Here is a 114,454-nt window from a genome sequence, read left to right as displayed (position 1 = left end):
TGGGTATTGGCCGTGGGTAACCCTTTTAAACTGAACTCTACTGTTACGGCGGGCATTGTGAGCGCAAAAGGTCGCAGCATTGGTATCATCGGTCGTGAGGATGATGAGGATAGCCCTTACCCTGTACGCCAGCAAGAGACGCCTACTTTGAAAAAAGGTATCGAGTCGTTCATTCAAACTGATGCAGCTATTAACCCTGGTAACAGTGGTGGCGCATTAGTGAATACTGCGGGAGAATTGATCGGTATCAACGCTGCTATCGCATCGCACACCGGTTCTTATGAGGGCTATGGTTTTGCCATCCCTATTAACCTGGCTAAAAAGGTATTGAATGATATTAAGAAATATGGTTCGGTTAAACGTGGTTATGTAGGTATCGGTTTTGCCGACCTGAGCGACCCGGATGCTGCTAAACAAGTTAACAGCGACAAAACCAATGGCCTGTACGTAAACAGCCTGGTTGCAGGTGGTGGTGCCGAGCAAGCCGGTATTAAACAAGGTGATATTATCACTAAAGTTGAAGGCAATACCGTTTACGAATCATCAGACCTGCAAGAGCGTGTTGCACGTTTACAGCCTGGTGATAAAATTAACCTGACCGTTTTGCGTAACGGTGCTGAGAAAAACTTCTCGGTAACGCTTAAGGCTGATGCTCCGGCTAACAAAACTGCTGCTAACTCAAAATCAGCTTCGGAACTGTTCAACAAACTGGGTGCAAGTTTCCAACCGTTAAATGCACAGCAAAAATCTAAATACCGCGTTAACGGTGGTGTTGTGGTTACACAAGTGCGTCGTGGTGGTTTGTTTGATGATACCGAGATCCCAACAGGCTCTATCATCACCTCAATCAACAGGCAGCCTGTAAACAGCGTTGAAGATATTGATAAAGCTATAACGAACCTTAAGAATGGCCGACTGGTGATCAGTGGTTACTATCCTGATGGTGGCAGTTTCAACAATATGTTTGAAGTGCAGTAACATAATCCAAAATAATCAACAAAAAAGCCCCCGACATGTCGGGGGCTTTTTTGTTTTGATAATACCCCCACGCGTCATTGCGAGCGAGCAGAAGGGTGGGCTTTGCGTGTGGGCGACGAGAAATCCTGTTAGACAAAACAAGCGCCGAACTTAGCATCAATAACAGGATTTCTCACTATCGTTCGAAATGACATTATAATTATTCTTATACCCATAGAAAAAATCAATCACAATTTTATATTTGTATAGAACCTGTTGATATGACCATTACCCAACTCGAATACATTGTAGCCGTTGATACTTACCGCAGTTTTGTTGCTGCTGCCAATAAATGTTTTGTTACGCAGCCAACTTTGAGCATGCAGATACAAAAGCTGGAAGACACGCTGGGTGTAAAGATATTTGACCGCAGCAAGCAGCCTGTTGTGCCTACCGAGATAGGCGAAGAAATCATAGCGCAGGCCCGTGTGCTGATAGCAGAAAGTGAAAAGATAAAAGAAATAGTCACAGACAGGCAGAAAGAATTATCAGGAGAATTGAGGGTAGGTATCATCCCAACTATATCGCCATACATCCTGCCCAAAATACTCAATAGTTTTATTGAGAAATATCCCCAGGTAAAACTCATTGTTTGGGAACAAACTACCGAGCAGATCATCCAGCAACTAAAGCTGGGCACTATTGATTGCGGCTTATTATCAACGCCTTTAAACGAAAGCAGCCTCACCGAGATACCCGTATTTTACGAGAACTTTGTGGCTTACGCTGCAAAAAGCAGCAAGTTATCTAAAAAGAAAGTCATCACCCCTGATGACATAGATATGGAAGAGATTTGGGTGCTGAACGAGGGCCATTGCATGCGCGAGCAGGTATTGAACATTTGCCAGCGGCGCAAAGCCACCAAAGGCTTCCAGCATTTTGAGTACAATACCGGCAGTGTGGAAACTTTGAAACGCATGGTAGACATGAACAACGGCGCCACCATCCTGCCCGAGCTTGCCCTTGCCGAAATGACCGACAAACAGCGCGACCGTGTACGTTACTTTAAAAGCCCCGAGCCTGCGCGTGAGGTTAGCATAGTAATGCACCGCAACTATTTAAAGCGCCGCATGATAGAAGCTTTAAAGAATGAAATACTGGAGTTTGTGCCGAAAAGACTTCGCACAAAGAAAAAGAAAGAGATTGTGGAGATATAATCACTATGGCCATATCTCCTTACGTCATCCTGAATTTATTTCAGGTTCTCATCACGCAGATCTTACCCGTGGGATGCCGAAATAAATTCGGCATGACGTTGCTGTGATTGGGCTTGTTTTGTTAATCCCTTTGCGTCACCTCTTTCAAAGCCTCAGAAATTTTCTTAGCCGTGGCTTCTAATTCCTCTTGCGTTGGTGAAAGCTTAGGGCGGGCAAAATTCATATCGTCTACACGATTCATCGGGATGAGGTGGATATGCGCGTGCGGCACCTCGAGGCCGATGACTGCTACACCTACTTTTTTGCAAGGGATAGCATTCTTGATACCCTTAGCTACAATTTTGGCGAACATCTGCAGGCCAAGAAAGGTCTCGTCATCAATATCAAAAATATAATCCACTTCCTTTTTTGGGATCACCAAAACGTGACCTTCAGCCAGCGGACTGATATCTAAAAACGCCAGAAATTCGGTGGTCTCTGCAACCTTATGGGCGGGGATTTCGCCTGCAACTATTTTTGAAAAGATGGTAGACATGGGTAGGGATGTTTAATGTTTGAAGGATGGAATGAGTGATTGAGCGAATAAGAAAAAAACATTCGCTCCTTCTATCCTTCGCTCAATCACTCATTAAATACTAACGGCTAATTTCCAGTATCTCAAATTCCATTTTACCGGCAGGCACCTGTATCTCGGTTTTATCACCAACAGATTTACCTAACAAACCTTTTGCAATAGGAGATGCTACCGATATTTTACCGGCTTTAAGGTCGGCCTCGCTTTCTGATACCAGTTGGTAGCTCATAGTAGCGCCGTTCTTAACGTTTTTGATCTTTACAATAGATAGTGCCAAAACCTTTGACATATCCAGTTTAGATTCATCTAACAAACGTGCGTTTGATAGCGTTTCTTCCAGCTTGGCAATCTTGGTTTCGTGCAAGCCTTGCGCTTCTTTTGCAGCATCGTACTCGGCGTTCTCAGATAAGTCGCCTTTATCGCGGGCCTCGGCTATAGCGTTTGCTATTTTAGCACGGCCTGTAGTTTTTAGTTGCTGTAATTCTTCTTTTAAGTTCTCTAAACCTTCTTTGGTATAGTATGATACGTCTGCCATAATACACTTATAATTAGTTCTATAATTCGTTCGCGTTGGGCCAAAAAAAACCGCCCCTCTACTTTCTTGATAGAAGAGCGTTCGGCCATAAAAACAAACAAGACCACGGGACATCAGTCTCCATGATCTTGTTTGGTATTAAAACGAAGATAACGTTTTTAAATTTTAATCTCCAAATATTTTAAGCTGATTTTTTACTCCGCCAGCTATTAAGCCAGGCCAATTTCGCCAAGCTTTTGCGCCATTACTTCGCTTATTTTGCGATAGCTTTCAAATGTCCAGCCGCCTACGTGCGGGCTTAGCAGCACCTTGCCGCTGGCACGCAATTCATCAAACCATTGCTGCTCTCCTAACGCCGGGAATTTCTCTACCTCAAGCACATCCAGTCCGGCACCTAATATCTTACCTTGCTTTATGGCATTAAGTACCGCCTGCGTTTTAACCACCTTGCCACGGGCAAGGTTCAGGAAAAATATCGGCTTCCTGAAGTGGAACAGGTACTCATCATCCACCATCCCGTTGGTTTCGCGTGTAAGCGGGATATGCAGGCTCAGCACATCGGCATGCTTAACAATTTGCTCCATGCTTACCTCGCGGGCATACCTGTCGCTAAAACCGGTTTTATATTTATCAAAGGCGATCACCTCAACTCCAAAGCCTGATAGGCGTTGTGCAAAGGCCTGGCCCATATTACCATATCCAATAATGCCTACAGTGCGGCCCTTTAGTTCGTAACCACGGTTTTCCTCGCGCAGCCATTTGCCATCGCGCACCTCAGCGTCGCTACGGTTAAGGTTGTTCATCAGCGATAGCAGCATACCTACGCCATGTTCGCCAACAGCATCACGGTTACCCTCGGGCGCATTGATGAGGATGACACCTTTGGCTACGGCATAATCCTCGTCGATATTATCCATCCCCGCCCCTGCCCTGCAAATAAAACGCAGGTTGGTGGCCAGGTCTAAAAATTCCTTATCTACCTGAAACTTGGAACGGATAACCAAACCGTCGTAATCATTAATGATGGCTTTGGCCGCATCCAGTTTCATGTCGGGTTGGTAATTTATAGTGTAGCCAAACGCCTGTGCCTGCTCCATAAAAGCGGGGTGCAGATCGTCAACTATAAGGATGTTATTTTTCATTGCTGTAAGTTGTGCGGTAAAAGTACAAAAGTTGATCATCCCTTACTATATCGCTTGCATATTAACTCACCCGGTCTCCGCTACGCTGGACCACCCTCTATGCTGCAAGCAGCAAAGAGGGTTGAAAAGAAATAGATTTTCCCTAACCCTCTTTTCGCACAGCGAAGACAGGGTCGACGATCCGCCGAATGGCGGAGATGTCGGGGTGAGTCAATTTGTGCGAGCGACCAAACCCGGCCACAAAAAACTGGCACGTAAATGGCATTACCAAAAGCCTATGAACATCATCCCATTTAAAAACGCGCGCAAGAATATCAAACAGTTTACCATGAAATTATCAGAAGGTGGTTTCAGAAGTATTTTTGACCGGATAGACCAGTTGAGTGTTAAACGCGGTGTTGATACCATGGGGCTTGATAAATTTATTAACCAATGCGCGTTGATGGCCGCGGGTACAGGTGCGGTTGCCGGCACAGGCGGCTTGTTCACCATGTTAATAGGCATGCCTGTTGATTTTGTGAATTTGATAACCCAGCAATTCCGCGTTACCATGGCCGTGATGTATTATAATCGTGGTAGCTACCGGGTAGGTTTTGATGAGTTTATGCAGTTGGTGGCAACCTCTTTTAAAATTGAAGCGGGTATAGCAGTTAGCAAAACTATGATGGAAGGTGTTGCAGAAAGGCTATTCTTAACCTTTGGTGTTCGCACTGCCGAACGGTTGGTTCCGGTTATCGGCGCAGCCATTGGCGGCACGGCAAATTACCTTTTTGTAAAACGTATGGCCGATAAGGTAAAAGAACAATATCCCAACCCCAAAATGGTGATCAAAATAGACTGACATCCACTATTTTAAAACTTAACATTGGCGTAACAACCTAAGCCATAATGTTTCCGTAAGATGCGATGTGCGCATTTTTCAAATTCCCCTTCTAAAGTTATTTAAGGCGAGGCTCCTTCTAAGCTTTTCTTCCTTTATATTTATCATCGCCGTATGGCTGATGGCTTACCTGCTTATTGATCATAAACAGAGCCAGTTAACTGCCATATCTGACGACCTTTCGCATATACAGATCAGCTATCTCGAAAGTACAGATAACCTGCAGCGTTTTATGCTGTCAGGTTTCCATGAAGAACACTTTTATGATAACGGCCGCCAGAAAAACGCCGATATGTTCCTATTGCTGCAGCGCGATATTGTAAAACGCCTGGCAAATTTGAAGATAAAAGCAGAAGAAAATAACCTGGATACGCATAGCGAAATAGACAGCCTCATTGCGCTGAATAACCAAACCATCGGTTTAGGCTTTTCATTAAAATCGCTCTATTTTAAAAAAGGCTTTATGGATTACGGCCTTGAGGGCAGGATGCGTAAATATGCCCATTGGCTGGAGAACTACGGCAATATATCTAAACCAAACATCCTGCAACTGCGGCGCCACGAGAAGGATTACATGCTGCGCGGGCAGGGAACTTACTCGAGCCTTTTCGTTAAACAAGCCGACTCATTGATAGCCCTGATGCCGCGTGGCACTGCTACTTATGATGCACTCACCAATTACCGCAAGTACTTTGTACAATTGGTTGATTATACCGAGCAGCTTGGCTTATTAAAAACATCAGGCGTGGTTCCCGATATACAACAAGCCATTAAACGTTTTGAGAGCCGCTATGCCGTTACCGATAAAATGGTAGAGGGTACCATTGTTGCATTAAACAAAAAATTCAGCTGGTTGCTTATCGGGCTGTCGGCATTATCACTTATTGCGGTGGTGGTACTCACCATCATTTTCTCGCGCTACTTTACCCGAGACCTGAAGGAGTTAAACCAGCGCATGGCCGATTTTATCAATTCCGACTTTCAGAATATCCCCCAACCTTTGCAGCAAAGTGGTATAAAGCCAAACAGTATGGAAACTGAGCAACTTTATACCGACTTTGATCTGTTGAAGACCACGCTTCGCAGCCACATTAATAACCTGCACGAAAAAACCAGCGAGCTGCAGCAAATGAACGAAGACATGCAGGCACAGGCCGAGGAACTGAAGGCACAATCAGAAGAGTTATATTCACTTAATGAGGAATTGCGCCAGCAACAGGAGCAGGAACACCAGGCCCGCGAAGAGGCCGAGAAAGCCAACCTGGCCAAAAGCGTTTTCCTTGCTACCATGAGTCACGAGATCCGCACGCCTATGAATGGTGTTTTGGGCATGGCCTCGCTATTGCATGATACCCGGTTAGATGATGAGCAACTGGAGTATGTAGAAACCATCCAAACAAGTGGCTCGACGCTACTGAACGTTATTAATGATATCCTCGATTTTTCAAAGATAGAATCGGGCAAATTGGATCTTGATCCGCATCCGTTTAACCTTCGCCAGTGTGTAGAAGAGGTGATGGATATTTTTGCCGGCAAAGCGGCGGTAGCCAATATCGACCTCATTTATGAAATAGACGAGCAGATACCAGCCAACCTGGTAGCCGATAGCATGCGCCTGAAGCAGATCCTGATTAACCTGGTGAGCAACGCAGTTAAATTTACCCATGCCGGCGAAGTATTTATGAAGATCGTCCTTGCCGATACTTGTTCTGATGGCAGCCATGTATTAGGCTTCGAAATTCGCGATACGGGCATAGGTATCCCTGCGGATAAGGTGCAGCATTTGTTTGAGGCTTTCTCTCAGGTTGATTCATCAACTACGCGCAAATACGGTGGTACGGGTTTGGGCCTTGCCATTTGCGAGCGCTTGGTTACTTTATTAGGCGGCAGTATTGGCGTAAGCAGCGAACCCGGCGCAGGTACAACCTTTATGTTTACCATTAAAGTAGAGCCAAGTCGCGAGGCGGTGCGCACGCAGGTGCCATTGAGCATGGCCGGGCAAGAAGGCAAAACCGTTTTGGTGGTTGATGATAACCCAACCAACCGCAAAATATTGCAGGTACAGTTAGAGCAATGGCGACTCGCACCCGTGATGGCTTCATCTGCCGCCGAGGCTTTAATTTTTGTTGACCAACGGCCATTTGACCTTATCATTAGCGATATGCAAATGCCGGATATGGACGGTGTGCAGCTGGCTACTATTTTACATGCCAAACATCCGCAGATACCGGTAATACTGCTGAGCTCGATAGGCGACGAAACCAAGACCAAATACCCTGATCTGTTCTCGGCCATATTAACCAAGCCCGTAAAACAGCAGGTGCTGGGCAAAACCATTTTGGCGAGCCTGCAGCAAAACATAAAACAGGTGAGCGAGCCACAGGCCCGCGCCAGTTTGCTAACGCCCGATTTTGCAGCGCTGCACCCTATGGATATTTTGGTTGCTGAAGATAACCTCATCAACCAAAAGCTGATAGTAAGGATATTGAACAAACTGGGTTACGAACCACAGATAGCTGCAAACGGCATTGAGGTACTGGCCTTGATGGAACATAACTCTTTTGATGTGATACTGATGGATGTACAAATGCCCGAGATGGGCGGACTGGAAGCTACGCGCATTATCCGCGGCTTGCCAATTGAGCAGCCGGTGATCATTGCCGTTACAGCCAATGCCATGCAGGAAGATAAAGATGCCTGTTTACAAGCCGGCATGACGGGTTATTTATCTAAACCGATACAACTGGATGAGTTGCTATCAGCCTTGGCGAAAATAGATGTGGAAGTTAGTGGCTAAAATTATATTAAGCTTCAAAGGTTTCCCAAATAAATGTGGGCAGGTAAAGTTCATAGTGATCATAAACTACGGCAAAAATATCTTTGCCTGAAAGAGTCAACTTATAGATGAATATGCTATCAAGGGCATCTAAACCGATTTTATCCTTAGAGTCTCTTAATTTTTCGATTTTTTCTGCTGAGAGAAAAGCAGACATTTCATCAAATAATTCATCTGAGAAATAAAATGAACCTATTAATTGGATGTTTTGAAGGTCGCTCCTTTTGACTTTAAAATTATCGGCTATCAGTTGCTCTATCTGATCCATAAAGTTGGCTATCTCGCTGCCGCTATCTCATTAGTCAGTTTCACAAAGTCATCAACGGTTAAGCGCTCTGCGCGCAGGTCCAGGGTGGCGTTATCTGCCATTTTCTCTTTGTTGATAAGCGACGATACCGCATTGCGCAGCGTTTTGCGGCGCTGGTTGAAACCGGCTTTTACTACCTGCCAGAAAAGTTTTTCGTCGCAGTTTAATGCGGCTGTTTCGTTGCGGGTTAAGCGAATAACTGCTGATAGCACTTTGGGCGGTGGGTTGAACACGCCTGCTTTTACGGTGAACAAATATTCAACCTTGTAATAAGCCTGTAGGAAAACGCTCAGGATGCCGTACTCTTTGCTACCCGCCTTTGCATTACAGCGCTCGGCTACTTCTTTCTGGAACATACCTACCACTTCAACCACCTGATCGCGGTTATCCAGGATCTTAAAAAGTATTTGGGAAGATATGTTGTAAGGGAAGTTACCTATCACGGCCATTTTCTCATCAAAGTTGGCTTTAAAATCAAGCTCCAAAAAATCGGCATTGATGAGCCTGTTGCCTAATTGCGGGTATTTCTTTTGCAGAAAGTTGTATGATTCGGTATCGATATCGATCAGAAAAACCTCATAGTCGGGTTTCTGCAGCAAGAAATCGGATAGGATGCCCATGCCGGGGCCAACCTCAAGCACTTGCTTGTAGCCATTAGCAGGCCTTAAGCTCTCAACAATTTTTGAAGCGATGTTTTTATCAGTGAGGAAGTGCTGCCCGAGATGTTTTTTTGCCCGTACTAAGGTCATTTGCTAAAATTAATCACACAAATTACGGCATATTGTGCTTTTATCAGGAATAATAAGTTGAAAATCTTTTAATTTGCATTTTTGGTAAAAAGCTAAGCGCCTAAATACCAAAGCGAATTATACTGCCCACCAGCAGTAAAACCGGACAACGAACAATGAGCGACAAACCTAAAATAGGCATCAGCATAGGAGACATTAACGGCATCGGGCTTGAGATTATCATCAAAACCCTTTCCGACTCACGCATTTACGATTACTGTACACCCATAGTTTACGGGCATACCAAAGTGGCATCGTTCCACCGTAAAGCCACGCACTTAAACGAGTTTAACTTTACTGTGGTGGATAGCGCCCTTGATGCACAAAGCCGCAAACCCAACATGATCAATTGCTGGGAAGAGGATGTACGCATTGAGATGGGCCAGTCTACCAAAGATGGCGGTAAATATGCCTTCACCTCGCTGCAACGCGCTACGGATGACCTGCTGAGCGGCCATATTGATGGTTTGGTTACCGCGCCTATCAATAAAGACAATATCCAGAGTGAAGATTTCGCCTTCCCCGGCCATACCGAATATTTACAGCATCGCGATAGCAAAGACGAATCGTTGATGTTTTTGGTGAGCGACTCGCTGCGTGTAGGTGTAGTTACCGGCCATATCCCGGTTACTAAAATTGCACAGAGCATCACTACTGAAAAAATTGTTAAGAAATTACAAGTGATGAATGCGAGCCTGAAAGATGATTTCTGGATCCGCAAACCAAAAATTGCCGTATTGGGTCTTAATCCCCACGCCGGCGACAACGGCCTGATAGGTACCGAAGAGCAGGAAACTATTATCCCTGCCATTGAAGAAGCCCGCACGCATGATGTTTTGGCCTTTGGCCCTTACGCTGCTGACGGCTTTTTTGCAAACGGCACTTACCTGCAATTTGATGCCGTACTGGCCATGTACCATGACCAGGGCCTTATTCCGTTTAAACAGATAGCTTTTGAAACCGGTGTTAATTATACCGCAGGCTTAAGCTTTGTGCGCACCTCGCCAGATCATGGTACGGCTTATGATATTGCCGGCAAGAACATGGCATCAGAAGTATCGTTCCGCGAGGCGCTGTTTACGGCCATACACGTTATTAAGCACAGGCGCGAAACTGCCGAACTTAATGAAAACCCTTTGCTGTTTAGTAAACTAAGCCGCGACAGGGATTAATAGTACCTAAGCAGATACTGTTTTAAATTTGTTACCGTTTATTTAAAACAAATATCTCTGAAATACATTTGCCTGTTTAATGAGTAATTTAATAAACCGCATCAGGTCTATTGATGCGTTTCGTGCGGTTACCATGTTCCTGATGATCTTTGTGAATGATCTTGACGGCGTGCCCAATACCCCAGAATGGCTTAAACATGCTGCAATAAGCGACGACGCTTTAGGACTTGCCGACACCATCTTTCCTGCCTTCCTCTTTATTGTAGGGCTATCGATCCCGTATGCCTTCGCCAAACGGCTGCATAATTCAGAAGCGCATGTGCCTTCGCGGATCATTACCCGTTCGCTGGCGCTGATATTTATCGGCTTTTTTCATGCCAACAGCGAAACCTACAATGAAACTGCAACCCTTTTACCCAAGCCGGTTTGGGATAGTTTAGCCACGTTCAGTTTCTTTTTCATCTTTTTAGATTACCAAAAGAATACCTCAAAGTTGCGGCGCTACATTTTCCAGGGATTTGGCTGGGCGCTGTTAATTGCCATGTGTATCGTTTACCGCAGTACCGATCCCGCCCACCCATGGCTGCACCTTACGTGGTGGGGTATTCTGGGGCTCATAGGCTGGTCATACCTGGTATGCGGGCTTATTTACTATTATAGCAACGGCTACCTGTGGATACAGGCGGCAGCCTGGCTGTTCTTCATGTTCTTTAATATCGATTTCCACTTTGGGATGCTCGATTTTTTAAGCGGACTGCAAAAATATATGTGGATAGCCGGTAATGGCGCCATGCAAGCCTTTACTATGGCCGGGGTGTTTGTATCGGTGTTGTATATGCGCCTCAGCAAAAACAACGAGATAAAAATGCTTTGGGCCGCCATGATCATGATGGCTATCATCTTATTCAACCTCGGCTTTATTGTACGTTACTTTAGCGGCGGTATCTCCAAAGCCCGCGATACCCCTTCATGGGTTTTGATATGTACGGGGATAAGCTTGGTGGTGTATGCCATCTTTATCTACATTGTAGATTTTAGGCACAAGTACCATTGGTTTAAGATCATTGAACCGGCGGGTACCAGCACTTTTACGGCTTACCTGCTACCTTACCTCTTCTACCCTATCTATCAGATGACAGACCTCGGCTACCCGGAATACTTGGATCAGGGCACGGGTGGGCTGATACGTTGTTTAATATTCTCCTTCGTGATCGTATGGCTAACGGGATTGCTGCAGAAAATAAACGTGAGGCTGAAGATATAGCGCTTAAAGTCTTGCAGAATTTATTAACACAAAACGTTCCTACGGAACGAAATAAGCAACGGCTCTAACTCTACCGACAAAACATCCCTACGAGATGACGCTGCAGGGCTTGTTCAGGCGGAACAACTCGTGGGTAGCTCAATTTAGTGATGTCAATTACATTCCAGAGGAATGTTTCGTGAAATAACTGCAAGTGTTCACGTTCACGCGCATGAACATCGTGAACATTGGTGAACACCTGATTATCAACAACATCCGACTGACAATATTTAATCAGCAGTTTTCAAATAACTAATAATCAGACACATGAGACTGACGAGATTTTGTCAGTGATAAATAGCTGTCATTTTGAGCAACAGCGAAGAAGCCTCCTCTAAATTGCGGAGCATTCGTGAACACCCATAACAATAATATCGTGAATAATCTCCCCCGCCAGCTGGCGGGGAGACTTCAAAAAAGCAGCTTAAGTCCCTCTCCTTCGGAGTGGGGGTTTGGGGAGAGATTCTTACTTACCGCCGGTTTTCCAGTACATGTAAGCGATACAAACCACAACGGTAACTATCAGAACTACAAGGCCGGTTTTACCTCTGCGTTTATCCTGGCGCATTACCCATACCAAAAAAGCCACCAGCGGCACTACAAATATTATCCAGAAAATAAGAGAAGGAATGTTCATTACAATTAGTGAATGAGTGAGTTATTGAATTAGTGAATAGAGCAATTTATTGATGAGCGGTGTGTAAATTCATTCACTAAATCACTCATTCAATAATTCACTCATTAAAATGGCATCCTTGCCAGCGGGGCAACATCTTGCCCAATAAATTCGCCTTTTAAATATTTGTGGTAACCTGCAATGGCAATCATTGCCGCGTTATCTGTACAGTATTCAAACTTGGGGATAAAAACATTCCAGCCGTTCTTTTCGCCCGTTTCAGTAAGCAGGTTGCGCAGGCCGGTATTGGCAGATACCCCACCCGCCAAAGCTACGTCCTTTATCCCGTGTTCGTCGGCTGCTTTTTTCAGCTTGTTTATCAGGATGGTGGCAATACGTTTCTCTACCGAGGCACAGATATCATTCATGTTCTCCTGGATGAAGTTCGGGTTAGCGGCTACATTATCCCTTATGAAATACAGGATAGAAGTTTTCAATCCGCTAAAGCTGAAATCAAAGCCCGGTATCTGCGGCTCTGGAAATTTATACGCATCGGGGTTACCGTTGCGGGCGTTCTTGTCAATAAGCGGTCCGCCGGGATAAGGCAGGCCCAGTATCTTGCTGGTTTTATCCATCGCTTCGCCGGCCGCATCATCAAGCGTTTGGCCTATCACTTCCATATCAAAATAGTCCTTTACCAAAACTATCTGGGTATGGCCGCCCGATACGGTTAAGCAAATGAAAGGGAACGATGGTTTCTTCTCGGCAATAAAATGCGCCAGGATATGCGCCTGCATGTGGTTGACCTCAATAAGTGGTATCTGTTTAGCCAAAGCAAAAGCCTTTGCAAATGATACGCCTACCAATAATGAACCTAAAAGGCCGGGGCCGCGCGTAAAAGCTACCGCATCAATATCATTTTTGCTTACTTTTGCGTTTAATAATGCTTGCTGCACCGCAGGAACAATGTTTTGCTGATGCACCCTCGAGGCAAGCTCGGGGACAACACCACCGTAAGCTTCATGAATGGTCTGATTTGCAATAACATTACTTAGTATTGCACCGTCAACACAAACAGAAGCCGAGGTTTCATCGCACGAAGATTCTATAGCTAATATTGCAGGCACGTGTTATAAAGTTGAAAGTCAAAAGTTGAAAGTCAAAAGTATCGACGTTCAGTTTTCGACATAGATTATAAATTCTATTTATTGAATTACTGAATTTTGAATTATTGATTATTTAAAACTTTCAAACTTAAACTATGTATAGCGATATACGTTATTCAGTCAATCGATAATTCAATAATTCAGGATATTATTTAAACTGCAAAGTTATTAAAAAAGTACTCAAAATAGCGTTAGGCATCGTGCTGGTAATACTGCTGCTGGTAAGCATCGTGCTCATCTCGTTTCAGTATAAGCCTGTGCAAACCTGGGCGGCAAAAAAAGCTACCAAATACCTGTCTAAAGAGCTTAATACCAAGGTTGATATCAAGAGCCTGTACATAAAACCGTTCTCATCGGTAGTGTTAGAGGGCCTTTACATACTGGATAAGCAACAGGATACTTTGCTGAGCACGCCAAAGCTTTCTGTTGAGCTGAGCGGCTTCTCCATCTTCAACAGCATCAAGAAAAAGAAATTAGATTTTAAATCTATCCAGTTGGATAACGGCGCTTTTTATCTGAAGAAGTTAAAAGACAGCACCACCAACCTCAAATTCGTTATAGATTATTTCAGTTCCGGCGATACCACCAAAACCAAGAGCCAGCCCTGGACGCTCAACTTTGAGAAGATCAGCATCTACAACTTCCATTTCAGGTACAAAAACTACCTGCGTAACGATTTTGTAAAGGGTGTTAATTTCAATGATATTGATGTAAGCCATTTTACCACCACGGTGTACAATATGGACCTGGTGAACCACCTGTTTAAAGCACGTGTTGCCGGCATGACTTTGAAGGAAAAAAGCGGCTTTTATCTCAAAAATTTCAACTCTAATGCTACGATAGATACCAACCAGGTGTTGCTGCAAAACCTGCACATCCAAACGGCTAACTCAAACGTGAAGAACTACTTCCGCATGAGGTTTAAATCGTTTGATGACCTTGACGATTTTGAGAACAAGGTGAACATGGATGCAGAGTTCCATACCTCGCATCTGTCATCAAAAGATATCAGCTATTTTACGGATGCACTTACGCGTGTTAAAACCACATTTGAGTTGGGCCTGGATGGCCGCATCCGTGGGTTGGTGAATAACCTGCGGGCTACGGGTTTAACCATTACCGCCGCGCAGGCTACCTTCATCAAAGGCGATTTTCACCTTACGGGATTGCCGGATTGGGACAACACCTTCCTGCAACTACGTTTCGATCAGATAGCCACCAACAAAAAAGACCTCGATTACCTGTACAGCCATTTTACCGGCAAGCCAACGGCAAAGGTGCCGGATATTGTGGGCAAGTTTGGCAACGTGAACTTTACGGGCAGGTTTACCGGTTTGCAGAATGATTTTGTGGCCTTTGGCACGTTTAAAACCAAGCTTGGCCGCTTAGATCCTGACATTAACCTCAAGATAAACAAAGCCGGTATACCAAGCTACAGTGGTAAACTAACGGCCAGTAATTTTGATGCGGGTGCTTTAATAGATAATAATGACCTGGGCCGCACATCATTTACCGGCAACATAGCCGGTAGTGGCGACGAGATAAAAAATCTCAACATCCGCGGAGACGCCAAAGTGGCTTATGTACAGTTTAAAGGTTACAGCTATACCAACCTGGTAACCAGCGGCACTTTTATAAAAAAAGTGGCTAACGGCCGTGTAGCTATTAATGACCGTAACATTAAGTTTAACCTTACAGGCAACATCAACCTTAACCCTAAACTGCCGGTTTACAATATTGCAGGGAACATCACCAATGCGCGTCTGCACCAGCTAAAGCTGCTGAAAGATACCATCACATTCACTACGCAACTGAATACCGATTTCTCGGGCAATAACCTGGATAATCTGGATGGTAGCATCCTGCTTACCAAAATACGGGTGAATGATCCGCGAAACAGCTATGTGGTTGATACGCTAAACCTATCGGCAAAAGGCAAGGGTGATGAAAGGGTGATTTCGTTAAAATCTGACATTGCCGATGGCAGTATTAAAGGTAGCTATGACCTGGCCACGCTTCCGTCATATTATAAAACTATCGCCAAAAAATATATCCCATCATTAAAAACGGATATAGTGCCGCCCAAGCCGCAGAACTTTGATTTTAACCTCACACTTAAAAACATGGAACCGGTTACGGCCATGTTTATGCCTAACCTGCAGATACCGGACCAGGGCACGTTTGTAGGGAAGTTCAACTCTAACGATAAAACGGCAACGCTTAACGGGTACATCAAAACCATAAAACTGGGCAAAATAGTTTTCCATGATTTTATTATTGATGAGAGCACTACCGATGATTTCCTGGGCCTCAACCTTTCGTTGAACCGGGTGGATTTGACGGATAGCTTGTACATCAAAAACATTACGGTTACCAACTTCCTCAAAAAAGATAGCCTTAACTTCAACGTTAAGTTATCTGATAAAAACGCCATTAACCAGTTAGACCTTTACGGCTTGGTAGCCTTTGGGCGTGATACAACGGCCAAACTGAGCCTGCTGCCATCTGATGTTATACTGGAGCACCAGAACTGGAAAATTGAGGAACAGGTACGCATACGCTTGCTTGATGGCAAAACCAAGGTGGAGAACTTTGAGCTATCAAACGGGAACCAGAAGGTACTCATTAATGGCTTCATCTCTGATAACCCTGCTGACAAGCTGAAGGTGACCTTTGAACAGTTTAGCATGGCCACGCTTAACCAGCTCACCAAACCATCGGGCGTGATGCTGAAAGGGGCCTTAAACGGTGATGTAATGCTGAGCGGCCTTACCAAGCAACCGGGCGTGGATGCCAAACTGGGGATAGATTCGCTTACCATGAACAAAACTTTGGTGGGCGATGTAAAGATCAACTCTGATCTTGATAATGAGAACAGCCGCGCCAACGTGAAGGTGAACATTACCAATAATGGTAAAGAAACCATGAACGTGGATGGCGCTTACCTGATAGGCCAGAAAGGGGCAGAAGATGCGCTTGATTTTGATATTAAGATGGACCATACCGAGGCCATTATTTTTGAGCCGTTTATTAAGAACCTCGTATCAGACATCAAGGGTTCGCTCTCTGCCGATGTGAAGATGACCGGCCCGCCATCAAAGCCACAACTTAATGGTGATATAACACTTAACAACACCGGCCTTACGGTTAATTACCTTAAAACGCCATACACTATCAGCGATAAAGTATCGGTAACCAATAGTTTGATCACCATTGATAAAATGGTACTGAAGGATAGCCGCGGCGGCAAAGGCGAGGTAAATGGCAAGGTGGATTTGAATAACATATCAAACCCAACGCTTGATGTTACTTTAGAAGCAACCAATCTGCAGGCCCTTAACACCACCTTTAAGGATAATCACCTTTATTACGGAACCGCCTATGGTACCGGCACATTCAAATTTACGGGGCCGGTTGATAATATGCAGATAGATATCAAGGCCAGTACTGAGGCGGGCACAATATTCAACATCCCATTGAACACCTCGATGACGGCCAGCGAGTACGATTTTATCCGCTACGTAAACCATGCTGACACGCTGCAGAAGTCGGGACCAAAATCTAACCCTTTTAATGGCGTTACACTGAACTTTGACCTTACAGTAGATGAGAGTACCGTGGTGCGAATTTCAACGGATTACGGCGTATTAGAAGGCTCGGGGCAGGCACGTAACTTAAAGCTGAACATCAATAGCCTTGGCGACTTTGAGATGTTTGGCGATTTCCTTATCACAACGGGTAAGTTTGAGTTTACGGCTAAGGATTTCATCAGCAAAAACTTTACAGTTAACCAGGGCGGTACCATTCACTGGACCGGTAACCCATCAAATGCCGAGATAAACTTACGGGCCATATATGAGGTGCGTACGGCTATTGGGCCTTTGTACTCTGCAGCGGGCTTTCAGCCGCCATACGGTAACAAGCAGGTTTTAGTACAAGCCGAGCTGATATTGACCAAAACACTGTTGCAACCGAGCATTGATTTTGACTTTACCTTCCCGGTAGACCCATCTATAAAAGACGATTTAGCTACTTACCTGTCTGATAATGCTAACCGCAGCCAGCAGGCGCTTAGTGTTATTGTACGCCGCAGTTTTGCATCGGGCACGGGTAGTAACCTAAGCGACCAGGTGTTTGGTACAGCCCAACAGGCTGTAAGCGAGTTTGCCTTTAATAAACTTAACAGCTTTATATCACAGTCAAACATCAAAAACTTTGACTTGAACATACGCTCATTTACTGACGCGAGTGCCACCTTCAGGTTGTGGAATGACAGGTTATTGCTGAATGGTAACTTGTACTCTACATCGGGCTCAAACGACTTGTTTAACACCCGCCAAAGCTTCTTTAATACCGATTTCCGACAGTTGACCAAAGACTTTGAGATACAATACCTGATACGTAAGGATGGTAACCTACGTGGTAAATACTCGTACCGCGCGCTCAACAACACTACGCTGAATACCATCAACGATCAGTTGCTACCACAGTATGTAAACGGTGTTGGTTTAATTTACCAGAGGGATTTTGATACTTTCGGGGAGTTCTTCCGTAACATATTCAGGCAAAGCCGCCGCAACCAGCAACCGGTTAACCCGGCCCCGGTACCATCAACTACCACTACAAGCCCAACACCAAGCAAGCCATCAGACGATAACAACAATGATGATGGCGAGGATAGCGAAGATTAATTAGCAAGGTTTTTAAACAGAACCCGGCAAACACATAAATGGCTTTAGGAAAGTATTAAACTTTGCTAAAGCCATTCTTTTTATCATCCCGCTCTTAACTTAGCTAAGATGAACGGAAATCATATTTTATCCTGATAAGAACTTCTTCGACAGGTAATTAATGATCGCGCATTATAGCGTGATCCATCTTATCGCGCTTAGTACGCAGGTAAGCCTCGTTATGCGGGTTAGATGCTATTTCGATAGGGATGTTCTCGATCACTTCAAGTCCGTAACCAATAAGGCCTGCACGTTTTTTAGGGTTATTAGTAAGCAAACGCATTTTTGAAATACCCAGGCTGCGCAATATTTGTGCACCAATACCGTAATCGCGCTGATCCATTTTAAAACCAAGTTTAATGTTGGCTTCAACGGTGTCCAGGCCATTTTCCTGCAGGTGGTAGGCTTTAAGCTTATTTACAAGGCCAATGCCGCGGCCTTCCTGGTTCATGTAAACAATAACGCCTTTGCCCTCTTTACTTATCATCTCCATTGCTTTATGCAGTTGAGGGCCACAATCGCAACGGCACGAGCCAAAGATATCGCCGGTAACGCATGAGCTGTGTACGCGCACCATTATAGGCTCGCCAGGCTCCCATTCGCCTTTTATCAAAGCAAGGTGATTTTCGCCGGTATCAATTTGGGTATACGCCACCATATCAAAATCGCCCCACTCGGTAGGCATCTTTACAGATACCTCTTTGCGCACCATTGATTCGGTGTTTAAGCGGTAGGCTATCAAATCTTTTATTGATACTATTTTAAGGTCGTGTTCTTTGGCAAGTTCCAATAATTCAGGTAAACGTGCCATTTCGCCATCTTCGCGCATTATTTCGCAGATAACGCCGGCCGGCTCAAACCCGGCAAGAACAGAAAGGTCAATAGCAGCCTCGGTATGGCCCGAGCGGCGCAGTACACCACCATCCTTAGCAATCAGCGGGAAAATGTGCCCCGGGCGGCCAAGGTCTGATGGCTTTGTTGCCGGATCAATAAGGGCAATAGTAGTTTTTGAACGGTCTGATGCCGAGATACCGGTTGTGCAACCATGGCCAAGCAGGTCAACAGAAACAGTAAAGTTTGTTTCGTGTGATGTGGTATTGTTGCTCACCATCGGCTCCAGGTCAAGTTCGCGGGCGCGGTCTTTAGTGATCGGGGCGCAAACCAGCCCGCGGCCATATTTCACCATAAAATTAATGGTCTCGGGCGTTGCATTGCGTGCTGCGGTTAAAAAGTCACCTTCGTTCTCGCGATCCTCGTCATCAACAACAATTATAGTTTTGCCGGCTTTAATAGCCTCAATGGCTTCAGGTATAGTGTTAAGCATTGTATCAAAATTGAATGCAGCAATGCTGCATTTACTAAGCAAATGTAGTTTATATTTAAACTAATAGCGTCGGGATTGTGTAAAAGTATGGTTAGGCGCGGCTGCGTTTCCAAAACTTAATGCGGCCTACAAAACGCCTGTAAATTTCCACATCAAATAAACTGGAATCAGTAGCGGCTTTGTAAGTAAGGAAAACTCCTACAGGAAGCAGGATAACAATACCTATCCATGCCCCCGTAACCGGCGACCAATCGCCCTCTTTGGCTGATTTTTCGCCGATAGTTCCGATGATATAGTAAATGAGGAAGAAGATTACCGACACTACCACCGGCAAGCCCAAACCGCCTTTGCGGATGATGGCTCCCAGCGGTGCCCCTATCAGGAACAATACAACGCATGCTGCGCTGAGCGTAAATTTCTTTTGGTACTCCAGCACATATTTGCGCACCGTTTTGCTGGCATCGTTATGCTGATCTACGCGGTTACGTAGTGCATCCAATATCTGGTGTACTTCGCTCGAAGCATTATTGAGCGCATTAATTTTGGCTGTTTGCTCTTTAGGTCTGGTGCTATCTGCAGCCACGGTTTGCTTAACAGCTATTGAAGTTTTAGGCACCAGTGCATAGCGTATGTAAGATGTAAGCAATCTGTAATTCTGATACCGCGTGCTATCTATATTTTTGTTTGCCGAATCAACAAAATGGGTAAGCTGCCTAAGATTCATCATCTGCGAAGCACTCCTAAACTCATTCTCGTTTGTACGGGTCATTTTAAGGCCTGAGAGGTCGAATTTCTGTTCTGTTTCCTCAAACCTGAAACGGGTAAGGCGCTGCCTGGCTACACCGCTTTTCTCGCCGGGGTCTTCCTGGTAGCGTACACCATCCTTAAGCGTTAAAACCAGGTAAAGATCGTCCTTAGTACGGTACATCAGCCCGGTTTTGGCAAATGTTACCATTTGCGTACCCGATGAAGCACCCGTACCGGCCTCGTAAATAATAATGTCATGCAGGGTTTGCCCGTCGGGATCTTTGTGTTTAACCCTTATGGTATAACCGGGAAAACGATTACTGAAGATATTCTCAGGAAGCAAGTCGGCTGATTTTTGCTTACGCGCATCATATAGCAGCGAATAGTATTTAAGGTTAGCAACCGGGAGCATATAATCCGAAAACGCAAAAGCGGCAATACTTATCACAATGATGATCACCATCATGGGGTACATAGCGCGGCGCAATGAGATACCTGCAGATTTAATAGCAACAAGTTCATAGTTTTCGCCCAGGGCGCCATAGGTCATGATAGAGGAAAGCAAAACAGATAAGGGCAACGCCATCACCACATTTGTTGCAGAATTGTACATCATCAACTCAAGGATGATGTACCACGCAAAGCCCTTGCCTATCAGGTCATCGATGTACTTGAAGAGAAATAACATCAGCAACACAAACATCACTATAAGCAAGGTTACAATGAATGGCCTGATAAAAGACTTGAGCAGTAAAAGATGTATTTTCTTCATTCAGCAATTTCCGGGTAAGCATGAAACGACTGTACACGCAAATAATTGCATGACAGGTTCAACGCGGCAAAAATACAGAAATTAAAGAGTTTACGCGCCCAGTGTGCTAATGAGATAATCTATCTGGTTATCCCAAATCAGTTTGCGGTCGGCAATATTTTCATCCGTGGCAAAATCAGTAATAGCCAGGGCTACATCATTGGTGAGTTCGTCCTGCAGAATTTCCATTTCAAGATAGCATTGCGGTTCATCATCAAGCCACTTAAAACGTACCAGTTTATTCTCTTTTATGGTGATCAGTTTAGCGCGCTGGGTTTCATCATCCCAGGTAAAAGTATACACCTGATCGCGAACAGACACATCATCAGCAAACCATTGGGTAAGGCCGTTTGCTTCATTCAGGAAACTATATAGTATTCTTGGTGAGGATTTTATCTCATACTCAAGATTAAACTTCTTCTTCTCAGACATAGGGGTACAATCGTTACAAATCAATCAGGGGGCTAAAAGTTAACTTTTTTTCTAAAGAAAGCGAAAATCTGCTATATTTGCAAACCTTTTTTAGCCACCCTTACATGGGTTCGACTAAAAAAGTAAGCTAAAGTTAATTTAGCAATAATTTATTTATACGGCGGGGTAGCTCAGATGGTTAGAGCGTAGGATTCATATCCGCCAGCTGTCGGACGGCAGTTCGATCCATAGAACCACAATCAGGAGCAAGTCCTGAACATTTAAATACGGCGGGGTAGCTCAGATGGTTAGAGCGTAGGATTCATAACCCTAAGGTCGGCAGTTCGATCCTGCTCCCCGCTACTGATAACGAGGCAGTTACATGAAAATGTGACTGCCTTTGTTGTTTTTGGTCATACAATGTTAATACACATTGAGCCTGCATGAAGTTAATTAACGAATGCCATCATCCCTTTTGGCATTACATAAATATACAAAAATTGGTTCGTCGATTTTAAGGAAATTATGATTATTTAGGTCCCATCAGCCGATGGTCGTAGTAGAGTCCTGCTAATGAGATTAAAGAACCATGGATTATTTTAGATTACGGCTGGCGTTGATTTGTTATAATAATTTTGTACAAAACTGAGAATTATCTGTGTGGCCTGCCAGCCTGCCGCTGCGTTATGCAACTACTTCTATCTTGGAAATTGCAAAAATCGAAGCTACAACACAATTCAAATTCACAGGTAAACTGAAGTTCTCGTCATCACATCTGACAATTATAGATTCAAGCAATATCTCCAAGCCCTTAAATTCAAATTTAGGGTACCTTGTTTTAGCTCAAAACTCAATTATAATCTATAAAAATCGATTTATTTCAGCGTGAAAACAGTTTCAAAAAACGTTTACTTGAGTTTATTGATCAAAAATTCATAATACTTTTCACTTGCCATGTGCTTGAACATAAACTGAAGGGTTTCTCTGTTCTTTATCAAGAACTGTTTAAGTGTTTGCTGAAGTTTGTCCGGCAGAAAGGATATAACCTGCAGTCCGATCATGGCATGATTTACATTTGTAGCATCAAATGTAAAACAGAACAACTTGTGTTCGCCTATGTGACAGGTTGCTACCCAAATATATTTCGGCATGCTCTCTGCCAGTATTTCTACCTTTTCAGTGTCATCCAAAGAGGAATTTTTTAGGGTTGTTTTATACTTTTCGCTGAACTCGATCTTGATATCCCAAACCAGGTCTGCAAGGATGTGATTTTTAAAGAAAAGGGTAAGTATCAGATCCAGTCCCACTACGATCACTTCCAGGTCCTGATAAGAAATTCTGATTTTAGGATAGAGAGAAACGACGATGCTTGTAACTACAGTTGGGCGATGCTCTTTATCAAACTCTGTCCAGGGCGTTTCAAGGTCGTAATCATTTGACAGGTTGATCCGCGCGAACGGTCCCCATTGGTCGTCATGGGCATATATCCGATCAATGTTATCAGACATATAACTGATATTCTTTTGCGGCAAAATGGGGAGGGGCTGATTTACCTTAAAACCCGAGACAGTTATGGCATGCAGGCCGTGACTGCCGCCACTAGGCACCCTAACGACCAAGATGATGGGTATGCCAATGCCGGAATAAGCATTAATGATCTTTTTCAGATAACGTACCGTAATGACCTTGTACGGCCTATCGGGCGGCCTGAAATCGCCATCCTTTATTTCTGATACAAGACCTGATGCCAGTATCGCCTGAGAGATCTGCTGTATACTCAAGCCATTATTCGGGAATAACCGACTGCCGTCAGGAGAAACATTATCTGCGTCGTTAGTTATCTGGCTGGGGGATTTAAGGACGGTGTGAAAATCGACTGCGGCCTTGTTCAGCATCGACCACACTGCCATAGTTGCGCAAGCGGCAAGTACAGAATCCTGTTCCTGAAAAGCCAGAGATTCCAAGGTGATTTTATTCCCGTATAGGTTGATCGTGTACTGCCGCAAACCCCAAAAATTTCGGTCACTGTAGTTTTGGCTATTTGAATAGGTTTTTAGAACCGTATAGCCGATCATTTTGGAAGGCAACGGTTTGACTACGATGAAACCCATATAATGCTTCCAAAATTCGGCTTGATCCTCAACGGGCTGAATAATGATCTTTTTAAATTCATCTTCAGTGACCTCATTATCAAAAAAGTGCACCCTACGGCACACTTTTTCATATTGTTCATAACAGAGCGCGTAATATGAAGCATAGTCATGAAGGTAATCGCGACTGATATAACCTTCTTCAAGAAGAATCGTCTTTACGTTAAGCTCTGGGCTTTCCAAATACTTTTTGAAATAGCTAAAGTGCTTTTTCAGCTTAACTATTTCGGGGGTGGTCTTTTTGTTAGATAAGGCTACCGCGAGGTTAGCCTCAGAATAGGCGAGGATTTTCACTACTTAATTATAACTGTACAACCAACTTGAGGGTCTCCTGGTCAACGTTTTTTAATTTAAGTATCTCATCTTGTAAAAGCATGGTATCTTCAATCGCCTTTCTTACGGCAGCTGTTTGTTTCAGCTTAACCGCTTTGATCTCAGCGCCTGGCACCAAAATCTGTGATAGTTGAAGTTTTTCCATAATTGATAATAAATAACTTTTCAGCCATTTTTTGGACTGCAAAGGTACAAATAAGGTTTAAATTAAATCACAATCCTAAACTAATTATCTGTAACCATAAAAACAAACAATCTGAAAATTGTTTTTCAGATTGTTTGTAAGTAAGCTGATGTTAAAAAAATGAAAATGAGGTAATTTGAAAAACAGCTAACACCAAATAATCTTCCCATCCGTCAGGAAAAAGTGACTGCGGCAGCCAACCAGTCGATCAATGGACGGCCTTAAAGAAATCGTTTTACCGTTAAGCTTATATTTCCAAAAAGGATGATGATCTTCGATCAGGTTCGTGTAAAGTATTTGTTTACAACCGCAAGGGCAAAGCATTACACATTGCCAAATATACCCTTGGTTTCCGACCAGGTAAACAATACCCAGCCTGAGCCGGCCAGGTACATCGTCTACGAACTGGTAGCCATAAAGCTTTTCCTTCCTGAAAAGCCTTAAGAGCCAATTATAAAACAGCCTTAACATCACTTAGCTCAGGACTGTTCAACAATGGCTCAACATCTCCTTTGCCAACCCATTTTCTGAAAAATGGGCATACCTCGGTAAATGTTTCTGTATAAGAAAGACCATCCGCAAAATCGATCTTGATGGCATCAACGTCCGAATTAGATATATTCCTGTAAGGATGTATCCTTGCCAGGAAGTCGTTAACAGCAGTAGCAGCAACCTGCATGTTGATACTGATCACTGCCGGCTGAGATTCGTTAACGTTGGCTAAATACTGGTTACGCGCGTACTCTTCCTGATCCATGCGTTTAACTGATTCGGCGAGCAGGCTTTCTAAACTATATTGCTGCCGGCTTAACAAGCTTGAACCGCCGGGCTGGATGTAATGCACCGCACCAAAGATATTTTTGATTCCACCATTTCCGTCGGCATTTAATTTTACGCCCATATCCATTAACGGTAGAACATAAAAAGAGGAGATCAGGTTCAAATTATGCCTGCCTTCCGTTCCGTCAACACAACTGATCAGATAATCGCTGTCGGCTATCGCCTTGATGATATCGACCCGGGATATATGGGCGGCGAAGGTGGTGACCTTTGTTCCCATTCCTACCTCCTCAATGCCCCTGCGCATCACGTCAACCTTCATGGTCTTAGCAGCGGCATCGGCACTGGTGGTCCCAATGATCCTGTTCAAGTTTACCCCGTCGACAAAGTCAGGGTCAACAAGTATTAACTCTCCCACGCCGAGTCGCTTTAATTGCTCGATAACCGGGCTTCCTGTGCCTGAGCAGCCGACCACTGCAACTTTCATCTTGTTGAGCACATGAACCGTTCTTTGGCCGAAGGCCTGCAAGTTACGCAACTGATATTCGTCAACTATTCCCGGCCGGTCATCCTGGTAATGCCAGATCAACACATCGCTTCCTGCAACAGCGATCTTGTGAACGGTCTCCGTTCCCATCTGGCCGTTAAAAAAGCGGCCGAACAAACGTCCGTCAGGCAGCATGATGCAACTGGCGTGCGGCAGATTGTCGTCGAGCCAAGAATGTATACTTCGGAACAAAAGCCGGTCCGATTCATCATCCAGTTCTGAAAAATATTCGTGTATATCAGGGCCCGGATGGCAATGGATCTTCACAATCGCCAGTTGATGTTTGGCAGCACGTTCCAAGAAAGTATTGATTACCTCTGTCGGCCAGCGTATAAAGTCACTTTTGCGGTCGCAAACCCCGTAAGGTACCAATAACAGGTCCTGCACTAATAAAGTATGGTTTCCCTGATAATCGCTCCGGCCACAAAGTGCGATGGCAACCGCTTCCTTATTATCGCCGGGATAAAGGTGCTGTTGAAGTAAATTATAATGAAATCCCGAAATTCTTAACGCGTTCATATTACCTCCCTAAATCTGTAACTAACCAATTGTCAACTAAACATAAGTGCGTGGAGATGCTATCTACCCCAGGCCTCCATTCACCGGGTTGACGGTGCCTCGACCAGCGTTGGAAATTCCGACCGTCGACAATCTGTGAGCTTAACGCGTTGATCGGACGCCCGGATCTTTTAGAAAGGGCAGGATAAAAATAAGCCATGTCAATTTCTGTAGCAGGATAAGAGGGTGCGATCAGTAAAGCGACATCTACCTTCGCTACATTATAGCCATCCGGCAGCGGGTAATCATGAATAAGCAACCACATTGCGGACTGACGGCCTATGGCCTCCCAAAGGAGGCCAAGGCTGTCTAAAAAATCTGTATCATCCTCAGGCAGGTAAAATTCCCTGCGTGGCTGCACCTTGTGCGCCGCTTCCGCAGCAACTGTCTGTAAACCATCTTTCTGCTCCTTTGGCTGGATGGTAAATCTGACCAGGCATTTTTCTGTCAGGTCAACCTTTTCACTATGATGAAGCTTTACAGGTTTAGGACTTGTATTAAGGAACTTGTATACCTCAAAAGGTGCGGAACTGTGCGGGTACTCTAAATTGATCAGTTCACGTACGGAAATTAAGCGATCTGCCCAGTCATGATATTGTTTATCTACACGGATACGGTATTTGCGCGCCGGAGGGACCGGTTTACATTGTTTACCATACTCTTCGATATTCACCACATCGAGCCATTTAGCCGTAATGAACTTCATCCCGCGGCAATCCATAATAATCGGCTCATCCGGACAATAGGCGTAGCTAACTTGCTCACGGCCGTGCAATAATTGGATCAGGTAGTGATTAGCCGGATCCGCCCCCTTGAGCTCCATGATCCGAAGCGGGGTCAGGTCCTTGTGATCGGTCGTTTCGGGCTCGCCGTCAACCTCATAATTAAAAACATCAGGACCTTTAGTAACGAAATGTTCGATATCTTCCTTTGAAAGATCTATCACTTCGCCCATGGCCACTTTTTCGAAATCACAGCCTTTGAATTTTTGATAAAGCGTGTGACATTGAACGTGTTTGATACCGGCTTCTTTCAATAATTGTGCGCCGGTAATCTTTGGATCGTAAACAGCTATTTCTGTTGCGTTAACTGTTGCGATATATACTTTGGGCTTCTCATGCCCGTCTTTTTTTAATTCCATTTTTTTGGGATCTAATTTTAAAAAACAATGTTGAATACCATGCCTGTTGTGCAGGCGTTGTCCTTAACGGACGCTTTTCCGGAAATAATGAAATGGTATTTGCCTTTTAAAAAATTTTATTCCAAAAATGGCCTTGAGATGCTCCCAATAGATAAAATATACCTATCCGCTTGTTATTTTGAAGAATAATCCTTACTTTTGAGTTGACTAGAAACATTAGCAAGTTTTTAACGAGGGCGGCAACGCCTGTTGATTACGCTAAAAAATACGAAGCTGGGAGCCTTGCTCTCGGCTTTTTTTATGTCTTTTATTTTAAGATCATGCCGCTAAATTAATACAAATTTTGAAAACTGACAAATTTTATAAAACTTTTTTTCTGTGTAATTTTAAAAAACCATTTGGAATATTTCTAAATTATACCCACCTTTGTACATCGGTTTAAAAATCAACGGGTTATGATCGCACTTTCTGAAGAAGTATTTTACGAAAAAATTGGTGAACGGATTAGGAACTACCGCCTTACAGCAGGCATCAATCAGGAGGTATTTTCAGAATTGTTAAACATGACCCGCTCTTCTGTTGTTAATATCGAGAAAGGCCGGCAGCGACCTTCTTTATATTTATTGATCACTATCGCAAATATTTTAAAGGTTGATTATATTGATCTGGTTCCGGTTGAACTCAATATCGAGCGGGTGGAGCAGCATGAACAAACGCTGCGGGAGGTGGATTTCTCTTCGGTAATCGCCAGTTCTAATGTAGATCTAAATGAGAGAGTTAAAAATTCCATCAATCAATTCATGAATCAAATTACTAAATGAGTACCAGAACTCACGCCAGGTCGATCCATTTTATTAAAAAGCGCGCTGATGCCATTTTATCAGAATTAAACATCAGATCCTTACCGGTAAAGATCGAAGATGTCGCCAAAGCACTTGGATTAAGGGTAACGCCATTTGCTTTTGACGATGACATATCAGGTGTATTGGTAATTGAGAATGAACAGGGCTACATCGGCTACAATCAAAATGAATCGCGTGTGCGACGCCGATTCACGATCGCCCACGAATGCGGCCATTACGCACTCCATAGTACTGAATCAAAGATGTTCATGGATAAAGGCTTTAATGCCATTTTCAGAAGCAGACAGTCAGGTTTAACGGAGGAAACACAGGTTTTGGAGCGTGAAGCCAACACATTCGCTGCCTATATATTAATGCCCGATCATTTGTTAAAAAAAGAAATAGATCAGATCGATTTTGACCTGGGAAGTGAAGATGATATCAAAAATCTGGCGAAAGTTTTTGATGTATCTTCTCAGGCCATGTATTACAGAATTTTAAATTCCGGCCTTTTACGATTCTAATCTTACTATAAAGATTATCTTAAAAACCAGGAATTGTAAAATACAATCGGCTATCGCTTATTGACCTCGTTTTATCTTCAGTCGGCGGACCTTACATGCCGGATGCTGACTGACCTTATCTTTTAAGACTGCCAAAGCAGGTTTTTCCAGATCCCGGTACGTCCTGTCCTGATATTGATAAGTGCCTTCTTTTTGGTTGTAGCCGATCTTTTTATAATCATCGATGTCCAAGCGAACGTCAACAAAAGTGCCGTCCTTATACATGCCACGTCCGTAAAGAGACATCGCCGGATCCGAATATTCCACGATGAAACCGACCTTAAAGAGGTCTGCCACTGCGATCAGCGTGGTAAAATCCGGGACCCAGCGGGTTCCGAAATGAAATTTTCCGTTACAGAAATACAGGTCCTGAAAATATCCATCAGTGCCCTTGATCGCCGTACCGTCATATTCATCCAATTGGTGACCCGACAGAAAACGATTTGCTTGTTTGACCCGGTTCTGTTCACCAGTAAAATACACTTCATTATAACATTGATTCGCCATACTAATTCTTTCTAATGATCAGGTGCGCCAGTTCCGGGTCACTCAACAAACGTTCCATCTCGAGCTCAATAATGTCCCTGATATCCTGTTTGATCTGTAAATAATTCCGTTCTATAATAGCGCTGCTAATCTTCCGCACTTCCGGCAAAGCCACATAACCCTCGATTTCTTTTTTCAGCGCCGCATGGTCATTTACGATCTCGCCATGAAAAGTCTTCAACTCAATCTTGCAATCCGGGTTATCGGCCACCATCCCCACGAACTCGCCGGAACTTAAAGCCGAAATGCGGGAGACTGGCACAGCTGCCTCCAACTGCTTTGAACGACTGATCGAAGTATCACTGCGATTGATGGACAGACTTTCCCTATCCTGCATGATCCGCCCGATCTTTTCCGAAACATATTTCGCCGTATCTCCCGATACCTGCCCAACCGCCATGTTGCCCACGATATTCATGATCACATCCGCCTGTTCCCTTCCGTAATCTTTGCGCAGCTGGCTGGCATCCTGGATACCGAGCGTGGTGGCGATCAGGTTAGACCTGCCCGTCGCAATCGTCGGAATGATATCCGTGGTCAGTGTAGGGAACTCATCGAATACCAGGCTGCATTTCAGCTTGTTCTTTTGGTTAATGATCTTCAGCAGGCGGTTGGTAAATAAGGAAAGCACCGCCCCATAGATCTGTATCTTCTGCGGATTATTCCCCATGCAGACGATCTTCGGATTTTCAGGATTATTGATATCCAGCGTAAATTCGTTACCAGACAGCACATAATATAATTGCGGCGAAGCCACCCGCGCCATCGTAATCTTCGCCGAAGCGATCTGCCCCTCCAACTGCTCCACCGCATCCCGTTTATAAGCGCTGATAAAAGGATTGATCAGCACGTCAATTTCCTTTTGTGTACCCAACAGTGTAAATAAACTATCGTAATCCGCCTGCATCAACTCGATCACATGCGGCAGCGTGCAGAACTCCCCATTATTATACTTGCGCAAGTACCAGATGATCGCTGTCAGAAAGTTGATCGGCGATTCCACAAAAAAGTCACCCTGCTTTTTGATCCATTCCCGGTTCAAGCCCAGCAATATCGTTCTTGCCGATTCCACCGCATCCGTCAGGTCCAGCATGGCAGATGGATCCAGCGGATTGCAGCGATGACTGCGGGAGAGGTCATCGAAATTAATGGAATAGAATTGAGGTTCTATTTTATACCCGCCTTTGTTTTTCAGCCAAGTATTGTAAGCGATCACCGCCAGGTCCGGCATCTTAAAGTCATACACGAACATCGCAAACCCCTTACGGATATGCTGTGTGATCACATGCCGGATAATAAAGTAACTTTTACCCGATCCCGGTGAACCCAAGACCAACAAGGCGCGGAACAAATTGATCAAATTGATCCAGCCATCCCGCACCTTACCTTTCAGCACATATTTCATCGGCAGATTGACCGAAAACTCATTCTCCAGCAGGCGCTCCTCCTGCGGGAACGTTTCCTGGTCGCGATTAAAAATATCCCCCTGCAATTGATCCCGGATGATTCGCGACAGCATCGTACCGCCGCTCAGCATCAGCAAAAAGCCCAGGCCACAGCTACCCATATAAGCCGAGGCCACCAAAGTTATTTTTCCCCTCACCAGCAACACCAATTGACTGGCGAAGAAAAAAGAAAGGCCTACCGCCAAATAAAGCGCTGCCGTCTTCCAGGTCTGCTTCTCGTCCTTCTTTCCCTTAACCCCGATCAGGGCAATAGCCAGGAAGCCCAGCGAGATCAGTTTCGGCTTCAGGAAGCTACTGAACAAACCTGTTTTCACCACATTGCCCAGCAGACGGTCCGACAATTCCGACACCCAATGCCATTCCACAAAAGCACCGTAACATACCACATAAAAATGCAGCAATAAGACCCCTATACTGATCAGCCTGGTCATGTCCAGGATCTTGCGCATCGCCTGATCGCTTTCTCCAGTTTGCATATCTCACCCCTCCCAACCCTCCCTGCTTCGACCGTGCTCAGCACAAGCTCCAGCGGGGGGCTTTTCTTTATCCAACCACACTTTTATTTTATTTCACCGGCAAGCCAATGCTCACCGGCATCACATCGACATCCGCACTTTCTTTTTCTTTTTCTTCGTCCGCTTCAGATCCCAATCCATCACCTCTGCTGTACCACTGGTATCCAGCAGGGTTTCCACCAAACCCTGCCCCTGATACCCCCCAACAGCATCAAAAATTCCCGGTCGATCTTCACGCGTTTTACCCCGCGTTCCCTGCCCGTCCCGCGCCAGTTTTGCCATTCGCCCGTTTTGTTTTTTCCCCTCATCAGCCCCGGTTTTTAAACAGCGTTCCCTTATGGCGTTGGCACTATAGGCTTTCCCCAAAACACTTCCGTTAAAAACACATTTACTATAATGATCTACATAAGTCACCCCATATAAAATACCCTGCTCATTATACCGAAGAACCATATCTATACCCTTTGTTTTCAGGTGCGCCATCAAACCATCCAAAGTTTTAGGACCATTTAACAAATACAGATCGATCACATTTTTTAAACGCAGTTTCGCTTTCGGTTCATCCTTTGCCAACTTGTTCGCTTCAAACTTTTCCGTTAAAAATTTCAAGGTCGGTTTAGCAAAAAACAAACTCGCCTTGACAGGCACCCCAACCTTGTTACCCTGTTCATCCAGCACCCGGTAAACCAAACCGCTGTACTTAAAAATCCTTGATTTTTCATCTCCCCGGTCGGCAACAATATTATACTGCCGCAGCACCGCATTCAATTCCGCCAGCGAAGCATATTTGTATTGCGCCAATACTTTTACTAATACATTATTAATGGCTTGCTTCGTTTCCGTCTTACCATATAAAACCTTCGCTGCATTCACCGGCTGCACCTGAAACACCTGCCGCTTTTGCTGCTTGTCCGCAACCACTAAACCAAACAATTGCTCGATATCTTTTCGCGCCGGTTCGGATTGATCACGCCCTAAATAATTCATGCGGATGGCGCTGCCATCCGGCTTAATATTCGTCGTCACCAGATGCAGATGCGGGTGCCCTGCATCCTCATGTTTGTATAACAAATAAGGCTGCCCGGCAAAGCCGATCTTTTCCAGATACACTGCTGCGATCTCCCGCAAACGCTCATCCGAAAGGTTTTCAGAGGGATCAAAATTTAAAGACACGTGCAGGCAGTTATGCTTTGTCCGCTGGTTCAGTTCAGCCAGCAATTCCAGCCGTCTCAACTTCTGGTGAAAGCTCAAATGCTCCGGCCCGACGGGATAATAACCCGCTTCCAGACAAACCGCCTGGCCATTCTTTACTTTGTGCTCATTATAATTCAAGGCGATCCGCAAATGCTTCGATTGATGGATCACTGCAACCATATTTCATTCAGCGAAACCAGCTTCAATTCAATAGCTGCAACCGCAGTAAAATAGCGCTCCTTATCCTGCTCAAAACGCATGACCCAGGCCTGCATCTGCGGTGCATGATCCAGCATATTTAAACGATGCACCGCCTGGTTAAAATTCACCCCGATGGCATTTAATTCCCGACGTAAAAGCCCCAGTTCTTCCAGCAATTCATCCATTGATTTATTACGCGTGTAGACTGTAAACTTCCGGCCAAAGATCAGCCGCCGCACAAAATCTGAGAGCTTGCGCACCGTCGAATTTTTCCAGTTACCTTCTAATTCTGCAAATTCCTCTGCGGTCAAACGCAGCGTAATTCGTCGTTTACGGCCTCTATTCTCCTCTTCCATCACTCATCCTCCCACAAAATACCCCTGCCTAAATGGCTTCAAAAACACTCGTTTCCCGCCGCCCCCGACTTCGGAGAAGGGGCGCAATCTTCCATTGTTGTCAGACAATGGTACATCTTGCCGATCGCAAAACTGGCGATCTCAGGCATTCTCCCGGTGAGGGAAAAAGCAAAATAGCACCATCACAAAAAATCCATTAAATCAATATTAAGTCAAATGCAAACCTGACTGCCGGCGCAAAAGCGGTGTTTCGCCTTTGCGCTGCAACCACTCATTCAGATCCTTAAAGCGTTCATACAAACCGCTTTCATCTACAAACCTGCTGCTCCGGGAAAGCGCATAATCCCGGAAAGCCAAGCCGGTAACATCCCTGTCCAGCCACAAATGCACACGCTCATGCGCATTCAGAAAAGGCAGCGCACGGTCAAACAAACCTGCCCCGTTCAACACTACGGTATCTACCGAATGCGGATCCACATAAGGGTTCAAAGAACGCCAGGAAAGGAAGTCCATAAAGCCCTCGAACACATGTACCGAACCTGCGCCATGAGCCAGGCAGGTGATATCCTTCGGGGCACTGCTTTGCTTAAAATTTTTATTGCGGATCTCCCAGCCGCCTGCATCATTTTGAAAGCCGATACCGTAGTAACTACGGCCACCGATTTCGTACGTCAATTCCCTGCAAAACTGATCCGCCACCGACACCGGTACCGACCGCTCATGCAGGTAATTTTTGAGCGGGTAACTGTACAGCGGACGTATCGCTGTCACCAGCAATTTATGCGCTTCGCTGACCAAATCCGCAAACCTTTCCGGCTGATACAATTGCAGGGTATGCGTCGAATAATTGTGGTTCAGAATTTCCAGTACTTCCGGTATATCGCCCGTGTAATACCGCAGGAAAAAATCTAAGGGATTCCCACCCGCCCCCAGCCCGAAATCATACCACTCATTACGCAACAGGTCCACATGAAAGCTGGCCGTTTTTTCATTGCGCAATGGCGAGAGATACCACCAGTCCGTATCGTTTTTCTTCCGCGCCACCGGCTCAAAGCCTTCCACTCCAAGGAAAAGGTTCAGGTCGATATCCTTAACCTTAGCCAGCGAAAAATACTCATCGCTAAAATCCATCACTTATCTCCTTCACATTTATCGAAAACAAAAGTAGAGCAGCCCATCCGCATTTACCTATCCACCCCAAATATTGGGTAGGATCATTTCAAACCAGGTACCGACCTTTGAGCCAATTATTAATCCTAAAAAATAAATGCGTATGGCAACGACAAGTGTGCTGGGAACAGTGTTTGAAACATTGTTATGTAGTCCCGGAATGAATGAAGCAGTTAAGATCGATGTAAAGATGAGCCGTAAAACCGTATTGTTCCTCAACAGTATTATCGAGCTTAGTCTGACCACCGAGGGCGAAAAGCCGGAACTTATTAAGCTTGTTCCGGCAGAGGACGTCGAAAAGTTAAAAGACTTTGCCGGGGACTGCCTGGACAAGGCAGGCTTAAAAGAACTCAGTGAAAAAATGAAAGGCCTGTCCGGCAAGTAAAAAAAAGACCGATACCCCGGCTCACCCCCCAAAAAAAGATTACAATTAAGCCTTCAAAACAGGCTTAATTGTATCATGGCGACCATCTGCTGATCTATGGCCTTTAAAGTTTTCTGGATAATATCCTGTTTATAGTTCGTGGTATCAGAGGAACCGATCTGAGCCGTAAACATTACCTTTAATTTGGCCAACGCATGATCCAGTGCCGCATCGCGGGAAGCAAAATGCGGATCGTAAACCGACAATGCGGAACCACCGCCCGCACAACCAAAGCTATAATTCAGCGCATACGACCAGATGCCATTTGGCCCGCGACCGATGCGGATCTCGCTGTACTCGCCGTAACGTTCACTATTACCCGGTTTTATCACTTCATAATCCAGAAATTGCGGGCGGACAAACCAACCATACTGACCAAAAGCGATTTCGGTGAAACCAAACTCCAAACCTTTATGGTAGGCATGAACATTCATCAGGATCGCCCGCAGGCTGTCACCGAAACCATTGAACCAGTTCAACACTTCGGTATTCTTTTGCTCGATAGCCAAAATAATCTCGGCAGCCAGTTCCTTTTCATACCGGGCGAAACCGCGGTGCTCCTTTAAGACGGTTTTAGAACGAAGGGTTAATGCAAATTTTTCCATAGCGTGGCAATTAAGTTTTTATGCCCCGAAAGCGCGGCACGGTTTGCCTGTCAGGGGCCGCGGCATCGCCGCGGTTCATAAACCCTTGACGGGCGGGCCGGGATCGCGCTACCTTTGCTATAAACACTTCATTGCTGCGGAAAAATGCCGCTGCCCGCTAAACCGTCGCAAAAGCACGGCGGCCCAGTTCCAGCGCCGCCAGCAGCGTCGCAGCCTTCGCCACGCCAACCCCGCGAAAGCGACAAAGATCTTCCGTTGTCCGCAGCGTTAAACGCGCCGGATCATCTTTCACCGACCGCATGATCTTTCCGCAAAGATCCAGCACCGACAATTCCGAACTGCCCGTACAGAACAGGATCGCCAGTAACTCCGCATTACTCAAAGAACCGGCACCAAAAGCATGCAGCTTCTCCCGTGGCCTGTCTTCGGTTGCCAGCGCCTTCATGCCCGCAGCGTCCTTCACCACTTCCATTTGAGGTTTACTGAAAGGCCTCGGCCCGTCGCCGCAGGTCATTTGTCTCAGCACCATCGTCAGTGCCTCCACAAAGAAGGCCAGATCTTCCTCCCAAAGCTGTATCGTTTGCCGGTGGTATTGCTTATCCGCATACTGCTCACTGGAAGTAACCAGCACAAAATGCGTATCGTTCGCGGCTTTCTTTACGTCAATGAAATAGTGTTTACGACCGTGGCCAAAGCTTTCACTGACCAGGTTCGGGTAATTTATTTTTCTTGCATTTTCCATAACTATTCTTTTAAATCCAATCAAAATTGTCAACACAAAAAATCAAATCCTCGAAAACACTGTTATTTAAACGTTTATAACCGTTTCAGCCGAGCCGTCCATGAGTGACTTAACAGAAATAACGAACGAAAAAACCTGCCTGGAATGCGGCCAATCTTTAGGCCCCGGCAGGGATGACCGGAAATACTGTAACGATATTTGTCGTACTGCCTATAACAACCGCCGCCGTAAAGACGAGGTAACCAAAGTACCGGAAACACCGGCACCGGTCAATCCTCAGTTTCAAAAAATTTACCAGATCTTACTGGCGAACCGGACGACACTGATGATGTGGGATACATTTAAAGACCCGCCCTACATGCTCCGGGACCTGCTTGGCAAAGGCTTCAATCTCAAATATTTCACCAGCGAATGCGAGATCGATGGTCTGAAATTTAAGTTCTGCTTCGATTATGGATATCATGTCCGTGAAGATGGCCGCGTGTACATCGAAGAACGCAGCAGCGAAACATTCTGTTAACCTCCAATACAAATTCAGCAGTCTTAAAAAATAAAACAGCAACGGCCGCTGTTTTGGTCAGCGCAGGGACGGCTTCAGCCGCCTGCGCCGGCGAAGCGTAACCAAAACTGCGGCGGTTGCAACAGCGGTAAAAACGGGTGAACCGCAGCGGCGTGCGCGACACCGCGCAGAGCGAAGGCGAACCGGCTTTTCCCGTGTAACAAATAAAAAGCGCAACACACGGGAAAGCATATCCGGACACTGATCACCTACCGGACACTTTCCTGTCAGTTTACCATTTTCAAATCATGCAATACATATTAATTTTTGAGAAAAAAATATTTGTAATTTTTAACTGAAGTTATAAATTTGAGGAAACTAAACTCTTACACATGAACAACCGACTATTAAAGCGCCTGCTGTCAGGTTATGGCTTAGCGCTTGCATTCGCCCTGGCGTTCTCATCCTGTAAACGCGACATCTCTACAGAAGAACTTACTGCAAAAAAGGATTCCAACTATGTCAGCTCTGCCGACGTAGCCAAACTGGCGGAAAAAGTGTTCCTCAGCCCGCAAAGCGGCCGCCTTCGCGCCAGTGCCGTTTCTAAAAGCGCTGCAGGAAGAAAGGTCTCTGCTTTAAAAGAATACAAAGCGGCGGATGGCAAAAACGTACTCTACATCGTGAATTATGCAGGCGGTGGTTTCGCCATCCTTTCAGCCGATAAAAGAACACCCGCCGTACTTGCCTATTCTGAAAACAATACTTTCAAAACGGATACCGTTTTACCGCAGGGTTTACAGACTTGGCTGAACGAAACGAAGAATTACATTACCGGGATCCGTGCGCAGCATCTGGCTTACAAGGGACAGGACACACTGATCGTCCCGACGAGACCGAAGGCTTCAGGAGGAACCGTCGCTGTAAACAAATTACCTCCGCCGCCGCCGCCGCCAAACTACTGCGAAGACAGCTATTCTTACCGCGGACCGCTGATGCAAACCAACTGGGGGCAGCAGGCGGGTTACAACAACAATTTCGGAACGCTGCCGTCATGTACGCTTGACTACTACAACTACGGGCATGCCTATACCGGTTGTGTGGCAACGGCAATGGGACAGATCATGCGATATCACCAGTATCCGGCCAGCTACAACTATAGTGTCATGCCCAACAAGGTCACTTTTAGTAACTATACCTCCACAGGGACAAACGAGATGTCCCGCCTGCTTTATAATGCGGCACTAAGTGTCGGGATGGTTCCCACCTGCACAGGTTCTAACGCTTATACCAGCGATGTACCCAATGCCCTGAAATATACTTTCGGATATGCATCCGATGTCTCGCAGATCGATGTCAGCAACAATGCAACCTTTATGACCAAAGTTATGCAGCAGATCGATATGGGCAGACCGGTCCTGCTAAGCGGTGTTGAAAGCGGGCAGCCAACCGGCCACGCATGGGTATGTGACGGCTATATGCTCAGTAACTACTGCGTAGGTGACGGTATGGTAGCCACTTATGTATCCTTCCATATGAACTGGGGATGGGGAGAGATCTACCAGGATTACGACCCCTATAACGGTTACTACGTCGCCAGCTATATGAACGGAAACGGACACGTATTCAATACACAGCAACGCGCGGTGATCAATATCCATCATTAATCATGCTATCGCTGTTTCTTACGGACAACAGACGGCAGCGTATTAATGACAGCCGTACCCCTGATGCTTCAGGAATGTTTACTGATGTGACCTCTCATCAGGAACTGATCAGGTATGAGGCTGAAAGAATTATTTCCAGTATGGATGCAAAAAACCATTCCGGCACGGGATCCGGAATGGTTTTTTGTAATAAAGGCCTTTTCAGTACAGAGATCATCTGTCACCGGACAGCGCATATCACCGTCCCGCTGAATAACCGTTCAGTATTTCAATTCAGGGAACTTTACGGACAAGAAAACTTAACCGAGCTTTGCCAGCTTTTCAGCGATAGCCTGCAGTAAACCCGGATCAGGCGTCACACCTGCCGGCGCTCCCAAAACACGGTACCGACCTTCCTCATCCGGTTCAAATACATAAGACTGATCAAGGATAGACACCGCGATACGGTAAGTGTAACCATAACGCTGAAAAGCCGCCGGGAGCTCCAGCGGCTTGTTCTGATATGTAATTTTTAAAACAAAGGGCTCATTCATTGCACTTTCACCTGTTCTGCCGAGGTCACAATAATTTCAGGTTTCCCTTTATAATCGATCACCTGCCCGCTGATGCTAACCGTTTTACCTTCCAGCGTACCAGCCAACGCCTTCGTATCGCCCTTGAATGCCAGCGTCAGCAACTGGTTCGGATAAGCCGCACCCATATTCGCCAAAACCATACTGCCGATATCTTTGACACTGTAAACCTTGCCCTGCACGCTAACCGTCTTCCCGATGTAGTTTTTGAGATTTTCCAGCTTTACCGATTCTCCCGGCACGGCTGATTGAATCGGTGCAGCGAACTTAACCGCGGGTACAGGTTCATTATTAAACAACCTGTTCAGTTCACCCGCCAGCCGGATACCCGCCCGGTCGATCCGCTGACGGATGACCGGCATATATTTTTGATAATAAACCTCATCGATCACCTGACCCGGTTTGATCTCCGCATACAGCTGGCTGCTGATCCGGTAACTTTCCCAAAGCCATTCCAGCGGACTGTCCTTTTACCAGGCTTTGATCTGCTCCGGCGTCGCCGTGTCACAGGTCTTCACGATATCCGCTTCGCTCAGCCCCCCGTGACCGATCAGGCCGCTGTCCCAAAGCGCATGCAGGTTCGTGCCCTTGTTATCAAAACGAACCTGTATCGTGTTCCCGCCTTTATCTTCCTTACGGCTGACATGCATCGGCTGGTGCGCATCACTCACCAGGTGGATCAGGTACTTCAGCGCCTCGTTCTTTTGCTCCGCACTTAAACTCTTATCCTTTAGCTGTGCCTCCGTTTTGACAATGGCCGAATAAACGTTGCCATCACTTTGCGTAACTGCCGAAAAGAAAACCTCATGGCTCAAGCCCGGCGGCAGGTTGAGGTAATGCCATACCGCCGTCTTCGGGTTCCGGTTCTCGTCCGCCCAGGTCGAGACTTCCGCCATACGACTTCCGCCCAGATAAGCCGACACCACATAAGCCGTATTGCTCGTCATATGCTTTTGCGCGATCGTCGCCACGGCGCGATGTCCTTTGAATCCCCAGGATATTAAACATAAAGCGCCGCCTACGGCCAGCACAGAAAATAAAGTTTTTCTCATTTTAAATCAGTTTGATTTGTGCCAGATAAGGCACCAATGCCTGTTTATCGGTAAACGGCCGGAAATCTACGATCTTATTCGCTTTCACCTCGTAAAATACTTCTACATAAAAATCCGGTAAGGAATACAACTGAATGCAGAATTCATCTTTAATGCGATCGCTCAGAAAGGTTCCGCTCCATACCACGTCCGCTTTTTCATCCAACGAAAGCATGTTAAATACATCCATGGTCATCGGTCCAAAAATATGGATTTTGGCGATAATCATTCCTTTAAAGATTGCGACCATTTAATGATAGCGGCAAAATGCCCTTTTAACTAATTACCGGCAACCATTCCGGCAGCTTTTTGTTATTTCATTATAGAGCAGCATAAAACTGGAAATGCCAGTGATCATCTTGCCAACAGCCAGCATATCTCCGGTTTTGGCATCGGCTTATACCTGAGTGCGGAGATCATTCGTGAACATGGCGGCAAAATCTGGGTGGAGAGCGAAAGTGGGAAGGGGTCAACATTTTTCTTTAGCCTGCCTTTCACTGATCAGCGACGCGGGAAGTACTCACCAATTCGATTGCCATAGCGTGGGGTGAGTCCACGGTCCTGTGGGAACAAAAAAAGGGACACCTTTTACGGCATCCCCTGGTTAGCACAATTTGCTTTCATAATTATTCTACTTCTGCGGCCGCGGCTTCATTCACGTAATTTTCGGCTACTTGAGTCAACAGGGAATCGGCATTTTTCTCTTCGGCTAAGGTTTCTTCCAACAGGCTTTGGGCCTCACTGTAGCCTAATGTACCGGCTAAAGTGCGCAGGGTGCCATACGAAGCGATCTCGTAATGTTCCACTTTTTGCGCTGCTGAAATGATGGCCACATCGCGCACCTCGGTACCTTTCTCGGAATCTGATAATAATTCGGTCGCTTCTTTCAGCAAGCCTTCCATCGCCAGGCATTTTTTGGCGGCAGCTTTTTCCCCTACTGAAGCAAAAACACTTTCCAGGCGGGTGATCTGGTTTTTAGTTTCTTCCAGATGGGTGCTGATCGTCTGTTTGAGGTCTTCTGAGGTTGCGCCTTTGATCATTTTGGGTAAAGCTGTTGCCAGATGTTTCTCGGCCCAATAGATGTCTTTCAATTCATCCACGAATAATTCTTTCAAAGCACTTTCGGCTTCTGCTGTACGCTCCGCAACTGCTGCGGTCGACTTTTTGTTGTTTTTTGTAGGCATAACGTTTTTCAATTTTTTGGTATGGGTATATGTGCAAATAATATTCCAAAAACGGCTATTTTTTGATCGAACTGATTTCGCCGTTGCGTTCCATGTAAACTTTTTCGATTTTTGCCATATCCTCCGTCGCTACAGATTTCCGGACTCCCTGCATGACATCCTCTTCGCAGACCAGCGCCTTTTTCAGATGGTCATTTTGAAACTTACCGTCCTCAAATAACACCATTTTGTCCCCCTCGATAAACCGGCCGAAGGCCTTGCTGTGCGCGATCAGCCAGCCGAACAAACGGTGCAGCAAAACGATCACCAGGCAACAGACCACTACCGGCACAAAGTCCGACGCGCCGACAATAGCCCGGCTCATTACCGCACCCAGCGAAATCGTAATAATATTGTCCAGTGGCGTCCGTACCCCAAAGGAACGCCGGCCGGAGATGCGGATCAGTATCAGCGCGATGATGAACATGACTACACCGCGATCACTCATTTGCAGCGCATTAAGGTCTTTGCCTTCCCCGAATAACTTATTTAATAGTTCCATGCCCGATCAGTTTGATAGCCGGTTGTGCACCCAGCCTGGCAGTCACGCTGAACTGCTTACCGGCTTGTTCGTTATAATTCCTGAAAAAATGCTCCAGCTGATTTAAGATCGCGTCCGGTAAATCTTCCAGTGTTTTAACCTCCGAAAACAACTGCGACACATCCGGTATACCAATAAACCGGTCATTGCGCATAATTTTTCCGTCACGCTCCGTTTGTTCGGCTTGTAAAACGCCGACAATCCGGCAATCGATCAGGCAGCCGGGAAATGTGCCGCTTTCGGACACCACAATGATATCCAAAGGATCGCCGTCATCTCCCTTTGTTCCGGGGATCATCCCGAAATCAAAGGGGAATACCAGGCCGGCAGGAAGAATTTTGTTCAGTTTAAACCGCTGGCTTTTCGGCTCATAATCGAATTTTTGGTTAAAGCCCCTCGGACTTTCCACCATTACGGTGATGGTTTCAGGTTTTTTCATATTTACCTCTTTTAAAATCCTTTTGAAATTCGCGGTAATCCTTTTTTACGGTTAAAGCATAGTGCTGAGCGTAGCCGATCACCGCCGCCTGCCCGCCCTGGTCGGCTACAAAAGCCATAAGGTCATCTAATGAGCCGGAGCCCTGCGTTCCGCCACAGTGCAGCTGCGCCGATGCCGTCAGTGCCGCCATGTCATCGATCACCTGGTACATGTCCCGGTAATCATGCAGCTTTAAATTTGACGCTGTCCTTAACGGCCTGCAATTCCTGGATGATAAACGCATCTCCCTGGAACTCCGTTGAACTGAGTAAAGCGGCCGGTATATTTTGCATCCGTTGCTGCACGCCGATAATCCTTTGGGCCACCGATGCCCATTGCAATTGTTGAACGGCAACATAGGGCTGGGCAGACGAGGCGCGCGCCTGTTTCATATCGAGGAATAAGTAATGATCCTTGGTGTTGTTACTCTTCAGCAGGAACAGGTAACGCTTAAGCCCAATACTGCCGGTACCGGCCAGGGGGTACACAGAACTGATCACTTCATAATTATAAGGCCCGTCACTGCTGGTTTTGATCCAATGGTGTATATGCGCTTTGAGTGCCTTGCGCAATGGCTTAGGCAATTTGAAGTGCCGCTCATCTTCCAGCGAAAGCATAATGCTTTTCTTTTTGCTGACCGTGCGTTTTTTGAGCAGGTCTTTATAGGTACTTTTAGTTGCGGCGGTCAGGAAATCGCACACGATGCCTTTAGCTGTTCGCGGCCCGATACTGATGGCTTTACCTTTGGCTAAGGTTGCCGAGTAAGTTTTGAGAAAAAATTGCGCCAGTTTTAAGGCCTTTTCTTCATTGAAACCTAAGTTGTCAAAAGCAATAAAGATACTGGTGATCATGCGCACAATTTCGTAACTGGCTGGCGCCAACAGCGCCTCGTCAAAATCGTTCAGATCAAAGTAGACCAATTTATTATAGCTTTTTGCGCTGCCGAAATTTTCGGGGTGCAGATCACCACAGATCCAGGCCAGCGGCGACAAGGGCAGGGCCTCCGCAGCGGCCAGGTCATCGTAAAATATATGGCAGGTACCGCGGAAAAAACGAAAGGCATTTTCCGACATCGCTTCGTATTTCAGCTGCACTTTATCCGGCAGCGAACCTTCATTGAATTTTTTCAAGCGGTCATAAAGTGTAATCATTGCTTTGCAGGTTTGATAGCAGCGCCGCGCCGGCTCGATTTGGTTTTCTGGTTCTCTTCTGCCGCATCGATGGAATGCGTCTTAGTGAGGTCGGCATCTTTTTCGGCGGGATCCGATAAGCGGATATAAAATTTGTACAGGTGGTCCAATTCCGCTTCGGTCAGATCCTCAATATTGACCGTCCGGTTGCCCTTGCCTTCATGTGAGGCCAGCAGCTCATTTAGCTTTAATTGCACCGCTTTGGAGTCTTTGTTCTGTGATTTCCGGATCAGGAAAACCATCAGGAAGGTGACAATGGTCGTTTCCGTATTGATGATCAATTGCCAGGTATCCGAATAATGGAATACCGGGCCGGTGACCAGCCAGACCATGATCATAACAATAGCGACGGGAAACGCCGCCGAGCTGCCGGTAGCCGCCGTCGCCCAATTGGAGAACCGCAAAAAAATTTACCTTTTTTTTTCATATCCTTATATTCATTTCCAGTTTACCGTTACCCGGCCATTCCCCGGTATTATATAGGCCAAGTGACCATGATTTATTTCCTGACCAGTTACCCGGATATCATCAACCCTGACTTCAAACGCGGGAAGTTTTTTCAGATCAGTCTTTACGATCACGAGCCTGCTTTGCAGCCGCCCGTCACCCGCCAGTTTAAATTTGGCCGGGCGGTGTTTTTCGGGCGAGAAGCCATAGGTCGGATAGTCAGTGCAGATCATAAATGACTCCTTTTCGATCCGCATGTAATGCCGCGGCAGGATACCGAAAGCGTTCCCGGCCCCATAAACCTCCTGACCGACCTCCCCGGATTTTTCCCAGCCGTCATGCAGGTCCTCTAGCGCGATCCAGAGACCGGCGTCCACTTCGCCGGTTTTCACTTTTTCCGCCAGCATTTCTTTGGGCAGCATCGGCGGATAGTAAAAGACCGCCCTGTCGACAAGGTACCGGATGTACTCCGCCATCAGCAGGCGCAGGGAGGGCAGGATATCAACGTCCTCCGCGTGGCGCAGGTAATCATGGAAGGCGCAAAAAACTTCTTCCTCTTCGTAAGCGGCCGTATAAGGCGCGTCGTTCAGCGGGAAAAGCGCAAAGAATGACGGGAAATTTTTACCGTACCCATAATTGCAGTCCCACAGCCTGGTGTTTTTAAAAACACTGGCCAGGCAAAGATAGCTCAGCTCCCGGTAAACCTCTTTCTTCGTGATCTTATATAACCGCAACAACGCGCCCGCAGAAAAGGCAGTATTGTTCGCCTGGTAAAACACCTCAAAGCCCGACCCTTTCAGTTTCAGCGCCGCCTTCTCAGCTTCCGCGAGATAGCGCTTTTCACCCGTCAGCTCCCAGGCCTGCAGCAATACATGCGCATAGAGACCCGGCACATCCTTTTCGCCGCCCTTGCCCGGCTGGGTTTCCGCCTTGATCACTTCCAGCGTATCCATCTTATAAAATACCGGCCAGTTGTAGTCAAATTTACGGGCCACCTTGATCACGAATTCCAGTGAGCCCAGGAACAACTGCTCCGCCGCCTTATCGCCTTTCAATGCTAAGCGCGATAAATTAAGCATCGGGTGTTGCAGGTACCAGGAATCCATGACCAGCGGTTTTTTATGTTCTTCCTCGCCGTTCAGCTTGTCCAGCGCTTTGGGATGCCAGCGCATAATGGTTTTCAAATCCTCGTCATAGAACGGCGGCAAACCCGCCTTGATCTTTTTCATCACCTCCAGCCGGTCACCGTTCCATTCCACGTAGTCCAGCAGGGGCAGCAGGATTGCCAGCTGGACCATGATCTCCGACGGGGTCAGGTAGTCACAGACATAAGCATTGAAATAATGGTGACCGTCAACCTGTGACCAGCAGCCCGGACTGTCCTGCAGATCGGCGAGGCCTTTCTTCAATGTGTCCGGCCATTCCTTATAGCTGGTGGGCGGCAGCGGCAGGCGAAGGTAGATCGCGGCCAGCAGGTCCAGGTATTGCCTGGCCATCGCCGCTTCATCCGCCGGCACCTCGTCGCTCAGGGCAATGAAAGCGTCGCTGACGATATATTGCTGACCGGCTTCCAGCGGCTTATTTTTTTGCGTCGGCGGCAGCGCGAAACCGATTTCCGGCCATTCGCCGCCTACCGTATCGCCGGCCGAGGTTTCGGTAGCCTGATTATAATCCGACAGCGCCGTCAGGTTCTGCAGATAAAAAACCGAACCGGCAGCCGGCCGCGTTAAACTGAAATACAACTGACCGGAACGTGTGCCCACCTGGCTGACCCTGACATTGCCTTCCGCCAATAAGTCGCTGCCGGCAGCACCCAATACCACGATATCGCGCGGCCAGTAGGGAAAAAGGAGCGGCGCAGCCGGCCTGAGCCTCGTCGTCAGGCGGATGACCGGTATCCCTTCACCCGGCAGTTCCAGTACGGTCTCAAACAAGCCGATCAGAGAAGAACACCGAAAAGTAATACGCTCGCCTGAGGTTGCCGGCTGTTCCAAAACCAGCGCGTCATTCGGAGCATAAGCCATCCGGAAGCCGATCCGGCTGCCCTTCGGCCAGCTAACCACCAGCCAGCAACTGTCGCCGGTCAGGTATACCCGAAGCCAGTAGCCGACGGCATGTTGTTCATAAACCGCAGGCAGGGAAGAATCATTTAGTTTTGAATTGGCTGTGAGCAGCCAGGCTGATACAGGTTTCATGATCGAACTCAGGTTGCGTCCTGAAATAACTACTATCGGTTAAAAAATGTTTGTTAGTTTTCTTTCTAAAGAATTTTATTAATTGAAAATTTCGCTTGACCGGTTGGGTTGAAAGATGAAAGAACTACCCGATACAAGCGAGCCATTCCTGATACAGTTGTTGTATTCTTTTACGTCCGGTTCTTAAAATGAACCTAACCCGCTATGTGTTTATCCAGCCTCAATAGCACTTAATTCAGGAAATAGCGAAAACTGACGGGTTTGGACGGTAATTTGCACTATCAGCTGAAATTCCTGATGATGGCAAGAAGGATATTGGTTATAGATGATGATGAGGACATCCTGGAGATATTAAATATTATTTTCCAGGAGAACGGATACGATATCGTAATGTCCAACACCGGCGAAGCCGCCGAGCATATCCGGGTGATTCAGCCGGACCTTATTCTGCTGGATGTTCGGATCATCGGTTCGGCTAAAAACGGCCCGGAGATTTGTAAAGAAATTAAATCGCAGCTGGAAACCCGCCACCTGCCAGTTATGCTTGTATCTGCCGAGTCCGATCTGTCTGTCATTGCAAAAGAATGCGGTGCCGATGCTTATATTAGAAAACCTTTTGATATTTTTGATTTGCTGGCAAAGACGGAGGAATGCCTCGCCTAGCTTGTCAGCAGGAGGCCTATGACAAATGAATCAGGAAAGCCGTCCCCTAAGCAGATACAGTTAGGGTCAGCAAAGCTAAGATCTTTCTTCATCGATCACCTTAACCGGATCTGTAGCGCCAAAGCTCATTTGGTAGCTAAGCTGCCGCAGTTGAATGACGAGGTTTATTTCAAGGACCTGCAACTCGCTATCCGCGAGACCGTTGAGGATGTGGAAAAGCAAATGGCGCGTATGGACGTGATTTACGAATTGCTGGATGCCACCCGGGCCGATGGCAGTATCATGGGCCTGACCGGCCTGGTCGACGATGCGTTCGAAGCTATCGCGGCACAGGCAGATGAAGCCGAGCTACGTGATATGTCCATCATATTTTATCTCCAAAATATCGAGAGTATGGAAATGGCCTCTTTCCAGGTGTTGCAAATGGCTGCTGTCAAGTTGAAAAACAAACAGATCAAACAACTGCTTCAGGAAAATTACGATGAGGCCAGGGCCGACCGCACCTTATTATTGCTCATCGCCGCCAAATACATCACCAAATAACCGCCCGCTTTTCGACACTACGTATTTTTAAACAGGCGGTGAACAAAATCACGCCAAAGCGGATTAATCAATCTGATAAGTTTTTCAATTATTGCGTAGCCTGCATATGTCAGATGAGAAAAGAAACACGGATGACCACGTCGTGAGCAAGGATATCGAGTTGCTAAAAAAAGCGATGGACGCTTCCATTTCGGGGATCATCATTACCGATAACAACCAGCCGGATAATCCAATCATTTATTGTAATGCCGCGTTCGAGCAGATCGCCGGCTACAGCCGCGCCGAGATCATCGGACACAACTGCCGGTTCCTGCAAAAGGACGACCGCAATCAACCTGCCCGCGCTCAATTGCGCCAGGATATCGCCGCGGGCAAAAACTCCGTGATCGAGATCAGGAATTATCGAAAAGACGGTACCCTGTTCTGGAATGAACTAAATGTATCGCCGATCAGGAACAACAGCGGTGGGGTCGATTATTTCATCGGGGTCAGAATGACGTGACCCGCAGAAAAAATGCCGAGGAGGAACTCCGGTCAAACCAATCGAAACTAGAGCAGCGGGTAGCCGAGCGCACCCAAAGTCTCCGTGAAAACGAGGAATACCTCGCCAGTATTGTTCAGACCGTGCGCGAAAGCCTGGTCGTTCTTTTCCCGGATTATAAAGTGATATTTGTCAATGACCACTTCAAGCGCACCTTTAAAGTTTCCCGCGAAGAAACTGAAGGCCGCAGTTTATTCGACCTGGGAAACGGCCAGTCGGATATTGCCGAACTCCGCCGCTTGCTTGAACAGATCCTGCCGACCAATAACCCCGTTATCGATTTCGAGGTCAGCCATGATTTTCCGCACATCGGCAAAAAATTCAGTCCGTGTGAAGTTGGCGGTTTTGATTTTCCATATTGTTATGAGATTAACGGGCTTTAATATTGTTTGTGCCCGGCGCAATTTTTCGTTGAATCTGATAGCCAATTCCTGCAAACAAGGCGAACACCACATGTGCCGGTACCAGTTGTAAATAATATTTATCAAAATTAAGCTTCGGCGGCACCGGGTGCATTTTAAAAGTCGACCTCCAGATAGCAACAGCCACGAGGCCACTGATCCCACCCAGCCATAAGCTGGTTTTCCAGTCAGGCCTTAATTTACCGCTGCGCCAGAGTTCCACATAGACTACGGCAAAAAGCAGGCCCACACCATAATGCCCCAGCCAGCCCAGCGCCCGACTTTGTTCCTCATCCAGCTTCGGCAACATTCGCTCCGCCAGCTGGCCCAGACGTTCCGGCTCGCTAAAGTTTTCCCCCTCCGCCAGTGAAACCAGGTAGCTGAACAACGTCATAAAGGTTGTACCGGTAATACCCGGGATCAATACCTCCTTAGCTCTCATCGGCATCCATTTTAAATAAGTCTTTTGTTGCCGGACCTGTCAGGACTTTACCGGCAATATCATAACGCGCACCGTGGCAAGGGCAGTCCCAGCTTTTCTCCGACGCGTTCCACTTGACGATACAAGCCGCATGGGTACAGACCGGGCTCAACGCATGAAGCTTACCGGCTTCATCGCGGTAAGCGGCGATCTTTTCACCGTCCACTTCGACCACCTTGCCCGTTCCCGGCTGCAAACGTTTCAATGAATCACTATTCTTTATCCCAAAGCGGTCAGCCACAAAATGGTAGGCCACATCCGCGTTCTCTTTGACTAACTCCGTAAAGCTGTCTACCGGTTTGATCCTGGCCGGGCTAAACAGCTTTTCATATTTACTTTCCCTGCCCGATATCAGGTCGCTCAATGTTTTCCCCGCGATACTGCCCAGCATCATCCCGTTACCATTATAACCCGTTGCACAATAAATGCCCTCGGCCGCCAGTGGCATCTGCCCGATATACGGCAGTCCGTCGACCGGTACATAATATTGCGAAGACCAACGGTATTTAACCGACGAGACATTATAATACTTCCTGATATACTTTTCCAGATCGGCAAAAGCCTTTTCCGGATCTTCATGCCCCGTTTTGTGGTCCAGTCCGCCTACCAATAACAGTTCCTGACCGTCGATCACATGCGTGCGCACAAAGTGGTAGGGTTCCTGGCTGTCATAAATTAAGGCCTCGGGATATTTCCCGCTTTTGAGTTTGACCGCCATCACATAGCTGCGATAGGGGGCGCATTCAAAATTGAACACATTGATATTCGGCGGCAGATGTGTCGCATAAATGATCGCTTTGGCGCTTACCGGACCCTGATTGGTTTCCGCAATATGGATGCCTGAAGGCGTATTTACTCCGCTCACCAGCGTATTTTCTAAGACCACACCTTCCAAAGACAAGAAAGCCTTTTCCAATCCCAGCAAATATTTCAGCGGCTGGAACTGCGCTTGCACCGGCCATAACAATGCTTTTGTATAGTCCACCGGCGTCGGTACCTCACTTACGTATTCGACCGCTACACCTGCTTTGATCGCCCCTTCGTAAATGTCATCCAACTGCTTAGCCTCTTTATCCGTTTCGGCGTAGAGATAGCCCACCCTGGTTTCATAATCACAATCAATTTTAAATTCGTCTATATACGTTTTGATCAGCCCGGCACCCTCCGTTACCGCATCGGCAAACAATTCCGGCTGATCAACTTGCGCATAAGTCGTATCTGCAAAAGTATTGATATGCGCGCTCGTGCCGCCCGTTGTACCGAAACCCACCGAATGCGCTTCCGCCAGGACGACCTTTTTACCGGCTTTCGCCAAACCGATCGCCGCCGTAAAACCGGTGATGCCGCCACCGACGACCAGCGCATCATAAACTATTCCGGCTGCAACCCCTGCCGGTGCGCTGATGCCATTTAAATTGATTTGCCAGGGGCTCTGCTGCCCGCCGTCACGGGCGATTCTAGGTTCGTTTTGTGTTGCCATACTATAAATACAAAGACAACCACCCCATGTTTGAAACTATCTTACATATTATTAAACAAAAAAATTTCCTTTAAGTTAAATAGAGACATCAAAACTTAAAAAGCTACCTTATGAAAGCAGCAGTATTTCACAAACCCGGGGAATTAGCGCCCAAGGGCATCCGCGTTAACGGCGTCGCACCCGGCCCCATCTGGACACCCCTGCAAGTCAGCGGCGGCGCCAGTATGGAAAAACTCAGGAACTTCGGCGGGCAAACCCCCATGGGCAGGCCCGGCCAGCCCGTTGAGTTATCCTCTATCTATGTGCAATTAGCCGCCCGCGACGCCAGCTATGCCACCGGGCAGGTCTATGGCGCAACCGGCGGCGCAGGCATGCCTTAACCCGATAGACAACATGAAAAAATTCACCAGTAGTATCATTGGCGGCATCGCCGGGGCCGTCGCCCTCAATATCCTGCACCAGGTAATTAAACAATTCGACCACGAAGCACCGCGCGTTGATCTCGTCGGCGAAGAAGCCTTAAGTAAAGGCTTGAGCACCATCGGTTTGGAACCGCCAAGCGGAAACGCTTTATTTACCGCGACCCTCGCTGCTGACCTGCTCAGTAACGCGGCCTATTACAGTCTGATAGGCTTTGGTAAAAAGAAATTCCTGCCGCTTGCGGGTTTGGTCGCCGGCTTAACTGCCGGTATCGGCACACTGGAACTGACCGCACCGCTCGGCCTGAGCGATGCGCCCGTCACCCGCACCGAAAAAACCAAACTGCTCACGGTTGCCTGGTACACCTTCGGCGGGCTGGTAGCTGGAACCGTTATGTCCGCCTTAAGAAAAAGATCATGAACGAACTGAACCGCTTTATAGAAGCACAGACCCGTGATTATGCGACCGCGCTGGACGAAATCAAGGCCGGACGCAAGCGCAGCCACTGGATGTGGTACATCTTTCCGCAGGTCGCCGGCCTGGGCAAAACGGACACTTCCAAGCATTATGCTATACGGGATGTCAAAGAAGCCGAAGCTTTCCTGTTAGATCCGGAACTGGGCCTGAAACTGGTAGAGATCTGCAAGGCACTGCTTCAACTGGAAACCGACGATGCCCACACCATTTTCGGGAGCCCTGACAATCTCAAGCTGCATTCCTCGATGACGCTTTTTGACGCTGTTCCGGCGACCTTTCCCGTTTTCAGCCAGGTATTGGCAAAATTCTTTGGGGGCAAGCGGGACCAGCGGACCTTGGAACTTTTGAAACAAAGCCGCTAAGGCTAAGCCAATCCCTTGAGCCTACTTAGTGTTAAAACCTAAGAAAAAAACATACAATCAAACTAAAAATAATACACCATGAAAAATCCACATTATTATTTATCCCGGTGATCGCGGCCGGTTTATTACAGGCCTGCTCCGGCAACAAATCAGCGACCACCTCGGACAGTACTACCGTTAAAACCGACAGCACCACCGCTACGACCGTCGCTTCAGCCGATGCCTCAGCCAGCGCCGTGTCAGACACCACCTTCGCAAATAAAGCCGCGGCAGGCGGTATGGCCGAAGTTGCACTCGGCAAAATGGCCGCCGGCAAAGGCATGAGCAAGGACGTTGTAGATTTCGGCAACATGATGGTCATGGACCACGGTAAAGCCAATGATGAACTGAAAGGTATCGCTCAAAAGAAAAGCCTGACCCTGCCTGCCGGTCTTGATGCCGAACACCAGGCGAAAAGCGACAGCCTGAGTAAACTGAGCGGTGCCGTTTTGATAGAGCTTATTTGGCTGCCATGGTCGAAGGCCATCAAAAAACTTTGGCTTTAATGCAAGCCGAAGCTTCCGGTGGAAAAGACGCAGACGTGAAAGCTTTTGCCGCCAAGACCGCACCGGTGGTACAGCATCACCTGGAAGAAATCCAAAAGATCCAGGCCAGCCTGAAATAATCCTCAAATAAACAAAAAAGCCGCCTTAACGGGCGGCTTTCCAGTTTTAACGAAGAGCATCTTAAGCGTTTGTAGATCATAAAAAAGAGCCGCCCAAAAGCGTCCCTTATCTTTAAAAGGTTTACTTCGCGCTATCGCGTAAAGCTTTGATACGGTCATGTGCCGCATTGATTTTCTGCGGCTGGTTTTGTACGATCATGATGGCATCAGCGCCCGGTTCATCACCCGATAAGGCATCCTGGTAAGCTTTTTTTATCGCATCCTCGCCGCGTTCCGCTTCCGATAAAATGCTTGCACGGTCGCTGCCCCCGAATAGGGACTTCACGTCGATCCAGGCACGGTGCAGGGTGCCGGTCACACTGTTCCCGGTTTCTACTTCGCCGGCATCGCCAACTAAAGCAGCCCGTTCCTGCCCGTCTTTACGGCTTTGTTCCGCATAACCCCGGAACAGTTCTTTCAGGTCGATATTTTCGTTTTGCGCTCGATGTGGTATTGGCCGGACTGGCTTAAGCCAGTGATCAATCCGATAGCAAACCTAAATCATTAAATGCTGTTCAACTATAATAGCAACGCTCATGAACCATTTTCAACAGGTCAACCAGTTTCTGAAAGATTCTTCTTTTTTCTACACCATCGCGATCGGTATGGACAGCAAGTATACCTATGTCAGTAAAAACTATGACCGGAACTTTGAATTTACGAATGGCACCTTATTGGGCCGGCACTTCAGCGTGACCCTGCACCCTGATGATATCGTCATTTGCGAGCAGGTAGGCGGGCAATGTTTTAGTGAACCCGGCCGTTTATTTTCAGCCACCTTGCGTAAGCACGACGGGCGTGGCGGCTTTGTGACCACCCAATGGGAAATGCAGGCAATCTTTGACGAAAAGGAACAGCCGGAAGGCATTTTTTGTATCGGCTATAATATCACCGAGTTTGTCGATACCCAAAGCCGGCTGGTATCTGCGAACACCCAGCTCAACGACATCGGCTTTATGCAATCCCACCTCGTGCGTAAACCACTGGCTAACATTATTGGGCTCAGTCAAATGATCAGCGAAGAATCAAAGGGTGAAAAAGTAACGCAACTCTCAGCTATGCTCGCCAAAAGCGCGGACGAACTCGACCAGGTGATCAGGGAGATTTCCCGTAAAACTGATGAATAAGCCCTAACAAGCAGCGCCGGAGCTTTCTTAGTGAAACAACTCCTGTGACTCCGTATAATAAGTCATCCGACCGCCGATCTTTTCGCTTTTGATGGCTTCGCCCTTAGCCGTCTCCTTAAGCGTGGCACCGTGCACCTGCATAAAGTCTTTTAACTCGCCCCTCAGTTCATCGCCGTTGGCTTCCGCGATCTCGTCGATGGCTTTGCGCAAGATCACCCTGATACTTTTAAACAATTTTTTTACAACCTTCGCCGGAATCAGATTAGCCACAGAAAAAGGTGATATACCGGCATGGTAAAGAATCTCGTCAGCATAAGAGTTGCCAATGCCCCGCAACTGTTTCTGGTCCATCAGTAGCGTTTTGATTACTGTCTTTTTCCTGGCCAATAATTCCGTAAAATATGCCTCGTCCATGGCCAAAGCATCCGGTACCGAAACCGCCGCCGGTTGTAAGGCCGGCGTAGCCTGCTTTTGAAGGTCTACCACAGCAAAACCCGACCCGCCTTTAAAATGAAAGGCCAGGATCTGAAAGCGTGGCTTTTCGCCGTCTGTCAACGCCACCAACTCACCACGCAGCATCAGGTGCAAGCCTAATACATGCCCGCCCGAAAAATGCAGTTGTACAGTTTTGCCTTCGCGGGAAACCGAGTCCAGTTTCTTCCCCTCCAGAGCCTTACGCAACTCAGCAGCGCTCACATTGAGTTTACGAGTTTCGGTCACCTCCAGCGATTCCAACACTTTGCCCGCATACCTGCGGGTCAGTATCTGCGCAAAGACGGTCAGATCAGGTAGCTCGGCCATAGCAAAACTTTAATGAATTAAACTAATAATCCAGCCATTCCAGCTTGTCGATATCGAAGCCCAGCGAGGTCGCCCTTTGTAAAAAGCGCTGCTTCATTTCTTCCGGCATACTGCTCTCACACGAAAGCAGCCAAAGATAGTCCAGGCCGCTGCCTGAGACCAGCGCGTACTGGTAACCTTCATCGATATCCAGTACATTATAATCAAGATAGATCGGCAGGTAGCAGGCAACTTCCAGTTCACCACGCTTTTCCGCGCCCTTAAACTCGATTGTGCCCGTGGCTTCCATTGCCTTGTTCTTCACCGGATTAAAGGCCCGCGTCACAACCTGGATAGTGCCGTCCTCATTCAGCGAATAACCTTCCGTCACGTCGCGCAGCTCCTTTTCGATCATATTGGGCAAACGCGCTATTTCGTTCCACTTACCCGAATACCTTTCCTAATCAAAGGGCTCGAAGATCGCGCCGGCGGGTATTTTCTTCTTTGGCCCAGAGGGCATAAGCGATACCCGCCACACCGGTAGCTGCCGCTACCGCGATCAATGCTTTTCCTTTTTTCAACATTAGTCTTTAACTACCGCGTCGGTTGCCACCTTAGCCATTTTTTTGGGAACAAACGTCTTCTTATCAATCAGATCCGCTGCCTTATCGCTCACCGTTTCTTTGAACTTACGCGAAAGCTGGCGACGGTATTGCGCGCCTTTATCCGTCAGGAAAAGCCAGCCTAAGCTGATGCCTGCCGCTACACCAACCGCGACCCCTACGATCAGGCCGGTATGGTCTTCTTTTTCAAATGGATTTCTCATAAAAAGATAACAGCTGCTACCGCGTAATGTTCCACTTAAATATCAGGCTCGACAAACGTTTCAATAAACACCGTCAGATAGGCCTGCTCGGCAAGGCTTAATAGATCACCTTTAAAGTGCGAAGGCTACCATTTTCAAAAAAGAATTTGCCCCGGTAATCCGGATTAGCGTCGTCCGGCAACTCCGCCTTGCCTTCTTCAAATTCTGCAGACTCAGTAAATAAATGCGTTTCATCACCGAAGGCATCTTTGTAAACCTTATACACACCGGTAGAACGTAAACCCCGATCATGACTAAGGTGATCATCAGTGCCTGCATGACGAGCGTTTTATTCTTCATAGACCTTCAGATTTTTTTGGCGGAAAACCTCGCGGGTGACCAGTTTGCAGTTTGCCGCCAGCTCCTCCAGGCGGCAGCATTTGGTCCTGACCTTGGCCGGCAGCGCCCCGTCCGTTTCCATCAGATCAATGTGCAGCAAACCCAGGTCATTCAAGGGCTCTTTACCCTGTAAGCTGTCGAACAGGATATCGGCTGCCAGCCGGTCGTCGCCGATGCCGAATTCACCGAACACCCCGAAACCCGCCGGGGTCTTCAAGCTAATCAATAAGGAAAAACGATCTTCCATAACCTCAAAACTTAACCAGTAAATAAAAGGGCCCTGCAAGCAGAACCCTTTTAATAAAACTAATACACTTAAAAAATTACCTGATCTCGATCTGGCGGCGCACCATTTTAGCTTCCTCGCGTTTAGCAATGTCGATCTTCAGCACGCCGTCGGTATAGCTCGCTTCAATCTTTTCAGCGTTGGCGCTTTCAGGCAGCGTGAAAGAACGTACCCAGGAAGCATAGCTGTACTCACGCTTGCTGTAATTCTTTTGCTCATCGCTGTTTTCCGCGCGCTGCTCAACCGAAATGTTCAGCACATTGCGGTCCAGGTTCAGCTTGAAATCTTCTTTCTTCAGGCCCGGCGCCGCCAGTTCCACATGGAAGTGGTCCTCAGTTTCGCTGATGTTCGCCGCAGGTACCCGGCTGGTCAGACGGTCATTGAAAAAAGTGTCGTTGAAGATAGAATCGAATACGTCATTAATGCCTGGCAATAATGAACCGTTGCCAGGTTTTGCCGAATTGAATTTAACCAGTGTCATAGGTCTGTCCTCCTTAAATTACTAATGATTAAAACTTATAATTAATTAAACTAAAGACCTCATTTCAAGCGCTGTGCCAATGGCTAATCCGGCTTTAAAAACTGAAATTTTTTCATTCCGGCTGAAATTTTTTCAGCGATTGAATGACAAATTTTCAAAAGGAGTAAGGGTCACAATCGGCTGCGGTAGCGGCTGAGCGTTTCGCGCGTCATGCCGAGGTAGCTGGCGATGTATTGCAGGGGAACGCGTTTAAAGATGGTCGGATGTTCAGCGATCAGCGTATGGAAACGGGTTTCGGGGGAATCCTTGAGGAAAGCGCCTTCGCGCTTTTCGGCTTCCCTTTGCAATACAGCAACAGAACGTTATATTGAATTCATAGAAAAATATACCGAGATCGATCAACGCGTAGCCAACCATCAGATCGCAACCTACCTGAGGATTCTTCCTGCCAGCTTGAGCAGGATCAGGAGGCAACAATTTCAATCAAAAAAAGAGTGTATTTAGTTCATTAAAAGCCCATTTTGGTCTAAACCATTTTTACAGCCGCCTGGCCAGGTAAGGCGCGGTGCGGCTCTGCTTATTTTTAACAATCGCCGAGGGCTGGCCCTCCACAACGATCTTTCCGCCGGCTTCACCCGCGCCCGGGCCGATATCGATCACCCAGTCGCTGGCCGCGATCACTTCCATATCATGCTCGACCAGGATCACCGTATTACCCGCATCCACCAAGCGATTCAGTTGCAGCAGCAAACGCTCCACATCCGAGGGGTGTAGGCCGGTCGTCGGTTCATCCAGCACATACAGCGTCTGGCCGTGCTGCGCGCGCTGCAGTTCAGTTGCCAGTTTGATCCGCTGGGCCTCACCGCCGCTTAATTCCGTGGCCGGTTGTCCCAGCCGCAGGTAACCCAAACCCACTTCGCGCACCACTTCCAGCGCCCGGCTGATAGCCGGTTCCTCATCAAAGAAATTTGCAGCTTCATCAACGGTAAGTCCCAACACCTCCGCGATGTTCTTGTCTTTATAATGTACTTCCAGCGTCTTGGGATTGTAGCGGGTGCCGCCGCAGGTCGGACAGGGCGTGTAAACACTTGGCAGGAACAATAATTCCACCATCACCATGCCTTCACCTTCACAATGCGGGCAGCGGCCCTTAGCCACGTTAAAAGAAAAACGCCCCGCATCAAATTTACGGGCTTTGGCTGCCGGGGTGGCCGCGAACAATTTGCGGACATGATCGAACAAACCCGTATATGTAGCCAGGTTGGACCTCGGTGTACGGCCAATGGGCTTTTGGTCCACTACGACTAATCTTTTTAAACCCTTCATGCCGCTAACGATCCGCCCGCCGGTGGTTTGCACCTCCGCTTGCTCTAAGGGGTCAGCCTCCGTATCACCCGTACTGTCTACCTGCAGACCCAGTTGTCCGGCGACCAGTTCCACCAGTACCTGGCTGACCAGGCTGCTTTTACCTGAACCCGACACACCAGTCACGCTGGTCAGCACGCCCAATGGAAAAGCCGCATCCAGACCGGACAGGTTGTTCCGGCTGATGCCCTCCAGCTTTAACCAGTCTTTTGACTGGCGCGGGTCGCGCAGACCTTTGACCGCATCTTCATAAATATAATGGCGGGTCACCGATGCCTTGACTTCCCGCAAGCCTTCCGGCAAACCGCTATATAAAATATGCCCGCCTTTCTCACCGGCAGCCGGCCCGACATCGACGATCCAGTCCGCGTGACGAATCACGTCGATCTCATGCTCCACTACAAATAAGGAATTACCCGAAGCCTTCAGTTTATCCAAAGCCCTTAACAACGCTTCCGTATCCGCCGGGTGTAAGCCAGCTGACGGTTCGTCCAGTACATAAACGACGCCGAATAGATTGGAGCGCACCTGCGTGGCCAGCCGCAAGCGCTGCAATTCACCGGGAGATAGCGTAGGCGTGCTGCGTTCGATAGTGAGATAACCTAATCCCAGATCCAGCATTACCTGTAATCTGGCCGAAAAATCCTCAGCAATACGTCTGGCGACCACCACCTTTTCCGGATGCGCGGCTGCCATTTTCTTCAACGCAGTGGCTTCACCCGCAGCATAAGGCGCAAATATCCCGGCCAGTTTATCCAGCGACAGCCGCGAGAGTTCGGCAATATCGTAGCCCGCAAACTTAACCGACAGCGATTCCTGCCGCAGGCGTTTACCCCGGCAAACGGGGCACTCGCTGCTTAACATATACCGGCTGACCCGCTTTTTCATCAGCGCGCTTTGTGAGTTGGCAAATGTATGCCGCACATAACGCCGGGCACCTGTGAAAGTACCCATATAATCAGGCTGTCGCTTATTTTTGATAAAGCGCTGAATCTCCTCATGGGTATAACCCGAATAGACCGGTACCACCGGCTGTTCCTCGGTAAACAAAATCCAGTCCCGTTCTTTTTTGGGCAGGTCCTTCCAGGGTACGTCAATATCGATACCCATCGTTGTCAGGATGTCCCGCTGGTTCTGTCCCTGCCAGGCCGAGGGCCAGGAAGCGATCGCCTTTTCACGGATCGTCAGCCTGTCGTCCGGCACCATCGTTTTTTCCGTGATCTCATAGACCCGTCCCAAACCATGGCATTCCGTGCAGGCACCTTCTGGTGTATTGGGTGAAAAAGATTCCGCATAAATGATCCCTTGTCCTGCCGGGTAATCCCCGGCACGCGAATATAGCATCCGCAGCAAATTGGACAGGGTCGTCACGCTGCCTACTGATGAACGCGTACTGGCTGCGCCGCGCTGCTGCTGCAAAGCCACCGCCGGCGGCAGCCCTTCGATTTCATCCACTTCAGGAATAGCCATCTGGTTGAACAAACGCCGGGCATAGGGCGACACCGATTCCAGGTAACGGCGTTGGGCTTCTGCATACAAAGTACCGAAAGCCAGTGATGACTTTCCCGAGCCGGAGATACCGGTAAACACCACCAGCGCATCACGCGGGATATCCAGGTCTACATTTTTCAGGTTATGCTCGCGTGCCCCACGTACCCGCACGAACCCTGACAGGCCGGTCTCAGTTATCATCATAAAGTTTAAACCCTAAACAGCCCCCTTAGTTTGCAAGGGGTAACGCATTGACTCAACCAAATCGCCGCAAATTTGTTAAACCTTAAAAAAGGAGGAACCATGCCCTGGCCAAAAGGAGAATACCCGCCATCTTATAAAAATCAGCCTAAATACCTGCGTGACAAAGCAGCAGAGATTGCCACCACGCATAATAAAGGGGAAGCCATCGCTACCGGCCTCTAACAGGCGCGAATACATTTCGAGCACCACCGTGATCACTGTTCTTAGCTTTTCAAAAGCATCAACATATTGCCTGACGGCGGTTTTATTGCACATCATTGGGCATTGCCGAGGTTGAAACACATTCAACCTGCAACTGATCGTCCTGAACCTTGGCAGTGATCTCCCCATTCCATACAAAGCTACTGTTAGCCGTATAAGCGATTACGCCCGCATCAGAAACAAAACGGATGCGTCAGCCTAATGACTTTACCGACTCAAATGCTGTGACTAGGCACTGCTTTTGGCTCAGTCAGGTAGTGGAGATAGTTTGCGCCGCTTTTCCCATCAGGTGAAGTATATGTTCCTTTGCGTTTATAAACAATCGAAAACTGTTTTGTTCCCCTGTTGGTTAACAGAACAATTAAACCTATGAGTTCGTACCAGAAAGCCAGCTTAATCTCCGTTGATGAGGCGATCTCCAAGGGCCGCAAAATGTTGCTGTTCCCACGCATCCTGATGGTCATCGGGTTGTTTTACTTTCTGTTTCCTATAGCAATGGTATTCACCGCTTTCACAGATGGGCCTGCCTTTACCATTAAGGAGTCGCTGATCTGCGCAGTCATTATCCTATTTTGCTTTGTGGTATGTTTTTACCTGCCGTTTCTATTTTGGAGTAAGCGCACAACGCGCTGGAAGCTATGGGCATTTGACAATGTGGACAATGTACATGAATTAAAAATAGCGGCTGTAAATGCAAACCTATGCCCGGCTTATGGCACATTCATGGACAGAATACAAATCCAGTCTGACTGGGAAAGAAAGCAGTGGCGCAAGCTTCTGGAACGCTTTGATTTTCCCGACATTTTTAAAGATGACCCAGCCATACCCTACAAAACCGAGGTCTTTTACAGTAAAGTTCGCCTTACATTGTACATCCTGTTTGGCTTACTGTTCGTGGGCATAGGATGCGGCCTGGAATATTTGGCGATAAAACATAACGGGGACCTCAGTTTAAAACTGATCGCCCCGGTAATCGCAATTGTGGCAATTTACGCTATGGTAATCCACATGAAACGGATGCTGAAGAAGCAGCCTGAACTTGTGCTTGAAAACCAGGGGCTCACTACGCATGAAACAGGATTTTTGAACTGGGACGAGATCTATAATGAAAAGGTAACGAGGACGGATCGTGGTAAAAGAGGTATTCTATACACCTTCAATTTTCAGCATCCGGGCGGCATGGCCAGTATCGACATCAGCGATCTCAATATCAGTAAAGCCCGGCTGGAACGGCTGATACGTGTCTACCAAGGACGTTTCGCTGCGGGGTTAAGATCATATATCTAAATACCTAATCGGCCAGCAAGTTAATCCATACCCACCAACAATACCAGCTCCCCTTAAAATGATGCCGAAGATAGAATGAAGCGTATTCTATGCAGGAACTGAACGTGCAAAACGCTCGACAAAAGTTAGTTTCAGATGAACATGCTACCTTACGTGATGCGAGCAAATAACAGAACAAATGGGGTCATCACCTTCGTAGACAGCTGGGCATGAACTGTTACCGGACACCATCTCCCATGACCTAAAAACACCTTTAACCAGTCTCGCTGTGGCTACCCAACTGCTAGCGCATCTCCCGAACATCCAAATTTACCGGTACCGCCGCTTACAAAAGATAACCGGTTATTATGGCGAACCCAAAAAATTTCCATTTGCCTAACCCTCGCTTTTGCTTGCTAACAATATGAAAGATAAGCGATAGAAAGGAAAGTGCTTCCTACAGCCATCCCGCATCCGGTCTGCACAATCAATTCACGAAATAACTGAACAAGTATTAACCAATTGCCATAAAAAAATATACATTTTTTTATGCGTACACTGGACTGATATATCAATTACACTTTAATTTGAAAGGCGATACCTTACGGTCCGGCTTATACTTGAATTGCAAATCAAACAGGTAAGCCAGGAAAATTTTTGATATTAAATGCGTAAAACAAAACAGCATATACCGGTTTACGGTTTACCTCCAGGTTCCAATCCGGGAATCATGTTGATGCGGGAAGCTTTTAACGGCTCTATGCAGCAGCAGGACATCGAGCGTGCCCACCGTGATGGCGGCTTTACCTTTATCGTTCAGGAAGAAGGAAAAACTCATCTCGAGGTCGATTTCCAAACCTGTTACCTGTCAGCGCCAGCCATTATCTTCATCCATCCCAGCCAGATTCACCGGGTCATTGCATTTGAGTCCGCTGTCGTCAGCACCTGGATGATCACCGAAGAAAACCTCCGGCCAGAGTATTTACAATTACTGAACGGCCTCATGCCCGTCAACGCCTTACCGGTCAAACCGGAAATAGTGGAGACACTTTCTGAGGCCGCAGCGTTGAGTTTGAAGCTGGCCGAACAGAAGGAAGGCCTGTTGCATCACCCTATTTTGCAGGATAGCTGCAATACGCTGGTCGGTCTCGTTATCTCCCAGTACCAGTCCCAGGGCAAAGCGACCAGAGAGCACACACGTACGGAAGAATTGACAAGGTCTTTCAAACAATACCTAGAACATCATTTCAAGAGCGTTAAAACCCCGTCCGCCTATGCCGCCAGCCTGAATATAACGACCTCCTATCTGAATGAATGTGTCAAAGCGGCTACCGGAAAATCCGTATCCCAGCATATCCGGCAGCGCGTCATACTGGAAGCCAAACGCCTGCTTTATCATTCCACCAAATCGATAAAAGAGATTTCGGCTGATCTCGGCTACGATGATCATTCTTATTTTAGCCGGCTGTTCGCGAGAAGCGCCGGTATGACACCAGCCATGTTTAGGGTAAATAACCGCCATTAGTCCTATACTCTCCGCTTCCTGTTATTTATTGCGACTTAAAAGCTGCATTCCTTTGCTCTTGTAAAAAAACGAAAGACATGACAGCATCAGTAAAAAATCGCATACGGGAAAAAGAAATAGCAATTATAGGTGGAGGACCGGGCGGTCTGACGCTCGCCAGATTGTTACAAATGAAGGGCGCTCAAGTGAAGGTTTATGAACGGGATCTCAGTCAGGCCTCACGCGTACAGGGTGCTATTGTAGACCTGCACTTTGATTCCGGCCTGAAGGTGATCGAAGAGGCAAACCTGACCGATGCTTTCAAAACAAAATACATGGTCGGTGCGGATAGATACCGCTTGCTTGATCCCGCCGGGAACATCCTTTTAGACGACGGCAACCAAGTGAAAAAAATTGGATTTGGTGACCCGGACTTTCGTCCGGAGATTGATCGTGGTTCGTTACGAGATCTGCTTATTGATGCACTTTTTCCGGACACCGTAGTATGGGACAGCCAGTTTAAAGAGATGAGGGAAATTGATGGCCGTTGGCAATTACAGTTTACGAACGGAAAGATTGCAACTGCGGATCTGGCCATCGGTGCAGATGGCTACCGTTCAAAGGTGAGGCCTTACCTGACCAGCATTGAAGCGCAGTATTCGGGGGCCAGCATTATTCAAGGAGAGATCGATCATCCCGAAACTATTTGCCCGGAAATATACCGCCTGGTTGATAATGCCAATCTTATGGTCATGGGTGAAGGGCGAACGCTGGCTGTCCAGCCAAGAGGGGACGGTGGATTGACCTTTTATATTGCCTCCATGCTCCCGGAAAACTGGAAGGAAACGAGCGGTTTAGATTTCGACAACAGGGAACAGATATGTACTTACCTGGTCAAAACCCATGAAAACTGGAACCCGGTGTTTTCTTCACTTTTTAAAACCAGTGCTCATTTTGTATTCCGTCCGCTAAGCTATTACCCATTAGACCAACGCTGGGCGACGAAAGGCAATCTCACCCTGCTGGGCGACGCAGCGCATCTTATGCCGCCTAATGGCGAAGGCGTTAATCTCGCCATGCTGGATGCTCTGAATTTAAGCGAATGCCTGACGAGTGCTGGGTATTCAAGCCTGCAGGAGGCAGTCATTGCCTATGAAGACAGTATGATCGCGAAAGCCGCAGCTTTATGTAAGGAAACTGTGAACGGTATCAGGGATTTTGCTTCGCCCACCGATGAATCCATCCAGCAAATGATCACGATGTTGAGCGGACAAACCATGGAATAGGTTATATGCCGTGATGAACGAAGTGGAGCGCAGCGATGACTTACCCAAAGACGAACTTCTGGACAAACAGGAGGCCATGATCGAACAGTCCAGGGATATCTTGCATAAGAGGCCGGACGCCACGTCTGCAGCCTTTGATGAAGAACTGCTGCAAATAATGAAGAGCTTTAAGACCGGGTATCCGCCTTGCCCTGTCCGGCAATGAACCAAGTATCTGGGCGCATGTCAGCGAAAGGATCAATAGCAAACTTAAACCCGTTATCACGAAGCTACTGATCAACATGCGCAAGCACAGTGAAGCCAGCCAGGCACTGCTCGCTTTCCAGATCAATGATAGGTACCTAATGATCGTTACCGTGACAACGGCGTAGGGATACGTTCCCGTGCCGGCAGCGGGAACGACCTGATCAAAAAGAACATGGATTTTACGAGTAATGAGCAATTTATCGACTTTTGTAAGGAAATCATGATGATCTGATTTTCCTTTGTGACACTTTCTGTCCCCGGCCTAATCAAAGCTTATCTGCCAGGTGCGTCTCCCCGTTGATCGTAAAAGTCATGGCCCGCACCTTGCCGGTACTGTCCTTGGTGAACCCGATCTCGGCCCCCTGCTGGTCCTTGATAAAAAAGTGACTGTCATCAGTAGCCACCAATGCGGACCTCGGACCCTGGTAGGGATAGGCGATCAGTTCACCGTTCTCCAGTTTTATCTCTATTTTCAGCGAACGTTTCCGCTCCAGATAATTACCGGTGTACTGCCGGAGTTTTTCCCCGGGAAGTGTCACCGGTTGCTTGTTCCGTGGTATTTGGTACGAACGCTGATAGAGCACTGCGAGGACAGACCTTGTGATCTCGTTAAGTGCTGGTGTTTCCGTATTGCTGAGCAAGATCACACAGATATCGTCTTCCGGAACACGTGCAAAATTGCTCCGGAAACCAAAAACCCCGCCGCTATGCGCGACCACTTTTTTACCGTAAATCGAATCGATGATCCATCCGTACCCGTAATTTTCCCTGACCGGCAGATACGCCAGCTCCTGGCTCTCCTTGTTCATAACCTTATTCTGCTGCAAGCCCTCGTGCCATTTATAGAGGTCATTGACCGTACTGTATATGCTGCCTGCCGATAAAGTGACCGTAGAATCAATCAGGGGCGCGACCATCGTATATATCTTACCGCTGCCAGGGTCATAATAACCTTTCGCCGCCTTTAGCGTGTCCAGGTGCATGAAATCAAATCCGCTATGCGTCATTTGCAAGGGTTGGAAAATGTATTTCCGGATGGCCTGCTGGTAGGTCATACCGGTCACTTTTGTAATGATATAACCGAGTAACTGATAGCCGGAGTTCGAGTATTTCCAGCCTTTTCCGGGTTCAAATTCAAGCGGCTGATCTTCGAATAAGGCCATCATTGACCGTTCATCAGCCGGTTCGCCGGAGCGCTCGTGCATAAAATCCCCGTTCTCCGTGTAATTGTAAATGCCCGAGGTATGCGTTAACAAATGCCTGATACGGATGCTTTCCCCGTGGGGATATGCCGGGTAGTACTGACTCAACCGGTCATCAAGTGACAGTTTGTTTTCTTCCACAAGCTTCAGGATCAGTGCGGCGGTAAAGGTCTTCGTTACGGATGCAATTTCAAATATGGTAGCCGGGCTATTCGGGATCCGCTGCCGTATATTTTGAGAACCATATCCTTTTTCCAGCAGCACCTCCCCTTTTTTTGCGACCAATACTGTTCCGGTGAATTCATGAACAGACGCATAAGCGGACAGGAGTTCATCCAGTCGCTGCGGTAAATGCTGGGCACAGACCGTCCCGGCCGGCAACAGTGCCAGCAATAAGATGATGAATTTTTTCATATGGACTTAACTTTTTAGATATTGATATATTTCGCGGGCAAAAACCTCTCCTATCGGTAACGCCTTTTCGTTTAACCAAACGGTTTGTTTATCCACCCTGGTGATCATGGATTTTGCGACCAGGTAAGAACGGTGGATCCTAATGAAGTTTTGCTGCGGCAGCAGATCCGCAGCTTCGTTCATCGTCAGCCGGGCTACCAGTTTGCTATCCTTACAGAAGAATTGCACATAGTTCCCAAGGCTTTCGATGTATAAGATGTCCTCCAGCATTACTTTCACCTGTTCATAGCCGCATTTGATGAACACGCTTGTTCTTAGCGGTTCCGGCCCGGTGAGAGGTGTCCGTAAGGCCTGCAGGTCCGCCGCCTTGTTGCAGGCCTTCAGCAGCCGGGCCAGTGAAAATGGCTTTAACAGGTAATCAACAGCATCCAGTTCAAAGCATTGCACCGCATATTCGCTGTAGGCAGTGGTGAAGACCACCATGACCGGTTTGCTGAGTGCCTTCATGAAGTCGATGCCGGTAATGTCCGGCATCCGGATATCCAGAAAGATCAGATCGGTCTTTTCCCTGTGCAGATAGGCGATCGCCTCGGTCGGCCTGGTGAATATTGCAGCCAGACGCATAAAAGGAATTTGTTCACAAATAATACTTAAGGCCTTGAGCGCGAGTGGCTCATCGTCAATTGCAATAGCGGTAAGCATAACTTAATTTTTCAGGTTCAGGATCAAAGTTACATTAAATGTGTTGCCTTCGGTACCATATTCCAGCTGATGCCCGCCGGGATAAAGCAGGGACAAACGGTCACGCACATTCCGCAAGCCGATGCCCTGCCGCCTTTCCTCCGGGTCGTTCTCAAGGGAGCTGTGCAGACTGTTCGCGAGCTGAAAGTACAATTTCCCCGAACGAACGCTCAAAACGAGATTTATCCATGAAGGAGCCTCCTGACGTATGCCATGCTTAAAGGCATTCTCTACAAAGGGAATAAGTAACATGGGTGCGATCATCTGATCATCTTGACCGGCCTGGATATCAACGGCTATCTTAAGCGCGTCAGCATCGGTAAACCGCAAACGCTGCAGATCTGTATAGTTGCGCAGGTAGTCCAGCTCACTTTGCAAGGGGATCCGGTCCTGTTGATTGTCTTCTAGCATAAACCGCATCATATCCCCTAATTGCTGGATACCGGCAGCAGTGGTGACCGACCCGTCCTGTAGCGCCATAGCATAAAGTGCATTCAATGCATTGAACAGAAAATGTGGGTTAATCTGCATTTTCAGGGCACCAAGATCCGCCCGGGACGCCGCCAGGTCTCGGCTCATGCTGCTGACTTCCAGTACAAGATCATGATTATTCCGGTAAGTCAGCCAAGTAAGCGGCACAACAAGGAGCAGTTCGAATAAAAACCATTCCAGGACCACATTGAATTGCCAATGTTCGCCTAAAAAAAACGAGAAGACAAAGACACTTAAAAAATTAACCGCCAGGAGCTTGCTGATGAATGCCCTACTCCGCCAGCCGCCGGACATTTGGAAAGGGAACAGGTAATAGTAACAGGACAATGCAATGGCGGCTGTAGCTGGAAGGAAGGCAAAGTAGTAATGGTAAAATATCTCCCCGAACAGGCCGGTGACCAAACCCGCGAACGGGACAGCGAGGATCCCAAAAGTAAAGGCGGTGACCCTGTTGATCACCAGCAGGTAAAACGCTTTTCCTATCCCGCTATTCTCGACGCTGTAAATGATCAGTTCACGACATACGGCATAAAACAGATAACAGGTGATCAATAGCAATGAAACGGTCCAACCCCCAAAAGCGTTGAGCAAAGGCTGCGGGTGATAGCCCAATGTTAGCGGCATACCTCCAGGGAAGAAAAATTCTTGATCGCTGTAAAAGGAAATGAAGTTTATTCCCGGGCCGAGGAGATAGCTGAGGAGCAGGACCTGCAGCACTGCAAAGATCATTATGGACCAACCCGGCTTTTTAGCCACGGCAATGACTAACCTGTTCAACCAGAACCAGGCCAATAAAATTGGCAGTGCAGAAATTCCGGGCATCTGAAATCTTGCAAGAATCATGACGGTAGCGCCTGCGACCAGCAGCATCTCGTAGGATCTCCATTTAACTTTCGTTGTTGTCATGCCACAAGATTACAACAACTTCAGATCAGGTTTCGAAAAATGTGATGAAACCCGGAATGATGTGACCAAAAGCGCTATCCTCCTTTGTTAATGGACTCTAGCCAGCACTCATAAAATATTCCGGCGCTGGTTTTGATGATCTGGGAACCATTCAGCCGGTAAACCTTTTGCTCTGCGCGCTCACTGATGAAATTTTTACTATCAATTTTACCGGAATAAAATAAATCCTGAACCTTAGCAAATTCTAGGATTGTTTTTGTCTCTTCACTGTTGAAGAGCTACTGTTCTTTAACATAGACGCTTGCTTGGGCATATCCTCTAAGGAAAGTTTGGTTTTAGGCAAATGCTGATTGGCCCAACCCTGTTTTGAGGCATCTTTTGACCTCACCTAATAAATCATCCACGTCGAACGGTTTACGGACAAAGCCGTCCGCCTTACATGATTCCACGATTTCTTCAATATTGATTGCAGTGGATAGGATAACCACAGGAATGTGCTGTAACTCATGCACAGCCTTGATCTCACGACACATCATGTCACCACCCTCTCTATTGACCCACTCATCCAGCAAGATAAGGTCAGCCGTAGTATATTTCATCAGAAAAGCCATGTCAGGATCCGCTTTGATCACGTCAAATCCTTCATCTTTGAGAACATAAGCGACGATCTCACGCAGGCTATCGTCTGTTTCTACCAGCAATATCTTTTTTTGGGTCATAAATCAAATAGCTTTATTGGGTTCGCGAATTTAAGACTATCCTAAGACAAAGCGAAGTTAATTCGCTGCCGTGTAACCAGCACCAAATTACAGTCATGATAGCAATTTTACTTATGCGCCGACTGGCAGAGTAAACCAAAACGTGCTGCCCTTCCCGGGTTCACTTTCAACGCTAATTTCGCCATCATGGCGATGAATTATTTCTGCGGAAAGATATAACCCTATACCAAACCCTGACACGTACCGCGCCTGCTTGCTTTCTACACGGTAATAGCGGTCAAACAACTTTTCCTGATCTTGCGGACTTATGCCGATGCCTTCATCACGTACATTCACCCTGGCCATTGACCCGGTTACGATACAGCTGACCTCGATGTTCGTGCCACGAGGTGAATACTTAACCGCATTGCTTAATAGATTAGTGACCACAGAAGAGATTTTGCCGCCATCGGCATAAACTTGTATGGGCTGGCAAGGAAGCAGGGTGATGGTATGAGATGATACCACTAGCAGCGTCTCATCGATAGCATCTTTAACTAGGCTATCTAGTTCGAAGGTCGATTTTTCCAAATGGATCTTTCCGGATTCGAACCTGGAGATATTCAGGAACCCGTTGATCATATTACTCATCTTTTTAGCCTGTTGACTCGTTTTGGTTAGGGCATCGAGCGTAAATTTATCTTCGCCTTTTCTGGCTTTGGAAAGCAATACCTGCACGTAGGCGCTCAGCGAGGTTAATGGCGTCTTCAATTCGTGGCTGACCATACCGATGAAATCATTTTTCCGTATCTCGTCCAGCTTTTGTTCGGTAATATCCAGAACAGCGCCTACGAACCGCAACGGCTTGTCATTCTCATCAAAATAAGCCTTACCTTTTGCCCGTACCCAGCGCACGCGCTCGTCTTCTGCCCCAACCGTCCTGTACTCTACGTCATAGTCGCCATTGCTGATTGATCTGACGAATACATTGTTAATGATTTCTACGATACGCTCCCGGTCATCGGGATGCAGGCCGTTTACAAAGTCTTTTTCATAGGTGACCTCATTATGATGACTAACCCCAAATAATTCTCTGCACCGGTCATCCCAGGATAAGGTCCCTTTATCCAAATCCAGATCGAAAGTGCCCAGTTCTGCCGCAACAAAGGCGAATTTCAGGGTATCCTGCGCACCCTCCAACGCTTTTCGCGCTTGTACCTGCTGCGTAACATCGATCGTCACCAGGATGATACCGGTTACTTGTCCGTCGCCGTCTTGTATAGGCTCATAAACAAAGTTGTAGAAACCTTCAGTCAGAACACCATTACGTTCGACGAACGCACGTGATTCATTGCCGTGGTACGTCCGTCCGGTCTCATAAACAGCAGATAGGATCTGGAGATAATGCTGGCCGGCCATTTCCGGCAATGCATCTTTCAATTTAAGACCTATAACATCCTTGGTTTTGCCCCAAAGTTCCAAACGGGCGGTATTCGCGGTTTCCAGGATAAGATCAGGACCGTTCACTACGGCGATAGCTACCGGCGCATGCTGAATTAACGCCCTGAACCGGTTTTCGCTGGCTTCTAGTTCACTAATGCTTTTTTCAAGCTCTGCTTTTGTTGCATAAAGGTCTTCATTGGTCGTGATGAGTTCCTCGTTCGTGGCCGCCAGTTCTTCATTTGTGGCAGCGACTTCCTCATTCAATGCCTGCAACTGAGCATAGCTTTCCTCGACCAGTTGTCTTGACCGCACCATATCCGTCACTTCAAAAGCAAACACCATGATGCCATCGACCACTTTATCTGGCCCATGTTTCGCCTGGTAAGTAAAGTTGAAATACCTCTCCTCGGCAGTCCCGCCATCTGGCGAAATAAACGCAACGGGCACCTCATTCCCGTGGTAAGCCTCGCCTGTTTGATATACTTTGTGCAGGACATCCCATATCGGCTGATCTTCAATCTCCGGTAAGGCTTGTAAAATTGGAAGACCTAATAACTGTCTTTCTGGCAATAGCTGCTGATAGGAAGCGTTGACCAATTCGTAATTCATTTCCGGCCCGTTAAGGATACATATGGCAGCAGGCGCATCCATCAAAAATCGCTTTAGTCGATCTCTTTCGGTCACCGCTGCCGCCTGAGCAGTCAAAACCTCCAGGGTACGGGTTTCCACCCTTTCTTCCAATTCCTGGTTTAGCTCATTCAAACTGGTTTGCGTTTGCACCAGTTCCTCATTGATAGCGGTGAGTTCCTCATTCGCGGCAGCCAGTTCTTCATTCAGCGCCTGCTCACGATGGTAAGCTTCATTGGTTTCATAGGCAGCAGCATTATTGAGCAAACTTCCGGTATGTATGGCTACCGTCTGGAGGAACGTGATATAAGCATCATCCAGCCGCTTACGTGCAGAAGCACCGAAAACAACAAAGCCCTTAACACTTGCTTCATCCTTACTGATCGGTAGCAGCACCGCTTCGCTTACCGGTTCCGGCCAAAAATTCACTACTTCTTCCCTGAGGTATTGACGCAGATCAGTTATAACCACCGGCGACCCGTCATCTGACGGCTGTGTTGCGGGCCATTTGGCTTGTTTTGCCGAGGCTTTTGTGATGTTTCCGTAAGCGGTTAATTCCGCATCTCGCCCAACATGCCCCGGAAATATATAAAGCATGTAAAATGGAATGTCCTCTGCCGCATGCGTAAGGATATTACCTATAAATTGGAGGGCTTCATCCTGGTGGTGCGCCAGGTATTTATGCTGGATAAATTCACTGATCACCTTATTGCGCCGTTCCTGAATGACCTTGAAGGTGGTTTCAATAACCGCGTTGTACACACCACCTATCTCACCTTCACGCGAAATGATCGGTGATAAGGTATAGTCAAAATAACATTCCTCAGTATAACCGTACCGATGCATCAGCAAAAGCGCATCCGGCCTGCGGTATGACCGACCTTCATGAAGGACAGTTTCAAACTCCTCGCGTAATCCGTCCCAGATCTCCGGCCAAACGACCGCGCCCGGCTTACCCAGGGCCCAGGGATGTTTATCACCCGGGATACTGCTCCACGCATCATTGTATAGCAAAGTGAAGTCTGCACCCCAGTAAATGGCGATCGGAAAACCGGAATAAAGGCCAACACTTAGAGCTGACACCAAACTGTCGGGCCAGGTATCCGGTGATCCAATGGTAGTGATTGACCAATCAATATTTTGGATGATAGCACCTGTGTGGTCGCCACCGGAAAGTATTCGATCAATGGTAGATACGTCGCTCAATTAATTCTTATTTAAAAACTTAACCTGGAAAGCAACAAATATGCTAATTAAAAAAGCAACAACCAATGTCCCGACAATGCATAGCGGCGTCATAATTCAAGCATTAAGGTCAATACGATCCCATGAGGGGATGATTAATGTAAACTTGAGATGCTATCCAAGTAATCAGCAAAGCCTGTTTAAGCTTATCAGCCCGCTGATCCAAGAGCGTTATTTTAGAAGTTTACAGGCATTGAAAAATAAACATTTAAGTTTAGTTTTTGTTTAACTTATAAACTACAAAAATATGCCCCCCCCCAGCCCGTAACCATAGCAACTGCATTAGGAAATATACGTGACCAGCGCATCAACTTCAACTGTCAGTCAAGGCGGTAGCGGACAAGCTATGCGTTTCTCCCAGTAAATACAAGCATATGGAAACTGGCCATGCTACAATCTCACTTGACCAATTCTTTCATATCGTTGCTATACTTAAGGTTAAAGTAGAAAAACTGGTTCAGATTCATATCCAAAGTTCGCTTACCATTCTCAACAAGATCTCTTAATTAGGTACGCGAGTGGTATTTTTACCATTTGATGTTTTCCTTCTTGTAAATTGCGCCGCTTAGCTGACTTCGATCTGTTAAATCTGTCTATCAACCCAGGCCTTTAGTTTTTCTGCCAACTCAACAGGAGAGGCAACGATGTGCGGATCATCGCCTTGCACGACAGAGTTCGGCATACCAGAGAACTTTGAAGTATCCGGAGTTTGGACCATTACATATCCGCCTGCTTTTTCGATCGCCTTTGTGCCTTCCAATCCATCACTGCCACCGCCGGAAAGAACGATACCTACGGCTTCTGATCCAAAGCTTTCGGCAAGCGAATGAAAAAAAATATCTACTGCACGATTTATGATCTCGTCCTTTTTTCTTTCCTGTAATATTAGCTGTTGACCGTCGATGGTAATGAAGGTATTTTGAATCAGCACGTAAACATGACCAGGTTTGATATCCATATCACCTGTCATGCGGATAACCGGCATTTTGGTTTGCCTTTCGAGTATCCTGTTAAGGTTACTGGCATGATCGCGTTAGATGTGAGTGATTACAATGAAAGCAGCGTTGTCAACAGTACCAACGCATTTGAAAAATTCGGTAAGCGCACCGATCCCTCCACCGGAGGCACCAATGCCTGCTGCAAAAAAGTCTTTGGAAATCACAACCAATTAACAATAAATATCATTTTTGGATTGATCAGGGATTGATTTCTGAATATGATGCTACGGTTCGTTCTTACTATTATTGCAATATTAATTCGCATCAAAAGCTTTAATCAATAACATATTATTACATTTACATAGGCCAATATGAAATTTGCACGATGATCCTGTCATGAATCAGTTACCGTGCGTATTTTTACAGGAAGTGAAAAAATCCCACCGCAGTATTTGCAAAACCTGTAACCGCTGACAAGGTAGCCGTCGAAAACAGTCTGACGAAAAGTCAGACCATTTTCGTTAATAACAGGTAATTTATGATTACCCCAGTTTGCTAAGCAGCATTTGTCCTCTTTCTGTATGTTCGGTGATCGTCGCTAACGCGAGGCTGGTTACATGCTTAACATGTTTATCAGTGGTCGAAGCGTTTAAAGCAGAAACCGCCTCGTGAAGCTTCCGGTGTGTATCTACCTGAGACTGCATAAACGCTTTGTCAAATGCAGCGCCATTAAGCCCTTGCAATTTTGTAAGTACGGCTTTGCCTTCAGTACCCGCTTAGCTGCCCCGGCGTACCGGACGATGTATTTGACCCACGCGCTTCATGGACAGATCCTGCCGCATATGATCATGCCGCCACTGAACTCGCCGCATTATTTGAAAGGCAATGAAAAAACAGGCGGTATTATAGAAAGATCCGTTTAACAGAGGAATACAAAAAAGGATTTGCTGAAGCAGCCCCTTTTTATATCCCCCGACCGCTCCACCTGCGTTCAGCGGTAACTTCTGACCTTCTTCAACATACTTTCCAGGATATCCATCGCCACATCCAGGTCATGCGCTTCCATCTTATAGGTACTGGACCTGGCACTCTTCCATGAAAAATCCGGCATACGCTCCGTTGACAGGTAAGGCACCACCGACTGCAGCACCTGGCTGAACGAGCGGGCGGAGACCAGCTTGATATCATCAGCAGCTTTCAGCAACAGCGCGATCTGGTCAACACTCAGGTTGCAAAGCACCTTGACCGGCACACCCGCGGATCTGCCGTCCTGTCTGCCCCCCTCCGGACCAACCGACATAAACTTTTCCGACACTTCCGTAAAAAGCGCTTCCAGCCCCATCAATATGCCCCGGCAGATGTCCGACAGTAAACGGTCATCCAGGCTGCCGGCCAGCAATTTCCGGACATCTGTGATCAGGAAGCCGATGTTCTTTAGATATGCGCGGACTACCGGCCCGCAATCCTCCCGGTAGCCCGTCCTGAAAACATCCGCCTTCAACTGCATATATACCCCGGCAAGTTCTGCACGAAAAAAATCACCTATGCGCTGCGCATCCTTTTCAGCAATGCCTTTCGCATCCGGCTCTCCCAGCCTGTCAATCAACTGCTCCAAAGAAAAAAAAGGGTAATCTTCTTTCCTCATACTCAACGACTTTTAAAATGGCTGGGATAATCACCGGAAAAACCCGCAATAAAACGCCCTAACCATTAGTTAATAATTAACGATCATTTAACTGCAAGGTAATTTCTATCCGTTTCAAAAGCGCTGATGTAAATCAATAAAAAATGAATGCAGAAAAATTGCTGAACATCCTGAACTTCATATCGCCTTTCAGCGCAGCCCTTGACCGGCGCTTCCGGGAGATTCTCAAAGAGGAAAAACTACCAAAAGGCCACCACCTGCTGACGGAGGGAGAGACCGCCAAAAAGATCTATTTCATCAACAAAGGTTTTGCCCGGGCGTACCATTACAATAACGACAGGGAATGCACCAGCTGGTTCATGGCTGAAGGGGACCTGATGATCTCCGTTTACAGCTTCTACACCCAGCAGCCCGCCATGGAAAACATCGAACTGCTGACCGACTGCGAGCTGCTTTCCATGACCTGGAACCAGTTGCAGTCCATCTATGCAGACTTTCCCGAATACAATTATACCGGCCGCATCGTCACCGAAAAATACTATATGCTAGCCGAAGAAAGGGCCATCATCCACAGGACGATGTCCGCCGCGGAACGTTATCAGCTCTTGCTGAAAAAATATCCGCAGGTACTGCTCAACGCCAAACTCAGCCAGGTCGCCAGCTTCCTCGGCATTACACCCGAAACCCTCAGCAGGGTACGGGCAAGAAAACCTGTTTTGACATAAATCAATTTTTTCACCTGACCGGTACCGCCTTATGCAACGCTTCATACTCCATAAGTTTCAGAACTTTTTGTTTGCCGCAGCATTTTTAAGCGGTCTGATATCCTGCCGTAAAGACCTCAGTCTGGATCAGCGAGCGGAAAACCAGGACCTGCTGAACAAAGACGAGGCAAAAGAATGGATTGCCCGGAACTTTACGGATACCACCGGACAACCGAAAAAACTGAGCGCCAAAGAAGATACCGCCAAAAACAAAAGCCTGGATGTTCCGTGGGACCGCTACACCGTGACCCGGACCACCGAAGGCTCCTACGGCCTGATCGGGCTGGATGGCCAACCCGGGCAATACCGCTATCAAACCGGCTACCGAAAACTGCTAATCACCAAAGATCACAGGAATTCTGTCGCTGCTTACATCCTCGAGATCCTGCCCGACGGCCTGTACCTGCAGCGAAAGGGAAAGCCTTCCCGAAAAGATTTTTACGGCCGGATCTTTTTCTATGATCAACATTATCAACTCGTCAAAGGGTACCTTTATACGAACGGAAAGGTTGCCGGGGAGATCCAACCATCGGCGCAAAAGAGCAAACAGCAAAAACAGGACATCAGGGTCGACCGTACCCCCGTTACCGAATATTGTAGCTGGAACGAGGACAATTACGTGAACGCTAAAGGTGAGCTCGTCGTCTATGCCGAACGCAACTGCACCTATACCTCCAATTCCGACGGAATGGGCAACGCCGGCTCCATCCCCCCATCAGGGGACTACACCGGAAGCGGTGGCGGCAGCGGCGGATCATCCGATAGCGCACCACCCGTATCCGACCTTCCCGATGAGAACAAACCGAAGATCGATCCTGCAGCTTATATGAAATGCTTCGGTACCCTCCCTGATGCCGGTTCCAAAATGACCATCACCGTTTATGTCGAAGAACCAGCACCCGGCCTCCCTTTCAACCTCGGCCCCAATTCCGTCGGCCATACCGCCATCGGCCTGACCAAGACCTATAAAGGCCAGAGCATCACCCAGGTCGTCGGCTTCTACCCCGATGCCAGCGGAAAAGACAAGATGCATGCACCGTCAAAAATATTAGATAACACCGACTTAGAATACAACGTCAGCATCACCTATTCGGTTATCGCATCCGATTTTTCAAAGATCGCTGCGTTTATCAGCAGACCGCCTGCCACCTATGACCTGACCGAATATAACTGCACCAGCTTTGCTTACAACGCCTGCCTCGCCGGGGGTATCAAACTGCCCGACCCCATTGGGAATATGGGCATGGGAACAGAAGGCATGATGCCCGCTGCACTCGGCGGCTCTATCCGCAAGGTCGGTTTAGCCGGCGATACAAATGTTAAGGGCGGCACCGTCGCCAAAACCCACGGACCCTGTAACTGATCAACATGAAAAAAAGCATCATCATCAGCCTGGCCGCGATCATCCTGATCGCCAATTTCACGCCGCTCACCTATATTTTCACAGAGGACTATAGTTACAGTAACTACAACGGGAAATTTACTTTTGTAGAAGAGGGTGGTGGATATGATTACAAGGTAGCCAAACGAAGATATTCCAGGTACTTATCAGACAATCCCGGCGAAGCGGCGCACGATAAACAACTCTACCGTACATTTACCCTTAAACCATGGAGATTCTGGGAGTGGCGGGAAATGGTCTTTAACCATGAACGTTTCGCCCTACCTTATAAATCACCCAAGGGCGTTCATAATCGATAGATCAGTTAAAAACCGGTCCTGATCACTTTTTCGAAACCTTCTGCAAAAAATTCCTTCGGACTGATTTCCAGTCCTTCAAAGATCCTGATCAGTGTCGCGAACTGGATATTTGCCTTACCGATCTCATAATTATTGTACTGGGTGCGGTTGATATTGACGGCCAGCGCAAATGCCTCACTGCTGGAGAACCCCTTCTGCTTCCGGACCTCACGGATGCGGGCACCCAGTTGCTTTTGTACCGCTGCCAGCGCCTCGTTCTCCTGACCTTTTCTTTCCGGCTTTGCCATACCGTAAAATAAAATAAAAGGTACCGCTAAAATAACCGCATAAAAACACACAGCATAAAACAACACAGCTTATAAACATATTTTATATATTTGTTTATGGACTCTGCCATCACCGAAATGATCAGGAAACCAGTAAACTCACTGGAACTCAGTAATGCTTTTAAGGCAGTATGTGCAGATATGCGGTACAGCACGATCGGGGAGATACTGGCTGTTCCCAAAGAAGAGCTGATCAGAAAACCCTCATTTACATTTCACTGGTTGGAAGAACTGGTCGAATTTATGAAGCGATATGATGCCGTGCACCTTTTACATGCCGGTGATGCTACGGGAAATATTTCTGATCGATCAATGTGATCATTTGTTCCAGCGTACCTTTCACACGCGCAGCCGTTTGCTGGCTGACCCCGTAAAATTCTTTAGAAAGACTGCCTTCAGAGACCGAAGGCTGGCGTTTGGTAGAAATGTGACCGCAAACCTGGCGGAACAGGTCGGCAAGGGTCCCTGTACCCAGCAACTTGCTTTCATGAAAAAGCCGCAGCAGACAGGCCAGGTGCGCCACGGGCAGATCGATAAAGAGCTTTCTTAGCGGCCGGCCGGCTGCCGCCACACGGTCGTCCAAACTCATCTGCTCCTTAAGCCAGCCGCACAGCATATCCTTAAGCGGCATCCAGGTACTGTCATAGCCGGCTATAGTTTTTAGCGGTACCTGCCCGGCATCAGCAAGCTGGCGGTGCAGTTGGTCCGACGACATTTCCGCAAACGAAGTGCAAAGTATCCCGAAAACCTCCAGGTGATTAAAATTGATACTGATCAGATGACGTACAAGCTGCGATTCGCAGGGCAGGTTCGCCCGGATATATAAAGAAAGTTCCTGAAGATAATCCAGCTGCCCGAAACTCAGCACCTCGCACTCCATGCGGGATAAAAAACCCTTGAGCCAGTTGCTTACCGGGTCATTTTTCGCAGGCTGCCAAAGGATGATATGCTGCAGGAGGAGACCGGACCGCTCTGCTTTCCGGATCGCAGGAGCTGCAACGGAGCCGTCTGCATAGCGGCCGTAGATCCTGAACAGGTCATCGATCAGGGCATTCAGCAAATTTAGATGACCCGTATTCTCAGTGACGACCGGCCGGTCGCAGATATCCGCCAGCCCCGCGGTCTGCAGGGAAAAATACCTTGATAAAGTTTCATCCGGCAAATGACTGAGGGTCATCCCCAGCCAGTCCTCCCTCAGCCGCTGAACGATCGCAGACAGACGGCAAAGACATACTACAGGCCCTCCGGAAAACGCTTCCGACAGGGCCTGCAGTCCGTTCTTTGGATCATCAGCCATTAAAAACGTGTTGTGCTGATCGATGTGGTGGTCGTATCCGTGTCAGTAGGAAAAGCTTTGCTTACGCTTTTTACAACGGCTGCCGGATGTCTCTTAAGGCTTACCTTTTGCGGTAATTTGAATAGTTTTTTCATGTTTTTATAATTTTTACTTAAATTAAAAAAGCAGGGCTTAACCCCCAACTTTTTTATACCAATCGACATCTTTGCAACACGAACGACATACCAGCCTTGACCCCATCAGGTGGCGCACCATCAGACTACATGTCCTGTGCTGGGCCATCTATGTTGCCTACGAGATGTATATGCTGGTGCTGATGAAAGTCGACCTCGAGCCGGCTTATATTTATATCCTTTTTTATTCGCTCAACATCAGTTACTTCTATCTGTTGTCAGCAGCACTGACCTTTGCGTTCGACAAAGGCAGGAACCAGCGCGCTAAGGGCGTCCTGATGGCTGCGGGCCTGATCCTCGCCTATATCCTCGTCAAATTCATCATGAATTATTTTGTTGATGCGCCGGCAGTCGCTTTTAATGTATACGCACGGGGGTTCAGGAAGAACATGCCTCTCATATTTTTCAGGGCCTTTCATTTTACCATGCTCGCCATTTTTGTCTGGGCTTCCGGCCATATCGCCAGATACCGCAGAATGGCTGACCAGGCAGAACAACAACGCCTGCAACTCCGTGCGGACAAGGCAGAAGTAGAGAATGCCCTTATGGCCGTGCAGAACGCCTACCTCCGGCAGCAGATCAACCCGCACCTGCTTTTTAATGCGCTCAATTTTACCTACAGCCGAGTGGTGGATACTTCGCCGGAAGCCGCCCGCTGCCTGATCCTGCTTACCGGACTGCTGCGTTTCAGTCTTGATTCAACCGGTGAGGACGGTCTTGTTAACATAAACGATGAGCTGAAAGAGATCTCCCACCTGCTTGAGATCAACCGGTTCCGTTTTGGTGACAACATGCATCTTGAAATGGAGACAGAAGGAGATTTTGAAAACTACCGGATCATCCCGCTGATCCTACTGACCCTAACTGAAAACGTCTTTAAACACGGCAACCTGACGAATAGCAGCTCACCTGCGTTGATCCGCATAAGCATCACCCGCGAAGGAGAGCTGAATTTCTTCAGCAGCAACGCTATCAAGTCAATACCTACAGGACGGCTGAGTAAAAGCACGGGACTGCGCAATGCAAGAATAAGACTGGAGAACACCTATTCAGCAGCAGGCTTCAATCTCTGTACCCAAACAGATCAGGATATATTTACCGTACGTTTAAGCATCAGACTTTCTGGAAGTCTTGTCCGGCACTGATCCTTTTTGCTATATTGGGTAAACTGTTAAAGGATGGAGATCAGCTGTGTGGTAATCGATGATGAGCGGCATGCGGTGGACGTAATTGAAACGTTCATCCGGCAGACCCGCGGCCTGATCTTTCAGGCCGGCTATACCGACCCCTTGCGGGCGCTGGATGAACTCAGGAAAAAACCGGCTGACCTGGCCTTCATCGATGTGGATATGGCCGCCGTGAACGGCCTTACACTTGCGGAAAAACTGCCCGTAAGCACCACGATCGTATTCACTACCTCTTATCGCGAATATGCCGTTGAGGCCTACGCGATCGCCGCAGCGGACTACCTGCTCAAACCCATTTCTTATGAACGTTTTTTACAATGTATTGAACGCATAAAGGAAAGGCTTGCCCCTGCCCTGAACCCGCCTCAGCTTTTTGTAAAAGATCACAGGAAAGGAAAAAACGTTCCTGTACTTTTAGAAGAGATCACCTATATATCAGCAGCGCTTAACTACCTGGAACTTCATTTTCAGGATACTAAAATACTGCTCTATGGAGGTCTGACCGAACTAAAAAGCCGATTACCAGAAAATTTTGTGCGTATTCACCGGTCTTATGTCATCAATACCGCACAAATACGGACAAAAGCCGCGACATCTGTCACCCTTAATTGCGGCTCGGTGATTCCGGTAGGCAGAAGCTATAGCGGGGCTTTTAAAAAAGCGACAGGCTGACCCCTCCGGTGGAGAGATAAACTAAAACATTATATAAAACTGATCACAAATTTCTATTCGGATTAATTTCAAAATAGGAGTATTATTTTTATCATTGTTGTTAACCTGCTGGTATAATGCATATTCCGGCAGAAAAACTAAACCTCTGTCATGTCTATACATACATTAAACCTTCACCTCACCGCAGTTACCCTTGCTAAATATTTCGAAGCCGTGTATCCCGAACTCAGTCCGGTAAAACCCGACAAAGCAAAGATCAATGAGAAGTCAGCAGGAAATAGTTTTACAGGTAACAAGAATACTTCTCCCAAGCAAAAACAAAAAGCTCTGACCACTTTGACCGGTGAAAACGCCACGAGCAGGCAAAAGGAAATTACCGATGAGCTTCTCAGGGCCGCCCTGTTAAACGGACTGGATCCCAAACATCTTTATTCAAGTATATCACAGCCTGTATCAGAAGGAAGTGCCGCGCAGCTCGTTGGACTTGTCTCTGCAGAAATCGGCTTTGCTATAAAAGTCGATGAGGATGAAAAAATATTGCGGGAAGCTGGTAATCTTCAAATGGTCGCTTACCGTGCGAACCTTTCGCAAGACTTTCGAAACCGCTTTCCAAAAGTCTATGCTGTGAGGACTGAAAAGCCGTACGGATATATCATGGAGAAATTTGAAGGCACTTCATTTGCAAAAATGCTTTGGCCCCGGGAAAATGACCCTCAACTGAATGCAATGGTGATGGACAATATTTTATCATTACTTTTTGGTGCTTACCTAAGTTCTGTTAACGCTAATCTGAAACCTAATATTCGCACCATCTATCTGGGCCGGATCGACGAACGCCTGAAATCAGCTGCGGAGAAAAGTTCGGAATTCAAAACCCTGACCGAAGGCGGACTCGAAATAAACGGCACTTATTATCATGCACCCCATGAGTATATCCGCTCGATCGAAAATAACATTGACAAATTGGGTGTATCATTCGCCACTTTTGTACATGGCGACTGTCATCCTGAAAACATAATAGTTTCTGTGAATAAAGATCTTCAGCCAAATATCCGCTTTATCGATCCGAAAGACTGGCTGGAAGGAGATTATGTTTTTGATCTGGGGAAATTATGTCACTACCTTTTGGCTACAGGCCCGATACAGAAAAGCGAAAAAAAACCAACGCCTATACTAGACCTGTTGAAAAGACAAATCAGTTATGAACTTGATAATTCCGGAACAAAAACACTGGTAGAAAAGGCTTTAGCGAAAGGAAGGTCATTCGCGATAAAACACAACGACGCAAGCTTTGAGATTCGCTATCTTTTATCCATGGCCTCGAACCTGCTTGGCCTCCCGGTCATGCGTCTCAAAAATAAAGAACGCGACGCAGCACTTATCCTGTATGCAGAAGGGATCAAATACTTGGCCCAATGTTCAGAAGCTCTAAATAAATAAATATGAGAAGGGCATTATTATTTGGCGTGGACAATTATGTTGGAAAGACCAATAAGTTAAGTAGCTGCCTTAAAGATGTAAAGGATTTGGCCATGGCTTTGGAAAACAGATCAGATGATCATCCTTTCAGTGTTGAAATTTTACCCGAAGGCACTCTCCGTTACGAATTTAGTAAGAAACTGGAAAAGTTTTTCACCTCACCTGAACCCAGAGAAGTCGCGCTTTTTTATTTTTCCGGGCACGCGTCTAAAACTGATAACCCTACCATGCAGGTAAAAACCTTAAAAGACGATTCAGACGGGGTAAACTTTGGAGATCTTTTGAAATATGCATCCAGGTCAACCGCAAGAAATACCATCATCATACTTGACTGCTGTTTCGCGGGAGATTTCGGCGACATCGGCAATTCAAATACACTTATCAAGCCAGGTCTTAGTGTGTTGGCGTCTTCTGCGGCGGACCAGGCATCCAAGTGTTACGCCGACGGCAACAGTCACTTTACCGGATTATTACTTGAAGCATTGGCGGGGCGCGCGGCAGATGAGCGCGGATTTGTTGATATTGTTTCTATTTTCAAATACATCAGTAATCGTACTGAAAATTCAGATCAACTACCCATCTTTAAATCGAATGTCAGTAAGTTTTTGCCATTAAAGAAAGTAGACCCCTACATGGCGCTTAACCATGCCTCAGAACGTATCCATAATAAGGTCATAGACATCACCAAAAAAGACTGTGTCATTAAATTGGTATATCAAAAAGGAGATTATTTAAGGCTTTTGGAAGAAGCAATAAATGAAGCAGAAAATGAAATACTTTTCACATCGTCAGAAATCGCTGACATCGATGATGAACTATACGGAGAACAGCAAAAACTAATTAACCAGGCTTCAAAAAAATTTAAATTAAAAAATCCAAACCGCAGACATTTGGGTATCGTCCCCAGTGACTCCACATCGATTTTCGGGGCTTGCCGTTTACGCACAGAAGTTCCGGATGTTTCTCTGAGATTTAAAAATGAAAGTAAGAAATCAGATTATAACTTTTTTATCGCAGATAAAAAAAAGATCATCATCCGTCTGAAAAACAATATTCAGGAGATAAACTATTCGTTAAGTATCGCTAATCCATCTATTGCACAATTGATGGCTAACCATTTCTTTCAACTATGGAGCGAATCATCGACGATGTACAATCGATGGGGAACTTATAAACTGGCCAGATCAGCCAGTCAGGAGATCAGCGATTTCATTTTTAAACTGACCAACAGATCAGCGGATGAGTTTTGGCAAAAAATCATGAGAATCGACCATAATTATGCAGTATTGTCTAACTCAGATAACAAACTGATGAGGTCTTCAGAGATTCCGGCTGCCGTATATGATAACCAATCACAAATTCTTCCTCAGATGCTTGAAGTCATTAAAGAAGATGCGGTAGAAAATCTTTCCCTCCATTCGATCCAGTCCGTCATTGCGGGAATTAAGAACGCAAGCGTGAACTATGGAAGTGATGGCATTTCATTTGTTTTTCAATATTTCTTGGCTAATTACTTTAAGGTAAGGCATTCTATCGTATCGCTTAACTTAAAACATACAATTAGAAAATCTGAGAGGATCCTGGATCTTGGCGGCGGCGGCGGTGCATCTACTGCCGCTATAATTGATCTGTTGCTTTCCGAGAAAATACCGGAAAAAATGCCGTCATTAACGATTCTTGATAAATCCAAAGACCAGATCGATCTTGCAAAGCGTATATTAGTATCGTTCTCCGGGATCAACTTTATCAACGAAGATGCCTTCGACTATTTGAGACAGGACAAGACACAATATGATCTGATCGTATCAAGTAATTTCTTGTGTGAGATAAAAGAGAAAGATAAGATAACCAACAGGCACCTGCAATATGAGATGCTGGACCTGGTCGGCAAACGGTTGAGTAAAAATGGCTATTTACTTTTAGTCGAACAGGCCGAGTCTAAGGTATATGAGAAGTTGCTTAATCATGAAATGTTCCAATGTGTAAACTACAAATATACAGACGAACGCTTTCAAATGCCGCACCATGTCATTGCTGCATTAAAACAAAAAAGCGGGATCAGCGATAAGAACCTGCTTGAATTTATAAAAACGAGTTATACTTTAAGATATGGCCTATACCGACTCCGGACTAATCGCCCTGTATAAAGATCTTTGGGAACGGCACGATACCGAAAACCTGGAAATGCTCTTTGCGGGGGATATTGTTTATGAAGAGAAAGTAAACAGTATTTTCAACGGCTTGGAAGAACTAAAAGCCTACTGGAACGAAAACAGAGAAAAGCAAAGGAATGTGAGTTTTCACGCGAAACGTTTTATATCAACGAAAGAACAGATTGTTATCGACTGGAAAGCCACTTTTTTCGATATAAAACGAGGCCGGGATGTTTCACTTAACGGGATCATGTGGTGGGATCTAGCGGATGGTAAGATCATTAGTTTACGGGAATATTTTAACTTAATTTAGCAAGGATGGGACCGAAAGATCTTTCAGGAAAAATAATAGGGATCACCGGCACACCTGGCTCAGGCAAAACATATCTTGCCGAAAAATTCAGGGGAATGCCCGGCGTGGAAGTAATACATGAACACGTGCACAGCTTTCCACAGGAGATCGTCATCAATTTAAAGGAACAACGTAATTTATTTGAAACCATCCTCTGGTTCAGAAACAGGCAGGTAGCGGATTTTATTGAGGCTAAGCGTCTGGCGGGCGAGCACAAAACCGTTGTCATCGAATCTACTTTTTACCAGTACCAGCAATACATAGATCATTATATCACCGACCCGTTTGAACGACAAATTCTCCATGATCTGGGAAAAAGCGACAACCGCTTACTTGCTCCGCCGGACTACCTGGTTTATCTCAATGTTCCTTCAGGAAACATAAAATTAAACCTTTTGAGTAAAGGCGGGGATTGGACACTCCACTCCGACACGCTGATCGATTTTCTTTCGGGGATGGGAGAACATTCCAAAAAATTTATCGCCGATAACCTATCTATGTTCCCGTGCTTTATTGATGTAGACCGTTCTAAAATTGATTTTAAGGACGGATTGCATTTTGATCTTCTTTTGACAAAACTAACAAGTCAGCCAACTACCCCTCGTAAGTTCATCTCGCTGCCAGACTGATTATATATTAAACTTCTTTGTTCCGATTAATAAATTTCGCCATCTCTCCTTTAATATATTTTTCCGTGAAGCTCCAGACCTCCAGTTCCTTCGGGCGCTGATCGCTGCTGAAGAACCGATTCACCTGCATGTGACAAAGATCAGACAGCAATCTCATCTTTGTAACTTTATTAACACCCACAACTGCTTTGTTAATGATCCGGATACGCTCATATAAAAAGCCGGCAGTGTCGGAAACGGATTTTGATGACAATGCATTCTCCAGTTTCCCCCGCAATTTCCTGAACGCCTTATCTATCGCCAACTGTTGTTGTTTATCTATCGAAAATTCCGTCCGAAAAGCACCAGCCGACCTTCCTGCAAATGCAATGCAGTCATCATATCCCTTTAGAAATGCTTCCAGCATTCCGTAGATCACCACTACTGCTAAAGGCATAACCTCTGCCTCGTTCTCTAAGGCAATCAACACCAGGTCACTGCCTGCTTCAAACACGCCTTCGGCCAGCGTGATCAGCTCAGGTGAATACCGTTCCAGTTCCCGTTCATACGCAGTTACCTGTACAACCTGTACAAGACCGGCCGCCTCCCCCGACCTTGTCAAACGGTCCAAAGCTGCGAGGATCCGGCCATGCCCCTCACCTTTAACCCTAAAACGCAGGCGGATATGCGGCTCAGGATCCTTGTAACGGATAAAGAACCAGGACAATAACTCCCCTCTGAATTTATTCAACAGCGGGCGCACCACCCCGAGAAGGATACGGTCCGCGCTCGCCTCCGAGCAATACAATTTAATGTAAAGCCACTCGCTGCCCGGAAGGAACCGGCGGGTTACCTTCGTGCCTGTTTTCCTATGATCCTTGCGCATACCTTTGTAGACCACTGAATCATGCCAGCCCACCGCAAGGTACTGCCCCGACATTTCCCGGTACCCGCAGCGCACACTTTTATCAGGAACGAGCCATTCCGTCAGCGTTACCTCCGCCTTCTCCGCTATACATTGCAAAAAGAACAAAGCTTCCGCATGATCCGTTAGATCAAATACCAGTTGCCTGTCAGCATAACCCATACTCACCCGGGCCGGCAAATGGTGACGTTTCCTAAACACATACATGCCGGATACATCCACGGGCAGTTCTTCCGACCTAAACTTCCATTTTGCCGCAGCCAGCACACATTTTTCGTAGGTCAGCCTCGGATAGAAAGCCAGGCCAGGGAAAAGTACTTCCAGATCCGGCAGCAGGCGTGTGCATAGTCCCTGGTATTGCAGATCAGCCAGAAACCTGAACATACCCAAACCGTGCCGATTCTGGTTGAAGGCCGTTGAAAGCCTCGGGACCACCCGCTTCTTAAGCGACAGGGAATACAGCACCAACTCACCATCTTGTACGGAAAGTAGCAGCTCTGAAGGCAACAGTTCAACTTTATCTCCATTGATACAGCCATCCAGCGCGATCTCATACCCGTACACCCTGCGGCGCCGGTTAATATTATCCGTATGCGGGCCGCACTCCCCTCTGATATCCGCAAAGACCACATCCGGATGAGCAGCGGCTTCCATAGCAGCCGCCTCCCGGCAAAGCGCGTAGGCCTCATCGCTGAACAGTGAAAACCTCCCCGCCAAAGCCGTTCCTGTTGCCCCTCCGGCATGCTCGATCACCATCCCCTCCTGGACTTTCCGGAACAATACCCCTGTCGTTGGCGGGAAATTTACAGAAGGTTGCTCATTTGCCAGACCGGCAAGATCTGCCTCGCTCAATACCAGCACATCGTAAAAACCCCTCGAGCGTTCCTGAATCCATTTCGCCAGGAAAAATTTATGTAAAAGCGTCCATACCTCCGGCACTGCCTGCCCCGTCTCCGGATAACTGATACCGGCATCCGGGTCCAGCGCCTCCGTCAGTGGTACCTGACGGTCACCAAACCGGTCGCTAAAAGCCCGGCTAAACTTCTCCAACGCCCCCTCGGCAGCTCCCGCGCAAGCAGCCATGATCCTTAAGGCAGCAAGCGCCCTTTCGAGTCCCGCCCTGTCCTCCACGGAAGGACCGCCGGTCACCTCACTGTTCAGGACGGCGTAATCCGTTGATCCGTTTTCGTTGTCAGTCAGCTCCGTTTCCTGCCCGCCTATCAGCGACCTTTCCGGCGCATAGCGCTGTAACAGCTGTGCATGCAACAGAAACCCGATAAACCCGGACGCCTCTTCCGGATCGCATCCAGACAGCTTCCTTATACAGGCGGACAACCCATCAAAGGCTTCAGGTCCCTTCGCCAGCCGTCGGAACAAACGGACCGTCAGGCCTTCCGCAGCAACGGCATCCAGATGAAACGAATACCGCCCATCAGCCTCCGAAAGTTCAAGGCGATAGCACCGGAACTCTTTACCATAGCGGTAAGCGAGCGGCGATAATCCAACCCGATCACTCCCCGCCAAAACACGCCCGTCGGAAACCCGACCGTAAATAACTTCACGGCTGTGCAGCCGGTGCAGATGCATAGCCGGGCTGATACGACAGCTGCCGTCTCCCCATGAGGTCATCCCGACCGAAGCAAATGCACCGAACGGCGTCGGCCGGAAACACATCCGGTTATAATATCTCAGCAGTGACCACCGGGCGTTGGCAGAAAGCTTTTCGGGATCAAAGCCTGCTGCCTCCAGTGCCCGGTATAACCCTTCGGTGGCCAGCAACACCGCCTCTCTGAATTCCCTGTTGCCCAGCACTTCCCCCAGCCGCTCCGGCGCATACCTCGAAAAACTGTATACTGGTGCCCGCAGCATCAGCCGGTCAAAAAACCTGTATGCGCTCATGCCAGCCCCCTTTCCAAAGGGTATACTACCCTTTTCCCACTGTTCGCAGGCATAAGAGCGCCCTTACTTTGTGTCAACAGAACCGGAACCATGAAAAAAACCATACAGACCCTCGCCCCTGCATTACTCGTCCTGCTTTTCACATACGCGGCCGTCAGCAAACTCGCCGACCCCGCCACCGCCAGGCAACAGATGTACAACCAGAACATCCCCCCGGAGGCAGCAGGTATCCTGTGGATACTCGTCCCCGCAGCAGAGCTGCTCACAACAGCCCTCCTTTTCAGCGAAAGGACCAGGACCGCAGGCCTGCTCCTTTCCGCCGTCCTGATGGCCGTTTTTACCGGGTACATCGCACTCGTGCTTGCCGGCCTCTGGGACAGAGTTCCCTGTTCCTGCGGCGGCGTGCTGCAGAACCTGTCCTGGCGCGCCCATTTCATCTTCAACATTTTCTTCCTCGCCCTCAGCACGACGGCCTGGTACCAGCGATATAAGGGGAAAGCCGAAAACCTTCGAAAAGAGTAGGCAGCATTATTTTTAATTAAAAGTTTTCGTTCGTTTTTGACCTTAAAAGCGTTCATGTCCATGAAAAATTTAAAAGTAAAACTGGCCGCCATTGCCCTTGTACTGGGCGCCGGCAGCGCACTGGCCTCAGCACACCATGCCTTCGCCACCCGCAAATGGGGGAAAGACGCCTCCACCGGCATCTATACCGAAGTGACCGGCCTGAGCAGCCCTTCAGGTTACCGCTGTCAGAACAGCAGCAATGTGTGTACGGAAGAGTATCCGACCGATGTCGATCCGAACAACCAGGCAAACGACAGCCATCCCGGCATCGCCCAGCCATCGAACACCGTGCTCGGCACCTTCCTGCAATAGGCAGCTTCAACCTGATCACCGGCCCGCCTGAAAAGGCGGGCCTTTTTTATCCCCCCTCCTTGCGCCCTCAGCGCGCATTCTGCGGCATCGGGTTCAGCTTCAGCTCATCCGGCGGTAAAGGGTACGTATACCGCTTACTTCCCGGTGCCAGCGTATACACCTGTCCCGCCACCGTCCTTGTCAGCGTCACCGCGAACCGCGGGTCCGTATTCAGCCGCCGCAGGTCCGTCCAGCGCAGCCCCCGCATCACCAGCTCCTTCCGCCGCTCCTGCAATACCAGCCCCAGTGCCGTCTCCGCATCCGTTGCCGGCAGCGGCACGAACGTCCCCGCTTTGTACCGCGCCTTCAGCAAAGTATTCAGGTCACGCACTGCCCCTGCCGCATCACCCGCCCTCGCCGCGCATTCCGCGCGGACCAGGTACAGTTCATCCGAAGCCAGCCCCGAGAAATAGCTGATCGCACCCGCATAATTCCCTTTGAACTTGAAATTCCCCGGCGTGATCTGCCGGAAGAAAACCGTCCTGCGCAGGTCGTTGCCGTCGAACAGACCGTAGAACTCCGGCGTCAGGTACGTCTGCGAGGCCGAGCTGATATAACCATACGGTGAGGGTGAAGCATAAAAGATCTCCTCCGGCGTACCCTGCGGCAGCCCCGGCGGGAACGGCCGCACCGCCGCCGCATTCAGCGTATTGTAATCCGTCAGCTGCGGGTGCAGCTGCAGGCAGGAATCCGCATACAAGCCCGCCTTACCGTAATCTTCCATCGTCAGGTACACCCTGGCCAGCAGCCCGTACAGCGCCGCCAGCGAAGGCCTGCTCTTAGACGGCACCGACAGCGGCAAAGCCCCCCTTGCCGCAGCAAGATCTGCCAGCACCTGCGCATACGTCTCCGCCAGCGTACCCCTGCCCGCCTTCTCCGTTACCACAGCAGAAAGCTTCAGCGGGATCCCCGCCACCGTACCCGCAGCAGCAGCCGTATAAGGCACCGCGAACTGCTGCGCCAGACCGAAGAAAGCAAAGCCACGGTGAAAGCGTGCTTCCGCCCGCAGCTGCCGGGTCTCCGCATTGTCTGCCAGACCGTCCAGCCCCTCCAGCACCACATTCGCATAGAACACCTGCTGGTAGAAGGTATCCCATTCATAAGCCGTCTCTGTCCCGAAGATATCCGCCGCCCAGGTATAACTGTTCCGCTCCTGCAGGTTCTCCAGATTGTTCCAGCCTGCATCCGTCGCCACCAGATCACCATCCGCCAGCAGCGTCAGCCCCGTGGTCAGGTTGAACACATCCGTATTGTCCAGCAAAGCCCGGAAATCCTTTGCTGATGAAGGCACCAGCAGCGCCTTGTCCGGCCGCTGCTCCAGAAAATCTTTTTTACAGGCTGCCAGCAGCAAAACAGCGCCTGTCACACAAATCGTAAAAATCTTTTTCATCATGATCAGTTTAGGTTCAGGCGGACACCCGCCGAAAGAGTTTTTGGTAAAGAGTAGGTATTGATCGCATCCGGATCCGTATGTGAACGGTTCGCCCGCCACAGAATACCTAAGTTTGACGCATAGAGATAGATCTGCAGGCCACCCTTCGGCAAAAAGGACAGGCTGCCCTTTTCAAACGTCCAGGCCAGCCGCAGGTCCTGCAGCCGCACATGGTCGCCTTTCTCCACGAGGGCCGAAGAATACCGGTAGAAAAGGTCACGCTGAAAGTTCGTGCCCGCCGGCATTGACGGCACCACCGTATGCGCCTCATCCCCCGGCTGCTGCCAGCGCAGGGCAAAGTCCCCGCTCTGCTGCGCCAGACCATGGTCCGTTCCGTATACCACCGACGGCCTGCGATAATAATACCCCAGCTTATAGCTGATATTGAAGGACAGCTCCAGCGGCCCGTAACCGAACGTATTGCGCAGCGCGCCGAATACCTCCGGCCGCGAAGAACCATTGAACACCAGACCATCCGGCGTTGCAGCAGACAGGATCGCCGCATAGTCCTTACTGACCGCACCGTTCAGGTACCCCTGCGGGTCACCCGTCGCAGGGTCCAGCCCCGCAGACCGGTAACTGTAGACCGCATACAGCGGCTTACCTTCCAGCGCGTACCGCCCCTGATCTCCGCTCTCCAGATAACTGCCCGCCGGCGAAGGCCGCTCATAATGCGTCACCACATCCCGCACCCTGCTCATCAGGAAATCCGTCGTCCAGGAAAACCTTCCCGTCAGGTTACGGCTCTGCAGCGAAAGATCGAAACCCCGGCCCCGCGTATCCGCCACATTACCCGTAAAGGTCAGCACACCCGAGGACGGCGCCATCGCCGAACTCCCGATCAGGTCCGTCCCCTTCTTGAAGAAATACTCGAACGTACCCGAGATCCGCCCCGCGAACAGCCCGAAGTCCAGCCCCAGATTGATATGCTGCACCCGCTCCCAGCGCAATTCAGGATTCGGCGGATTGATGATCCGCGCATAAGGCAGCTGCGAGAACGCCTCGCTCCCGTCAAAATAGCTGGCCGTCGTATAGGCCGACAGGCTCTTGTTCACATTCCCGTTATAACCGAAACCCGTGCGCAGCCGCAGCTGCGACAACCCCTTCAGCTTATAGAAACCCTCTTTCGAGACCTCCCACGCTGCCCCCAGCGAATACAACGGCACCCCCTTCTGGTTCGACCGCACCCCGAACAGGTTACTCTGGTCCTTCCGCGCACTTGCCGAGAACGTCAGCCGCCCGTCATAGGTATAGCCCGCATTCGCGTAATAAGAGCGGTAGTTATCCACCGCATCCGACAAAGCCGTATTCGACAGCAACACCCCCTGCTGCCCCGGGTCATCATAAAAAGTATACAGCGTCCGCATATCCGCATCCACCGCCGTCGCATGCTCCTCATCATAACCGTACAGCCGGTAACTGCTGCCCCTGACCCGCTGCGACTGCAGTTCCCAGCCCGCCAGCAAAGACCATTCATTCTTCCCCCTCACCAGTCCGTAATCCAGCTGGCCCCGCAGGTTCTGCGCCACCGAACTACCGTCTGAAAGATCCAGGACCCCGCCTTCCGGCACCGCCCGCGTCAGCGTCCCCGAACCGTCATCCTGCGTATACCGGTTAATGAGGTTTCGCGCATAATAACTCCCCGCACGGGAAAGGTCACGCCCCGTTGTCGCCCCCCGGTCATACTGGTAAAGTATCTGCGCAGACAGCCCCGGCAGCAATTTATATTTCAGCCCCGTATTGATCCGCACCTCGTTCAATACCGTCGTCCGGTCATAAGCACCCCTTTCGTTCAAAGGCACATAGGACCAGTCCAGCAGACCTGCCCCCGGCGCAGCATCCGCAAAACCCGAACGGAGATCCCGTACCAAAGGCAAAGCATTCCCCGCTTCATCCGCCAGCCGCGCATAAGGATAGATCCGCTGCCCCCTGTTCCAGGTCAGGCTGCCCAAAGCATCCCGCACCGTATTGCTGCGCGTGTACGCCATCCCCAGCGAAGCCTCCAGACGACCGCCGATCAGCGACCAGGTATTGTTCGCATTCAGCGTCACCCGGTCATAACGGTTTCCCGCCGCATTCTCTGTATTCTTATCCGCACCCGCCGACACATAATAGCGCTGCACACCGCTGCCGCCCGAAAGGCTCAGCGCATACTGCTGCTTCACCGAAGGCCGGTACAGGTAACGCAGCTCATCGCGCCGCACATCATATCCCGACAAAGCAGCGATCTGACGGTCCGCCTCAGCACTACTCAAAGCCCCATCCCGCGCCGCCGCCAGCAGCTCCGCCACCGGCGAAAGCGGCAGATGGCTGTCCGACTGCTCCGCACCTTCAAAATAACCTTCTGAAAATAAACGCCGCTCCAGCCCCGTATAATCCGCCGCCGACATCCGCGGCACCGACAGCAGGTCAGGCTTCGCCCCCACCGTCACATTCGACGAGAAACTCAGCTGCGGCCCCATATTGTTCCGCCCCCGTTTCGTCGTGATCACGATCACGCCGTTGCCCGCACGCGCCCCCCATACCGAGGCCGCCGCCGCATCTTTCAGCACCGTCACACTCTCCACATCGTTCGGGTTGAGGTTCTCCACCGGCTGGTTATAAGGGAAATTATCCACCACGATCAGCGGCTCCGCATTCGAGAACAGCGTACTCTGCCCCCTCACCGAGATCCGCGTCCCCTGGTTATTAAAAGACACCCCGGGCACCACGTCCCGCAGACGGTCGATCACATCCGTTGACACCGAACGCTCCAGCAGCTTCCGGTCCGCCACCGCGAAAGAACCCGTCGCCCGCTCCTTCGCCAGCGTCTGGTAACCCGTCGAGACGGTCACCTCAGAAAGCACATTATCCGAAGGCAATAAAGCGAACACCACAGCCTCCGCCACCGGCAGACGCACCGCCCGCTCCTGCGTGACCAGCCCCACAAAAGAAACCCGCAAATGCCAGATCCCCGCAGGCGCGGCCAAAGCGAAACGTCCCGCACTGTCCGTTACCGTACCATACGTACTCCCCACCAGCACCACCGAGGCCCCCGCCACCGGCTTGTCCCCGGACAGCACCCTCCCCCGGACACCAACACCAGCATCAATACCGGCATCCTGCGCCAATGCCGAAAAAGAAAGCAAAGCGCAACAAAAACAGTTCATCAGTACACATAAAATATATTTCATCATTAAAGGAATTAGGTTTATCCGTTATTGTGCATCCCGCACCACCAGCACCTCCACCGTCCCCCGCTGCTCCCGCAGCGCCAGCCCGTAAGCCGCAAGCGCCTTATTCAGCGCCGGCACATCATACAGCGGCGCCTCCAGCGAAAGGTCCACCCGGCCCGTATAGCCCGTCGCATCCGTCAGCGGCAGCGCCGACCCCTGCAGGTACTGCCGCTCCAGCCGCATCATCAGCTGCGACAGGTGCGCGTTATGCAGCACCGCCTTATAAGGCCCGATATCCACCGACACCTCCCCGCCCGCAGAACGCAGCCGGTCAGCATCCCCCGTCCGCACCAGCGCCAGACAGGGCAGCTCCCGCCGCTCCACCGACACCCGGTACTGCGGGAACAGCCGCAACAGGTCCGCCTGCATCATCCCGTAGGCACTTCCGGCCAGCGAAGCCGGCAAAGCCAGCTCATAGCACCAGCCATGCCCCGCATCCAGCCAGCCCTCAAAAGCCTGCCCCGAAAGCGAACTGTTCATCCCCAAAGCGTCCCGCGATAAGATCATCGTCCGCGACACCGGGAAACGCCGGCCGTTCTCCCCGAACGCCAGCCGGCAAAGCCAGGGAAAAGGCACATTCCGCGCCGTAAAACGTTGCCCCAAAACCGGATCAAAAGCCGACACCGAGATCCCCGAGGCCAGCCCCGCCTTATAACCCGACAACAGCGAATGGTACAGCACACGCGAACCATCCCCCCCGTTCCCGTCCAGCAGCAGCGCCTTCCCCGCATCATAAGCCACCGAAGAATCCCGCTTCAAAGCCAGGCCGGCACCAACACCCGAAGCAGCGACCGGCACCGAACCCTCAGTCCTGCCCAACCCGACAACACCATCCCGCACAACACTCCCCTCAGCCAGCAAACGGCGAATATTCTCCCCCGTCACCTCCTTCTCCTCCGTGATCGCCCGCAGGATACCCGAACCATCTATCCATACAAAATGTGGCAAAGACCGGTGCGGGAACAAACCGTGCAGCACCTTGTCCCCCAAAACCTCCGGCAGATCAAAAGGCCGCAAACGACGCAAAGACGCCAGCACCGGCCCCGCCTCCGCCGCCGACTGGTACGTCACCGGCAGGAACACCACCTTATCCCCGAAAACCTTTTGCAAAGAATCCAACACCGGCACCATCGCACGGCAGGGCGAACACCACGTCGCCCAGAAATCAATGATCAGCAGCTTCCCCCTGAAAGCAGAAAGCCGCAAAGAACCACCGGACCCTGACGCACCGCCCGAAAAATCACCCAACGTACCCCCGATCACCTTCCCCCCCAACTGCAGACCGCGGATACCGGTGACCAGCACATCAGGTACCGGCTCACCGATACGCGGCACAGCACCGGTTATTGGTTTACCTTTAACGAGGCCGGAACGGCCGGCCTGACCCGCCAGAACCGCCTGACCATCCTTACTCAAAACATCCTTATTCAAAACACCTTTCTCCTGCCCCCAGACCCTGAAATTCAGGCACAGGAATAGCAGGAAACCCATTTTCAGCTTCATAAAATCATCATTAATTAAAAAAACAGCAATAAAAAACAGCCGCAGAACGCAGCCACAGAAAAGACGTCAAACGCCCGCACCCACCTTACTCAGGAGGCGAGATCAGCAAAAGCCAGGTATGGACAATGAGCTTATCCATTGAGCCCGCCCCTTTTTAAACCAACATCAGGATCACTTTGTGAATGGGGTGCCCCGCCCCCCCGCTGCATCGCTTCCAAAGCCGCAACGAGCGCTATTAACTGATCGAACAACAGGGCAATATTTTGGATACAGGCATCCCCCTTTTCTTCTATCCCGCCCTTAGAGGCATAGCGAAGCAGCTCCAGCAGCTCTACCCGCAACTCGGCGGAAGAACACCCAGGCAATAATTCAGCAATAAGGTCAGGACAAAAAAATCGGGTACCCATAGTTTCAAAAAATTTGAAGAACTATAGACACCCGATATACAACAAGGCGGTGCTCTATCTCCGCTCCAAGGCACCGCCAGGAGCCCGAACGCGGATTAAACGATAGAGCCCATACCTTATTGATTGCCAAATATACTATCCTCACGGACTATTTTTAACAATAACAGATACGGGCATTGACCTATCGACTCGCGTTCATTGAAAACTGGCGGTTTTTGGAACGAGTTCTTCAGTAATACCTAAAAATCTTTACACCTTGTGGTGTTAATCAAACTTAGCAAATAAAAATAAAGTAAACAAATTTGTTGACCAGATATTTTCAAATAAGTGTGAGTTTGCGTACATGGACGCTAAGCTGATAGAATTCCGTAAAAACCTTGGTCGAAGAATCAAGCAGCTTCGCGAACAACTAAATATCACTCAACTTGAATTAGCAGCAAGGATCAATAAAGATAAACAAGTGATCAACCGTTACGAAATTGAAGGTGCTAATCCGACAGCTTATATACTCATGGCTCTGTCTAGAGCCCTTAATGTTGACCCAACAACACTTTTGGATTTTTCCGATTTAAAATAGTCGAATACTGTTTTAACAAATAGTTTAATTTTTATGCCGCCTCATTCATAGACAGGGCCTCCATTTGGCAATTCTTAAAAGCATGTGGCCTGAAACATCCAGATCACATGCATATCTATTCCGTCTTATACAAATAGCTCAGGTGAGATATGTTTTTGAAAAATTTCTTTCCATGGAGCACCTACATTGTCCCAGTCACTTCCCCAGTTTTCATTAATATGTCTGTAGGCATTGTAGGGCTTTTCATTCACTGGTTCAGGATAACCTATAAGGTCTTCGATCGTATGTTCAACCATTAACCTCCTTTCCTCCATATTCTCCAAACTTGCCAAGATCGGATCATTAAATTTCATTGCTCCTGCTTCAGTATCCATATCGTGAATGACAAAAGGATCAATGCCTAAAATTTTCAGGTATTTTACAAGTGATATGATCACTGCTTTACCTCTGGCTTTGACAATTTGATACTCTGATAGAAACTTTTTCATTTTAATTATCGGTAGTCGCTGTACCGTTTCTTTCAACAGTAATTCCTCTGTATCCCCTTCGACAACAATGACACGTCGGCAGAAAAACACTTTCGCTATTGAATCGTCGATCTTCAAAATGAATTTGACAAACTGTTTATCATCCGCTTGCAGGTCTTTGAACGCTTTTGTGGTGTTGAATGCCATAGATGTGGTGACAGGAATAGCATGCTCGGCATCGATTTTTAAACTCAAAAGATTGAGTACTTGTTTGGGGTAATGTTCATTATCGATCTTCCGACTAAGGTCGATCATATATGGCGAGTGCGTAGTGCAAATGATCTTGGAATTCGACGAAGTGGCCAGTTCATATAATTTTTCGCGCATCAAGCTTGCCGCATTGGGATGAAGATACATCTCAGGCTCTTCAAACCCAATTATCAAGGGTCTTATAAAAACTCCTTCTTTGATTTTTCTTTGAACAAATCGCTCACGATACCGCAACAAGGCAAATACTGTTGAACGTATCGCACCCATTCCCTGCTTTTCAGGATGAGTTTTAACGTTGCTTGACATTTCAATATTGAACGTAGGCTTTATGGACGAATTGGCATCACTCAAATCTGTCGTGATATGTATTTGTGAACCTGTAAATACACCGCTTATGATATTGTTTATCTCAATAAGCATTTTTCCGAATTCCTGATTTTCGTCGTTTGGATTTAGCTCGGCTGCCAGTTTTTCTAAATATAGCTGGGCCTGCTTGTAATTTTCTGACGCTTCCCTTACTTCATTGAACAGTTCCTTCATGGTATTTTGAAGAGCGCCGCCTTGTTTGTTAATCTCGTTTTTTCCGTTCTCGGCTGGGATAAGCAAGAAACGGGGAAGTTTCACTAAGATGTTTTGCTCGATGCCGCCGGGATTTTGCGCCCACTCAGCGTTATTCTCGTCGACGTCCCAAATCTCTGAGATAAGGTCGAGCTTATCTTTGTCTTTAGCGGTAAGGTTTTTTGACCTGTTTACATCACCCTCAAAACACTCGGCGATGATTTCTTCGCTAATGCCTACTGCAAGGTAATCGTCAAGCGTTTTACACTTCGCAAATTCTTCCTTTATCGTTTTGCTGCAAGACCGCATTTCTCTCTTTGCTGCGCCGCCTCTTGGATAGGTTTTTCGGTAATAAATACAGTTCAGTGGCTCACCGTTCGGGGCCTCTGCAAAAATGCGGCCCTTGAATCCGCGCCATGTATTGGACTCCGCGGGCAGGTCGGTGAGTTTTACTTCAAAAATGACCTCGTCGGCTTGGTGTTCGGGGTCATCGATCTTAAAGTAGTCATCGTCATCTAGGTTTTTGGAATCTGAGAAGAACAATTCCATGGCCGTAAGAATACTGCTTTTGCCGATATTGTTTTCGCCTATAAGGAAGGTCGCGTCCCCACATTCGATCTTTGCTTCTTTGATTCTCCTGAAGCCTTTAATGTAGAAGTAGTCGATTTTCATGAATAAGATTTTAGGATTGTTATAATATAGGTACTTGTTTCAAATATTCACCTGTTTTTATACTTAGTGTAGAAAGTATCATAAAACTTCACCCCGGATTCATCCGGCATCTGTTTGTATGATTTGACCATTGTCTTTACGAAATCCCGGAAACCGGATTTAGGCAAACCGATCAATAACTTCGCATATGGCTCCAGTTCAGGCTTACTTAAAAAGTTACGGGCTAAAGTATTCCTGATCTCTGACTGTGACAAGCCGATATCTCTCAATTTCATGTATTGTTTCTCGCAATCAACCGGTGGAGCAGAAACAACGAAACTTAAGATCCAGTTAAAAGAGTGTTGTCCAAAGAATAACGGCAGGTCGAAACTTGACTGATATACGTCTTTCAGTTGTTTAACACCAAAGCGTTCGACAAATTCCTTTAAATAAGATAAGTAGCTTTTTTGGATATGTCTCAGGTTCTTAAAAAAGAAACGTCTTGGTGATTCTTCGGCATTGATTAGTCCTTCCAGAAAAACAGTTGGCTCATCGCTGTTTACCGCGTTCGAAAACTCATCAATGAAAGAAAATAATTGGCTATTACTCAAAGTATTTTCCCCAACCAAAACTTCCAGTACACGGAAGAAAAAAGCCTTAAACCGAGGAACGGCGTAAATAGTAACCAAACATTCAAAGAGTACGGGCTTATGTACGATCTTGCTTTCTTTCAAGGGGAACTTTTCTGCAAAACAATTCTGGATGGCAAGAATAATCAGATCAACAACAGTCTTCTCATTTATATTCGTCAGATACTTTAAAATTTGAAGGAAAAACAATAAGGCATCGTTTTTATTTTCGGCAAGTTGCTCATCGATGATCTTTCTAAATAATTTGGGACCGCCGATATTCTGATCGACTTTACACACCAGCAGTTCCAAAACAACCGCCCAGGAAGACAGTCCCAGGTTCTTGCTCAATATTTCGGTAAAGCGTTCCTGGCTGTTTCCAATGTAGTACTTGGTAAAAATGTAGTAGGCAGTGAAATACTCCAAAAAGGTTTTATGGGTAAATTTATTTTCAAAATAGATCGAACGCAGCTTTGCAAATTCCAGGAACTCCGTTGCTGCCTTATCTGCCTGATGTTCATCTTCGATTTCGCCGTTTTCAATCAAGTATCTTTTTAAATGAAGTTGTACTGCTGAATTGGTGATGCTTCTGTTTGAACTATCGAATTGCCAGAATGCGATGGCAGAGAATACAGATGCCTTGTTATGTATAGCCAGATTGAATTTCAGCTTTTTCTCCTTTTCATCCCTGTGTTCGACTATGGTATTGGTACAACCTTCGTAAATGCTTAACTTATTGGTAGGGAGTTCCAATTCATTGCGGTAAAGTATCAGTATTAAAGACAACAGTAAGGGATTATATTTCAACTCCTTGTCTACGTTCGCTAGCTGCGCGATACAACCTGCAATTTCCTGCTCCCTGCGATTGAGGTCGGTTTCTTCCTGATTGTACCATTTCCTGACGTAGTCTACTAATTGTTCCTGGTTGAAGTTCTTTACCTCAAGCCTGTAGAACTTATCAAAAGAGACCTCCTCATAAGATTCATAACGGCTGGTAACGACTACTTTCACATCCGGATAGGTGGTTGCGAAATTCTGTATATCATTGCGCACGCCTATTCTTTCCTGTATATCAAATATTTCATCGATACCGTCAAAGAATACCAGACATGGAAAGTAAGTCAGTATTTTTATCACTCTGTCCAGGCTTATATTTGTCTGAAATTCACTTGCTAGAATCTTAACCAGAAATTCTGCAAAGCTTATCCCATGTGCTATCTTGACCTGATTATACTTATGAAGCTCAATTCGAAAAGGGATGAACCTGTAGATATCTTCATTCGAAAATACGGTTTCATCATTTTCCAAGATCTTACAAATAGAATACTTGATTATCGATGACTTTCCTGCACCCGGGTTTCCCAAGAGCACGGTGTGCTGGCTTTTGCTGAACAGATCTTTCAGGCCATAATCCATGAATCCGTCCCTGTAAATCCTTTCATGAATAGTGTCTGTATTAAAGCCGCCTGCAAAATCCCCTGCTGCTAATTTTTCAAAAATATTAAGATCAATGGTTTTAAATTCCTCGATACCGACAAAATCTATTTTTGGAAAAGTATATTCCAATTCTATCCAATCCTTCGTGGCTCCGCTGACGCCTATATTTCTAAAATGGGGCGGCACGAAAAGTTCATAAAGTTCCACCTCACGCGGGCGGCTTCTGTTAACTGATAACCCAAAAAAGTTCAGTCTAGAAAAATTATTAAGGCATTTTTCTGTGTAAGACGCTTTAAAACCGGCAAAATCAGAATAGTTAAAATCATTGGCGATGTTCAGGTCCGAGAATTCTTGTTCCAGCAGATCATTGATCGCCTGAAACTTTTTAACATCATTGAGACGTTTTATCAGCCCATAAAGATCGGTCGCGTCTATAATCTGTTCTTTGTTATTGAAAAGTGTCTTCCCACTGGAGATGCCGTCAACGATCAACTGGGAATAGTTTCTTTGTTTTTCCGTTAATATATAGACGTACAGTTTATCTATATGTTTATCATGTCCGTACTTTAAAAACTTCGAAAGCGTGCTCTTTACTTTTTCAATTGAATTTGTGGCGGTCACCTGAACGCCTATCCTGGCGATCTGATCATCGATAAGATCTATACTTTCAAAGTGTTTTTTCTCGCTGTCATTAGCATTTCTGAGTTTGCTGTCAAAAACAATATTGAGCAATGGGACGAGAATATTTTCTGCGTGGTGGTTAATATCGTATTCCGAATTCGCTGTCGCTATTTTGACCTGCAATTGGAACCGGCTTAGGTAGTCTCTTATAGAGACCAGCAGTTTATTGTGATTTGACATTGGGTTTGATGAAAAGAATAAGTTAAAATACGATGTCCTATTTGGTTTAGCAAATCATTGTCTGAAATCCTTCTCCAGATTATTATTTACAGCTCACGATTATTTTCATCAACTGGCTTATCAAAACTTTTGCTAATGGTTCTACAATTTATACTCCTACTAAAGCCAAAACACCCATATTCAATTTGTCAAAAATTAACAACCTGCGTATAGAATTTAGGCCTCTCTGAGCGTGTTGATTATGTGCAATGTAACCGAATATTAATTTAATATCTTCTACTCAGCATCATAAGGTTTGATAATGTTTCAAAACATTGCCGAAATAACTATTCTACTTCCACATAATCCCCCCAAACCCATCCCTGCTGATCCTGATAGACCACCTCCATCCAACCGTTCGTTAAACTGTCACCAACTACGGTCACTCTTTCCTTATCAGCAATAGTTGCTATCGATCCGGAACCCGCATCAGGCCCGACTCTCAACTTCACTCCCCTCCTGGCGACTATATGGGCATTCGTTCGATCTTCGACTGTTGTCGCCGATATCTTACGTCCTTCCGACCGCTTAAAGAGCAAATACCCTAATGCAATATTTACCAATATAAGCAAATAGGCGTATCTGCGCACTCTCTTAATCTTCCCCCAGTCCATTACGATCTAAAAATAAAATACATCAACACCACAGCGATCAATATCTGGATAAAAAGGAACCCGTAAGCACTTCCCAGATCCTGTTCGTAAGCGCAACTTTCACATAAGGTTTTCATCCCGTAATGTGTTGTTGTCCGACTACTTGTCCGTTTACCAGAATAGATGCTCCTCGAACTACCCGTTTGCACCGTTCTCCGGTAACTGGAACCACCGGCCCCGCACTTAAAACATGATGCCATATTCGTATCAACGATGAATGGTTAAATATTTTTGTAAAATTCTAATTCTTCCCTTTTTCCAACCTGGCGATCACCTCAAGCAACTGCTCACCATATTGGTAGATCTCATCAAGCGACTTCACCTCGAACTTCACCTCTTTTCTCGCCTCATCCAGCACCACCAGGTATTTCTTAACCCCGTTAAAGTACAAGCGACAGATTGTTTTCCGGTTATTATCATCCAGCAAGATGGCGAAATAAGACAAGGCATCCCGGTAAGTTACCCGCATTGCATCCACATGCTGGCGCAGCAGCGACTTGACAATATAGAAACCTTCCAGCTCCTCTTCGGTAGTCACTATGCCGGTCTCCGTTTCTGCAGCAGCCACAGTTCCATCCTGCTTCACGGCCTCTGCGACCTCTAACTGCTTCTCCTGGTTCAAAGCTGACTTCAGGCGCTCATTGATCGCATCACTGATCAGCGAACCAAACGAACGCTTGATGATCGGCCCGAACTGCTCTTTCACCTTCGCCGTTACCTGTCCCGAATACACCTGCCTCGCAAAAAAGGTGATAAATCCTTCGGAGGGCGCCAGCAATTCCCGGTTAATCAAATTCTTAAGCTCGTTCAAATATTTCAGCTCACTTGCCGTATTCGTGATACTATCGACATCAAAATAAGACTTATGGAACTTTTTAAGTTCAATCATATCCGCCTCTTTGATCTCGGTGATATTGAACTCAAAAAATGGCGAGCTATCCATCTTGTTCGTTTCCACCAGGTCGGTGTAGAAACGATAATTCAAACCGTTGGTCAGCAGCCCGAACTTTGCCTTTGTCGTGTGGAAATATCGGAACAACTGCGAATTATGCGGATCCAGTTTTTCCAGGTGGTGCTTACACTCTACGAGTATTGCAGGCTCCCCTTCCTTCATGATCGCATAATCAACCTTTTCCCCTTTTTTGATACCGATATCTGCGATAAACTCCGGGTTGACCTCAAAGGGATTGAATACATCATAACCCAATACCTTTATGAATGGCATGATCAGTGCATTTTTAGTCGCTTCTTCGGTTTTGATTTGCGGCAGTAATTTTTCGACGCGGCTGGCAAGTTGCAGCACTTCGTCTTTGAAGTCCATTGTCATTATTCTAAAGTTTTATTTAACTATTATACCTGGGAACGACCTGTTATTCATGCGGATTTCTGCATGAAATAGGCTGCTCAATATTTCTTCCATTCCAGGCTTCTGAAACCACTGTCCTTGGCCCATTTACGCCAGACTGCTTCTAATATCTCATTATCTCTCAGTCCTTTGGGATGACTGTAGGTTAAGTAAATTAAATCTTTGTCCCGCTCTGCTGTCTCTAAAACATGAAGGTCAATAAGCCGGTTGTATGTACTTGCATAACCTTTTAATCCCAAAGAGCTGTTAGCCTCCAGTGCTTTACCCGGGGTTAATCCTTTCGCCACACAAAACTTTCTAAGCTTTTCAATCTGAGGAACGCCGAAATAATACTCATTGCTCGGATTACCAGCGAACTTAAACTCCAGGTATCCGTCCGTCAAAATATAGATATGATTACTAAAATGGGTCCTGGTAATTTCATCTCCTATCGTAACAGAATGATCCTTTTTAATTAGCCCGCCGCCTTCGATCCTTTCGATCAATAAACTGATCAGGTCCATACCCGGATTAGAAACTGTCTTGTACTGCATCCTAGCGAAACCCTCCAGGTCATCAAGTTTACGCTGCAATCCCGCGTTCTTATACTTACCTTTCGAATTGATAAAACGCTGTTTGTCGCCCAGGTCTCTAAAACTTTCCAAATCGATTGTCCTACCTTCAGGAAGCGAGAACGGAGAAAAGGAGATACTGGAATTATCACCGATTTTTTTGCCGGGCATGACACAATCATTTTTGAAATAGGAAACCAGCTGACGGATGACCGCCGTATCTTTCTGCGGAAATTTTGCACTTTTTGTCCGGCTGGACAGGTCAGCAAGAATGATGATATTCTGGTAAGTAAAATTTTTAATGGTAACAGTACCCTGTGAATAGCCAGATATTCCAGCAACTGTGGACAGCACAAATAGTATGATCTTTTTCATCGTCAATTAGTTTTCCGAAATGGATAGTTCGATTTCCGCGACCCTGTTGGCCACTTCATCAGCCGCGTAATATCTTGGCAGAAAATCGATAAACCCGGTCTTAAAGGCCGAGATGATACTCATCAGAATAACCTCCGTAAAGATCTTACCGCTGGTGATCTTCGCGTTGTAATCATCAAATATTGCTTTGATATCCTGGTGGAACTGACCATACCTCATCTCAAGTTGATTCAGCTCATTATTAATTTTCACCTCGATTGCCGAAATTTTCACTTCCAATAGTTTTATGGCACTCTCCGTAGCACTGATCTTCCCTTTTAATATCTCCTGTAGTGTAACTAATTCCAGAAGGTCTTTAGCCAGCATCTGCAGCATCCTGGTTTTACCCGAATCAACGATCTCCCTTCTCGATTCCCGGTATGCTTTCGTAACATATTCTATCAGGTAGTGCGTAATAAATAACGGAAGCATTCCGAATACGAAAATCAGATAAAATTCGCCTTGCTTGACCACCTCCCAAAGCTGCATCGTTGAATCGTCTCCTTTTATAAGCGATTGAATTTTATCTGTATTGACAGCCACCATAGCCGACACCAATATGTCAAATACCCCGAGGCCTATCCAAAAGCAAAGCGTATTCACCCAACTTTTTTCACTTCCCAGGATCTTCATATTGGTCAGTGACAATGGAAATAAAAAGATAAGTCCGGAGATCAACCCGAACAAGACGCCCTGTTCTTTAAAGATCTTGATGATCGCATTCGCGTCTACCAGTTGTGGCAGCGGAGGAAGCTGTCCGGATTTAAGAAGCGTTCTGATGTTATTCCCTTCAAAAAACACTTTATAAAGCGCCGAAGCAAAAAAAACAGACAAGTAAAACAGGCAAATCGCCAGAAATACAGAGACCAGTATGTTACCTGGCGTCGCAAAGGGCTTCACAATCAGCAATTCTTCTAAATTTCTCTGTTCCAGTTTGTTTAATTCTATCTCCTTATTGATATGAATAAGTCCCTTTTCACCTACATTTTGGTTGCCGAATTCATAAATATTTTTTTCAGCATGCAGACGCGAAATTTCCTGGTTAATATGGCGTTGCTCTATCTCATCAGAATTCTTTATCGATTGAATCAGGTTCGATTTATCTAATTCCAGATTAGCTTTTCTACTTTCAAATGCTGTTTGGATATTAGAGCTCAGTACACTTTTTTTACTGCCCAAACTATCGTCAACAGCATACAAACCCACTTGCTCTTTGATGTTATGATACTCTGCCTTGAAGATCGGAACGCTTCCTAGACTCTCAGCGGACTTTTGAAATCCCATTGTCTTGTACTGTTCCGTATCAATTTCCGCCGCCAGGTAAACCAGATTATGCAGTTGTTTGGTAAAGGACTCGCTTCCATTATCAGGCTGCGGCTCCTCGGTCACTGGCTTCTGTAAAGGTGCTTCTTCGCCCAAAGGTATCCGGTTATCGATGTTATACTTTAACCTGTCGAACTCTGTCATGAATTGTCTGTATATCCCGGGCTCATCTGACAGATGCACATTTTCAACGTTATTATTACTTGCATTGTATGAATAGTTATATGAACCATTGATCGTGATCCTATTGTCTATCAAACAAAACTTATGATGCATCATCCCTCTTTCATCCCCTGTTTCAAAAGCATGTAATGTTATACCTGCTGCAAGAAACATTTGCTTTACCGTCTCGTTCTGCGCATTTGATGATAGAATAATATCGACATCGACATTCCTTTTCTTCGCTTCAATAAAGGCATTCGCGATATCCCGGTCGGTGAACCAGGCCATCGCTAACCTTAAAGATTGCTTTGAGCTGTTCAATTCCTGAAGGATCCTTCTTTTGATCTCCGAGCCGTTTGTAATGATATCGTTCATAGCGATCTGCTGTAAGGTTTGATGAGGTTAGTTTAGGTTATTTCTGTTGAACGAAATTTTAATATCAATGATCAGGCACATCGTTTACAGGTCTTCGATTTGACAGGCCATTTCCTGTCTGACGAACCTACTGACCGGATATTTATACCTGTTCATGATTTATTATGATAAGGTTTAGGTAATAATATTTTAGTCCTCCCAGCGGCAAAGCGTTTTACCGCCTTTTTTTGCCTGCTCCGGCGTTACTTTAATGATCCTGTAGGTGCAGTTACTCAGCCCGCGGCAATGCTCATTCAGGTGGTAGCGCTTCGCATTAGGACTTTCACAGACATACACTGTATTGCCCGTGTTACCGCCCCCGAATGACAGGAGCATGCCGGCGAAGATGTGAAGGATGATCAGTTTCATAAGCTATCGTTTGATTATATCCCAAAGTTACCCGCACCTCACCACCTATTTTTGCGGGAAACCGCACGGCACAAAACTTATTTGTAAGTTTGCCGCTTACCTATGAAAAAACTTTTTGTCAGCGGCTTCCCGCTCGGGATCACCGAGCTGGAACTCGCCACCCTCATCGCCCCATACGGCGACATTGACACCATCAAGATCGTACGCGATAAAAAAACCAAAAAATGTAAAGGCTATGCTTTTATATAAATGAAAGAAAGTGAAGGGGCAAAGCATGCCGCCGTTGAACTGGACAGCAAAGAAATGAACGGCCGCCGGCTCACCGTCAACGTCAACCCGGATAAGCCGGAAGCTACCCCGCAGATCGCGCCGCAAACGCCCGAACGAATCGTTACGCCACCTGCCAAAGCCATCCGCATCTCCCCCAGGATCGACAGGACCGCAACCGAAAGACCCAAACACCCCAGAAGGACAAGCATTTAGATCAGATCAGCCCGGCATCCTTGCAATAGGCTACCAGCTGCTGGTTATTGGAAACCTCCAGTAGCGTCCTGGCCCGGTTCAGTGCCTTTTCCACACTGCGCAGGCTCGCATTCTGCATCCCCTGCGCCGCCAGCCAGTCCGGCAATTGTTTTTGCAGCATCCCCCCCGCCAGCTGACGGATGATCGCCCGCTCATAGTCCGTCAGCGCATCCGCCACCTGCCGGATCGACTGCCTGTAGCCTTCCGGCAGATAACGCCGGTGCTGCCCGATCATCGCGATCGCCGAACGCAGGTGCTCGGCATCGTGCCGCGCTTTCCGCACATAACCATCGATCTGTAGCTCGCTGAACAACCTGCCGATCACCGCCGGACGCTGTTCACCCGAAAACACCAGCACTTTCAGCTCCGGCTGGATAGCCCGCGCCGCCAGGATCAGTTCCTCCCCGCTTTTCAAATGCTGCGGGGAGCCATCCTCCTCGAAAGACAGGTCCGTGATCAGTAAATGATAAGGTTCGTTTTCCTTCAGCGCCAGACGGATCATATTCAACGCATCATCACAGTAGTACGCATGGATATGCGGCAGGCCCAGGTCATCCATGGTCTTCCGCACAGAAATATTCGCAGATTCATGATCTTCAGCGATCAGGACTTTTCCAATCATAAGGTTAAGATTAAGCCGCGGAAAAAGACAATTGCACCTGCAAGCCATTTTCCCGGCCGGTCTCAAAGATAATATTGCCGCCGATAGCTGACATGCGGTTTTCCGTATGGCTGATCCCGTTGCCCTTACGGGATGTCGCCGGCATCCCCATCCCGTTATCCGTATAGATCACCAAACAGGCTTTCCCGGATCGTTGAAAAGCCACCGTCACCAGCGTCGCCCCGCTGTGCTTGCGCATGTTCACCATCAGCTCCTGCAAGACCAGCGATACCTCCTGCCGGACCACATCCGTGGTTCCCTCCCAGAAAGCCTTTGTACAGTTGTCCGGCAATACCCGCGTCCGCTCCGTCCCAAAAGAGACCAGCATAGCCGCCAGGTGCAGCTCAAAATGCGCCAGTGGCACCGGCTCATCCTCATAACTCAGGTCACGCGCCCGCTCATAAAGGACCTCCAGGCGATCGGCCAGCTCAGCCGGATCACCTGCCGTGCCGTTATCCAAGTCCGACATGATCCGGTACAGGTCATTCGCCAGCACATCGTGTACCCGCTTGGCCGTTCTCAGTTGTTGCGCACGCAACCGCTCCGCAGCTTCGCGGCGCAAACGCGCCTGACGCCGCCGGATAAAACCCATTATCAGCACAGCGGAGACCGCGATGATCACCAGCAGGCCATACAAGATGAACTGCTGCCGCAGCAGCCGGAAACGCTGCTCTGTATTGTTCTTCTGCAGGTTCAGGTTATCTGCCTTCGCTTTCACCGCCTCATAGCGGATCACCGCGAACTGGTTCCTGGCCGCACTCCTGGCCAGCCAAAGACTGTCCTGCAAACGGGTATACACCCCGAAATAAAACCTCGATTCTTTTTCCGGGCTGAGCCGCACCAGCTTTTGCAGCGCTTCCAGCCGGTCATCCGGACTCTGCAGTTTAGCAGCCACCCCGTACATCAACCGCGCATAAGCCAAGGCCCGGACCGGCTCCCGCTGCCCGAAATGATCCGACAGGTGGGCATAACTGGCATTCTGTCCCCATTCGTCCTTCAGTTTCAGCCGGATGGACAAAGCCTTCAGCAACAACGGGGAAAGAGCTTCGGCAGGATACCGCTTCGATCTTGCCCAGGCATAATTATCCAAAGCCTGCGCATATTTTTCCGGACGCTTACGGATCAGCGGGGCATCCATTACTTTACGGAAGACCACTATCGCGGTATCATACTTGCCCATCTCCGTCAGTGTCACGCCAAGGTTACTTTCGTAGTATAAGCGGTTCAGCGGATCAGCAGTCCCCGTGACCGCCCTGCGGTACCAGGTCACCGCCGACGCAAAGTCTTTTAATTTGTATTTATTGATCGCGATCGTGTTGTAGACCGCAGGCAGATAAGGATCACCCGCCCTGAAATACTGAAGCGATTTGACCGCAGTTTCCTCGCTCCCGAAGTAATCACCTTTATCACTCTGGATAATGGCCATCGTGATATAGATGCCCGCCAGTACCGAACTGTCCTTTGTACCGGCTGCAGCCTTTGCATAATAGAAGAATGCACTGTCCGGCTGACCCTGCTGATAGAACTTCCAGGCCCTGGAATGGTCGGCACCCGCATAAGCCGTCCCACTTTCAGGCACCTTATTGCCGCAGGAACACAGGCACCAGAGCAGCGGTAATATAAAAGGGAGCAATATACGGGCAAAGGGAAGGTTCACTCCTCTAAACTAAGACATCCTGCACTATAAAACAACAGGGCAGAATTGCTTCTGCCCTGTCAGGTTATACACCGTGTGGTGGCGGCGGCGGCGGCGGTGGCGGCGTCTGTGTCGTTTGTCCGCCGGTCGGCGCGTCCTGTGTACTCACGCCACCGGGCGCAGGTGTTCCAAGCGCTAAACATAGCGCGATGATCAGTTGTATCATGTCAAAAAAAGTTAAAGGGTTGATCAATGCGCTCCCGGCTGCCGGAGATCCGGCTAACCTGAAGCAAACCCTGCAGAGGCTCCTCCCCTGCAGCTTTTTTTGGGAAGTAGAACTTTACCTGCGGAAGCGGCTTGCCGCTTCCCAAACCGGGTCGCTGCCACCACAGGTATCGTTCCTGTTGAGATCATCGTGTGCACTGCCCCCGACGGCCGGCGGGGATCTTTGTTGATTTCGAAAGCAAAGATATGGGCGTTAAAACCCTCAATACAAGCGTATTCCGCCCTATTCCGCTGTATTCCGCACCGGCGATCAGCCGCCTTTGCGGATTCCCGCAAAAACCGCTAACTTCATCGTACGACCTTTACATCATGACCGACCAGGAAAAAGCCGGCCTGTTAGCCGAATACAAAAAAAGAAAGGCAGCAGGGACCCTTCCAACGAACCTCGATCCGCCTGTGCCTTCCGGCATTAAAAGAGAATGTATCCGGCTTTACCACTTATCTGTCCGGGCAGAAGGAGCGATCATACTGAAGGCATTCTTTAAAAAAAATCATCAGGGGGATTTTAAGACAGGGGTCGACAGCATTGACCATGATCGTTTCCGCCCTACCGTAGACCTTTTAAGAGATAAGGCTTTTGAGCCGGAAGAAAAGCATTATGAACTGCTGGCCTGGCTGCTCGGGCCGGAGCGTATTACGGACAACGGAAAAAAACCCGGTCAGGAGACTGAAGAAACAGGGATCATCCCGCGCATGATCACGTGGCTAAAGAAAAGAAAAAGGATAGGGATCACCGGTACAACCGTCCTGCTTATGCTGGTCGGCGCCGGCTGGCTGATCATCGAAAAGAGCCGGCCATGCATGTACTGGAACGGCGAAGCCTACAAGGCCGCCTCCTGCGCCGTCCCTGTACCCGGCAGCACCCTCTATGCGGCAGATGACCGGAAGATCCGGCAATTTAAAAAGATCATGCGGCCGGATACCGTTACCGCCGCATCCGTGGGTAAACTCTGGTACTTCAAATCCAACCGGCAACTCGAGCTTTTTACCGACAGCGGTATGCACCCCGTCTGGTCAAACCGGAGGCTGAAGGTGCTGACGCCATACATGCAGGCAAAATACCTGACGGCAGATTCCGCCACAAAAGCTAAAAACACGCTTACCGCGAACTGACTATAGTCAACTATTTAAATTCTTGTGAGAAATCTGTAACGTCCGGTCTTTTGAAGGATCTTCAATGCATCGATTAATCTGAACAGTAATATTCCTATAACAAATTGCTAATATTATTAGCAATTTGTTATATTTGTGTATGGACAAAAATATGCTGGTCACCCTTACTGCCCTGGCCGGTCTTGCCGGTGCACTGCTTTCCCAGCTGATGATCGGCTTTTTCGCCTACATCAATGACAACCGGAAGAAGAAGGATGAACTGGAAAAAGAATACCGCAACAAAAAAGCGGAGATCGGCGAAAATTTTTGCTTTATCAATGCTGAACTGATGACCATGATGCGCAAGAACATTGATTACTGGGAGAACCTTGGTGACGACCGGAGCGGACAGACCCTTGCCTACATGAGGCGCGAAATGGAGCGCCTCGATAACTATCAGGCGCAGTTAAAGAGCGGCAACTGGAAATATAACCTGATCAATATCTATTTTGACCTTCCCTTTGACATTGACGCGATCCAGCAGGCCAACCGCCGTTCGCACCAGCTTTATATCCGCGTCATCGATCTCTCCGATAAACTTCGCACAGCAGAAGCGGAAGCGAGGGAAATGCTTTATCCGGCGTACAACATGGCCGTTTTCGAGCTTTGCGGGCATTATGAAACGGTGTATAAACATATGCAAGAGAACATGACGGCGGTTCGCGGGCAGTTGCTGGCGACATTCGGCCAAACCGCCTGAGCCGGCAGGCATGCGCACCAAACCCTTCCCCGATCATGAATCCCGAAACCGGCGCAAACCGGTCAGGAGCGGCTTTTGTGATTTCCTGATCTGGACCGGCACAAATTTGACTTATCAAAAACCGCCGGGACCTTCTCTTTCCCCCAGATCATTTTACCTGCTTTTTGCGGATGGTCCTTAAAGAACCTGTTCCTTTTTTCAAAATGCGCATCGATCGCCCGGCAACATTCCTCCAGACTTTGGTAATCGCTGTTATGGATCACCGAACGGGCCATCCCTGAAAACACCGATTCGATCACATTTAAAAACTGCGCGCTCGACGGAAGCGGCGCGACCCCGATCGCGGGCGTCCGCCACCGCGCGCGGTAGGCTGGTGAATTCAGTTCCGCAATGTGCGCCAATAACTTCCTTGAAGCATGAAAGCTGACCGCATCCCAGGAAAGGTAAAGCTTTTCACAATCCCTGTATTGCCCGACCAGCAGGTCGATAAGTCTGATCATTTCTGCCGTATCCTTTTTCCTGGTATAAAAATGAGATACCTGATTGGTCGATAATTCCAGTGCAGCGAACATAATGAACCAGCCCTTGCCCTTTTGAACCTGTTCAAAAACCGGACGCCCGCCGGGCAAAGCCAGGGCCCGTCCGCCTTTCGGACGAACCGAAGCCGGGCCATACTCATCGATCGAGAAAAAGCGTTCCGAAGGACCAAGATGCGCCAGGATATCCTGTATGGCTGCAAACTTTTCCCTGAAAAGCGGATCCGGGCTGGTGAGCACCTCTTTCGCCCTGCGGGTGTTGATCCCCTGCTTTCGCAGATAAACCGACGCCGCCGCGGCAGACATGGGACTCCCATACACCTGCTCATAAACCCCTGCGAGCTCTTTGGTCGTCCACGAGGTCTTGGGAAGACCGTAGATTTTAGGGCTTTGCTGTACCAGGTGCAGCACATTATCCATCTTTTCTTTCATGCGGCTTTTTACTTCCGGGTTTACCGTATAGCTTCGCTCAAATCCGGCGAGTCCTGAACGCTGGTAAATATCGATCCACCGTAAAGCCGTCCGGAAGCAGCATTCAACTCTGTTCACCGTATAGAGCAGGGATATCCGGGTATGTGCAGCTTCCAGCACCACCGCAACCTGCCAGCGTTGATGGTCATTTCCCTTTCTCCAGCGGGCCAATACTGCCTTATCCTCCACGCTGATGAAAGGAATGATCTTGTTACAGATCAGGCTGATGTTGTTCTCCCTGCAATATTTGAATAAAACGTCCTTAAATGCTGAATAGGAATAGCCCTCCGGCATTAGCTGCTTATAATGCTGATAAGCTGACACCGCACTCAGCCGCGGCCTCTTTTCGGCTGCGATCACTTCGGGGAGAAGCCTGATCGTAGGATGATACAATCTGGTCAGCCGGTGGGACCGGTCGCCTCCGGGCATATAAAAATGCATGTCTGAAAGCTTTTCCGGATAATGCTTTCTGATCTCGCTGAACTCCCGGAAATAACGGAATATAGTACGGCGGTCAATACCCAGTTCCCTCGATGCCGCGCTCTTGTTTACCTTCCCGGCGATGAACATCCGGCGCAAAGCAAATACTTTAATATTGGGAACATTCCGCACCATATCCGCAGCGTTTTTAAATGCTACCGCCGGGCAATGAATTTGTTTGCATGGCATAAGAAACACCGAATCTGTGACTGCCCCCGCTGCTTAAAAGAAGCTGCATTACCAGATGTTATACCGCTGGGTTTTCATACCGGCGAGCCGGGTATTAATAAACAGATATTTACGGTTTGATGATGTCAGTTGCTCCCGATTATTTCTTTTTTCTTTTCACCGGAACAATGTTTTAACGTCAGGGATACCTTTAAAAATACAGGAACAACTCAGCCTGGTGATTTCTCCAGTTTCCGAAGCTAAGCCTTCAGCACAAACTCATTTTCCGCTCTGTATCAAATCAAAAAACAGAAGCGCTTTTCAACTATCCTCATCTGCATCATTACCTCAGGGACCTTTCGCTTTCTGATTTGGTTCAAAGATTTTATCCTCAGATAATAGTACATGGTTGAGCAAACAGCCGAATTTTGGGATGCCGGAACAACATCCACCGTTAAATATGATCTATCCTGGTGAATGCTGATTTCCCGGAAAGCAGAAGTCCGCATTGCAAAACCCTGAATCCTCTGTTAAAAACAACTATCACCTCAAACTCTCCAGCAATTCCTTCAGCGCCGCCGAAGCCTCCGCGGAAAGCTCAAAACTGAACACCCCCTCGCTGTATTCGATCCGGATATTCCCCACATTGTAATTCTTAAAAGGATCGAGATCATAGAGCGATAAAGCATAATCCGGCGTGACATAATTCGCATAGCCCAGCCCGCCGAACTTCGAATAGACCGTCTGCTCTGCATTCAACTGAACCGTGGTACCGTCCTCGATATAAATAAAAGCCCGCTGACCCGCCTTCACCGCGAACTCCCCGCCAATAACATTCTGGACAAGGAAAGTAAGCAGGCGCGCCCGCCCCTGTTTGATCCCCTGCACCAGCAGCTGCACCGAATCCCGGTAGGCCGAATCATTCCTGACCACTAATTTCACCAGCGGCGTTTTCAGAAAATGGGTCGCCGTATCCTGCGGCGGCCCGGGCTCTTCCTGCGCGAAAGCACAAAAAGTCCCGCCCGTCAGCAGCCCTGCAAACAGCACCGCCAGACGCATAAAATCCTTTAGTATGATCAGATATCGCTTCATCAATTGGTCAGGTTAAACGTAGTATTGTTTTGATAAGTAAAGATATAGCCATCGGCTTGCGCAGGTGAAAGGCCGTAATTGGCCATCCGTACCGAAAAATTCCCCGATACCGGCAAAGCACCGCAGTCGATATAGGATCCCGAAAGCTGGCCGGCCGGAATGACCACGTTGATGTTCGTCCACTTCGTACTGCTGCCATTCAGGTACATTTCCAGGTAAATATAGAGCGTTTGCGTATGGACCCTGGTCACCGAGCCATTGACGAACAAATGGCCGCCTGAAACATACGGCGCAGGAGAGATCGTGAACGCATCGTTCGCCGGATAAGTATTCGCGTTCCCCGTAAGCGGGACCGTCGTGCTCGCCGTATAGTTGAAATTCTTACCATCGCTTCCCGAAGGTGCCGGCGGGTAACTGGACATGATCAGGTTAAAACTCGCATTTGCCCCCACCGTGAGCCGCCCGAAGTTGGCCGTACCGGATAACTGCCCTTTTTCAATCTTCACCTGCTTGTTACCGATAAAACTCGTTGTGCCCCCCTGTTGGATAGACAGGTCATAGAACATGAAGACCGGCTGCGTGTAAATATCATGCAGGGTCGACTTCAATATCAACTCGCCCGCCGCATTGACCTCCGCAGAGGCCACCACCGCATCCGTTGGCGTAGGCACCGTGCTCCCCGATGTGCCTACATTAAAATTATAGGAACTCCCCCCGGTAAAACCCCAGTGGTCCGTAACATTCACCGAAAAATTATAGGTCCCCGTTGTCGTCGGCGTACCCGAAATCGTACGCGTCGTATTGTTCCAGCTCAGCCCCGGCGGCAGCGTACCGCTGGTACTCACCGTATATTTGCCATAACCCAGCGCCCCTTTGAACTTGACATTGTAAGGCGTCCCTACCTTACCACCCGCAATGATCGCCGGCGCAGCGATCACCGTCGGCACCGGTTTAACCACCAGATCGAAGGCCCTGGAAACCGTATCACTGTTCGCATCCGTTACCCTGATCCGGAAAGGAAAAGTACCGTCCGCCGTTGCCGTACCTTTGAAAACACCGTTGTTCTGAAAAGTGATCCCGCCCGGAAGCGTACCCGTCACGATAGTAAACGTATAAGGCGCTTTTCCGCCTTTCGCCGTCACCGCCGCTACGTCATTCACATTACGGACGAACTGCCTCAGGATACTGCGGTTCATCGCCAGCGGCACCGCCGCAGGCGTATTGCCCAGCAGGTCGCTGCGGTCGCGCAGCCCCTGCGCATAAAGGTCATTCCCATTATCCGTCGGATGGATCCCGTCCGCCATATTATCGATCGTTGCAGGGAAAAGGTTCTCAAAATCCACAAA

At 47.8% G+C, this 114,454-nt stretch carries 115 protein-coding genes, 1 tRNA gene and 5 pseudogenes (2 of these 121 running past the window's edge); 49 read left to right on the top strand and 72 right to left on the bottom strand.

Going from position 1 to position 114,454, the window contains the following annotated elements; translation table 11 throughout:
• Positions 1-978, top strand: partial view of a Do family serine endopeptidase gene (locus D0C36_RS16375; protein ID WP_199502040.1) — the 3' portion only. The gene continues 558 nt to the left of window position 1, outside the view; 978 of the gene's 1,536 nt are visible here — the last part of the coding sequence; the start codon falls outside the window, past its left edge; it ends in the stop codon at positions 976-978.
• 260 nt (positions 979-1,238) lie between these two features.
• The gene (locus D0C36_RS16370) at positions 1,239-2,174 is read left to right on the top strand and encodes a hydrogen peroxide-inducible genes activator (RefSeq protein WP_117392672.1); all 936 of its coding nucleotides are present in this window, start codon (positions 1,239-1,241) and stop codon (positions 2,172-2,174) included.
• A gap of 121 nt (positions 2,175-2,295) precedes the next feature.
• Here D0C36_RS16370 and D0C36_RS16365 read toward each other — a convergent pair whose 3' ends face one another.
• The 3 genes from D0C36_RS16365 to D0C36_RS16355 all read right to left on the bottom strand — a co-directional run bounded on the left by D0C36_RS16365 (position 2,296) and on the right by D0C36_RS16355 (position 4,425).
• Positions 2,296-2,709, bottom strand: a complete 414-nt coding sequence (locus D0C36_RS16365; RefSeq protein WP_117392671.1) for an HIT family protein — start codon at positions 2,707-2,709, stop codon at positions 2,296-2,298.
• 100 nt (positions 2,710-2,809) lie between these two features.
• Complete coding sequence (gene greA, locus D0C36_RS16360; protein ID WP_117392670.1) at positions 2,810-3,283, bottom strand: transcription elongation factor GreA; 474 nt, start codon at positions 3,281-3,283, stop codon at positions 2,810-2,812.
• A 209-nt stretch (positions 3,284-3,492) separates the two neighbouring features.
• A complete protein-coding gene (locus D0C36_RS16355; protein ID WP_117392669.1) occupies positions 3,493-4,425 on the bottom strand; it encodes a 2-hydroxyacid dehydrogenase in 933 nt (310 codons plus the stop codon).
• A gap of 121 nt (positions 4,426-4,546) precedes the next feature.
• Here D0C36_RS16355 and D0C36_RS16350 point away from each other — a divergent pair, with 121 nt between their 5' ends.
• Entirely contained in the window at positions 4,547-5,266 is a 720-nt protein-coding gene (locus D0C36_RS16350; RefSeq protein WP_233524500.1) for an EcsC family protein, read from the top strand.
• Between the two features lie 160 nt (positions 5,267-5,426).
• Entirely contained in the window at positions 5,427-8,102 is a 2,676-nt protein-coding gene (locus tag D0C36_RS16345) for a response regulator (protein WP_117392667.1), read from the top strand.
• 7 nt (positions 8,103-8,109) lie between these two features.
• On the opposite strand, the gene D0C36_RS16340 is transcribed toward D0C36_RS16345, so the two are convergent.
• Complete coding sequence (locus D0C36_RS16340) at positions 8,110-8,409, bottom strand: hypothetical protein (protein WP_117392666.1); 300 nt, start codon at positions 8,407-8,409, stop codon at positions 8,110-8,112.
• Between the two features lie 8 nt (positions 8,410-8,417).
• Entirely contained in the window at positions 8,418-9,197 is a 780-nt protein-coding gene (gene rsmA, locus D0C36_RS16335; RefSeq protein ID WP_117392665.1) for a 16S rRNA (adenine(1518)-N(6)/adenine(1519)-N(6))-dimethyltransferase RsmA, read from the bottom strand.
• A gap of 155 nt (positions 9,198-9,352) precedes the next feature.
• Between rsmA and pdxA the strand changes: the two genes are divergently transcribed.
• Both pdxA and D0C36_RS16325 read left to right on the top strand, forming a co-directional pair.
• Positions 9,353-10,408 (top strand): 4-hydroxythreonine-4-phosphate dehydrogenase PdxA, encoded by a 1,056-nt coding sequence (gene pdxA / locus D0C36_RS16330; RefSeq protein WP_117392664.1) that lies wholly within the window; start codon positions 9,353-9,355, stop codon positions 10,406-10,408.
• A 79-nt stretch (positions 10,409-10,487) separates the two neighbouring features.
• Positions 10,488-11,672, top strand: coding sequence for a heparan-alpha-glucosaminide N-acetyltransferase domain-containing protein (locus tag D0C36_RS16325; protein WP_117392663.1), 1,185 nt, complete (start codon positions 10,488-10,490; stop codon positions 11,670-11,672).
• A 505-nt stretch (positions 11,673-12,177) separates the two neighbouring features.
• Here the strand turns inward: D0C36_RS16325 and D0C36_RS24565 are convergent.
• On the bottom strand, positions 12,178-12,348 hold the full coding sequence (locus D0C36_RS24565) for a hypothetical protein (protein WP_158557133.1): 171 nt from the start codon (positions 12,346-12,348) through the stop codon (positions 12,178-12,180).
• Between the two features lie 104 nt (positions 12,349-12,452).
• Complete coding sequence (gene tsaD / locus D0C36_RS16320; protein WP_117392662.1) at positions 12,453-13,454, bottom strand: tRNA (adenosine(37)-N6)-threonylcarbamoyltransferase complex transferase subunit TsaD; 1,002 nt, start codon at positions 13,452-13,454, stop codon at positions 12,453-12,455.
• A 239-nt stretch (positions 13,455-13,693) separates the two neighbouring features.
• Between tsaD and D0C36_RS16315 the strand changes: the two genes are divergently transcribed.
• Complete coding sequence (locus D0C36_RS16315) at positions 13,694-18,184, top strand: translocation/assembly module TamB domain-containing protein (protein ID WP_117392661.1); 4,491 nt, start codon at positions 13,694-13,696, stop codon at positions 18,182-18,184.
• A gap of 157 nt (positions 18,185-18,341) precedes the next feature.
• Here the strand turns inward: D0C36_RS16315 and D0C36_RS16310 are convergent, their stop codons facing one another.
• From D0C36_RS16310 to D0C36_RS16300, 3 genes are all read right to left on the bottom strand, one after another.
• Positions 18,342-19,547, bottom strand: a complete 1,206-nt coding sequence (locus D0C36_RS16310) for a bifunctional 3,4-dihydroxy-2-butanone-4-phosphate synthase/GTP cyclohydrolase II (protein WP_117392660.1) — start codon at positions 19,545-19,547, stop codon at positions 18,342-18,344.
• A 91-nt stretch (positions 19,548-19,638) separates the two neighbouring features.
• A complete protein-coding gene (locus tag D0C36_RS16305) occupies positions 19,639-21,066 on the bottom strand; it encodes an LptF/LptG family permease (protein ID WP_117392659.1) in 1,428 nt (475 codons plus the stop codon).
• Positions 21,067-21,156: 90 nt separating this feature from the next.
• Complete coding sequence (locus D0C36_RS16300) at positions 21,157-21,537, bottom strand: START-like domain-containing protein (protein ID WP_117392658.1); 381 nt, start codon at positions 21,535-21,537, stop codon at positions 21,157-21,159.
• Between the two features lie 268 nt (positions 21,538-21,805).
• Between D0C36_RS16300 and D0C36_RS16295 the strand changes: the two genes are divergently transcribed.
• A tRNA-Met gene (locus D0C36_RS16295) sits at positions 21,806-21,879 on the top strand.
• Between the two features lie 545 nt (positions 21,880-22,424).
• Here the strand turns inward: D0C36_RS16295 and D0C36_RS16290 are convergent.
• The 3 genes from D0C36_RS16290 to D0C36_RS24975 all read right to left on the bottom strand — a co-directional run bounded on the left by D0C36_RS16290 (position 22,425) and on the right by D0C36_RS24975 (position 24,507).
• Complete coding sequence (locus D0C36_RS16290; RefSeq protein WP_117392657.1) at positions 22,425-23,960, bottom strand: hypothetical protein; 1,536 nt, start codon at positions 23,958-23,960, stop codon at positions 22,425-22,427.
• Between the two features lie 7 nt (positions 23,961-23,967).
• Positions 23,968-24,144 carry a hypothetical protein gene (locus D0C36_RS24560; RefSeq protein WP_158557132.1) on the bottom strand — a complete coding sequence of 59 codons (177 nt, stop codon included), beginning with the start codon at positions 24,142-24,144 and terminating at the stop codon, positions 23,968-23,970.
• A gap of 186 nt (positions 24,145-24,330) precedes the next feature.
• Positions 24,331-24,507: a DUF6527 family protein gene (locus tag D0C36_RS24975; RefSeq protein WP_394339847.1), complete on the bottom strand. Its 177-nt coding sequence runs from the start codon at positions 24,505-24,507 to the stop codon at positions 24,331-24,333.
• Here D0C36_RS24975 and D0C36_RS16285 point away from each other — a divergent pair.
• Complete coding sequence (locus tag D0C36_RS16285) at positions 24,448-24,627, top strand: hypothetical protein (protein ID WP_117392656.1); 180 nt, start codon at positions 24,448-24,450, stop codon at positions 24,625-24,627. The genes D0C36_RS24975 and D0C36_RS16285 overlap by 60 nt on opposite strands.
• Positions 24,628-24,634: 7 nt before the next feature.
• On the opposite strand, the gene D0C36_RS16280 is transcribed toward D0C36_RS16285, so the two are convergent.
• On the bottom strand, positions 24,635-26,029 hold the full coding sequence (locus D0C36_RS16280) for a HesA/MoeB/ThiF family protein (RefSeq protein WP_117392655.1): 1,395 nt from the start codon (positions 26,027-26,029) through the stop codon (positions 24,635-24,637).
• A 1-nt stretch (position 26,030) separates the two neighbouring features.
• Positions 26,031-27,209 (bottom strand): multiubiquitin domain-containing protein, encoded by a 1,179-nt coding sequence (locus D0C36_RS16275; RefSeq protein WP_117392654.1) that lies wholly within the window; start codon positions 27,207-27,209, stop codon positions 26,031-26,033.
• A 455-nt stretch (positions 27,210-27,664) separates the two neighbouring features.
• Between D0C36_RS16275 and D0C36_RS16270 the strand changes: the two genes are divergently transcribed.
• Positions 27,665-28,030 (top strand): helix-turn-helix domain-containing protein, encoded by a 366-nt coding sequence (locus D0C36_RS16270; RefSeq protein ID WP_117392653.1) that lies wholly within the window; start codon positions 27,665-27,667, stop codon positions 28,028-28,030.
• Entirely contained in the window at positions 28,027-28,575 is a 549-nt protein-coding gene (locus tag D0C36_RS16265; RefSeq protein WP_117392652.1) for an ImmA/IrrE family metallo-endopeptidase, read from the top strand. The genes D0C36_RS16270 and D0C36_RS16265 overlap by 4 nt, the downstream gene beginning before the upstream one ends.
• 57 nt (positions 28,576-28,632) lie before the next feature.
• On the opposite strand, the gene D0C36_RS16260 is transcribed toward D0C36_RS16265, so the two are convergent.
• The 5 genes from D0C36_RS16260 to D0C36_RS16240 all read right to left on the bottom strand — a co-directional run bounded on the left by D0C36_RS16260 (position 28,633) and on the right by D0C36_RS16240 (position 34,023).
• Positions 28,633-29,121, bottom strand: a complete 489-nt coding sequence (locus D0C36_RS16260; protein ID WP_117392651.1) for a DUF1281 family ferredoxin-like fold protein — start codon at positions 29,119-29,121, stop codon at positions 28,633-28,635.
• A gap of 1 nt (position 29,122) precedes the next feature.
• Positions 29,123-31,102: a conjugal transfer protein MobC gene (mobC, locus tag D0C36_RS16255; RefSeq protein ID WP_117392650.1), complete on the bottom strand. Its 1,980-nt coding sequence runs from the start codon at positions 31,100-31,102 to the stop codon at positions 29,123-29,125.
• A gap of 120 nt (positions 31,103-31,222) precedes the next feature.
• Positions 31,223-32,515, bottom strand: a complete 1,293-nt coding sequence (locus D0C36_RS16250; RefSeq protein WP_117392649.1) for a relaxase/mobilization nuclease domain-containing protein — start codon at positions 32,513-32,515, stop codon at positions 31,223-31,225.
• A complete protein-coding gene (locus D0C36_RS16245; protein WP_117392648.1) occupies positions 32,503-32,892 on the bottom strand; it encodes a plasmid mobilization protein in 390 nt (129 codons plus the stop codon). The genes D0C36_RS16250 and D0C36_RS16245 overlap by 13 nt, the downstream gene beginning before the upstream one ends.
• A 207-nt stretch (positions 32,893-33,099) precedes the next feature.
• Positions 33,100-34,023 carry a CHC2 zinc finger domain-containing protein gene (locus D0C36_RS16240; protein WP_117392647.1) on the bottom strand — a complete coding sequence of 308 codons (924 nt, stop codon included), beginning with the start codon at positions 34,021-34,023 and terminating at the stop codon, positions 33,100-33,102.
• 142 nt (positions 34,024-34,165) lie between these two features.
• Here D0C36_RS16240 and D0C36_RS16235 point away from each other — a divergent pair, with 142 nt between their 5' ends.
• Positions 34,166-34,447, top strand: a complete 282-nt coding sequence (locus tag D0C36_RS16235) for a hypothetical protein (RefSeq protein ID WP_199502039.1) — start codon at positions 34,166-34,168, stop codon at positions 34,445-34,447.
• Between the two features lie 53 nt (positions 34,448-34,500).
• Here the strand turns inward: D0C36_RS16235 and D0C36_RS16230 are convergent, their stop codons facing one another.
• Positions 34,501-35,091 (bottom strand): hypothetical protein, encoded by a 591-nt coding sequence (locus D0C36_RS16230; protein WP_117392645.1) that lies wholly within the window; start codon positions 35,089-35,091, stop codon positions 34,501-34,503.
• Between the two features lie 157 nt (positions 35,092-35,248).
• The gene (locus tag D0C36_RS16225) at positions 35,249-35,833 is read right to left on the bottom strand and encodes a UPF0758 domain-containing protein (RefSeq protein WP_117392644.1); all 585 of its coding nucleotides are present in this window, start codon (positions 35,831-35,833) and stop codon (positions 35,249-35,251) included.
• A gap of 100 nt (positions 35,834-35,933) precedes the next feature.
• On the opposite strand from D0C36_RS16225, the gene D0C36_RS16220 reads away from it, so the two are divergent.
• From D0C36_RS16220 to D0C36_RS24390, 3 genes are all read left to right on the top strand, one after another.
• On the top strand, positions 35,934-36,353 hold the full coding sequence (locus D0C36_RS16220; protein WP_117392643.1) for a hypothetical protein: 420 nt from the start codon (positions 35,934-35,936) through the stop codon (positions 36,351-36,353).
• A gap of 371 nt (positions 36,354-36,724) precedes the next feature.
• On the top strand, positions 36,725-37,996 hold the full coding sequence (locus tag D0C36_RS16215) for a C10 family peptidase (protein ID WP_117392642.1): 1,272 nt from the start codon (positions 36,725-36,727) through the stop codon (positions 37,994-37,996).
• 2 nt (positions 37,997-37,998) lie between these two features.
• Complete coding sequence (locus tag D0C36_RS24390; protein WP_147322025.1) at positions 37,999-38,337, top strand: hypothetical protein; 339 nt, start codon at positions 37,999-38,001, stop codon at positions 38,335-38,337.
• On the opposite strand, the gene D0C36_RS16210 is transcribed toward D0C36_RS24390, so the two are convergent.
• From D0C36_RS16210 to D0C36_RS16195, 3 genes and pseudogenes are all read right to left on the bottom strand, one after another.
• Complete coding sequence (locus tag D0C36_RS16210) at positions 38,296-38,529, bottom strand: hypothetical protein (protein WP_117392641.1); 234 nt, start codon at positions 38,527-38,529, stop codon at positions 38,296-38,298. The two genes, D0C36_RS24390 and D0C36_RS16210, sit on opposite strands and share 42 nt — an antisense overlap.
• A pseudogene (locus D0C36_RS24820) lies at positions 38,526-39,620 on the bottom strand (S1/P1 nuclease). Before D0C36_RS24820 ends, D0C36_RS16210 begins: the two are co-directional and overlap by 4 nt.
• A gap of 1 nt (position 39,621) precedes the next feature.
• Positions 39,622-39,888, bottom strand: a complete 267-nt coding sequence (locus D0C36_RS16195) for a hypothetical protein (protein WP_117392638.1) — start codon at positions 39,886-39,888, stop codon at positions 39,622-39,624.
• A 66-nt stretch (positions 39,889-39,954) separates the two neighbouring features.
• Here D0C36_RS16195 and D0C36_RS24815 point away from each other — a divergent pair, with 66 nt between their 5' ends.
• On the top strand, positions 39,955-40,200 hold the full coding sequence (locus D0C36_RS24815; RefSeq protein WP_117392637.1) for an ATP-binding protein: 246 nt from the start codon (positions 39,955-39,957) through the stop codon (positions 40,198-40,200).
• A gap of 85 nt (positions 40,201-40,285) precedes the next feature.
• Here the strand turns inward: D0C36_RS24815 and D0C36_RS16185 are convergent, their stop codons facing one another.
• The 7 genes from D0C36_RS16185 to D0C36_RS16155 are packed head-to-tail and all read right to left on the bottom strand — an operon-like array spanning position 40,286 to position 45,733.
• A complete protein-coding gene (locus D0C36_RS16185; RefSeq protein ID WP_117392636.1) occupies positions 40,286-40,843 on the bottom strand; it encodes a YciE/YciF ferroxidase family protein in 558 nt (185 codons plus the stop codon).
• Between the two features lie 55 nt (positions 40,844-40,898).
• The gene (locus D0C36_RS16180) at positions 40,899-41,384 is read right to left on the bottom strand and encodes a DUF421 domain-containing protein (RefSeq protein ID WP_117392635.1); all 486 of its coding nucleotides are present in this window, start codon (positions 41,382-41,384) and stop codon (positions 40,899-40,901) included.
• Positions 41,368-41,862, bottom strand: coding sequence for an inorganic diphosphatase (locus D0C36_RS16175; RefSeq protein ID WP_117392634.1), 495 nt, complete (start codon positions 41,860-41,862; stop codon positions 41,368-41,370). The genes D0C36_RS16180 and D0C36_RS16175 overlap by 17 nt, the downstream gene beginning before the upstream one ends.
• Positions 41,849-42,073 carry a hypothetical protein gene (locus tag D0C36_RS16170; RefSeq protein ID WP_117392633.1) on the bottom strand — a complete coding sequence of 75 codons (225 nt, stop codon included), beginning with the start codon at positions 42,071-42,073 and terminating at the stop codon, positions 41,849-41,851. Before D0C36_RS16170 ends, D0C36_RS16175 begins: the two co-directional genes overlap by 14 nt.
• Positions 42,074-42,083: 10 nt before the next feature.
• Positions 42,084-43,052, bottom strand: a complete 969-nt coding sequence (locus tag D0C36_RS16165) for a DUF2252 family protein (protein ID WP_117392632.1) — start codon at positions 43,050-43,052, stop codon at positions 42,084-42,086.
• A complete protein-coding gene (locus tag D0C36_RS16160; RefSeq protein ID WP_233524499.1) occupies positions 43,049-43,495 on the bottom strand; it encodes a low affinity iron permease family protein in 447 nt (148 codons plus the stop codon). The genes D0C36_RS16165 and D0C36_RS16160 overlap by 4 nt, the downstream gene beginning before the upstream one ends.
• 33 nt (positions 43,496-43,528) lie before the next feature.
• Complete coding sequence (locus D0C36_RS16155) at positions 43,529-45,733, bottom strand: hypothetical protein (RefSeq protein ID WP_117392630.1); 2,205 nt, start codon at positions 45,731-45,733, stop codon at positions 43,529-43,531.
• 261 nt (positions 45,734-45,994) lie between these two features.
• On the opposite strand from D0C36_RS16155, the gene D0C36_RS16150 reads away from it, so the two are divergent.
• The 4 genes from D0C36_RS16150 (at position 45,995) to D0C36_RS16135 (ending at position 47,863) form a co-directional block, all read left to right on the top strand.
• Positions 45,995-46,396 (top strand): response regulator, encoded by a 402-nt coding sequence (locus tag D0C36_RS16150; RefSeq protein ID WP_233524498.1) that lies wholly within the window; start codon positions 45,995-45,997, stop codon positions 46,394-46,396.
• 18 nt (positions 46,397-46,414) lie between these two features.
• On the top strand, positions 46,415-46,939 hold the full coding sequence (locus D0C36_RS16145; protein WP_117392629.1) for a DUF892 family protein: 525 nt from the start codon (positions 46,415-46,417) through the stop codon (positions 46,937-46,939).
• A 106-nt stretch (positions 46,940-47,045) separates the two neighbouring features.
• Positions 47,046-47,441, top strand: a complete 396-nt coding sequence (locus tag D0C36_RS16140) for a PAS domain-containing protein (protein ID WP_117392628.1) — start codon at positions 47,046-47,048, stop codon at positions 47,439-47,441.
• Positions 47,438-47,863, top strand: a complete 426-nt coding sequence (locus D0C36_RS16135; RefSeq protein ID WP_158557131.1) for a PAS domain-containing protein — start codon at positions 47,438-47,440, stop codon at positions 47,861-47,863. Before D0C36_RS16140 ends, D0C36_RS16135 begins: the two co-directional genes overlap by 4 nt.
• Here the strand turns inward: D0C36_RS16135 and D0C36_RS16130 are convergent.
• Both D0C36_RS16130 and D0C36_RS16125 read right to left on the bottom strand, forming a co-directional pair.
• Positions 47,850-48,323, bottom strand: a complete 474-nt coding sequence (locus D0C36_RS16130; RefSeq protein WP_117392626.1) for a hypothetical protein — start codon at positions 48,321-48,323, stop codon at positions 47,850-47,852. The genes D0C36_RS16135 and D0C36_RS16130 overlap by 14 nt on opposite strands.
• Complete coding sequence (locus D0C36_RS16125) at positions 48,313-49,842, bottom strand: FAD-dependent oxidoreductase (RefSeq protein ID WP_117392625.1); 1,530 nt, start codon at positions 49,840-49,842, stop codon at positions 48,313-48,315. Before D0C36_RS16125 ends, D0C36_RS16130 begins: the two co-directional genes overlap by 11 nt.
• 110 nt (positions 49,843-49,952) lie before the next feature.
• Here D0C36_RS16125 and D0C36_RS16120 point away from each other — a divergent pair, with 110 nt between their 5' ends.
• The 4 genes and pseudogenes from D0C36_RS16120 (at position 49,953) to D0C36_RS16105 (ending at position 51,765) form a co-directional block, all read left to right on the top strand.
• Positions 49,953-50,222: an SDR family oxidoreductase gene (locus D0C36_RS16120; RefSeq protein ID WP_199502038.1), complete on the top strand. Its 270-nt coding sequence runs from the start codon at positions 49,953-49,955 to the stop codon at positions 50,220-50,222.
• 13 nt (positions 50,223-50,235) lie between these two features.
• Entirely contained in the window at positions 50,236-50,682 is a 447-nt protein-coding gene (locus tag D0C36_RS16115; protein WP_117392789.1) for a hypothetical protein, read from the top strand.
• Positions 50,679-51,101, top strand: coding sequence for a DUF1810 domain-containing protein (locus D0C36_RS16110; RefSeq protein WP_117392624.1), 423 nt, complete (start codon positions 50,679-50,681; stop codon positions 51,099-51,101). The genes D0C36_RS16115 and D0C36_RS16110 overlap by 4 nt, the downstream gene beginning before the upstream one ends.
• 278 nt (positions 51,102-51,379) lie before the next feature.
• Positions 51,380-51,765: pseudogene (locus D0C36_RS16105) on the top strand (DUF4142 domain-containing protein).
• A gap of 121 nt (positions 51,766-51,886) precedes the next feature.
• Here the strand turns inward: D0C36_RS16105 and D0C36_RS16100 are convergent.
• The gene (locus D0C36_RS16100; RefSeq protein ID WP_262512207.1) at positions 51,887-52,225 is read right to left on the bottom strand and encodes a PA2169 family four-helix-bundle protein; all 339 of its coding nucleotides are present in this window, start codon (positions 52,223-52,225) and stop codon (positions 51,887-51,889) included.
• A gap of 115 nt (positions 52,226-52,340) precedes the next feature.
• Here D0C36_RS16100 and D0C36_RS16095 point away from each other — a divergent pair, with 115 nt between their 5' ends.
• Positions 52,341-52,931: a PAS domain-containing protein gene (locus D0C36_RS16095; RefSeq protein WP_117392622.1), complete on the top strand. Its 591-nt coding sequence runs from the start codon at positions 52,341-52,343 to the stop codon at positions 52,929-52,931.
• A 27-nt stretch (positions 52,932-52,958) separates the two neighbouring features.
• On the opposite strand, the gene D0C36_RS16090 is transcribed toward D0C36_RS16095, so the two are convergent.
• The 8 genes and pseudogenes from D0C36_RS16090 to uvrA form a co-directional block, all read right to left on the bottom strand.
• A complete protein-coding gene (locus tag D0C36_RS16090) occupies positions 52,959-53,732 on the bottom strand; it encodes a DNA-formamidopyrimidine glycosylase family protein (RefSeq protein WP_117392621.1) in 774 nt (257 codons plus the stop codon).
• A gap of 22 nt (positions 53,733-53,754) precedes the next feature.
• Positions 53,755-54,159 (bottom strand): annotated as a pseudogene (locus D0C36_RS16085) (lipocalin family protein); the annotation flags it as partial.
• A 135-nt stretch (positions 54,160-54,294) separates the two neighbouring features.
• Positions 54,295-54,537, bottom strand: a complete 243-nt coding sequence (locus D0C36_RS16080; RefSeq protein WP_117392619.1) for a hypothetical protein — start codon at positions 54,535-54,537, stop codon at positions 54,295-54,297.
• Positions 54,538-54,634: 97 nt separating this feature from the next.
• Positions 54,635-54,802: a hypothetical protein gene (locus tag D0C36_RS24555; RefSeq protein ID WP_158557129.1), complete on the bottom strand. Its 168-nt coding sequence runs from the start codon at positions 54,800-54,802 to the stop codon at positions 54,635-54,637.
• A 63-nt stretch (positions 54,803-54,865) separates the two neighbouring features.
• Positions 54,866-55,162 (bottom strand): hypothetical protein, encoded by a 297-nt coding sequence (locus D0C36_RS16075; protein WP_147322024.1) that lies wholly within the window; start codon positions 55,160-55,162, stop codon positions 54,866-54,868.
• A 76-nt stretch (positions 55,163-55,238) separates the two neighbouring features.
• Positions 55,239-55,682, bottom strand: a complete 444-nt coding sequence (locus tag D0C36_RS16070; protein ID WP_117392617.1) for an Hsp20/alpha crystallin family protein — start codon at positions 55,680-55,682, stop codon at positions 55,239-55,241.
• 170 nt (positions 55,683-55,852) lie between these two features.
• A complete protein-coding gene (locus D0C36_RS24550; RefSeq protein WP_158557128.1) occupies positions 55,853-56,029 on the bottom strand; it encodes a cyclic nucleotide-binding domain-containing protein in 177 nt (58 codons plus the stop codon).
• 190 nt (positions 56,030-56,219) lie between these two features.
• Positions 56,220-58,742, bottom strand: coding sequence for an excinuclease ABC subunit UvrA (gene uvrA / locus D0C36_RS16065; protein WP_117392616.1), 2,523 nt, complete (start codon positions 58,740-58,742; stop codon positions 56,220-56,222).
• Positions 58,743-58,841: 99 nt separating this feature from the next.
• Here uvrA and D0C36_RS24880 point away from each other — a divergent pair, with 99 nt between their 5' ends.
• The 5 genes from D0C36_RS24880 (at position 58,842) to D0C36_RS16040 (ending at position 63,264) form a co-directional block, all read left to right on the top strand.
• Positions 58,842-58,964 (top strand): hypothetical protein, encoded by a 123-nt coding sequence (locus tag D0C36_RS24880; RefSeq protein WP_262512201.1) that lies wholly within the window; start codon positions 58,842-58,844, stop codon positions 58,962-58,964.
• 408 nt (positions 58,965-59,372) lie between these two features.
• Entirely contained in the window at positions 59,373-60,290 is a 918-nt protein-coding gene (locus tag D0C36_RS16055; RefSeq protein WP_147322023.1) for a hypothetical protein, read from the top strand.
• Positions 60,291-60,936: 646 nt separating this feature from the next.
• Entirely contained in the window at positions 60,937-61,794 is an 858-nt protein-coding gene (locus D0C36_RS16050; protein WP_117392613.1) for a helix-turn-helix domain-containing protein, read from the top strand.
• Between the two features lie 77 nt (positions 61,795-61,871).
• Positions 61,872-63,059, top strand: coding sequence for an FAD-dependent oxidoreductase (locus tag D0C36_RS16045; protein WP_117392612.1), 1,188 nt, complete (start codon positions 61,872-61,874; stop codon positions 63,057-63,059).
• A 13-nt stretch (positions 63,060-63,072) separates the two neighbouring features.
• A complete protein-coding gene (locus D0C36_RS16040; RefSeq protein ID WP_117392611.1) occupies positions 63,073-63,264 on the top strand; it encodes a hypothetical protein in 192 nt (63 codons plus the stop codon).
• Between the two features lie 307 nt (positions 63,265-63,571).
• On the opposite strand, the gene D0C36_RS16035 is transcribed toward D0C36_RS16040, so the two are convergent.
• From D0C36_RS16035 to D0C36_RS16015, 6 genes and pseudogenes are all read right to left on the bottom strand, one after another.
• Complete coding sequence (locus tag D0C36_RS16035) at positions 63,572-64,921, bottom strand: serine hydrolase domain-containing protein (RefSeq protein WP_117392610.1); 1,350 nt, start codon at positions 64,919-64,921, stop codon at positions 63,572-63,574.
• Positions 64,922-64,927: 6 nt separating this feature from the next.
• Positions 64,928-65,623, bottom strand: a complete 696-nt coding sequence (locus tag D0C36_RS16030; protein ID WP_117392609.1) for a LytR/AlgR family response regulator transcription factor — start codon at positions 65,621-65,623, stop codon at positions 64,928-64,930.
• Positions 65,624-65,626: 3 nt separating this feature from the next.
• A complete protein-coding gene (locus D0C36_RS16025) occupies positions 65,627-67,060 on the bottom strand; it encodes a sensor histidine kinase (protein ID WP_117392608.1) in 1,434 nt (477 codons plus the stop codon).
• 74 nt (positions 67,061-67,134) lie between these two features.
• Positions 67,135-67,317: pseudogene (locus tag D0C36_RS24970) on the bottom strand (putative polyvalent protein kinase domain-containing protein); the annotation flags it as partial.
• Positions 67,318-67,395: 78 nt separating this feature from the next.
• The gene (locus D0C36_RS16020; protein WP_117392607.1) at positions 67,396-67,779 is read right to left on the bottom strand and encodes a response regulator; all 384 of its coding nucleotides are present in this window, start codon (positions 67,777-67,779) and stop codon (positions 67,396-67,398) included.
• A gap of 111 nt (positions 67,780-67,890) precedes the next feature.
• The gene (locus D0C36_RS16015; protein WP_117392606.1) at positions 67,891-71,034 is read right to left on the bottom strand and encodes an ATP-binding protein; all 3,144 of its coding nucleotides are present in this window, start codon (positions 71,032-71,034) and stop codon (positions 67,891-67,893) included.
• 356 nt (positions 71,035-71,390) lie between these two features.
• On the opposite strand from D0C36_RS16015, the gene D0C36_RS24965 reads away from it, so the two are divergent.
• Positions 71,391-71,579 carry a helix-turn-helix domain-containing protein gene (locus tag D0C36_RS24965; RefSeq protein ID WP_394339846.1) on the top strand — a complete coding sequence of 63 codons (189 nt, stop codon included), beginning with the start codon at positions 71,391-71,393 and terminating at the stop codon, positions 71,577-71,579.
• A 77-nt stretch (positions 71,580-71,656) separates the two neighbouring features.
• Here the strand turns inward: D0C36_RS24965 and D0C36_RS16010 are convergent, their stop codons facing one another.
• Entirely contained in the window at positions 71,657-72,058 is a 402-nt protein-coding gene (locus D0C36_RS16010) for a chemotaxis protein CheB (protein ID WP_117392605.1), read from the bottom strand.
• A 39-nt stretch (positions 72,059-72,097) separates the two neighbouring features.
• On the opposite strand from D0C36_RS16010, the gene D0C36_RS16005 reads away from it, so the two are divergent.
• The gene (locus D0C36_RS16005) at positions 72,098-72,280 is read left to right on the top strand and encodes a hypothetical protein (RefSeq protein ID WP_117392604.1); all 183 of its coding nucleotides are present in this window, start codon (positions 72,098-72,100) and stop codon (positions 72,278-72,280) included.
• A gap of 273 nt (positions 72,281-72,553) precedes the next feature.
• On the opposite strand, the pseudogene D0C36_RS24960 reads toward D0C36_RS16005, so the two are convergent.
• Both D0C36_RS24960 and D0C36_RS15990 read right to left on the bottom strand, forming a co-directional pair.
• Positions 72,554-72,766: pseudogene (locus D0C36_RS24960) on the bottom strand (DUF4142 domain-containing protein); the annotation flags it as partial.
• Positions 72,767-73,002: 236 nt separating this feature from the next.
• Positions 73,003-73,656 (bottom strand): hypothetical protein, encoded by a 654-nt coding sequence (locus tag D0C36_RS15990; RefSeq protein ID WP_117392601.1) that lies wholly within the window; start codon positions 73,654-73,656, stop codon positions 73,003-73,005.
• Positions 73,657-73,799: 143 nt separating this feature from the next.
• Between D0C36_RS15990 and D0C36_RS15985 the strand changes: the two genes are divergently transcribed.
• Genes D0C36_RS15985 through D0C36_RS15975 form a run of 3 tightly spaced genes read left to right on the top strand, consistent with a single transcriptional unit; the run spans position 73,800 to position 76,121 of the window.
• Positions 73,800-74,381 carry a Crp/Fnr family transcriptional regulator gene (locus D0C36_RS15985; protein WP_117392600.1) on the top strand — a complete coding sequence of 194 codons (582 nt, stop codon included), beginning with the start codon at positions 73,800-73,802 and terminating at the stop codon, positions 74,379-74,381.
• Positions 74,382-74,412: 31 nt separating this feature from the next.
• Complete coding sequence (locus D0C36_RS15980; protein WP_117392599.1) at positions 74,413-75,783, top strand: hypothetical protein; 1,371 nt, start codon at positions 74,413-74,415, stop codon at positions 75,781-75,783.
• Between the two features lie 5 nt (positions 75,784-75,788).
• Positions 75,789-76,121, top strand: a complete 333-nt coding sequence (locus D0C36_RS15975) for a hypothetical protein (protein WP_117392598.1) — start codon at positions 75,789-75,791, stop codon at positions 76,119-76,121.
• 5 nt (positions 76,122-76,126) lie between these two features.
• Here D0C36_RS15975 and D0C36_RS15970 read toward each other — a convergent pair whose 3' ends face one another.
• Positions 76,127-76,408: a helix-turn-helix domain-containing protein gene (locus D0C36_RS15970; protein WP_147322022.1), complete on the bottom strand. Its 282-nt coding sequence runs from the start codon at positions 76,406-76,408 to the stop codon at positions 76,127-76,129.
• A gap of 96 nt (positions 76,409-76,504) precedes the next feature.
• Here D0C36_RS15970 and D0C36_RS15965 point away from each other — a divergent pair, with 96 nt between their 5' ends.
• Entirely contained in the window at positions 76,505-76,765 is a 261-nt protein-coding gene (locus tag D0C36_RS15965; protein ID WP_117392596.1) for a hypothetical protein, read from the top strand.
• Here D0C36_RS15965 and D0C36_RS15960 read toward each other — a convergent pair.
• Entirely contained in the window at positions 76,734-77,744 is a 1,011-nt protein-coding gene (locus D0C36_RS15960; RefSeq protein WP_147322021.1) for a hypothetical protein, read from the bottom strand. The two genes, D0C36_RS15965 and D0C36_RS15960, sit on opposite strands and share 32 nt — an antisense overlap.
• Positions 77,744-77,878: a hypothetical protein gene (locus D0C36_RS24875; protein ID WP_262512200.1), complete on the bottom strand. Its 135-nt coding sequence runs from the start codon at positions 77,876-77,878 to the stop codon at positions 77,744-77,746. Before D0C36_RS24875 ends, D0C36_RS15960 begins: the two co-directional genes overlap by 1 nt.
• 170 nt (positions 77,879-78,048) lie before the next feature.
• On the opposite strand from D0C36_RS24875, the gene D0C36_RS15950 reads away from it, so the two are divergent.
• From D0C36_RS15950 to D0C36_RS15925, 6 genes are all read left to right on the top strand, one after another.
• Complete coding sequence (locus D0C36_RS15950) at positions 78,049-79,062, top strand: sensor histidine kinase (RefSeq protein WP_158557127.1); 1,014 nt, start codon at positions 78,049-78,051, stop codon at positions 79,060-79,062.
• A 33-nt stretch (positions 79,063-79,095) separates the two neighbouring features.
• Positions 79,096-79,776, top strand: a complete 681-nt coding sequence (locus tag D0C36_RS15945) for a LytR/AlgR family response regulator transcription factor (protein WP_117392592.1) — start codon at positions 79,096-79,098, stop codon at positions 79,774-79,776.
• Positions 79,777-79,926: 150 nt separating this feature from the next.
• Positions 79,927-81,216 (top strand): phosphotransferase, encoded by a 1,290-nt coding sequence (locus D0C36_RS15940; RefSeq protein ID WP_117392591.1) that lies wholly within the window; start codon positions 79,927-79,929, stop codon positions 81,214-81,216.
• Positions 81,217-81,218: 2 nt separating this feature from the next.
• On the top strand, positions 81,219-83,402 hold the full coding sequence (locus D0C36_RS15935; protein ID WP_117392590.1) for a caspase family protein: 2,184 nt from the start codon (positions 81,219-81,221) through the stop codon (positions 83,400-83,402).
• Positions 83,365-83,721, top strand: a complete 357-nt coding sequence (locus D0C36_RS15930; RefSeq protein ID WP_117392589.1) for a nuclear transport factor 2 family protein — start codon at positions 83,365-83,367, stop codon at positions 83,719-83,721. The genes D0C36_RS15935 and D0C36_RS15930 overlap by 38 nt, the downstream gene beginning before the upstream one ends.
• A gap of 5 nt (positions 83,722-83,726) precedes the next feature.
• A complete protein-coding gene (locus tag D0C36_RS15925; RefSeq protein ID WP_117392588.1) occupies positions 83,727-84,389 on the top strand; it encodes an AAA family ATPase in 663 nt (220 codons plus the stop codon).
• Between the two features lie 7 nt (positions 84,390-84,396).
• Here the strand turns inward: D0C36_RS15925 and D0C36_RS15920 are convergent, their stop codons facing one another.
• A complete protein-coding gene (locus tag D0C36_RS15920; RefSeq protein ID WP_117392587.1) occupies positions 84,397-87,192 on the bottom strand; it encodes a lantibiotic dehydratase in 2,796 nt (931 codons plus the stop codon).
• Between the two features lie 90 nt (positions 87,193-87,282).
• On the opposite strand from D0C36_RS15920, the gene D0C36_RS24385 reads away from it, so the two are divergent.
• The gene (locus D0C36_RS24385; protein ID WP_147322020.1) at positions 87,283-87,714 is read left to right on the top strand and encodes a MauE/DoxX family redox-associated membrane protein; all 432 of its coding nucleotides are present in this window, start codon (positions 87,283-87,285) and stop codon (positions 87,712-87,714) included.
• A gap of 60 nt (positions 87,715-87,774) precedes the next feature.
• Positions 87,775-88,068: a hypothetical protein gene (locus D0C36_RS15910; RefSeq protein ID WP_117392585.1), complete on the top strand. Its 294-nt coding sequence runs from the start codon at positions 87,775-87,777 to the stop codon at positions 88,066-88,068.
• Between the two features lie 67 nt (positions 88,069-88,135).
• Here the strand turns inward: D0C36_RS15910 and D0C36_RS15905 are convergent, their stop codons facing one another.
• The 4 genes from D0C36_RS15905 to D0C36_RS15890 all read right to left on the bottom strand — a co-directional run bounded on the left by D0C36_RS15905 (position 88,136) and on the right by D0C36_RS15890 (position 94,664).
• Positions 88,136-89,500, bottom strand: coding sequence for a RagB/SusD family nutrient uptake outer membrane protein (locus D0C36_RS15905; protein WP_117392584.1), 1,365 nt, complete (start codon positions 89,498-89,500; stop codon positions 88,136-88,138).
• A gap of 2 nt (positions 89,501-89,502) precedes the next feature.
• Positions 89,503-92,715 carry a SusC/RagA family TonB-linked outer membrane protein gene (locus D0C36_RS15900; RefSeq protein ID WP_117392583.1) on the bottom strand — a complete coding sequence of 1,071 codons (3,213 nt, stop codon included), beginning with the start codon at positions 92,713-92,715 and terminating at the stop codon, positions 89,503-89,505.
• Between the two features lie 21 nt (positions 92,716-92,736).
• Complete coding sequence (locus tag D0C36_RS15895; RefSeq protein ID WP_117392582.1) at positions 92,737-94,257, bottom strand: thioredoxin domain-containing protein; 1,521 nt, start codon at positions 94,255-94,257, stop codon at positions 92,737-92,739.
• A gap of 131 nt (positions 94,258-94,388) precedes the next feature.
• Positions 94,389-94,664, bottom strand: coding sequence for a hypothetical protein (locus tag D0C36_RS15890; RefSeq protein ID WP_117392581.1), 276 nt, complete (start codon positions 94,662-94,664; stop codon positions 94,389-94,391).
• Between the two features lie 343 nt (positions 94,665-95,007).
• Here D0C36_RS15890 and D0C36_RS15885 point away from each other — a divergent pair, with 343 nt between their 5' ends.
• Entirely contained in the window at positions 95,008-95,241 is a 234-nt protein-coding gene (locus D0C36_RS15885; protein WP_117392580.1) for a helix-turn-helix domain-containing protein, read from the top strand.
• A gap of 125 nt (positions 95,242-95,366) precedes the next feature.
• Here the strand turns inward: D0C36_RS15885 and D0C36_RS15880 are convergent, their stop codons facing one another.
• The 7 genes from D0C36_RS15880 to D0C36_RS15850 form a co-directional block, all read right to left on the bottom strand.
• A complete protein-coding gene (locus D0C36_RS15880; protein ID WP_117392579.1) occupies positions 95,367-97,208 on the bottom strand; it encodes an ATP-dependent nuclease in 1,842 nt (613 codons plus the stop codon).
• Between the two features lie 47 nt (positions 97,209-97,255).
• Positions 97,256-100,114 (bottom strand): SMEK domain-containing protein, encoded by a 2,859-nt coding sequence (locus D0C36_RS15875; RefSeq protein WP_117392578.1) that lies wholly within the window; start codon positions 100,112-100,114, stop codon positions 97,256-97,258.
• Positions 100,115-100,440: 326 nt separating this feature from the next.
• Positions 100,441-100,767 (bottom strand): SH3 domain-containing protein, encoded by a 327-nt coding sequence (locus D0C36_RS24955; RefSeq protein ID WP_117392577.1) that lies wholly within the window; start codon positions 100,765-100,767, stop codon positions 100,441-100,443.
• A 280-nt stretch (positions 100,768-101,047) separates the two neighbouring features.
• Positions 101,048-102,127, bottom strand: a complete 1,080-nt coding sequence (locus tag D0C36_RS15865) for a type I restriction endonuclease (protein WP_117392576.1) — start codon at positions 102,125-102,127, stop codon at positions 101,048-101,050.
• Positions 102,128-102,210: 83 nt separating this feature from the next.
• Positions 102,211-103,098: a hypothetical protein gene (locus D0C36_RS15860; protein WP_117392575.1), complete on the bottom strand. Its 888-nt coding sequence runs from the start codon at positions 103,096-103,098 to the stop codon at positions 102,211-102,213.
• A 6-nt stretch (positions 103,099-103,104) separates the two neighbouring features.
• Positions 103,105-104,997, bottom strand: coding sequence for a phospholipase D-like domain-containing protein (locus D0C36_RS15855; RefSeq protein WP_117392574.1), 1,893 nt, complete (start codon positions 104,995-104,997; stop codon positions 103,105-103,107).
• A gap of 189 nt (positions 104,998-105,186) precedes the next feature.
• On the bottom strand, positions 105,187-105,405 hold the full coding sequence (locus D0C36_RS15850; RefSeq protein ID WP_199502037.1) for a hypothetical protein: 219 nt from the start codon (positions 105,403-105,405) through the stop codon (positions 105,187-105,189).
• Positions 105,406-105,507: 102 nt separating this feature from the next.
• On the opposite strand from D0C36_RS15850, the gene D0C36_RS15845 reads away from it, so the two are divergent.
• Entirely contained in the window at positions 105,508-105,654 is a 147-nt protein-coding gene (locus D0C36_RS15845) for an RNA-binding protein (protein ID WP_117392573.1), read from the top strand.
• Positions 105,655-105,888 carry a hypothetical protein gene (locus D0C36_RS15840; protein ID WP_117392572.1) on the top strand — a complete coding sequence of 78 codons (234 nt, stop codon included), beginning with the start codon at positions 105,655-105,657 and terminating at the stop codon, positions 105,886-105,888. It begins immediately after the preceding gene.
• Position 105,889: 1 nt separating this feature from the next.
• Here D0C36_RS15840 and D0C36_RS15835 read toward each other — a convergent pair whose 3' ends face one another.
• Together D0C36_RS15835 and D0C36_RS15830 are read right to left on the bottom strand one after the other, a co-directional pair.
• Positions 105,890-106,549 (bottom strand): helix-turn-helix domain-containing protein, encoded by a 660-nt coding sequence (locus D0C36_RS15835; RefSeq protein ID WP_117392571.1) that lies wholly within the window; start codon positions 106,547-106,549, stop codon positions 105,890-105,892.
• Between the two features lie 10 nt (positions 106,550-106,559).
• On the bottom strand, positions 106,560-108,245 hold the full coding sequence (locus D0C36_RS15830; RefSeq protein ID WP_117392570.1) for a tetratricopeptide repeat-containing sensor histidine kinase: 1,686 nt from the start codon (positions 108,243-108,245) through the stop codon (positions 106,560-106,562).
• Between the two features lie 450 nt (positions 108,246-108,695).
• Here D0C36_RS15830 and D0C36_RS15820 point away from each other — a divergent pair, with 450 nt between their 5' ends.
• Positions 108,696-109,622 carry a hypothetical protein gene (locus tag D0C36_RS15820; protein ID WP_117392568.1) on the top strand — a complete coding sequence of 309 codons (927 nt, stop codon included), beginning with the start codon at positions 108,696-108,698 and terminating at the stop codon, positions 109,620-109,622.
• A gap of 139 nt (positions 109,623-109,761) precedes the next feature.
• A complete protein-coding gene (locus D0C36_RS15815) occupies positions 109,762-110,361 on the top strand; it encodes a hypothetical protein (RefSeq protein ID WP_117392567.1) in 600 nt (199 codons plus the stop codon).
• A 62-nt stretch (positions 110,362-110,423) separates the two neighbouring features.
• On the opposite strand, the gene D0C36_RS15810 is transcribed toward D0C36_RS15815, so the two are convergent.
• From D0C36_RS15810 to D0C36_RS15800, 3 genes are all read right to left on the bottom strand, one after another.
• A complete protein-coding gene (locus tag D0C36_RS15810; RefSeq protein WP_117392566.1) occupies positions 110,424-112,037 on the bottom strand; it encodes an IS630 family transposase in 1,614 nt (537 codons plus the stop codon).
• Positions 112,038-112,559: 522 nt separating this feature from the next.
• A complete protein-coding gene (locus tag D0C36_RS15805) occupies positions 112,560-113,108 on the bottom strand; it encodes a hypothetical protein (RefSeq protein ID WP_117392565.1) in 549 nt (182 codons plus the stop codon).
• A protein-coding gene (locus tag D0C36_RS15800) for an FG-GAP-like repeat-containing protein (RefSeq protein WP_117392564.1) crosses the window boundary here: on the bottom strand, positions 113,108-114,454 show its final stretch. Its footprint extends 3,366 nt past the window's final position; 1,347 of the gene's 4,713 nt are visible here — the last part of the coding sequence; its start codon lies beyond the right edge, outside the window — the gene reads right to left on this strand; the stop codon is at positions 113,108-113,110. The genes D0C36_RS15805 and D0C36_RS15800 overlap by 1 nt, the downstream gene beginning before the upstream one ends.

The sequence above is a fragment of the Mucilaginibacter conchicola genome (assembly GCF_003432115.1).
In the GTDB taxonomy this organism is placed as follows: domain Bacteria; phylum Bacteroidota; class Bacteroidia; order Sphingobacteriales; family Sphingobacteriaceae; genus Mucilaginibacter; species Mucilaginibacter conchicola.
Note: the sequence above shows the minus strand (reverse complement) of the source record. Positions and strands in the feature narration are given on the sequence as shown.

Bases quoted from the DNA above. Each gene is read 5' to 3' on its own strand.
- D0C36_RS16210 (WP_117392641.1), bottom strand. From the start codon at position 38,529: ATGAATGAGCCCTTTGTTTTAAAAATTACATATCAGAACAAGCCGCTG.
- D0C36_RS16110 (WP_117392624.1), top strand. From the start codon at position 50,679: ATGAACGAACTGAACCGCTTTATAGAAGCACAGACCCGTGATTATGCG.
- D0C36_RS15835 (WP_117392571.1), bottom strand. From the start codon at position 106,549: ATGATTGGAAAAGTCCTGATCGCTGAAGATCATGAATCTGCGAATATT.
- D0C36_RS15850 (WP_199502037.1), bottom strand. From the start codon at position 105,405: ATGAAACTGATCATCCTTCACATCTTCGCCGGCATGCTCCTGTCATTC.
- D0C36_RS24560 (WP_158557132.1), bottom strand. From the start codon at position 24,144: ATGGAAAAACTTCAACTATCACAGATTTTGGTGCCAGGCGCTGAGATC.
- pdxA (WP_117392664.1), top strand. From the start codon at position 9,353: ATGAGCGACAAACCTAAAATAGGCATCAGCATAGGAGACATTAACGGC.
- D0C36_RS16020 (WP_117392607.1), bottom strand. From the start codon at position 67,779: ATGACCCAAAAAAAGATATTGCTGGTAGAAACAGACGATAGCCTGCGT.
- D0C36_RS16285 (WP_117392656.1), top strand. From the start codon at position 24,448: ATGATGATCTTCGATCAGGTTCGTGTAAAGTATTTGTTTACAACCGCA.
- D0C36_RS16175 (WP_117392634.1), bottom strand. From the start codon at position 41,862: ATGAAAAAACCTGAAACCATCACCGTAATGGTGGAAAGTCCGAGGGGC.
- D0C36_RS15990 (WP_117392601.1), bottom strand. From the start codon at position 73,656: ATGAGGAAAGAAGATTACCCTTTTTTTTCTTTGGAGCAGTTGATTGAC.
- D0C36_RS16075 (WP_147322024.1), bottom strand. From the start codon at position 55,162: ATGGAAGATCGTTTTTCCTTATTGATTAGCTTGAAGACCCCGGCGGGT.
- D0C36_RS15985 (WP_117392600.1), top strand. From the start codon at position 73,800: ATGAATGCAGAAAAATTGCTGAACATCCTGAACTTCATATCGCCTTTC.
- D0C36_RS16365 (WP_117392671.1), bottom strand. From the start codon at position 2,709: ATGTCTACCATCTTTTCAAAAATAGTTGCAGGCGAAATCCCCGCCCAT.
- D0C36_RS16095 (WP_117392622.1), top strand. From the start codon at position 52,341: ATGAACCATTTTCAACAGGTCAACCAGTTTCTGAAAGATTCTTCTTTT.
- rsmA (WP_117392665.1), bottom strand. From the start codon at position 9,197: ATGACCTTAGTACGGGCAAAAAAACATCTCGGGCAGCACTTCCTCACT.
- D0C36_RS15940 (WP_117392591.1), top strand. From the start codon at position 79,927: ATGTCTATACATACATTAAACCTTCACCTCACCGCAGTTACCCTTGCT.
- D0C36_RS15930 (WP_117392589.1), top strand. From the start codon at position 83,365: ATGGCCTATACCGACTCCGGACTAATCGCCCTGTATAAAGATCTTTGG.
- D0C36_RS15980 (WP_117392599.1), top strand. From the start codon at position 74,413: ATGCAACGCTTCATACTCCATAAGTTTCAGAACTTTTTGTTTGCCGCA.
- D0C36_RS16275 (WP_117392654.1), bottom strand. From the start codon at position 27,209: ATGGAATTAAAAAAAGACGGGCATGAGAAGCCCAAAGTATATATCGCA.
- greA (WP_117392670.1), bottom strand. From the start codon at position 3,283: ATGGCAGACGTATCATACTATACCAAAGAAGGTTTAGAGAACTTAAAA.
- D0C36_RS15895 (WP_117392582.1), bottom strand. From the start codon at position 94,257: ATGAAGCTGAAAATGGGTTTCCTGCTATTCCTGTGCCTGAATTTCAGG.
- D0C36_RS24875 (WP_262512200.1), bottom strand. From the start codon at position 77,878: ATGAAAAAACTATTCAAATTACCGCAAAAGGTAAGCCTTAAGAGACAT.
- D0C36_RS16220 (WP_117392643.1), top strand. From the start codon at position 35,934: ATGAGTGACTTAACAGAAATAACGAACGAAAAAACCTGCCTGGAATGC.
- D0C36_RS24955 (WP_117392577.1), bottom strand. From the start codon at position 100,767: ATGGACTGGGGGAAGATTAAGAGAGTGCGCAGATACGCCTATTTGCTT.
- D0C36_RS15900 (WP_117392583.1), bottom strand. From the start codon at position 92,715: ATGATGAAATATATTTTATGTGTACTGATGAACTGTTTTTGTTGCGCT.
- D0C36_RS16050 (WP_117392613.1), top strand. From the start codon at position 60,937: ATGCGTAAAACAAAACAGCATATACCGGTTTACGGTTTACCTCCAGGT.
- uvrA (WP_117392616.1), bottom strand. From the start codon at position 58,742: ATGATGATAACTGAGACCGGCCTGTCAGGGTTCGTGCGGGTACGTGGG.
- D0C36_RS15855 (WP_117392574.1), bottom strand. From the start codon at position 104,997: ATGAACGATATCATTACAAACGGCTCGGAGATCAAAAGAAGGATCCTT.
- D0C36_RS24390 (WP_147322025.1), top strand. From the start codon at position 37,999: ATGCTATCGCTGTTTCTTACGGACAACAGACGGCAGCGTATTAATGAC.
- D0C36_RS15935 (WP_117392590.1), top strand. From the start codon at position 81,219: ATGAGAAGGGCATTATTATTTGGCGTGGACAATTATGTTGGAAAGACC.
- D0C36_RS16145 (WP_117392629.1), top strand. From the start codon at position 46,415: ATGACAAATGAATCAGGAAAGCCGTCCCCTAAGCAGATACAGTTAGGG.
- D0C36_RS16260 (WP_117392651.1), bottom strand. From the start codon at position 29,121: ATGGCGAATCAATGTTATAATGAAGTGTATTTTACTGGTGAACAGAAC.
- D0C36_RS16120 (WP_199502038.1), top strand. From the start codon at position 49,953: ATGAAAGCAGCAGTATTTCACAAACCCGGGGAATTAGCGCCCAAGGGC.
- D0C36_RS16355 (WP_117392669.1), bottom strand. From the start codon at position 4,425: ATGAAAAATAACATCCTTATAGTTGACGATCTGCACCCCGCTTTTATG.
- D0C36_RS15860 (WP_117392575.1), bottom strand. From the start codon at position 103,098: ATGAAAAAGATCATACTATTTGTGCTGTCCACAGTTGCTGGAATATCT.
- D0C36_RS15920 (WP_117392587.1), bottom strand. From the start codon at position 87,192: ATGAGCGCATACAGGTTTTTTGACCGGCTGATGCTGCGGGCACCAGTA.
- D0C36_RS16230 (WP_117392645.1), bottom strand. From the start codon at position 35,091: ATGGAAAAATTTGCATTAACCCTTCGTTCTAAAACCGTCTTAAAGGAG.
- D0C36_RS15945 (WP_117392592.1), top strand. From the start codon at position 79,096: ATGGAGATCAGCTGTGTGGTAATCGATGATGAGCGGCATGCGGTGGAC.
- D0C36_RS16265 (WP_117392652.1), top strand. From the start codon at position 28,027: ATGAGTACCAGAACTCACGCCAGGTCGATCCATTTTATTAAAAAGCGC.
- D0C36_RS15820 (WP_117392568.1), top strand. From the start codon at position 108,696: ATGGGCGTTAAAACCCTCAATACAAGCGTATTCCGCCCTATTCCGCTG.
- D0C36_RS15950 (WP_158557127.1), top strand. From the start codon at position 78,049: ATGCTGGTGCTGATGAAAGTCGACCTCGAGCCGGCTTATATTTATATC.
- D0C36_RS16005 (WP_117392604.1), top strand. From the start codon at position 72,098: ATGATCGCGTTAGATGTGAGTGATTACAATGAAAGCAGCGTTGTCAAC.
- D0C36_RS15970 (WP_147322022.1), bottom strand. From the start codon at position 76,408: ATGGCAAAGCCGGAAAGAAAAGGTCAGGAGAACGAGGCGCTGGCAGCG.
- D0C36_RS15845 (WP_117392573.1), top strand. From the start codon at position 105,508: ATGAAAAAACTTTTTGTCAGCGGCTTCCCGCTCGGGATCACCGAGCTG.
- D0C36_RS15815 (WP_117392567.1), top strand. From the start codon at position 109,762: ATGGACAAAAATATGCTGGTCACCCTTACTGCCCTGGCCGGTCTTGCC.
- D0C36_RS16180 (WP_117392635.1), bottom strand. From the start codon at position 41,384: ATGGAACTATTAAATAAGTTATTCGGGGAAGGCAAAGACCTTAATGCG.
- D0C36_RS16345 (WP_117392667.1), top strand. From the start codon at position 5,427: ATGGCTTACCTGCTTATTGATCATAAACAGAGCCAGTTAACTGCCATA.
- D0C36_RS16115 (WP_117392789.1), top strand. From the start codon at position 50,236: ATGAAAAAATTCACCAGTAGTATCATTGGCGGCATCGCCGGGGCCGTC.
- D0C36_RS16035 (WP_117392610.1), bottom strand. From the start codon at position 64,921: ATGAAAAAATTCATCATCTTATTGCTGGCACTGTTGCCGGCCGGGACG.
- D0C36_RS16305 (WP_117392659.1), bottom strand. From the start codon at position 21,066: ATGAAGAAAATACATCTTTTACTGCTCAAGTCTTTTATCAGGCCATTC.
- D0C36_RS15975 (WP_117392598.1), top strand. From the start codon at position 75,789: ATGAAAAAAAGCATCATCATCAGCCTGGCCGCGATCATCCTGATCGCC.
- D0C36_RS15880 (WP_117392579.1), bottom strand. From the start codon at position 97,208: ATGAAAATCGACTACTTCTACATTAAAGGCTTCAGGAGAATCAAAGAA.
- D0C36_RS16055 (WP_147322023.1), top strand. From the start codon at position 59,373: ATGAGTTCGTACCAGAAAGCCAGCTTAATCTCCGTTGATGAGGCGATC.
- D0C36_RS16040 (WP_117392611.1), top strand. From the start codon at position 63,073: ATGAACGAAGTGGAGCGCAGCGATGACTTACCCAAAGACGAACTTCTG.
- D0C36_RS16010 (WP_117392605.1), bottom strand. From the start codon at position 72,058: ATGCCGGTTATCCGCATGACAGGTGATATGGATATCAAACCTGGTCAT.
- D0C36_RS16270 (WP_117392653.1), top strand. From the start codon at position 27,665: ATGATCGCACTTTCTGAAGAAGTATTTTACGAAAAAATTGGTGAACGG.
- D0C36_RS16250 (WP_117392649.1), bottom strand. From the start codon at position 32,515: ATGGTTGCAGTGATCCATCAATCGAAGCATTTGCGGATCGCCTTGAAT.
- D0C36_RS24565 (WP_158557133.1), bottom strand. From the start codon at position 12,348: ATGAACATTCCTTCTCTTATTTTCTGGATAATATTTGTAGTGCCGCTG.
- D0C36_RS16310 (WP_117392660.1), bottom strand. From the start codon at position 19,547: ATGCTTAACACTATACCTGAAGCCATTGAGGCTATTAAAGCCGGCAAA.
- D0C36_RS15805 (WP_117392565.1), bottom strand. From the start codon at position 113,108: ATGAAGCGATATCTGATCATACTAAAGGATTTTATGCGTCTGGCGGTG.
- D0C36_RS16170 (WP_117392633.1), bottom strand. From the start codon at position 42,073: ATGTACCAGGTGATCGATGACATGGCGGCACTGACGGCATCGGCGCAG.
- D0C36_RS16370 (WP_117392672.1), top strand. From the start codon at position 1,239: ATGACCATTACCCAACTCGAATACATTGTAGCCGTTGATACTTACCGC.
- D0C36_RS15875 (WP_117392578.1), bottom strand. From the start codon at position 100,114: ATGTCAAATCACAATAAACTGCTGGTCTCTATAAGAGACTACCTAAGC.
- D0C36_RS15810 (WP_117392566.1), bottom strand. From the start codon at position 112,037: ATGCCATGCAAACAAATTCATTGCCCGGCGGTAGCATTTAAAAACGCT.
- D0C36_RS16245 (WP_117392648.1), bottom strand. From the start codon at position 32,892: ATGGAAGAGGAGAATAGAGGCCGTAAACGACGAATTACGCTGCGTTTG.
- D0C36_RS16140 (WP_117392628.1), top strand. From the start codon at position 47,046: ATGTCAGATGAGAAAAGAAACACGGATGACCACGTCGTGAGCAAGGAT.
- D0C36_RS15960 (WP_147322021.1), bottom strand. From the start codon at position 77,744: ATGGCTGATGATCCAAAGAACGGACTGCAGGCCCTGTCGGAAGCGTTT.
- D0C36_RS16080 (WP_117392619.1), bottom strand. From the start codon at position 54,537: ATGAGAAATCCATTTGAAAAAGAAGACCATACCGGCCTGATCGTAGGG.
- D0C36_RS16280 (WP_117392655.1), bottom strand. From the start codon at position 26,029: ATGAACGCGTTAAGAATTTCGGGATTTCATTATAATTTACTTCAACAG.
- D0C36_RS16130 (WP_117392626.1), bottom strand. From the start codon at position 48,323: ATGAGAGCTAAGGAGGTATTGATCCCGGGTATTACCGGTACAACCTTT.
- D0C36_RS16070 (WP_117392617.1), bottom strand. From the start codon at position 55,682: ATGACACTGGTTAAATTCAATTCGGCAAAACCTGGCAACGGTTCATTA.
- D0C36_RS24385 (WP_147322020.1), top strand. From the start codon at position 87,283: ATGAAAAAAACCATACAGACCCTCGCCCCTGCATTACTCGTCCTGCTT.
- D0C36_RS15885 (WP_117392580.1), top strand. From the start codon at position 95,008: ATGGACGCTAAGCTGATAGAATTCCGTAAAAACCTTGGTCGAAGAATC.
- D0C36_RS15905 (WP_117392584.1), bottom strand. From the start codon at position 89,500: ATGATGAAAAAGATTTTTACGATTTGTGTGACAGGCGCTGTTTTGCTG.
- D0C36_RS15910 (WP_117392585.1), top strand. From the start codon at position 87,775: ATGAAAAATTTAAAAGTAAAACTGGCCGCCATTGCCCTTGTACTGGGC.
- D0C36_RS15865 (WP_117392576.1), bottom strand. From the start codon at position 102,127: ATGGACTTCAAAGACGAAGTGCTGCAACTTGCCAGCCGCGTCGAAAAA.
- D0C36_RS16215 (WP_117392642.1), top strand. From the start codon at position 36,725: ATGAACAACCGACTATTAAAGCGCCTGCTGTCAGGTTATGGCTTAGCG.
- D0C36_RS15925 (WP_117392588.1), top strand. From the start codon at position 83,727: ATGGGACCGAAAGATCTTTCAGGAAAAATAATAGGGATCACCGGCACA.
- D0C36_RS16165 (WP_117392632.1), bottom strand. From the start codon at position 43,052: ATGATTACACTTTATGACCGCTTGAAAAAATTCAATGAAGGTTCGCTG.
- D0C36_RS15890 (WP_117392581.1), bottom strand. From the start codon at position 94,664: ATGGGTACCCGATTTTTTTGTCCTGACCTTATTGCTGAATTATTGCCT.
- D0C36_RS16155 (WP_117392630.1), bottom strand. From the start codon at position 45,733: ATGAAACCTGTATCAGCCTGGCTGCTCACAGCCAATTCAAAACTAAAT.
- D0C36_RS16030 (WP_117392609.1), bottom strand. From the start codon at position 65,623: ATGCTTACCGCTATTGCAATTGACGATGAGCCACTCGCGCTCAAGGCC.
- D0C36_RS15840 (WP_117392572.1), top strand. From the start codon at position 105,655: ATGAAAGAAAGTGAAGGGGCAAAGCATGCCGCCGTTGAACTGGACAGC.
- D0C36_RS16125 (WP_117392625.1), bottom strand. From the start codon at position 49,842: ATGGCAACACAAAACGAACCTAGAATCGCCCGTGACGGCGGGCAGCAG.
- D0C36_RS16225 (WP_117392644.1), bottom strand. From the start codon at position 35,833: ATGGAAAATGCAAGAAAAATAAATTACCCGAACCTGGTCAGTGAAAGC.
- D0C36_RS16340 (WP_117392666.1), bottom strand. From the start codon at position 8,409: ATGGATCAGATAGAGCAACTGATAGCCGATAATTTTAAAGTCAAAAGG.
- D0C36_RS24975 (WP_394339847.1), bottom strand. From the start codon at position 24,507: ATGCTTTGCCCTTGCGGTTGTAAACAAATACTTTACACGAACCTGATC.
- D0C36_RS15965 (WP_117392596.1), top strand. From the start codon at position 76,505: ATGGACTCTGCCATCACCGAAATGATCAGGAAACCAGTAAACTCACTG.
- D0C36_RS16090 (WP_117392621.1), bottom strand. From the start codon at position 53,732: ATGGCCGAGCTACCTGATCTGACCGTCTTTGCGCAGATACTGACCCGC.
- D0C36_RS16045 (WP_117392612.1), top strand. From the start codon at position 61,872: ATGACAGCATCAGTAAAAAATCGCATACGGGAAAAAGAAATAGCAATT.
- D0C36_RS16300 (WP_117392658.1), bottom strand. From the start codon at position 21,537: ATGTCTGAGAAGAAGAAGTTTAATCTTGAGTATGAGATAAAATCCTCA.
- D0C36_RS16195 (WP_117392638.1), bottom strand. From the start codon at position 39,888: ATGATTATCGCCAAAATCCATATTTTTGGACCGATGACCATGGATGTA.
- mobC (WP_117392650.1), bottom strand. From the start codon at position 31,102: ATGCAAACTGGAGAAAGCGATCAGGCGATGCGCAAGATCCTGGACATG.
- D0C36_RS16325 (WP_117392663.1), top strand. From the start codon at position 10,488: ATGAGTAATTTAATAAACCGCATCAGGTCTATTGATGCGTTTCGTGCG.
- D0C36_RS16240 (WP_117392647.1), bottom strand. From the start codon at position 34,023: ATGGATTTTAGCGATGAGTATTTTTCGCTGGCTAAGGTTAAGGATATC.
- D0C36_RS16235 (WP_199502039.1), top strand. From the start codon at position 34,166: ATGGCAACGACAAGTGTGCTGGGAACAGTGTTTGAAACATTGTTATGT.
- D0C36_RS16025 (WP_117392608.1), bottom strand. From the start codon at position 67,060: ATGACAACAACGAAAGTTAAATGGAGATCCTACGAGATGCTGCTGGTC.
- D0C36_RS24880 (WP_262512201.1), top strand. From the start codon at position 58,842: ATGCCCTGGCCAAAAGGAGAATACCCGCCATCTTATAAAAATCAGCCT.
- D0C36_RS16185 (WP_117392636.1), bottom strand. From the start codon at position 40,843: ATGCCTACAAAAAACAACAAAAAGTCGACCGCAGCAGTTGCGGAGCGT.